At 39.2% G+C, this 85,991-nt stretch carries 80 protein-coding genes and 1 riboswitch; of the genes, 10 read left to right on the top strand and 70 right to left on the bottom strand.

All coding sequences use genetic code 11. From position 1 onward, the window contains the following. Window positions 1-157: 157 nt before the first annotated feature. The 3 genes from ACE198_RS20850 to ACE198_RS20840 are packed head-to-tail and all read right to left on the bottom strand — an operon-like array spanning window position 158 to window position 2,469. Entirely contained in the window at window positions 158-1,531 is a 1,374-nt protein-coding gene (locus tag ACE198_RS20850; RefSeq protein WP_375376908.1) for a nucleoside recognition domain-containing protein, read from the bottom strand. A 4-nt stretch (window positions 1,532-1,535) separates the two neighbouring features. Continuing rightward, complete coding sequence (locus ACE198_RS20845) at window positions 1,536-2,225, bottom strand: FeoB small GTPase domain-containing protein (RefSeq protein ID WP_375376907.1); 690 nt, start codon at window positions 2,223-2,225, stop codon at window positions 1,536-1,538. Beyond that, a complete protein-coding gene (locus ACE198_RS20840) occupies window positions 2,215-2,469 on the bottom strand; it encodes a FeoA family protein (protein WP_375376906.1) in 255 nt (84 codons plus the stop codon). The genes ACE198_RS20845 and ACE198_RS20840 overlap by 11 nt, the downstream gene beginning before the upstream one ends. 251 nt (window positions 2,470-2,720) lie before the next feature. On the opposite strand from ACE198_RS20840, the gene ACE198_RS20835 reads away from it, so the two are divergent. Then, on the top strand, window positions 2,721-3,041 hold the full coding sequence (locus ACE198_RS20835; RefSeq protein ID WP_375376905.1) for a hypothetical protein: 321 nt from the start codon (window positions 2,721-2,723) through the stop codon (window positions 3,039-3,041). Window positions 3,042-3,100: 59 nt separating this feature from the next. Here the strand turns inward: ACE198_RS20835 and ACE198_RS20830 are convergent, their stop codons facing one another. From ACE198_RS20830 to ACE198_RS20800, 7 genes are all read right to left on the bottom strand, one after another. Beyond that, window positions 3,101-5,383 carry an ATP-dependent DNA helicase gene (locus tag ACE198_RS20830; RefSeq protein WP_375376904.1) on the bottom strand — a complete coding sequence of 761 codons (2,283 nt, stop codon included), beginning with the start codon at window positions 5,381-5,383 and terminating at the stop codon, window positions 3,101-3,103. Between the two features lie 150 nt (window positions 5,384-5,533). Further along, complete coding sequence (locus tag ACE198_RS20825) at window positions 5,534-6,775, bottom strand: glutamate-5-semialdehyde dehydrogenase (protein WP_375376903.1); 1,242 nt, start codon at window positions 6,773-6,775, stop codon at window positions 5,534-5,536. Between the two features lie 6 nt (window positions 6,776-6,781). Next, entirely contained in the window at window positions 6,782-7,894 is a 1,113-nt protein-coding gene (gene proB, locus ACE198_RS20820) for a glutamate 5-kinase (protein ID WP_375376902.1), read from the bottom strand. A gap of 368 nt (window positions 7,895-8,262) precedes the next feature. Then, window positions 8,263-8,871 (bottom strand): alpha/beta hydrolase, encoded by a 609-nt coding sequence (locus ACE198_RS20815; protein WP_375376901.1) that lies wholly within the window; start codon window positions 8,869-8,871, stop codon window positions 8,263-8,265. A gap of 204 nt (window positions 8,872-9,075) precedes the next feature. Beyond that, window positions 9,076-9,924, bottom strand: coding sequence for a DUF3307 domain-containing protein (locus ACE198_RS20810; RefSeq protein WP_375376900.1), 849 nt, complete (start codon window positions 9,922-9,924; stop codon window positions 9,076-9,078). A 14-nt stretch (window positions 9,925-9,938) separates the two neighbouring features. Beyond that, window positions 9,939-10,748, bottom strand: coding sequence for a hypothetical protein (locus ACE198_RS20805; protein ID WP_375376899.1), 810 nt, complete (start codon window positions 10,746-10,748; stop codon window positions 9,939-9,941). A 124-nt stretch (window positions 10,749-10,872) separates the two neighbouring features. Then, the gene (locus tag ACE198_RS20800; protein WP_375376898.1) at window positions 10,873-13,119 is read right to left on the bottom strand and encodes a DEAD/DEAH box helicase; all 2,247 of its coding nucleotides are present in this window, start codon (window positions 13,117-13,119) and stop codon (window positions 10,873-10,875) included. Between the two features lie 98 nt (window positions 13,120-13,217). Here ACE198_RS20800 and ACE198_RS20795 point away from each other — a divergent pair, with 98 nt between their 5' ends. After that, window positions 13,218-14,153, top strand: a complete 936-nt coding sequence (locus ACE198_RS20795; RefSeq protein WP_375376897.1) for a hypothetical protein — start codon at window positions 13,218-13,220, stop codon at window positions 14,151-14,153. 69 nt (window positions 14,154-14,222) lie between these two features. Here the strand turns inward: ACE198_RS20795 and ACE198_RS20790 are convergent, their stop codons facing one another. From ACE198_RS20790 to ACE198_RS20690, 21 genes are all read right to left on the bottom strand, one after another. Then, window positions 14,223-14,423, bottom strand: a complete 201-nt coding sequence (locus ACE198_RS20790; protein WP_375376896.1) for a helix-turn-helix domain-containing protein — start codon at window positions 14,421-14,423, stop codon at window positions 14,223-14,225. A 176-nt stretch (window positions 14,424-14,599) separates the two neighbouring features. Beyond that, complete coding sequence (gene deoC, locus ACE198_RS20785) at window positions 14,600-15,247, bottom strand: deoxyribose-phosphate aldolase (RefSeq protein ID WP_375376909.1); 648 nt, start codon at window positions 15,245-15,247, stop codon at window positions 14,600-14,602. Window positions 15,248-15,424: 177 nt separating this feature from the next. Further along, window positions 15,425-15,685, bottom strand: a complete 261-nt coding sequence (locus ACE198_RS20780; RefSeq protein ID WP_251458887.1) for a EutN/CcmL family microcompartment protein — start codon at window positions 15,683-15,685, stop codon at window positions 15,425-15,427. Then, window positions 15,685-15,960 (bottom strand): BMC domain-containing protein, encoded by a 276-nt coding sequence (locus ACE198_RS20775; RefSeq protein WP_026567441.1) that lies wholly within the window; start codon window positions 15,958-15,960, stop codon window positions 15,685-15,687. The genes ACE198_RS20780 and ACE198_RS20775 overlap by 1 nt, the downstream gene beginning before the upstream one ends. Further along, window positions 15,961-16,248, bottom strand: coding sequence for a EutN/CcmL family microcompartment protein (locus tag ACE198_RS20770; RefSeq protein WP_375376895.1), 288 nt, complete (start codon window positions 16,246-16,248; stop codon window positions 15,961-15,963). Window positions 16,249-16,339: 91 nt separating this feature from the next. Next, a complete protein-coding gene (gene rpiB, locus ACE198_RS20765) occupies window positions 16,340-16,798 on the bottom strand; it encodes a ribose 5-phosphate isomerase B (protein ID WP_251458885.1) in 459 nt (152 codons plus the stop codon). Further along, entirely contained in the window at window positions 16,795-17,634 is an 840-nt protein-coding gene (gene tpiA, locus ACE198_RS20760; RefSeq protein WP_098571289.1) for a triose-phosphate isomerase, read from the bottom strand. Before tpiA ends, rpiB begins: the two co-directional genes overlap by 4 nt. An 11-nt stretch (window positions 17,635-17,645) precedes the next feature. Next, window positions 17,646-17,924 carry a BMC domain-containing protein gene (locus ACE198_RS20755; protein WP_098571329.1) on the bottom strand — a complete coding sequence of 93 codons (279 nt, stop codon included), beginning with the start codon at window positions 17,922-17,924 and terminating at the stop codon, window positions 17,646-17,648. Between the two features lie 113 nt (window positions 17,925-18,037). Next, complete coding sequence (locus tag ACE198_RS20750; RefSeq protein ID WP_375376894.1) at window positions 18,038-19,471, bottom strand: aldehyde dehydrogenase family protein; 1,434 nt, start codon at window positions 19,469-19,471, stop codon at window positions 18,038-18,040. A 2-nt stretch (window positions 19,472-19,473) separates the two neighbouring features. Continuing rightward, entirely contained in the window at window positions 19,474-19,773 is a 300-nt protein-coding gene (locus tag ACE198_RS20745; protein WP_098571291.1) for a EutN/CcmL family microcompartment protein, read from the bottom strand. Next, window positions 19,770-20,516 carry a hypothetical protein gene (locus tag ACE198_RS20740; RefSeq protein WP_375376893.1) on the bottom strand — a complete coding sequence of 249 codons (747 nt, stop codon included), beginning with the start codon at window positions 20,514-20,516 and terminating at the stop codon, window positions 19,770-19,772. The genes ACE198_RS20745 and ACE198_RS20740 overlap by 4 nt, the downstream gene beginning before the upstream one ends. A gap of 5 nt (window positions 20,517-20,521) precedes the next feature. Continuing rightward, a complete protein-coding gene (gene pduL, locus ACE198_RS20735) occupies window positions 20,522-21,181 on the bottom strand; it encodes a phosphate propanoyltransferase (protein WP_375376892.1) in 660 nt (219 codons plus the stop codon). Next, window positions 21,174-22,136: a DNA-binding transcriptional repressor DeoR gene (locus ACE198_RS20730; protein WP_098571294.1), complete on the bottom strand. Its 963-nt coding sequence runs from the start codon at window positions 22,134-22,136 to the stop codon at window positions 21,174-21,176. Before ACE198_RS20730 ends, pduL begins: the two co-directional genes overlap by 8 nt. Window positions 22,137-22,455: 319 nt before the next feature. Beyond that, window positions 22,456-23,811 carry an aspartate aminotransferase family protein gene (locus tag ACE198_RS20725; protein WP_375376891.1) on the bottom strand — a complete coding sequence of 452 codons (1,356 nt, stop codon included), beginning with the start codon at window positions 23,809-23,811 and terminating at the stop codon, window positions 22,456-22,458. Between the two features lie 226 nt (window positions 23,812-24,037). Next, entirely contained in the window at window positions 24,038-25,669 is a 1,632-nt protein-coding gene (locus tag ACE198_RS20720; protein ID WP_375376890.1) for a PucR family transcriptional regulator, read from the bottom strand. A 123-nt stretch (window positions 25,670-25,792) separates the two neighbouring features. Continuing rightward, complete coding sequence (locus ACE198_RS20715) at window positions 25,793-26,233, bottom strand: hypothetical protein (RefSeq protein ID WP_375376889.1); 441 nt, start codon at window positions 26,231-26,233, stop codon at window positions 25,793-25,795. Between the two features lie 32 nt (window positions 26,234-26,265). Beyond that, window positions 26,266-27,684, bottom strand: coding sequence for a dihydropyrimidinase (hydA, locus tag ACE198_RS20710; RefSeq protein ID WP_375376888.1), 1,419 nt, complete (start codon window positions 27,682-27,684; stop codon window positions 26,266-26,268). A 21-nt stretch (window positions 27,685-27,705) separates the two neighbouring features. Then, entirely contained in the window at window positions 27,706-28,992 is a 1,287-nt protein-coding gene (gene preA / locus ACE198_RS20705; protein ID WP_375376887.1) for an NAD-dependent dihydropyrimidine dehydrogenase subunit PreA, read from the bottom strand. Between the two features lie 33 nt (window positions 28,993-29,025). Continuing rightward, the gene (locus tag ACE198_RS20700) at window positions 29,026-30,396 is read right to left on the bottom strand and encodes an NAD(P)-dependent oxidoreductase (RefSeq protein WP_375376886.1); all 1,371 of its coding nucleotides are present in this window, start codon (window positions 30,394-30,396) and stop codon (window positions 29,026-29,028) included. Between the two features lie 634 nt (window positions 30,397-31,030). Beyond that, on the bottom strand, window positions 31,031-31,837 hold the full coding sequence (locus ACE198_RS20695) for a uroporphyrinogen-III synthase (protein ID WP_375376885.1): 807 nt from the start codon (window positions 31,835-31,837) through the stop codon (window positions 31,031-31,033). A gap of 12 nt (window positions 31,838-31,849) precedes the next feature. Next, window positions 31,850-32,530, bottom strand: a complete 681-nt coding sequence (locus ACE198_RS20690) for an oxidoreductase (protein WP_375376884.1) — start codon at window positions 32,528-32,530, stop codon at window positions 31,850-31,852. 139 nt (window positions 32,531-32,669) lie between these two features. On the opposite strand from ACE198_RS20690, the gene ACE198_RS20685 reads away from it, so the two are divergent. Then, complete coding sequence (locus ACE198_RS20685; protein ID WP_375376883.1) at window positions 32,670-32,969, top strand: hypothetical protein; 300 nt, start codon at window positions 32,670-32,672, stop codon at window positions 32,967-32,969. Window positions 32,970-33,166: 197 nt separating this feature from the next. On the opposite strand, the gene ACE198_RS20680 is transcribed toward ACE198_RS20685, so the two are convergent. From ACE198_RS20680 to ACE198_RS20670, 3 genes are all read right to left on the bottom strand, one after another. Continuing rightward, window positions 33,167-33,940 (bottom strand): cobalamin-binding protein, encoded by a 774-nt coding sequence (locus ACE198_RS20680; RefSeq protein WP_375376882.1) that lies wholly within the window; start codon window positions 33,938-33,940, stop codon window positions 33,167-33,169. Window positions 33,941-34,023: 83 nt separating this feature from the next. Continuing rightward, window positions 34,024-34,626 (bottom strand): branched-chain amino acid aminotransferase, encoded by a 603-nt coding sequence (locus tag ACE198_RS20675; RefSeq protein ID WP_375376881.1) that lies wholly within the window; start codon window positions 34,624-34,626, stop codon window positions 34,024-34,026. 110 nt (window positions 34,627-34,736) lie between these two features. Then, window positions 34,737-36,278 (bottom strand): DHA2 family efflux MFS transporter permease subunit, encoded by a 1,542-nt coding sequence (locus ACE198_RS20670; RefSeq protein ID WP_375376880.1) that lies wholly within the window; start codon window positions 36,276-36,278, stop codon window positions 34,737-34,739. A 184-nt stretch (window positions 36,279-36,462) separates the two neighbouring features. Here ACE198_RS20670 and ACE198_RS20665 point away from each other — a divergent pair, with 184 nt between their 5' ends. Beyond that, window positions 36,463-37,383: a TetR/AcrR family transcriptional regulator gene (locus ACE198_RS20665; protein ID WP_375376879.1), complete on the top strand. Its 921-nt coding sequence runs from the start codon at window positions 36,463-36,465 to the stop codon at window positions 37,381-37,383. Between the two features lie 8 nt (window positions 37,384-37,391). Here the strand turns inward: ACE198_RS20665 and ACE198_RS20660 are convergent, their stop codons facing one another. From ACE198_RS20660 to ACE198_RS20630, 7 genes are all read right to left on the bottom strand, one after another. Further along, entirely contained in the window at window positions 37,392-37,805 is a 414-nt protein-coding gene (locus ACE198_RS20660) for a hypothetical protein (RefSeq protein WP_375376878.1), read from the bottom strand. A gap of 143 nt (window positions 37,806-37,948) precedes the next feature. Further along, window positions 37,949-38,641 (bottom strand): LrgB family protein, encoded by a 693-nt coding sequence (locus ACE198_RS20655; protein ID WP_375376877.1) that lies wholly within the window; start codon window positions 38,639-38,641, stop codon window positions 37,949-37,951. After that, window positions 38,622-39,002, bottom strand: a complete 381-nt coding sequence (locus tag ACE198_RS20650; RefSeq protein WP_375376876.1) for a CidA/LrgA family protein — start codon at window positions 39,000-39,002, stop codon at window positions 38,622-38,624. Before ACE198_RS20650 ends, ACE198_RS20655 begins: the two co-directional genes overlap by 20 nt. A gap of 250 nt (window positions 39,003-39,252) precedes the next feature. Beyond that, window positions 39,253-39,729, bottom strand: a complete 477-nt coding sequence (locus ACE198_RS20645; RefSeq protein ID WP_375376875.1) for a PaaI family thioesterase — start codon at window positions 39,727-39,729, stop codon at window positions 39,253-39,255. A 273-nt stretch (window positions 39,730-40,002) separates the two neighbouring features. Next, complete coding sequence (locus ACE198_RS20640) at window positions 40,003-40,455, bottom strand: flavodoxin domain-containing protein (RefSeq protein WP_375376874.1); 453 nt, start codon at window positions 40,453-40,455, stop codon at window positions 40,003-40,005. Continuing rightward, the gene (locus ACE198_RS20635; RefSeq protein WP_375376873.1) at window positions 40,452-41,498 is read right to left on the bottom strand and encodes a ribonucleotide-diphosphate reductase subunit beta; all 1,047 of its coding nucleotides are present in this window, start codon (window positions 41,496-41,498) and stop codon (window positions 40,452-40,454) included. Before ACE198_RS20635 ends, ACE198_RS20640 begins: the two co-directional genes overlap by 4 nt. Before the next feature lie 33 nt (window positions 41,499-41,531). Continuing rightward, on the bottom strand, window positions 41,532-43,823 hold the full coding sequence (locus ACE198_RS20630; protein ID WP_375376872.1) for a ribonucleoside-diphosphate reductase subunit alpha: 2,292 nt from the start codon (window positions 43,821-43,823) through the stop codon (window positions 41,532-41,534). Between the two features lie 134 nt (window positions 43,824-43,957). Continuing rightward, a riboswitch (cobalamin riboswitch) is annotated at window positions 43,958-44,157 on the bottom strand. A gap of 166 nt (window positions 44,158-44,323) precedes the next feature. On the opposite strand from ACE198_RS20630, the gene ACE198_RS20625 reads away from it, so the two are divergent. Next, window positions 44,324-46,006, top strand: a complete 1,683-nt coding sequence (locus ACE198_RS20625; protein ID WP_375376871.1) for an MFS transporter — start codon at window positions 44,324-44,326, stop codon at window positions 46,004-46,006. Window positions 46,007-46,060: 54 nt separating this feature from the next. Here ACE198_RS20625 and ACE198_RS20620 read toward each other — a convergent pair whose 3' ends face one another. The 4 genes from ACE198_RS20620 to ACE198_RS20605 form a co-directional block, all read right to left on the bottom strand. After that, window positions 46,061-47,815 carry a bifunctional metallophosphatase/5'-nucleotidase gene (locus tag ACE198_RS20620; RefSeq protein ID WP_375376870.1) on the bottom strand — a complete coding sequence of 585 codons (1,755 nt, stop codon included), beginning with the start codon at window positions 47,813-47,815 and terminating at the stop codon, window positions 46,061-46,063. 164 nt (window positions 47,816-47,979) lie between these two features. Further along, on the bottom strand, window positions 47,980-49,017 hold the full coding sequence (locus ACE198_RS20615; RefSeq protein WP_375376869.1) for an alpha/beta hydrolase: 1,038 nt from the start codon (window positions 49,015-49,017) through the stop codon (window positions 47,980-47,982). A gap of 54 nt (window positions 49,018-49,071) precedes the next feature. Beyond that, entirely contained in the window at window positions 49,072-50,070 is a 999-nt protein-coding gene (locus ACE198_RS20610) for a VanW family protein (RefSeq protein ID WP_375376868.1), read from the bottom strand. A 186-nt stretch (window positions 50,071-50,256) separates the two neighbouring features. After that, the gene (locus ACE198_RS20605; RefSeq protein WP_375376867.1) at window positions 50,257-51,081 is read right to left on the bottom strand and encodes a formate/nitrite transporter family protein; all 825 of its coding nucleotides are present in this window, start codon (window positions 51,079-51,081) and stop codon (window positions 50,257-50,259) included. 309 nt (window positions 51,082-51,390) lie between these two features. Between ACE198_RS20605 and ACE198_RS20600 the strand changes: the two genes are divergently transcribed. Then, window positions 51,391-51,915 carry a methylated-DNA--[protein]-cysteine S-methyltransferase gene (locus ACE198_RS20600; protein ID WP_375376866.1) on the top strand — a complete coding sequence of 175 codons (525 nt, stop codon included), beginning with the start codon at window positions 51,391-51,393 and terminating at the stop codon, window positions 51,913-51,915. Between the two features lie 74 nt (window positions 51,916-51,989). On the opposite strand, the gene ACE198_RS20595 is transcribed toward ACE198_RS20600, so the two are convergent. Both ACE198_RS20595 and ACE198_RS20590 read right to left on the bottom strand, forming a co-directional pair. Next, a complete protein-coding gene (locus ACE198_RS20595; protein WP_375376865.1) occupies window positions 51,990-54,179 on the bottom strand; it encodes a SpoIID/LytB domain-containing protein in 2,190 nt (729 codons plus the stop codon). A gap of 145 nt (window positions 54,180-54,324) precedes the next feature. Continuing rightward, on the bottom strand, window positions 54,325-55,485 hold the full coding sequence (locus tag ACE198_RS20590) for an SH3 domain-containing protein (RefSeq protein WP_375376864.1): 1,161 nt from the start codon (window positions 55,483-55,485) through the stop codon (window positions 54,325-54,327). Between the two features lie 239 nt (window positions 55,486-55,724). Between ACE198_RS20590 and ACE198_RS20585 the strand changes: the two genes are divergently transcribed. Then, a complete protein-coding gene (locus tag ACE198_RS20585) occupies window positions 55,725-56,153 on the top strand; it encodes a hypothetical protein (RefSeq protein ID WP_375376863.1) in 429 nt (142 codons plus the stop codon). A gap of 158 nt (window positions 56,154-56,311) precedes the next feature. Here ACE198_RS20585 and ACE198_RS20580 read toward each other — a convergent pair whose 3' ends face one another. The 9 genes from ACE198_RS20580 to ACE198_RS20540 form a co-directional block, all read right to left on the bottom strand. Then, window positions 56,312-57,139 carry a dienelactone hydrolase family protein gene (locus ACE198_RS20580; protein ID WP_375376862.1) on the bottom strand — a complete coding sequence of 276 codons (828 nt, stop codon included), beginning with the start codon at window positions 57,137-57,139 and terminating at the stop codon, window positions 56,312-56,314. Window positions 57,140-57,359: 220 nt separating this feature from the next. Further along, window positions 57,360-58,343, bottom strand: a complete 984-nt coding sequence (locus ACE198_RS20575) for a proline dehydrogenase family protein (protein WP_375376861.1) — start codon at window positions 58,341-58,343, stop codon at window positions 57,360-57,362. 180 nt (window positions 58,344-58,523) lie between these two features. Next, the gene (gene narI / locus ACE198_RS20570) at window positions 58,524-59,213 is read right to left on the bottom strand and encodes a respiratory nitrate reductase subunit gamma (RefSeq protein ID WP_375376860.1); all 690 of its coding nucleotides are present in this window, start codon (window positions 59,211-59,213) and stop codon (window positions 58,524-58,526) included. Between the two features lie 105 nt (window positions 59,214-59,318). Beyond that, window positions 59,319-59,921 (bottom strand): nitrate reductase molybdenum cofactor assembly chaperone, encoded by a 603-nt coding sequence (gene narJ / locus ACE198_RS20565; RefSeq protein ID WP_375376859.1) that lies wholly within the window; start codon window positions 59,919-59,921, stop codon window positions 59,319-59,321. Continuing rightward, complete coding sequence (gene narH / locus ACE198_RS20560) at window positions 59,918-61,420, bottom strand: nitrate reductase subunit beta (RefSeq protein ID WP_375376858.1); 1,503 nt, start codon at window positions 61,418-61,420, stop codon at window positions 59,918-59,920. The genes narJ and narH overlap by 4 nt, the downstream gene beginning before the upstream one ends. Further along, the gene (locus ACE198_RS20555) at window positions 61,410-65,090 is read right to left on the bottom strand and encodes a nitrate reductase subunit alpha (protein ID WP_251458857.1); all 3,681 of its coding nucleotides are present in this window, start codon (window positions 65,088-65,090) and stop codon (window positions 61,410-61,412) included. The genes narH and ACE198_RS20555 overlap by 11 nt, the downstream gene beginning before the upstream one ends. After that, window positions 65,080-65,367: a hypothetical protein gene (locus ACE198_RS20550; RefSeq protein WP_251458855.1), complete on the bottom strand. Its 288-nt coding sequence runs from the start codon at window positions 65,365-65,367 to the stop codon at window positions 65,080-65,082. The genes ACE198_RS20555 and ACE198_RS20550 overlap by 11 nt, the downstream gene beginning before the upstream one ends. A gap of 18 nt (window positions 65,368-65,385) precedes the next feature. Next, window positions 65,386-65,697: a hypothetical protein gene (locus ACE198_RS20545; protein ID WP_375376857.1), complete on the bottom strand. Its 312-nt coding sequence runs from the start codon at window positions 65,695-65,697 to the stop codon at window positions 65,386-65,388. Window positions 65,698-65,736: 39 nt separating this feature from the next. Beyond that, window positions 65,737-66,162 carry a hemerythrin domain-containing protein gene (locus tag ACE198_RS20540; RefSeq protein ID WP_375376856.1) on the bottom strand — a complete coding sequence of 142 codons (426 nt, stop codon included), beginning with the start codon at window positions 66,160-66,162 and terminating at the stop codon, window positions 65,737-65,739. A 208-nt stretch (window positions 66,163-66,370) separates the two neighbouring features. Here ACE198_RS20540 and ACE198_RS20535 point away from each other — a divergent pair, with 208 nt between their 5' ends. Continuing rightward, entirely contained in the window at window positions 66,371-66,820 is a 450-nt protein-coding gene (locus tag ACE198_RS20535) for a S1 domain-containing RNA-binding protein (protein ID WP_026567489.1), read from the top strand. Between the two features lie 135 nt (window positions 66,821-66,955). Here the strand turns inward: ACE198_RS20535 and cysI are convergent, their stop codons facing one another. The 14 genes from cysI to ACE198_RS20465 all read right to left on the bottom strand — a co-directional run bounded on the left by cysI (window position 66,956) and on the right by ACE198_RS20465 (window position 83,245). Further along, a complete protein-coding gene (gene cysI, locus ACE198_RS20530; protein ID WP_375376855.1) occupies window positions 66,956-68,674 on the bottom strand; it encodes an assimilatory sulfite reductase (NADPH) hemoprotein subunit in 1,719 nt (572 codons plus the stop codon). Window positions 68,675-68,698: 24 nt separating this feature from the next. Beyond that, the gene (locus tag ACE198_RS20525; RefSeq protein ID WP_375376854.1) at window positions 68,699-70,519 is read right to left on the bottom strand and encodes an assimilatory sulfite reductase (NADPH) flavoprotein subunit; all 1,821 of its coding nucleotides are present in this window, start codon (window positions 70,517-70,519) and stop codon (window positions 68,699-68,701) included. Between the two features lie 322 nt (window positions 70,520-70,841). Next, window positions 70,842-71,993, bottom strand: coding sequence for a cell division protein FtsZ (gene ftsZ, locus ACE198_RS20520; RefSeq protein WP_098576178.1), 1,152 nt, complete (start codon window positions 71,991-71,993; stop codon window positions 70,842-70,844). A gap of 452 nt (window positions 71,994-72,445) precedes the next feature. After that, window positions 72,446-72,949: a DinB family protein gene (locus tag ACE198_RS20515; protein ID WP_375376853.1), complete on the bottom strand. Its 504-nt coding sequence runs from the start codon at window positions 72,947-72,949 to the stop codon at window positions 72,446-72,448. A gap of 87 nt (window positions 72,950-73,036) precedes the next feature. After that, complete coding sequence (gene hpt / locus ACE198_RS20510; protein WP_375376852.1) at window positions 73,037-73,564, bottom strand: hypoxanthine phosphoribosyltransferase; 528 nt, start codon at window positions 73,562-73,564, stop codon at window positions 73,037-73,039. A gap of 79 nt (window positions 73,565-73,643) precedes the next feature. Continuing rightward, on the bottom strand, window positions 73,644-76,247 hold the full coding sequence (gene adhE, locus ACE198_RS20505; RefSeq protein ID WP_375376851.1) for a bifunctional acetaldehyde-CoA/alcohol dehydrogenase: 2,604 nt from the start codon (window positions 76,245-76,247) through the stop codon (window positions 73,644-73,646). Window positions 76,248-76,418: 171 nt separating this feature from the next. Further along, on the bottom strand, window positions 76,419-76,646 hold the full coding sequence (locus ACE198_RS20500) for a hypothetical protein (RefSeq protein ID WP_375376850.1): 228 nt from the start codon (window positions 76,644-76,646) through the stop codon (window positions 76,419-76,421). Window positions 76,647-76,993: 347 nt separating this feature from the next. Then, window positions 76,994-77,701: a chitin disaccharide deacetylase gene (chbG, locus tag ACE198_RS20495; protein WP_375376849.1), complete on the bottom strand. Its 708-nt coding sequence runs from the start codon at window positions 77,699-77,701 to the stop codon at window positions 76,994-76,996. A gap of 155 nt (window positions 77,702-77,856) precedes the next feature. Further along, window positions 77,857-79,176: a 6-phospho-beta-glucosidase gene (locus ACE198_RS20490; RefSeq protein WP_375376848.1), complete on the bottom strand. Its 1,320-nt coding sequence runs from the start codon at window positions 79,174-79,176 to the stop codon at window positions 77,857-77,859. A gap of 19 nt (window positions 79,177-79,195) precedes the next feature. Further along, window positions 79,196-79,516 (bottom strand): PTS sugar transporter subunit IIA, encoded by a 321-nt coding sequence (locus ACE198_RS20485; RefSeq protein WP_375376847.1) that lies wholly within the window; start codon window positions 79,514-79,516, stop codon window positions 79,196-79,198. Window positions 79,517-79,584: 68 nt separating this feature from the next. Beyond that, the gene (gene celB / locus ACE198_RS20480; RefSeq protein ID WP_251458841.1) at window positions 79,585-80,901 is read right to left on the bottom strand and encodes a PTS cellobiose transporter subunit IIC; all 1,317 of its coding nucleotides are present in this window, start codon (window positions 80,899-80,901) and stop codon (window positions 79,585-79,587) included. Between the two features lie 22 nt (window positions 80,902-80,923). Further along, window positions 80,924-81,229 carry a PTS sugar transporter subunit IIB gene (locus ACE198_RS20475; RefSeq protein ID WP_375376846.1) on the bottom strand — a complete coding sequence of 102 codons (306 nt, stop codon included), beginning with the start codon at window positions 81,227-81,229 and terminating at the stop codon, window positions 80,924-80,926. A gap of 318 nt (window positions 81,230-81,547) precedes the next feature. Further along, a complete protein-coding gene (locus ACE198_RS20470) occupies window positions 81,548-82,738 on the bottom strand; it encodes a MalY/PatB family protein (protein ID WP_375376845.1) in 1,191 nt (396 codons plus the stop codon). A gap of 195 nt (window positions 82,739-82,933) precedes the next feature. Then, window positions 82,934-83,245: a MerR family transcriptional regulator gene (locus tag ACE198_RS20465; RefSeq protein WP_251458836.1), complete on the bottom strand. Its 312-nt coding sequence runs from the start codon at window positions 83,243-83,245 to the stop codon at window positions 82,934-82,936. Between the two features lie 251 nt (window positions 83,246-83,496). Here ACE198_RS20465 and ACE198_RS20460 point away from each other — a divergent pair, with 251 nt between their 5' ends. Continuing rightward, the gene (locus ACE198_RS20460; RefSeq protein WP_375376844.1) at window positions 83,497-84,471 is read left to right on the top strand and encodes a 2-hydroxyacid dehydrogenase; all 975 of its coding nucleotides are present in this window, start codon (window positions 83,497-83,499) and stop codon (window positions 84,469-84,471) included. A 218-nt stretch (window positions 84,472-84,689) separates the two neighbouring features. Next, window positions 84,690-85,826, top strand: coding sequence for a CAP domain-containing protein (locus ACE198_RS20455; protein WP_375376843.1), 1,137 nt, complete (start codon window positions 84,690-84,692; stop codon window positions 85,824-85,826). Window positions 85,827-85,991 lie beyond the last annotated feature (165 nt).

Genomic DNA, 85,991 nt, shown 5'->3' with positions numbered 1-85,991 from the left:
CTCCCCGAACCGCCCGCGGAAAGCGAAGCCGCCTGGAACGGAAATCAACAGACTAGTTTAATGAGCCAAACAAAAAAGACTGTCGATTTAAAACCCGAAATCCTTCGGATTTGTCGACAGTCTGAAAGGGACTGACAAAAGTCAGCCCCTTTTTAAATTATAATAACCCAAAATATCTAACCGTTTGTGTAATAATCAATGGAACAAAAATCGCGATAACGGTCGGAATCAAGAAAGCAAGGAAGGTCCATTTTTTACTCTTTGTTTCTTTATAGATATTCAGCAAGGTTGTGCCGCACGGGTAATGAAGTAATGAAAACAACATCATATTAAGTGCTGTAAGCCACGTCCAGCCATGATCTAGGAAGATTTGCTTTAAATCTACTAAGTTATCGACTTCTGTCAATGATCCGGTTGATAAATAACCCATCAAAAGGATTGGAAGAACAATTTCGTTTGCAGGTAATCCTAGAATGAACGCCATCATGATATATCCATCAAGCCCGAGCAGTTTGCCAAACGGATCCAAAAACTCGACCGCATACATGAGAATACTTGTGTCACCAATATAAATATTTGCGAACACCCAAGTTAAAATCGCTGCTGGTGCCGCTACTTTCACTGCACGAACTAACACGGACCAGGATTTTGTCAGAGATGAGCGGATGACGGTATCAAAGATTTTCGGTTTCCGGTACGGTGGGAGTTCTAACGTATAATGGGTCGGGATCCCTTTAAGTGCAGTTTTCGAGAGAACCCAAGAGACAAAAAAGGTTACAATGATTCCAAACATAACGATACCAACGATAACCCCTGTCGTAACAAGGGATTTAAGTCCACCGGTAAAATTAGCCGCCATGAATAAAGAAGCTAACACAATTAATGTTCCCCATCTGCCGTTACATGGTACAAAGTTGTTGGTCAAAATCGCCAGCATCCGCTCTCTTGGTGATTCAATAATCCGTGTCGAAATCACAGCAGCTGCATTACAGCCAAACCCCATTGCCATGGTTAATGACTGCTTTCCATGGGCACCGACCCTCTTGAACAGCCGATCCATATTGAAAGCAACCCTTGGTAAATATCCATAATTTTCTAAAAGTGCGAATGAAGGAAAAAAGATAGCCATCGGTGGCAGCATAACGCTTATTACCCATGTGGTTCCCCTATATAACCCGAGCACGAGAATCCCGTGCAGCCAATCGGGTGCATTCACATAGGCAAAAAATGAGGTTAAATATCCTTCTAAGAACCCAAAAAACTCAGCGATCATTGATGAAGGAACATTCGCCCCGGCGATAGTTAAATAAAATAACACTCCTAACATGGTTAACATGATTGGAAAACCAAAAATCGGAGAAGTAAAAATGGCATCCAACTTTTCAGTGCGCGTATCTCGTTTTGATTTTGTATAGGTAATTCCTTCGCCGCATAATTTATGACTGCGGTCATAGAGTTGTTGAACAATGTCATCTCTTAGCTTCGAAGTGGATAACTCCTGAGCCTCCGCATAAAGGTCTTGAATACTCATTGCGCTATACCTCCTCAGGTACCATTCTGCTATTAATTTCATTTAGTAAAGCCTCGTCACCATCTAATAATCTTAATGCCACCCAGCGGGCTGAAAGACGATCCCCGATAATTTCACGAACTTTCGGTTCGATTTTCTTAATTTTTGCTTCGATCTCTTCAGGATAGGTCATCTGAACCGGATGGCATTCAATCGCCCCTGTCACCACCCGGTCTATTGTATCAAGTAGCATTGGGAACCCTTTTTTGTTTCTGGCCGAAATTTTAATAATTGGGACCCCTAACCGGTTCGTTAATAAGCGCTCGTTAATATGAATTCCTTGCTCCTCAGCCACATCAATTAAATTAATGCAAATGATCACATTTTTGGTCATCTCTAAAACCTGCAGCGCTAAATTGAGATTACGCTCCAAAGATGTCGCATCGAGCACAACTAAGGTAACATCCGGCTTTTCAAAAACAATATAATTTCGGGCCACTTCCTCGTCTTTTGAATTTGAAAATAACGAATAGGTCCCAGGTAAGTCAATTAATTGAAAGGTTTTATCTTTAAACTGAACACTGCCCTGTGCCATGGAAACCGTTTTTCCTGCCCAATTCCCCGTATGCTGTCTAAGGCCGGTTAAGGCATTGAACAAGGTGCTCTTTCCTGTATTCGGATTTCCTGCTAAAGCAATGCGGTATTCATTCCCCATTGGATATCAGCTCCCCCTCTATTTTCGAGCTTTCCTCTCTCCGTAGTGCAATCGTTGTTTGACTAACACGAAAAGCAATTGGATCTCCCAATGGACTTTTCCGGATCACCTCTACGAGTGCTCCATTCACAAATCCTAAATCTAATAATCTTCTTCTCATGACACCCTCTAGGTTTAAATCAGTTATTTTAATCAAATTTCCTTTTTGACCGTTCACCAGTTTAATAATATTAGGTTTATCCATCTCTCTTTCCCCACCTTCAAAGTTTTTACCGTGTGCAACTTTTGTTTAATTATATGTAAAAATTCTAAAAATGTCTCCTATTTAGCAAAAATAAATATAATTTATGTGTGGACCTTTATCTAAAAAAAGGAAAAAAGGCCATTTTATTCAAGGAAGTGATTTATATCACTTGATCTTTTAACAAGTTATGGTAATCTATAGTTAATTTTTATAATATTCAGTTTTTTATAGAAAAAGATGGGAGGATTAAAATGTTTGATTCTTCAGGAGGATCCTACGAGGTGGTTAACTCAAAAATCTGTCAAACCTGTGGGAGTGCAACCTTCCAACCGGATGTAACTTCTTCTAGCAAAAAGAAAGGATTGATTTATGTAATTTTGGGATGGTTGTTCTTCGCTATATCGCTTGTTTTCATGCCGCTCTTGTTTGGTGTTGGAGCTGTATTTATGGGCATCATGACGTTTTGTGAACGCAGTCAAGTCCACGGCGCGATCCTTACTTTTTTTGCAGCCACAGGATTAATCCTTGGGACACTGTTTAGCTTTATGGTATCTGGAACTTTTTTCATTTAAAACCACAGCAACCCTTATGGACAGATTCCATAAGGGTTTTTTCTTGAAAATTTTTGTAATTAAGGTGACCCAACCGTAAACTGCTGCCATTCCGGCGGCAGGAGTTGTTGATATTGATGTTGTAAGAACCGATCATCAATCAACACAATTGTTCCAAGGTCTTCTTCTGAACGAATTAACCTTCCCCCAGCTTGTAGTACCTTGTTCATGCCAGGATATACATAGGCATAGTCATAACCATTTTTGTTTTGTTGATTAAAATGATCTTTAATGAGATTCCGTTCAAAACATAGTTGCGGCAAACCTACACCAATAACCACTACCCCATTTAAGCGATCGCCAATCAAATCAACACCCTCCGAAAATATCCCACCAAGGACCGCGAATCCCAGTAGTGTTTCCGTTTGATTCGGTTTAAAGGCATCCAAAAAGGCTTCTCTTTCCGGTTCAGTCATTCCAGCTGCTTGAAGGATCGTTTTCGTTGCTTCATCCTGTTGCTTGAATTGCTCATAAACAGCTAATAAATACTGATAGGATGGGAAAAAGATAAAATAATTCCCAGGCCGCTTTTTTATCAATGATTGAATTCCTGCTGCGATCGATTCCTTCGTCCGCTCTCGATCACGGTAGCGTGTGGACAATGGATGTATATATACATCGACCTGATCACTTGAAAATGGCGAAGGGATGGATAGCACATAATCATCCTCCTGCCCGCCGAGCAGATCTTGATAAAAGTTTAATGGCGAAAGTGTTGCTGAAAAGAAGATCTTCGCTCGATATCCCTTTCCCATTTGATGAAGCAGCTTAGAAGGATCAATGCAAAAAAGCTTTACTATGAGATCATTTTTCACTTTTTCTACGTAAATGACATAATGTTCATCAAGAACCTCATTGATTTTCAAAAAATTATTGACGATAAAGTAAGCTTCCAAAAGAGTTGGTGAAGATTCTAAAGGAAGCACTTGTTCGGTAATCTCTACAAATTGAATAAGGGTATCAAGCAATTCTTCATCCAGTTGTTCAAGGGTGAACTCATGCTTATCTGGATTTCCTTTTTTCAGTGAAAGAAACCAGGCATTAAGCTTACTTGCTGCGTCAAATAGGGATTTATTGACACCTTTATTTTCCTTTTTCAATTGTAGAAATACCTCTTTGTTTAGACTTGATGAAAACATCTCCCGTCCGCGGTCAACAAGATTGTGGGCCTCGTCAACCAATAGGACAGTAGACTTCTTTTGCTCTTCCAACAACCGCTTTAAGGAGACACGCGGGTCAAATACATAATTGTAATCGCAGATGATGCCATCGACGACATAGGCAAGGTCAAGCGAAAATTCAAAAGGGCAGACTGTGTATTTTTTTGCGTAAATTTCGATTATTTCTCGAGTCATGCCTGTTTCATTAGATAAGATATCAAGTATCGCATCATTGATTCGGTCATAATATCCATTAGCGAATTCACAATAATCCTTTTGACAATTGGTCTCATCCTTAAAACAAACTTTATCTTTCGCTGTTATCGTAACGGTGCTCAAACAAAGACCACAAGAGCGCATTTTCTTAAAAGCATCTTCTGCTGCTGTACGGGTAATCGTTTTAGCCGTAAGATAGAAAACTTTGTCCAAATGCCCTTCTCCTATGGCTTTTACAGATGGAAAAAGTGTCGAGATTGTTTTTCCTATTCCGGTTGGCGCTTTGGCAAACAGATTTTTCTTATCGAAAATCGACTTATAGACCGCCCCAGCTAATTTCCGTTGCCCCTCGCGGTAGGTTTCAAATGGGAAGGTAAGCTCTTTACAGCTCTCATTTCGCTTTTTTCGATGACTAGAGAGCAGGTTTGCATAAGGGGAATAGTCCTCCATTACATTTTCTAGAAAGACTTCAAGTTCTGTGATGTTGTATCTTTTTTGGAAAAATATCTTCTCAAGTGTATCTACGTGGACATATGTAAGCTGAACCGTGATTTTCTGTAAATCATTGTCCTTCGCATACATTAAGGCATACAGTTTCGCTTGTGCCCAGTGCACGGGATAGCCTCCTTGCTGGATCTGCTCCGAAGCATGAGAAAAAGATTTGATTTCATCGATAATCACCTCTTCATCACGAAACAATAACCCATCACACCTGCCATCTATAGTGAAAGAAAGTTCTCCTGCCTTGACCTCTGTACGGAGGTATACTTCTTTCTGATCGGATTCACCATACGTTTTCTGGATCATTTGATGAATTCTTGTTCCATCTAACATTGTTGATGGTGATCGAAAACGCGAATCGATACTTCCGCTCCTAAAAACATGTTCAACGAGAGTTCTTACTGATATAGAAATAGTATCTGACACTAGAACCACCATCTTACTATAAATAATTATGAGAATATATGTTTGCTTTTATTATATCAGTTTTTCCTCTTCTTTGGATAGTTTCCAACCCATCAATAAAAAAACAGGTAAGGACCAACCAACATCCTTACCTGTTTTTTTGGTGAATCACTATGACCGAATTTGTCCAGTTCCACGGACAATCGCTTTCGTTGTTGTTAACGCTCGGAGGCCCATTGGTCCGCGGGCATGAAGCTTTTGTGTACTAATTCCAATTTCTGCGCCATAACCAAACTGCTCGCCATCGGTAAATCGGGTGGAAGCATTATGATAGAGGACCGCTGCATCCACGGCCTGGAAGAACAAACGAACATGGTCAAGATTTTCACTGATGATGGCCTCGGAATGTTTCGTTCCATATTGATCAATATGATCAACCGCTGCCTTCACATCAGTAACCAATTTTACCGCCAAAACCGGTGCTAAAAATTCATTTTTCCAATCCTCTTCCGTGGCCTGCTTTACAAAAGGATAGGCAGCTGTTAAAACTTCATCTCCACGCAGTTCCACTCCCCGGTCATGAAGCGAATATAATAATTTTTCTGCATATGGCCATTTTTCGTGAATTAGCACGGTTTCCGCTGCATTACAAACGGATGGCCGATGTAATTTTGCATTGATCCCAATATCGATAGCCATGTTTTCTTTAGCAGTTTCATCTATGAACACATGACAATTGCCTACACCTGTCTCCAAAACTGGAACTGTGGCATTTTGAACTACCGATTGAATTAACCCTGCTCCACCCCGAGGAATTAGAACATCGAGGTATTCATTCAATTTAAACATTTTAGACGCTGTTTCACGGCTCGTGTCCTCCAAAAGCTGAATAGCATCTGCAGGAATGGCCGTTTCAGCAAGTGCCTTCTGCATGACATGTACAAGCGCTTTATTGGAATGAATCGCCGAGGTGCTCCCTCTTAAAAGAACAGCGTTTCCAGCTTTTAAGCACAGACTTCCTGCATCAACAGTAACATTAGGACGTGCTTCATACACCATGCCAATGACCCCAAGCGGCACTCGAATCGTTTCAATTTGTAACCCATTCGGACGGTCCCATGCTTCAATCGTTTCGCCTATAGGATCCTTCAAATCTACCAACTGTCGTACTCCATCGACAATCTGTTCAATTCTTTCATGGGTTAAAAGCAGTCGATCCAAAAGTGACTCTGAGAATCCATTTTCTTTTCCTGCTTCTATATCTTTTGCGTTTTCTGCGATTAACCATTCTTTCTCCGTCAATAAATGGTCCGCCATTGTTAACAACGCTGTATTTTTGTCTTCAGTTGACAGCATTCCCAATTGTTTAGATGCCCTTTTCAATTTGCTGGCCTTTTCTAATAATTCACTCATTTATTTTCACTCCTTTGGCATTGTGACCCAATTATCCCGATGAATCACTTCTGCTTTTTTATTAATCGAATAATCTTTTGATTGTTCACTCGGCAAGCCTTTTACTTTTAGTAAATTCTTAGAAGAATAGTAGCTTTGTCCTTTCCCAACAATTCTCCCTTTTTGATTGCGGACCACGACAACATCTAAGGCATTAAACTCTCCAATTACATTAGTCACTCCCACTGGCAGTAGACTTTTACCTTGAAACAATACTGCATTCACTGCCCCATCATCAATTTCGATTACACCACCAACCTGTGAGTGGTAGGCGATCCATTGCTTCCTCATTTGCATTTGTGTTTGGAAGGGCCCTCCTATATAAGTCCCATCCCCTTTACCTGCTAATATATCCACCAATTTTTCCTTTCCCTTACCTGTGCCGACAAAAACACTGACACCGAGGGAAAGAGCTTTTTTTGAAGCTAGTAATTTTGACTTCATTCCGCCTGTTCCTACCGAAGAACCAGCCTCGCCTGCAACTCCTAGGAGGTTTTCAGATATCTCGGGAATAAAATGATATTTTTTAGCTTCTTTTGACGTTTTGGGATTGCCATCATATAAACCATTCACATCCGTTAAGATCATCAGTGCATTGGCATGTAAGAAGCCACTCACAAGAGCAGACAACATATCATTATCACCGAAAGTCAATTCATCAATTGCCACCGAATCATTTTCATTTATTATCGGTAATACACCTTTTTGAAGCAACTTCTGAATCGTATTAAAGAGGTTATGAAACCGGACCTGGCTATAGAAGTCTTCTCGCGTTAATAAGATTTGGGCAGGTACAATATTAAACTCATTAAACAACTGAATATACTGTTGCATCAGTAGCCCTTGACCAACAGCAGCCGCTGCCTGTTTCCCCGATACCGTTTTGGGACGTGTCGGATAACCAAGTGAGCCAAAACCTGCGGCAACAGCTCCGGATGAAATAAGTAAAACATCATGCCCTTGTTCTTTCAAGAAAGCAAGTGCCTCCACATGGTCACGTATTTTTTCTTCAGAAATTGTCCCTGAGGCATTCGTGAGTGAACTGCTCCCAATTTTTACAACCACCAACTGTTTTTTCATTTCCCTCTAACCCTTCTTTTAAAATAAAAAAAACGACTCTTCTGTCCTTATAAAAAGGACGGAAAGTCGTTTCCGCGGTACCACCTTTATTGATGCCATGCACCCACTTTGGACCCGTAACGAGGGTGACGGCTTATGTTTGCATAAGCAGTGTGTGTGTGGGCAGGTTCAACCTTTTTCCGTGAGAAACCTTTCAGCCGGCGGGTTTCACTCTCTAGCACGTTCCCAAGATTTACTAATCCCAAACTATTTTTCGATTTATAATTTCTTTGATTATCCTTAGAAAATGATAAAAAGTCAATAGAATAGTTTAAATTTTTAAAATAAAAAGCTAACCGAAAGTTTTCCGGATAGCTCAAATGTCAGTCTTATTTATTGATTTGTTTATACCACGTAGCTGCGGCATCGACTTCGCTGTAGCTTAATTGGTGTCCATTATGCTCCCAGTGAAGATGGACTTTGGCATTTGCATTTTCCAACATCTTTTCTAGGTCACCTGATTCCAGAGGCGAACAAATCGGATCATTAGTTCCTGCGCCAATAAAGACATTTACCTCTGATAAATCAGGCAATTCAATCCCTCTTAATGGCACCATTGGATGATGGAGAATGGCTCCCTTTAAGGCATCTTTGTAATGGAACAACAAACTCGCAGCGATATTCGCACCATTGGAATATCCAATTGCGATGATATTCTTACGATCAAATTCATAAGTTTGTGAGGCTTCGTCAAGGAATTCATACAATTCTTTTGTACGAAGAATAAGATCCTCCTCATCAAAAATCCCTTCAGCTAATCTGCGAAAAAAACGCGGCATCCCATTTTCAAGGACATTTCCGCGAACACTTAAAAAAGAAGCATCTTCATCAATTTTCCCTGCAAGTGGAATCAAATCTAACTCCGTTCCTCCGGTTCCATGCAGTAATAAAAATGTTGGCTTCGTTGCGTCTTTCCCTTTTTGAAAAATATGTTTCATCGTGTCAGTCCCCTTTCTCAGGTAAAAGTTCCTTACATTATTGTTAGAAACTTGGCCATTCCCTAATCGTAAAAGTTTCTCTAATCTCTTTTTTTCAATTATCTCGAATATGAGATAATATTAATACTAAATGAATACCTCGTCAACTTTTTTGATTAATTGTAAAAAAAAAGCACCCACTGGATGCTTTTCTTTTGATAACACCTATGTTAGGACGCTTTTCAACAAAATCCCAAAAGTAATTCCAAGAAACATAGAAGTTAGTGTTCCCAATAAAAAATATTCTGCCCAGTCCCGATCATCCATTTGTTTAAAGCGAGCAATCGATTTGGCAGCCACAATAAATCCAATCGCTGGGTAAGCGCTATAAAATGTTAACAATAAGACTAGTAATCTCTCAATATAGCCGATTAATTTCCCTCGTGAAAGATCATGCTTACTGAAAACTGTATAATTGTATTCTTCTGTTAATCCTTTTTTACCCCTCCGGCTAAACTCAGCTTCATTTCGTTCATTTTTAAATGAATATTTCCCCTCAAAGGTCAATAATTGATTGGGCAGGGAACCGAGGAGGATCTTGATCATATGTCCGCTTACAGTTGTTGTTAGAATAACAATAATAATAAAAAACAGAACAGACTCTATGAAGCTTAATCCGCCTTTCTGTTGAACAAACCCTTCAATGTTAAACCGAAAGCAGAACACACATACGAAAAGAATCGCCCCTAAATGCAGAACCTGATCTAAAACAAAGTAACCGAGCCGCTTCATGTTATCTTCGTTCGTCATTTTCAATTTATCCATCAACATAATCTTGAACCAATCCACAAAGAGATGTGATGCTACAATACCAATTAAAGGGATGAACAAGGATTTAAGGATATTCTCAAAATTAAAGTAGAAAATCCAGAATCCAACTAATACAATGCCCGTAGTTAAAAGATGATGGCTGACATGTTTCCATAAATTACTTCGTTTATCAATCACCATGTCATCTGTTTGTAAATAAAAATCAGCAAGAAAGTGGGCAAGAACTAGACTTAAAAACAACATGGTTTCTCCTCTCTCTAAAGGCTGGGACTTAAGAATGAATGAATGTGTATAGGTTCCTGCAAGTGAGTCCGGATTCTGGTGGTAAGGTTTTCATTTGTTGTTTGTGGATGAATCGCACTGTCAGGATACGCTTTTTCTTGTAATGAATGCAGTATACTAATAATCTTTGAAAAAGTATCTAGGATCTCCTCACTATTTCCCTTTTTAAAATGACTTGATATCGTGGGAGCTGTTTTGCGAAGAATCTTAGCAATCTCCTTTTGCTGTTTTAAAACAAGGAAGAGTGTGCATACCATTTTCTGGATATCCGTTTGACTTTGTATCAACTTCAACTGTAAATATAATAAAGCATTAATAAGTGTTTCAAATTCATTCCTGAACTTATGGTAAGGGAACGACTCCTTTGATTCATTAGGATAGAATTGATCTAATTCGAACTTAAAAAGCATTCTGTTTTTTTCTTGTTTAATTAAATCATTTGCGTATCTTGCTTGTTTAACCAATGGATGGATCCATTTTTCAATATCCAGTTCTTTTACTTCCTTGTCAATATCTCCAAAGGCCAAGCCGAAATAAGGCATATGTTCCTTGTATTTCCACACCCTGCTTACAAAAAAGGCAATCGTATACGCAGTTGAATATCCAGGACCAACAAAAATAATTTCATCTCCGGCACGATGCTTTATTTGGATTGGCCCAAGATCCTTTGTCCAATACGTGATCCAGTCCACCACTTCATCCAAATAAACAGTAAGTTCCTCCCCCCTATTTGGGGTGGAAGAATTACTTACATCCAAAATAAAAATCGATATCGGAACATTCATTTATTATCTCCTTCAGTTCCTAGTTAGATTATATAATCTAATTTTAATTAAGTTAGATTATATTGTCAAAGAAAAACCAAATTAGCTCAATTCGTGTAACTACTTCTTGTGAACTATAAGTAAACTATTCCTCCCGCTTCTGAAACTGTCCTATTAAATACTCACACATTCTCTCCGAATGTAGTCTTACTGCTATATAAGGTGGACGGACTCCTCTTGCCGCTTCTAATGGCAAACCAAGCCATAAAACCTGCTCATCAATCAAGATAAATGGAAACGGAAAGCTGTTGCTCCATATCTGATTGGGCTTCAGTTCTTCCCATGATTCTTCCGCCAAAACGGTTAATTTCACGGACTGGCTTCTTTTTTGGAGTTGTTCCTTCCACTGTTCAGAAAGATCCGTTTGCGGCGGCAAAGAAAGAATAATTGATCGTTTTGCTGCCCCAAGGTCCAGGAATACTTTCTCTAACTTACGTGCATGCATCCATTGCAGCCTAGGATGCTGATTCTTGATCCATTTTCCAATATCCTTGGTCCCGATTGTTTGCTGCATACGTCCTTGATGTTCCACAAGCTGCCTTAGTGTTTTACCATTATACACATGTTTTCGAATAAATGATTGATCGCTGACATGTATGAACTTTCCCTTTGTTCTGGTGATGGCCACATTAATCAATCGTTCACTATCCTTACCAGTGAGAAGCATCCCGGCTCGTGTTTGCAGTTCACTGTCCACCGTGTCAAAAATCATAACATCACGTTCACTGCCTTGAAATCTGTGCACGGTCGCAGAAATAATGTCAGCGGTTGAACATTCCTTTTCATATAAGTCAGAAAGCAGTACCTCCATTAAATTAGCTTGCGCGCGGTATGGTGTCACATACCCAATCGAACGAGCCCCAGCAACGTACGATTCATGAATTAACTGAAAGGACAATAATACATGCCATATATTCATGCGTGAATTCGATGCTTTTTCTGTCATGCCATACACCCCTGAGTGACTTGTATCAAGAAGAACAGATGCCATTCCTTGAAAGGGTGAAAGATCGACGATTGGTTTTCTATTTTTTAGAACACTTTCATGATCGCCGACAAGCGAGTGGTAAATATACTGATTCGTGAAGGAGGAGATATCCGGATGCATCCTCCGTTGCTCTTTTAATAAAAAAAGGTGGGGATGCAGCATTCCATCGCGAACCCAGTCAACCACACCAGCGCGATGGAAGATATCTTCTTTTAACCACAAGGTGACTAATGGATCCCGAGAGGAGGCAATTGGTGGTAACTGTTTAAAATCACCACAAATGATCACTCGCTTTCCAAGAGTCGCAGCAAAAGCTGCTTGAGGGACATAAGCCATGCTGGCTTCATCCAGGATGACAAGGTCAAATTCTTTTTCATAAATTGCTGCATCACCCGCCGCTTTGGCAAGTGTTGACCCCACGATGTACGCATCCTTAATAAATTCAAGCTCTTTTTGACGGATTTTTTCAAGAACTCTGGCAATTTTAGTTTCTAGTTCAAGCAATTGATTCGTGTCTCTTTTACTAAAAGAATGAGCGATATCTTGCTTTAAATTCCGTCTTTCCGCTAGTAACAGTTCCTTCTCCTCTGCTAGCTGAGGATCTTCTTTCTGAAGGAGTTGACTAGTGGTCACTGCTTCATGATCGGCAAATTGTTCGCCTGTATTGAACCCATAGCGGAGCACATCCCCCTCACGAAAACGGCCTTTCTTTTGAATAAAGGCTGATATCTCATGAATAAGGACATCAACCGCTTGATTACTATGTGATAAAATTAACACTTTCTTTTCCTGGAAATACTTATTTGCGGCTACTCGGGCCAATGTATAGGTTTTCCCTGTTCCAGGAGGACCCCAAACGAATGTAACGGGGTTGTATTTGGAACGTAAAACGAGTTCATGAATATTGCTTTTACTTTTTTCAATTGGATGCTTAGCAGGCATAGAGGGGTCCATCAATCTTTTTACTCGGATTCGTTTTTGCTTATTTTTTTTCATTTCATCCAGACGTTCAATGAGCTGTTCAAGTAATTCCCATGGATCATGAAAAAGCTGTGCTTCGTGAATTAAATCTCCAAATGATTGTTCCATGGCAAGCATAACTCCCTTCCCTTCAGAAGAAAGTACTCGACCGCTCTGTTTCATACTCCCCCACTCAAGTCGAACCTGAGAACCGATAGGTATACGAATCGAAAAAGCGGTATCGAAGTAGTATGTATAAGAACCCTCCGTGGATAACAGCCTTCCATTTGTAACAAGAAACTTATTGCTGCCATATTTTTTTAAATGGAGGATTTCATTCTGTAACGCTTTTTGCCATTCTTTAATAAAATTTATAACCTTCATTAGAATAATCCCTTCTAGATGCATATCCTTAATAAAAAAGGAAAATTTGTGCTGATTCCAAATATTATACATTAAATAGATATGGAGGGATATTTCTAATGAGTAATTTAGATTTCTTAGAAATAAGCCGGAATTTTAAGAGTTATTATCAAGCCTTACGGGATGCCCATTATTATTTAAGAAATGATCCTGATTTAAGCCAGGAAGAATTACACGCAGTTACAAAGGTATTGAGTAAATTAATTTATGGATTTATTCGGATTAAAGGGGTTTCTTTTCGAGAAATGGACCGCGAGCAATTCAAACAAGAATTTAATCTGTTTCATCAGGATTTTCTAAATGTCATTCAAAACAGCGGAGAAAATAATGTAGAATTCGAGCAATTCGCTGCTCTAATGGATGAAGTTATTGGGATTGCTGTAAAGAGAACCATTGCTCTTGGAAAAATAGAGAAAGTAAAACATCAAGCTTTATTTGAAAACGTTGAAATTGAAGAATTATCCGATGAGATAGAATTAGATGAAATAACGGATGAGCATGAATTGGAATTAAGTAGTGAAGTTGAAAATCATGATGCCGTTGAAGACATACTTGACGATACGATTGAAGAAATTGAAGAAATTGAAGAGATGGAAGAAATTGAAGTAATTAATGAAACAGAAGAGACAGTAGCTGAAGTTAAACCAAGAAATACTACTTTGAGAACTTTTAGTACTGATTTCGGGGCTCTAAAAAATGAATTTCAAGATGAAACTATTAATGATGAAGGTAGAACGTTTAGTACTGATGTTGAAACTCTAAATAATGAAGTTGAAGTTGTCTTATTTGAAATTGTAAATGATGAAGAAGATCAACCAGAACCAATTAATGAAGTGATAGGTTCAGAAGCGGTAATTGAGGCAGAGGCAGCCACTGAGACCCCTAAAAAAGTGAAATATAAATATATTGATGCTGCTCCAGTTGTGAATTATTATCAGGAAAATGAAAGTAGTGACAATTTCCGATTTAGACCTCGGAGGAGAAGAAATAGATAACACCCAAAAAAAGACCAATTTGGTCTTTTTTTATTAAAAAAAATCGCCAAAAGGCGATTTTGAATAGAATTAGATTGAAACGTCACCAATGGAGAAGGAGCAATTCAAAACATCAGAAATCTTCGCTAATGTGGAAACCTGAACATCTAGTTCGCCTTCTTCTATCGCAGCAATCGTTCCGGCAGATAATCCTGAAAGCAAAGCTAATTTTTCTATCTCAATTTCACGATTTAATCTCATTTTCTTAAGTTGATGTCCAATATGGGTCATAGTAAGCCTCCTCATTATGTAAGCGATTTCATTTTGCTGATTTTATTATATTAAACTACTTAAATATTTTCAACACGTTTAATAATAGAAGAAAAAAGAAATCTGAGTATTCCAAGTAACAATAATAGCAACTTGAAATACTCAAATTTCAACATAGCCACTGGAATAATAGCCTATTAATATCCGGTACCTTGACCGCCTGTAATAATTGCAATACTGGAACTTGCACCAATTCTTGTTGCACCGGCTTGGATTAGCTTTCTTGCAGTATCTAAATCTCTCACACAGGCCGAAGCTTTAACACCCATTTCTGGACCGACCGCTTCACGCATAAGTTTAATGTCTTCAGCAGTAGCACAACCAGGGCCAAATCCAGTCGACGTTTTCACGAAAGCAGCTCCAGCCATTTTTGCGAGAATACAAGCTTTTTTCTTTTCTTCAATTTCAAGAAGGCCTGTTTCAATAATGACTTTTACTGGTGCATGACCATTCGCCGCTAAGACAACACCTTCAATGTCTTTTTTCACTGTCTCAAAGTCGCCAGATTTTAGGGCACCAATATTTATAACCATGTCAATTTCAGTAGCGCCATTTGCAATCGCGTCACGCGTTTCTGCACTCTTAACAAAAGTGCTCGTTGCTCCAAGTGGAAAACCAACAACGGTGGTTATTCCTACACCAGAACCTTTTAATTCGCGGGCTGCGGTTGCCACCCAGTAAGGATTCACACAAACAGTGGCAAATTTATGTTCTTTAGCTTCTTCACAAAGCTTAACAATTTGGTCTTTGGATGCTTCCGGCTTTAAAAGTGTATGGTCAATCATCCGAGCCACAGATGGCCCGGTAATAATCGATGATGCTGTTCCTTCTTTATATGTCACATTTCCAGAAGTTGAAGGCTTCACTTCCTTCAACGCTTCTTTATTCGTTAATTGCTGCATAATTTGATTCGTAATTTGTTCTACTAAAGCTTCAATTTGCATCGTGCTCACCCCACATTATTATAATCGATCAACAATTCCGGCAATGACAGCATCAAAAGAACCATTAGGGTCTTCTAAAATGTCTCTTGCCGATCCACCTTCTTCTAGAATCAGGACATAATCGCCAACCCCTGCTGAAAAACGATCGAAGGCAATCATGGCATCCCCACATTCCTTACCTGATGCGTCCACAGGGATAACTACCATGAGCTTTTTATTTTGATGACTTGGTGTTTTAATCGTTGATACGACATTTCCAACCACTTTTGCTAGTTTCATTATTTTGCAACAGGAAGAATTTTCTCGATGTCTGAATGTGGTCTTGGAATCACGTGAACAGATAAGAATTCGCCAACACGCTGTGCTGCATCCGCACCTGCTTCAGTTGCTGCCTTAACCGCACCAACGTCGCCGCGAACCATGACACACACTAATCCTCCGCCTACATTTACTTTACCTAGTAAAGTAACATTCGCTGCTTTTGTCATGGCGTCTGCTGCTTCAATTGCTCCTACTAAACCTTTAGTTTCGATCATTCCTAATGCGTTGCTCATTTATATTTCCTCCATTCGATTAGTCACATTATAGTAGTCGATAATTCCTAAGATTCCAGCATCTGATGGAACCAAATCTTTATTAAGCGGTAAGGATGATTCCCTGCTTTTTGCTAAGTAAACAAGATCTCCTTCTCCTGATTGTCCAATCGTATCTATAGCCACAAGTGGTTTACCTTTATCCTTCAATTGCTGATCTACTGGCTGGACAATCAGGAGCTTTAAACCTATTAAGTTCTCATTTTTATGTGTACAGACCATATTTCCTATCACTTTGGCTACAAACATTTTTCAAACCTGCCTTTTTTCTATATAACTCTGAGTTAAACACTCCTATTTTTCTCTCTAAACTGTATATCAGCGAATCTCAGATTTAGTACTAATTCCGCCCCAGAAAACGACTTTCGATTTCCATAATCTTCGTCACACGACGATCATGACGGCCGCCGGCAAACTCCGTTTCCAACCATGTCTTTACTAATTGTTTGGCAAGGCCTTCACCAATAAATTGACCGCCGATTGATAAAACGTTCGCATTATTATGCTCCTTACTGTTAATCACAGAAGATAAGTCCCAGCAAACTGCACCGCGGACACCAGGTATTTTATTCAATACCATTCCGCTTCCAATGCCTACACCATCAATCATAATACCAACATAGTTATCATTCGTTGCTACCGTCTCGCCAACAAGAAAAGCGATATCTGGATAATCAACAGATTCATTTGCTTTACAGCCATAATCTAAATATTCGTAACCCAATTCAGTTAAATAGGCCTTTAACTTTTCTTTTAGTTCGTATCCACCATGGTCGCAGCCGATCGCAACTTTTTTCATGAATTTTGTTCTCCTTTGGCAAATGCATTGATAATCACATCAAAAACATGAGCGTTTAAGCTCGCGCCGCCAACCAATACACCATCAATATCTGGCATCGCACTGTATTCTGCAGCGTTCCTCTCATTCGCAGACCCGCCATATAAAATCGAAATACCCTCCGCTTTTTGACCCATTAATTGTCTTAAAATAGAACGAATGTACGCGTGTGTTTCTTGAGCCAGTTCAGCTGTTGCTGATTGCCCTGTTCCAATCGCCCAGACAGGTTCATAAGCAAGAATAAAATGGGCTGTATCAATATCCTTCAACGCACCGATAATTTGCTTGGATAAAACCTGTTCTGTTTGCATAGCACTCTTTTGACCTAACGTTTCTCCGATACAGATGATTGGAGTAAGACCAGACTTGAGCGCTTGCTGAACCTTTTTGTTCACTAACTCGTCATCTTCAAAAGAATATTGTCTTCTTTCTGAGTGGCCAATAATGACATATTCGCAGCCCACATCCGTCAGCATACTGCCTGATGTTTCCCCAGTATAAGCCCCTTTGTCGGCCCAGTGAACATTTTGACCGCCCAATCCTATCGGTTTTCCAGATTGTTTGATAAATAATTGAGTCGGATATAGAAGTTGGGTTGGTGGACAGATAACCACTGACACATCATGACTGCTGTTTATTTTTTGAAAAAATTCAGCGGTCTCATTAAGGTCTTTGTTCATTTTCCAATTAGCAATCACATAAGTTTGCCGATCACATTGGAGCTCTAAGCCGCCTAGATTTTGACCAATAACATCTCTGACAAGATTTTTAATATAGCTTTCAATGGATTGTTCCATTTCCATTCACCTTATTCTGATTTAGGTAAAATACCTTCTACATCACCGTTAGGACGTGGTATTACGTGTACTGATAGAAGATTCCCTACGCGTTGGGCAGCTTCTGCACCAGCTTCAGTGGCGGCTTTTACTGCACCTACATCTCCACGGACCATAACAGTCACGATTCCTGCGCCCACTAATTCTCTGCCTACCAAGGTAACGTTTGCAGCTTTAACCATCGCATCTGCTGCTTCAATCGCACCCACTAAACCTTTTGTTTCAATCATACCTAAAGCTTCTTGACCCATTTTAACTCCTCCTCTAGTAATCTCTAATTTTGATTTTTCTTGATTTTTCAGTTGCTCTTCTTGTGAAGTGACTGTTTTATCTTCTTTTGCTTTCGCCATATCCTAACACCTCACTATATGATTCTTAATCCATCTACTAAAACGCAGCGGCGCTGGCGAGTAAATGTTTTTGCACTGGTTAATCCTTCACCTGTTGGTCCGGCAATGGTTAGTGTGGTAAAGCCTTCACTTTCAAAGCCCAAGCCCGAAACTGATGGCCCATTTTTCACAAAAATCGTTGCTTGAATTTCTTGTGCCATCTTAGTTAGATTCGTAATATTTTGCGAATGCATTATTGCTGTGTGCCGGTTGCCTTTCTCTGCAATAACAGCCAGTTCGATCGCTCGATCCACATCGGGCACTCTGACAATCGGTAAGATCGGCATTAACATTTCTGTCATTACCAATGGGTGATCCTTAGTGGTTTCAGCGATTATTAACTTAACATTTGGGCTTGCCTGAATGCCCGCTGCATGTAAAATCACCGCTGCGTCTTTACCAATGAAGTCTCTGTTTGGATAAAACTGATCATTCTTCTTTACTAGTACTTTCTCAAGCAGTTTTTCAAATTGAAACCCTCTAAGTTCAATTGCTCCGTTTTTGACCATTTCTGCTTTTAGGGAATTAGCTGCCTTATCAACAACGAACACTTCTTTCTCTGCGGTGCATAATACGTTGTTATCAAAGCTGGCACCTTTCACAATATCAGCAGCGGCTTTGGAAATTATCGCGGTTTCATCTACGACAACTGGTGGATTTCCTGGACCGGCTGCAATGACTTTTTTCCCTACCGCCATCGCTGCTTTTACAACAGGGCCTCCTCCGGTCACTACGAGCGCATTCACCTGCGGATGATTCATAACTTGTGCTGATGTATCAAGATTAGGTGCTGCCACTGATGTGAGTGTGCTCTCAGGTCCGCCGGCAGCAACAATTGCTTGGTTTAAAAGCTGAAGCGTTTGAATCGAAACACGTTTCGCACTTGGATGTGGATTATAAACAACCGTATTTCCGGCGGCTAGTAACGAAATGGAATTATTGATGACCGTTGCGGCTGGGTTGGTCGAAGGCGTAATTGATCCAAATACGCCAATCGGTGCATACTCAACAAGTGTTAAACCATCATCACCCGAATAAGCAGTGCTGACTAAGTCTTCGATTCCAGGCGTTTTATTCGTCGCCAGGAGAATTTTCGCAACCTTATCTTCCACTCTGCCTAAGCCAGTTTCTTCGACAGCAAGCTTTGCTAACTCTTCGGCATGCTCCCGGCTCACGGCTCGCATATTCTCAATCATTTTTTCTCTGATGGAAATGGGCAGTTTGCGAAGCTTTTCCCAGGCCAGTCTAGCTGCAGCCGCTGCTTCATCAACCGTTGAAAACACGCCATTGCCTAACTTGACATCATTTTGTGATGTGACAGTTTCAGCGGGGAATGTTGATGAATTCTGCCCTAGTTGACTGAGGACCTGTTCGACCATTTTTTTGATATCGGTTTCATTTAATTGCAAGGTTAGTTACCTCCTTTATTAAAGGTTAAGGCCCCTTGAATTTCAATTTGATCAACAATACCGACGATTGCTGCATCAACAGGGACACCGTTTGTTATCTCTGTTTGTCTTGCCGAACTTCCGCTGACAAGTAAGACGACTTCTCCCACACCAGAGCCAACGGTATCAATGGCAACAAGCGGTTTTCCATCTTCTTCAATGCTCTTCAAATCAAGCGGCTGAACGATCATTAGTTTTTTTCCTTTTAATTTTTCCGCTTTTGTAGTTGATACAATGGAACCAACCACTTTACAAATGATCATAATGTCCCTCCTTTCGAGGAATCAATCGGCTTAAATTGAATCTTTAATTCCTTAGCCAGATCTATTGCTAAAGGTGTGACCCGGCTTTTTTGCGGAATCTCAATTTCCTTGAGTCCCTCCTGAAAAGCTCTTTCTACATGTTTTGCTAGAACGAGAGATTGCTTATCAAGGTAGGCTGCATATTGCTCGTCAACTGTATTAACCAATTTACTGAGCGGTACCCACTTGACCTGATCCATTTGGATTCTCCTTATGTAGGACTGTATCCGTTCCTGGACAGTTTGCGGGGCATGGATTTGTTGGTACACATTTGGTTCCACACCGTTATTGGCGATGACAATCGGTTTACCTTTTAATTGATATTGGATAGCCACCCACGCTGCTGTCTCGTCATCCACCGTTAAGGCTAGTTTTGAAAGCAATCCGTACGATGCTTGAGGAATTGCGAGAACGGAAGATTGATCAATCAGTGTTCCCAAATCTTCATCTGACATCTCCTCTAACAGCACACAAGAAAGCCCTTTCATTTTTTCTTGTAAAGGAAGCCATTCCTTTGTAATTAGCCACGTTACGTTATATGTATCTACCAGCTGGGTAACCGCTTCCAAAACAGTTATTGGATCGGAAGAATGATAACCTAATAGGATTGTAATTGGAGTATCCTTTTTAGGGTCCATTTTCTCTTTTAAGTAGGCTTCCACTACCTGCTGGACAAGCAGTTTAACCTGCGTTTTAACATCCACCAGCATTACTCCCCACCCACTTGTTTCGGAGTTTGGATGGAAATAACCTCACCCATTTGTCCATTTTTGATTCCAGCTGCATTGGCTTCATCCAGGTCAATATGCATTTCAAGCTTGAATTTAGGAGAAGTGCGAATTAAAACATTTGAAAAAATGATCCCGCGGACTCCATCCACTTTTACTTGAACAAGGTCCCCATCCTGAACGCCAAATGTTTCAGCATCACTCGTGTGCATATGAATGTGGCGAGCGGCAGAGATCAAGCCTTCACGAATGGTAATTTGCCCCCGTGGTCCTTGTATGGTAATTGATTCTGATCCGTTAATATCCCCAGAATTACGAATCGGCGGCTTGACTCCCAAGGTAAATCCATCAAATAATGATACTTCTACCTGTGTAATCCCCCTAGCAGGTCCGAGGACACGAACACTATGTATTCTCCCTTTCGGACCGATAAGGGTGACCGTTTCCTTTGCTGCAAATTGGCTGGGCTGTGACAAATCTTTTAACTTCGTTAATTGGTAGCCATGTCCAAACAAACGCTCAACATGTTCAGGGGATAAATGGATATGCCGGTTAGATGCTGCAATGGGAACTGTCTTAGATTTCATAAGGGAGTTTTTGACAACCTCTTTGACGATCTCCCTAATTTTTTCTTTATTCATTTAGGTGCTCACCCCCAAAATCGAGTAATGCCCTGGCAGTATACTCATCGGTAATGAGGACATTGGCATGACGACCTTTTAACGCCCCATAGATGCCTTCGACTTTTTTGTTACCGCCTGCAATGAGGATACCATATTCTTTTTCCGCTAAATGTGAGAGTTCGATACCAATGGTTCGATCGTTCAATGTTTGATGACTAATATGGCCATTGATATCAATAAATCGAGAACAGATGTCACCGACAGTATAATTTTCCCTTAGTATTTCAATGTCACTGTCTAAAAAATATCCCGCATGCATAAGTGTTGATTGTTCACCAGGATCCCCAACAGTAAAAATGGCAATATTGGCTTGTTTGCCTAATTCCAATATTCTTTTAACATGTCGGTCTGCTATGATTGCCTGTTTGACCACAATGTGGTCTACGACGGCAGGTACCTGCAGAAAATGTGGAATTGTCTGAAATGCATGAGCAAGACCATTAACGATTTCTGATGCATAGGTATTGGATTCTGAGTAACTCACCCCACCATTTAGCTGGACAATTGTTACATCCTTTACATTCTTAGGTTGAATTTGTTTCACTAGTTGATATAAAGTTGTCCCCCAGGTAATCCCAATTGTATCGCCGCTTTGGACAATCTTATATAAATAATCTGCGGAAACCTCCCCCAGTTTCACTTTGATCAGTTCATCCTTAAATTCGGGAATCGATGCGACAATGCAATCCTTTAATTGAAACTTTTCCTTGATCTGCATAGCCAATTCCTGAACGTCTTCAGCGGGATCGCATATTTTTATATGGACTACTCCTTCTTCAACAGCTTGAACTAGAAGCCTAGATACGGTGGGGCGGGAAATACCCAACTTTTTCGCAATTTCCTGTTGGCTGTAGTCTAATTGATAATACATCCTAGCCACTTCCACCAGGCGTGAAATCCTTTCATCCGCCATCTTTTATTCACCTAATTTTCAATGTTATTAAACTCATTTTTCACAAAAAGTAAACGGTTACAACGTTTTGAAAAAAAATTAACATTTGTTCAATCTGAATATCTAAGTTATGAAATTATGTAAAATCAAATTGAACATTTGTTAATTTAATTATAACCGACGTAAATCATCTGTCAATCATTCTATCAAAAGATTTCGACATTTAATTACTAGATTCTTTATATCCTTAGATACTTTTTAACCTATTACATTTCTCCTCATGAAAAAAAGAACCCATGTATGTACACAATTGTATATACATGGGTTCTCATTTTTTTAGTTAACGTATCTTCTGGAGGGATTCGGTAAGTGTTTTCACAAGGAAAGTTAGATCCACCTGTTTGATTGTTAATGGCGGGGCAAGTGTTAACACATTATTGTATCCAGCTACGGTTGCCCCGTTCTTTCCAATGATAATCCCTTCCTGCTTACAGTTGGCAATGACTTTATTGACAAGGTCATTAGAAAGTGGTTCCTTGGTCCGCTTATCCTTCACTAGTTCAATTCCAATTAACAGCCCTTTTCCACGAATGTCCCCTACATATGGATGATCTTGTAAAAGATTCCTTAAATCGTTTAATAGCTGAGCCCCTAAATCTCGAGAACGATCAAATAATTTTTCAGTTTCCATAATCTCGAGATTTTTTAAAGCGAGCGCGCATGCCGCTGGATTCCCGCCAAATGTATTGACGTGACGGAAGTAATCATATTCTTCTGTACCTTTAAATGCTTCGTATATGTCTTTGCGTACCGCCGTTGCAGAAAGAGGCAGATAGGCACTTGTGATCCCTTTTGCCATTGTGATGATATCGGGTTTCACGCCATAGTTCATATACCCGAAAGGCTTACCTGTACGGCCAAACCCGCAAATAACCTCATCAACTATGAGCAGCGCCCCGTGTTTTTCACATACTTCTTTTGCGGCTTTCATATAGCCATCCGGCGGAATGAGGACACCTCCGCCTGTAATAATCGGTTCCATAATCATGGCGGCGATCGTTTCACTTAACTCCCATGTCATCGTCCGATCGATTTCTTTTACCGAGGATAGCTCATTTGGATCGTTGACATTTATATCATCCCGGTAGGAATCAGGTGGTGAGACATGGATAAAGCCTGGTGCAAGCGGTTCGTACTTGTACTTTCGTTGTGCCTGGCCGGTCGCGGCGAGTGCCCCCATCGAATTTCCATGATAGGCACGATAGCGGGAGACGATTTTGTAACGGTTTTGTTCCCCCTTTTGCTGGTGATACTGCCTTACGATTTTAAAAGCCGTTTCATTTGCCTCAGAACCGCTGTTAGAGAAAAAGATAACATACTCATCACCTAACATTTGGTTCAACTTTTCTGCGAGTTTTATGGCTGGAACATGGCTTTGTGAAAGTGGAAAATAGGCCATTTCCTTCAGCTGTTCATAGGCTGCCTCAGCTAATTCGGTCCTTCCATAACCAATATTCACACACCAAAGGCCGGCCATCGCATCTAAATACCGTTTTCCATCAGCATCAGTTACCCATGAGCCCTCTGCCTTTGCTGCAACCAATGTGGCTTTTGGATTATAAGGTTTCATGGAGTGCCAGACATACTTTTCATCCTGTTCCAACAAAGTTTCCTGTGATCGACTCGTTTGAACCATCTTTTTCCCTCCATTACTTGTACTTTTTAATTCTTTAAAACGGACGTATCCTTTTTGTTGCATTCATATATATAGATAAACCTCCTAATTTTTATCTCTTTTTATGAAATTTTCTAATAATATAAACCCTATAAACTCATTTTCTCGTATCCAAAGTATTCATTCATTAGACACAATGTGAAATGAGGCAGGGCATTTCTTGGACAGTATGAGCAACTATCAGCCATTATTCCAATATTTGATATTTAGGATAATTTATACTGGATGGGGAAGATGCTAAATAGTCTTGGACCAGCAGCATAAATTCAATGGCAACTCGTTTTTCATGTTCCATAAAGTCTTCACCGAGAATGCTTTCAAGCTTTTGCAAGCGATGATAAAGTGTCTGCCTGACTATAAAAAGCTTGCTCGCCGCCTCCTGTTTTGAGCCATTGCACTCTAAATAAACCTTTAATGTCTCTAACAACTTGCCATTATATTTCTGATCATATTGAATCACTGGCTGTAAATACTCTGCAGCAAACTCTTGTAGATTGATATGTTTACTCATTTGCGAGATCAACCGATATAAATGCAAATCTTCATAAAAATAATAGTCAGCTTTATTAGACATCTTTTGCTGAATTCGCTGAGTTTCTTTTGCAGTTTGATAACTTTTATGTATTTCATTTAAATTTCCGATAAAACTTCCAGCGGCAATCATTATTTTCGCTGAACATTGTTTTCTAATAAACTCTGATTCAAGTATGGATTCGATTGCTGTTTTCATTCGTTCCTTTACATTCTTCTTGGTCCGGTTGTTTACCAGTATGAACGTTATTTCATTTCTTTTTTCAACAGAAAACACCGTGAAACCATTTTGTTCAAGGACCGAACGAAATAATAGTTTTAAATACGTTACATCTTGAGTAATTTTCTCTTTGAGGGGAATAAGCCTAGTAATTAAGACTACAGCTTCATTGGTTTTTGTTTTGACCCGATTTTGCGCAAAATATTCACTAATGCTTTCGGGGGAATGTTCACCTTCAAGCCAGCCATACAACCACTCAAACTCCTCGACACGCTTTTTTTCTTCAACATACATATCTCGTAATAAATGCTGGGCCAGCGCTGTAGCAGTCCGATCTAAAATCAATACATCGTATTCAGTGATTGGTAGATTTTTAGAATAAATAAATAACTCCGCACATTCTTGCCCAAATAAGAAAATAGGTTGGGAGGCAATGTTTTCACATGGGTCTGTTTTATAGGTCTTGAGCTGGTGAATGACTGTTTTTTGTTCGAGTAGATTGATGTCTGGAATAAATTCATAATCCTCATTTTTCAAACGAAAAATAACTTGTAAATCCAGAGAAGAATACAAACATTTTAGTATATCTTCATAACTTTCAATCGTTAACAGTCGTTTATTTAGGCTTTGGGAGTAATTTTCCAAATCAGATATCTTTTGGTATTGCTGATTAATAATCAGCGAGTGAATATCTTGAGTGATTTGTACAAACGGAACTTCCTTTGAAAAAACGATGATGGGGAAATGATGCTCATTAGCAACTTGTATGACCTCCGCAGGAATCTCTGTGATGTAAGTTCCCATTTCAATACATAATCCTGCAGCTTGGTTATCAAGAAACTCTTTTACCATCGAAACAAATAAGTCCGTATTCTCCCTCCAAGCAATCCCTGTTGAAAGAATAAGTTCATTTCCATTAAGAAGATTACGAATACTCGTGGCCTCGACAACATGAACCCATTTGACAAATCGTTGAATGCCTTTTTCTCCCGCAATAACGTGGGATTGTTCAAAGTTCTTTCGCTTTAAGATATCTGCCACTGTTAAATGGAAATGGTCTTTAATCATTTGGCTCTCCTTAGAAAATATCATCAAAAATATTAGATTAAAAAGGATTGGCCTTGCAACCAATCCTTTCATTTATTTCTAATGAATAATAGGGAAGTATACCTTTATTTCTCTAGGCATGGACTAGCTGGTGTGGTTTTGCTTTAATAATAGACTAGTAAAATACTTACGGGCATTTGCTGTTCCAATCTTAAGTATTTCGGTTATATTTCCGTTTGGGTGGACAAATTCAACGGTGGCCCCGTTTAGATGTTCATTTACACCACTGATCTGATACCCCTTTTGGATAAGAAAATCAATTTTGTCTCTTTCATCTAAAAATTGCTGATAATCTGACATCCAAGCTCCCCCTTTAAATTCATATAATTCTTTTATAATTTTTGGCTGTGTTAAATTGGTCTGTTGATTTCCTCTCCAGGCACTTTGCTTTCCGCGGGCGTTGCGGGGAGCCTCCTCGGCGCTTTTAGCGCCTGCGGGGTCTCCCCTGCCCCGTACTCCCGCAGGAGTCTTCGCGCCTTCCGCTCCAATCAACAGTGTGCCAAAATCAATAATAACCTTAAACAAAGCCTATCTATTAATCATTTTTCCTATCATTATTAGATTGATAATGTTTCGCTTTGGTTGACAAGTGCATTTTTATTATATTTCGCTCGCTTCAAATATTGGCCCGAACCTGGTTTACCTACAAACTGCTTGTCACGGACAACAAATTCCCCACGGGACAATACGGAAACTGGTTCACCAGTGATCTTCATTCCTTCGAATGCGTTATAATCCACAGCCATATGGTGGGTTTCCGCCGAAATTACTCGTTCGATATTCGGATCAAAAATCACAAGGTCTGCATCTGCTCCAACGGCGATTGTCCCTTTTTTCGGGAATAAACCAAATAGCTTTGCACTTCTAGTGGAAGTAATATCGACAAATTGATTTAGACTAATCCGTCCTTTTTTCACTCCCTCAGAGAATAAAACCGACAAACGATCCTCAATAATCGGGCCTCCATTCGGAATTTTAGTAAAATCATCTCTTCCTAAATCTTTCTGCCCTTTAAAATCAAAAGAGCACTGATCGGAGCCGAGAGTTTGCAGTTGACCGCTCTTCAAAGCATTCCATAAAACATCTTGATTCCACTTTTCTCGAAGCGGCGGAGACCAAACGTATTTTGCACCTTCGAAATTCGGTTTCTCTAAGTAGCTTTGATCAAGGACTAAATATTGCGGGCACGTTTCCCCCCAAACATCAAAGCCTTTGCTGCGTGCTTTAGCAATTTGTTCTACTGCATCCGCACAGGAGACATGGACCACATATAGCTGTGAGTTAGCAAGCCCCGTGAAATTTGCGGCACGGCCAGTCGCTTCCCCCTCTAATTCTGGAGGTCTTGTTAAAGCATGGTAAATTGGCTCAGTATTCCCTTCATCAAGGGCTTTCTTGGTTAAGTAATCAATGACATCTCCGTTTTCTGCATGGACCATCACCAAGGCACCGTGTTCTTTTGCGGAAATAAGTGTTTTAAACAAGGTTTCATCATCTGCTTGAAATACATTTTTGTATGCCATAAATACCTTAAAGGAAGTAATACCTTCTTCATTAATTACCTGTGGAAGTTCACCCAGGACATCTTCATTGATTTCTGAAATCATTAAATGGAACCCATAATCAATGACAGCTTTCTCTTTCGATTTATCATGCCAGGTTTGAATAGAATTTTTCAGCGGCTCACCCTTGTTGGTTAAGCAAAAATCAATAACCGTTGTCGTACCCCCGAAGGCAGCTGCAATCGTGCCTGACTCAAAATCATCCTTTGTTACCGTTCCGCCAAAAGGCATGTCGAGGTGAGTGTGTGGATCAATCCCGCCAGGAAAAACAAAACAGCCTTTTGCGTCAATAACTTCAGCACCAATCGCTGATAAATTCGAGCCGATTTGGGTGATCTTGCCATCCTCGATTAATATTTCTCCTTGATATGTGTCAGCAGCGGTAACAATCGTGCCATTTTTGATTATTTTTTTCATCGATAATTCCCTCCGTATCATTTATTTGATAATATCTGCTTTAAATTCGGCTACGCCGCTTAAGGCAGCTTGACGTTCATTCCAAGTCATTGGTGCTAATTCCCTCGTGGCCTCCACCATGTCAATAGCTCCATCAACTGGACAAACAATCGAGCATAAATTACAGCCAACGCAATCTTCTTCACGCACCTTGAGGTAACTCTTCCCATTTTCGTCTGTCAGCATATCGATACATTGGTGCGAAGTATCTTCACAGGCAATGTGGCATTTATTGCAATTAATACAAACATCCTTATTGATTTGAGCAACGATATTGTAGTTTAAATCCAAATTGCCCCAATCAGAGAATCTAGGAACGGATTTCCCAATGATATCAGAAACCGATGCAATCCCTTTGCTATCGAGGTAATGGCTAAGACCTTCAATCATGTCCTCGACAATGCGGAAACCATGGTGCATAGCGGCTGTACAAACTTGTACACCAGTTGCACCCATCAACATAAACTCAACGGCATCCTTCCAGTTAGAAATCCCGCCAATCCCTGAAATTGGAACGTTAATACGTGGATGTCTTGCACATTCTGCCACCATATTCAAAGCAATTGGCTTTACTGCAGGTCCACAATAACCGCCGTGTGCTCCTTTTCCGGCAACATGGGGAATGGTATTCCATGAATCAAGGTCGACTCCCATCAAGCTATTAATCGTATTAATCATAGAAATCGCATCAGCACCACCATTACAAGCCGCTTCGGCCGTCGCTGTTATATCGGTAATATTTGGCGTTAATTTTACAATAACAGGTGTCTTAGCTACTTCCTTCGCCCAATAGGTTTGCCTTTCAACTAAAGCTGGTACCTGACCGGAAGCAGAACCCATGCCACGCTCAGCCATCCCGTGAGGACATCCGAAGTTTAACTCAAGCCCATCCACCCCGACATCCTCAACACGTTTAACAATCTCATGCCACTTTTCTTGCTTCGGTTCCACCATGAGCGAGGCAATAATGGCATGGTTTGGAAATCTCTTTTTCGTTTCATAGATTTCTTTTAAATTAACATCTAACGGTCTGTCAGTTATTAGTTCAATATTATTGAAGCCTGCCACTCTTTGTCCGTTAAAGCTTACAGCAGCAAACCTTGAAGATACATTCAGAATCGGATCGCCCAGCGTTTTCCAAACTGCCCCACCCCACCCTGCTTCAAAGGCTCTCTGTACTTGATAGCCAGAGTTGGTCGGCGGTGCTGACGCAAGCCAGAACGGGTTCGGAGATTTAATCCCTGCAAGATTAGTACGTAAATCAGCCATTTATTTTTCTCCTCTCTATTTTCATTTGAGATATTAGTTTGACATCCCTACGAAGGAAAATTGCTTATGAATCGCATAAGCCACATCTTTACCTTGTTGTGCAGCCGTAACAACCATGGCGTCACCATTGCCTTTTCCAAATACAACATCTCCACAGGCAAATACTTTAGGGTTGGAAGTTTGTAAGGTTTCAGAGTCGACCTTGACTACCCCGCCATTATGATCGATGCCGAACTCTTCAATCAGTTTGAGGTGTCTGGTCTGACCAATTGCTTTCACCACAGCATCGACCGGCAAGACATGCTCTGACCCCTCAATGGCTGTTGGACGTCGGCGACCATCTTTTTCAGGCTCACCAAGTTCCATTTTGATACACTCAATGCCAGTCACCCTACCAGTTTCGTCACCAATAATCCGTTTTGGAGCCGTCAACCAGCGGAATTCCACACCGTCCTGTTTGGCAAATTCATATTCAAAGTCGTAAGCGGTCATTTCTTCTTCCGTTCTTCGATATAAGATTTTGACGTTTTCTGCTCCTAATCGGACAGAACAGGTTGCCCCATCTATCGCGGTATTTCCGGCCCCAATGACAACAACGCGTTTTCCAACAAAATCTTCAGATAACTGACCGCTTTTGGTTGCTTTGACAAATTCAATCGCATCATATACACCCTCTAGGTTTTCACCTTCCACGCCAAGGTTTGGTACATGAGCCATACCTACTGCCAGGATAATATAATCAAAATTTTCCGTGATCTCTTCTACAGAAATATCCTTACCGACAAATGTGTTAGTTCTAATATCGACATTCAATTTCTCAACCTGTTCAACTTCCCAGAAGGAAATTCTTTGCGGTAATCGGAAAGATACAATTCCGTACGTATTTAAACCGCCCGCTTTCTCAGAACCTTCGAAAATTGTAACATCGTATCCTAGCCTTGCCAGTTCTCTAGCAGCGGATAGTCCCGCTGGCCCCCCGCCGATGACAGCCACTGTCCTACCATTGGCTTGACCTGGTTGAAAAAGTGTTTGATTATTTACCATTGCCCAATCAGTAGCATATCTTTGTAAATTACCAATCATAATTGGTTTAGTAGAGTGATTCAGCACGCAAGCACCTTCACATAATTCTTCAGTAGGACATACTCGCGAACAACTTGCACCAACAGGATTGGATGACATGATTGTTTTGGCAGATCCTAATAAGTTTCCTGAAGCAATTTTTTTAATAAAAGTAGGAATATCAATACCTGTCGGACAGGCTTTAATACACGGAGCATCATAACAATAGAGGCAGCGATTGGATTCTTCCACAGCCTCACGGTTTGTAAGCCCACTTTCCACTTCTAGAAAGTTTTTTTCAAGATTAGATAAGGAAATACGCTGCATTTTATCATTCGCCATAAAGAAACCTCCTTCATTTATATACCGATTTTTAAAACTTTTTGAAGGCAGAAAGTTGTCCTGTTTTTTTACTGAGATTAGAATGTAAGCGCTTTATAAATATGATACTACCAAAAAGGGACCAACTCCTTTTGTTCATATATGTATTTTGCAGAAAATTCTGCATCCTAATTTAATTTTACAGACTGTAAATAGGCATTTCACCTGACAATCTGTAAAAGAATGCATGTAATATATTAACCATTATGTAAAAAAGTAAGATGTCTCCTAAGAATGTAGAATCAGAGAGGGTACATTGATGTATGTAAGCATTAAAAGGAATATTGGATAAAGTTTTCATAGAGGGCAGGATTTTTTTGTATTCTTTTCTGATACTTTTTCAATTTAACATAATGATATCAAAAAAAATGTAATATTATATCGAATTGTCAATTTTTCTTACATACTTTATTTGGTGGCCTTGTAGAGTTTGATTACCTGAATTTTACATGTTTAATAGGACTTCCTCTCTCTTATAAAAACAAAATCTTTGATACAGTATGAGTAAAAACTTCTCGACATTTTCTACTACTTAGGAATTCCGGTCTTTTTGAAAAAAAAGTACCCACCGTAAAGGAGGTACACTTAAATCAGATTAATTCAAAAAATATTTAGCTAACTCGACCACCATAGCTCCCATTCTTTCCTTCTCAGGGACCACAATTCTTTCGATTCCCTCATCTTTTAAAGCTGCTTCGGTTACTTTCCCAACCGCACCAGCAACTACCTTTTTATTGAAAGCGGTCACGATATCTGCATAGATATTATGTTCTCTCGCGTATTCAAAAAGCGAGTGGACCTGGGTAGCTGTGGTAAAGCAAACCGCGTCACACTTATTGAACTGCAGTTCATGTATTAACCGAACTACTACCTCTTTATCTGGTGCAATATGCTGATATGGAAGAATTTTTTTTACAGTTGCCCCACGCTCTTCTAAAAATTTTGTTAACGCAGGAGCTGTTTCACCATGGAGTTGAACCATAACTCTTGTTCCCGAGAAATCAACGGTTTCGAGTGCTAGTGCTAATCCTTTTGTTGTTCCATCCACATCGACCACAAGTGGTTTTAGATCATATTTTTTCAGTGCAGAGAGTGTTTTGTATCCTCTCGAGGCGATCTTGGCTTCACGAATATTTTTAAAAAATAAATCACTCAATCCAAGTTTTGCAGCTAAATCCACAAGTGTTTCAAAGCCAATTCCAGTGGTGAAAATCACCCAATCCGCCCCATTTTCCACGAAATCACGTATATCTGGTTCTACTTCTTTCTCTGCTAAAAATACTGTACCTTGAAGGGGTCGAACGAGAGGAACGCCTCCTTGTTTTTCAATTAGTGTACTTATTTCTTCTATCTTTCGTGAACCACAGATAACGACTTTCTTTCCGGTCAAACCCTTTTCCATTGTACATACCTCTCAGACTAATTTTTCTTTTGTGATTTGTTCGATCTTATGGGAAGGATAAACATTCATCCCACTTTTACCAACTTTCGCTACTACTGCCATTGCCGTTGCAACGTTTTTAGCTTCAATGGCTTTATAAGGTCGTAATGGACCAACCATGAGTACATTGATAATGGCACTTGTTTTTGCGGCAATTTTTTCTCCGAAACGAAATTCTTTTCTGTCCCCAAATAAAAGTGATGGCCTAAAAATATGTAGAGATGGTAAACTTAAATTATCTAAAGATTCTTCCACTTCACCCTTTACTCGATTATAAAAAATACTTGATTTAGCATTTGCTCCCATTGCAGTGATAATTAGAAATTTCTCTACCTCACAACTTTTCGCTATTTTAGCTGCCTCGACTGGATATTCATAATCTACTTTTCGAAATGCTTCTTTACTTTTTGCTTTTTTAATGGTCGTTCCTAAACAGCAAAAAACGTCCGTTACCTGAAATAATTCTCGGTATGTATGAAGTTCCTCAAAATTAACAACATGCACTTCACATGTAGGATGATGACTTACAATTGGTCTTCGTACTAACAAATGGATTTTTTCATAGGTTTTTTGTTGGATGAGGATATTTACCAATTCTTTTCCTACTAGTCCAGTAGCACCTAGTATTAGCGCTGTTTTTCTTTTGTTTTCCATATCTAGACTCCTTTTATTCCAACCAACTGCCTTATTAAGATTATTACACAAACTTTGAATTAATAGGTGGATTTTTGTTCAATTATTTTCAGATTGGACATACTTATGAATGTGAATTTTTAATAAGGGAGGAACATATATGCCAAACGATTTTCAATTTAGTAATTTTATTAATGAGGTTTCACTGCAAACAAAAATGGAAAATGTGTGGAGTAATACCTGTGGGTCATGGCAAAATTGCAATGAAGACACCATCCAATCTTTCTTAGCTCAGTGCCTTGATTATAATATTGATCCACAATACTGTATGAGCTGGGTCGAGCAGCATAAGGATATCATACCTGATTGGACGAGTGTATCTCAAACCTCGCTGGGATGGATAAACGAACATACTTCAACAGGTTCGGCAATCTCGATTTCAAAGGAGGATCTTAGTTGAATTTTAGGGAGGGCTACTAATCCCTCCTTTTTCATTTTAGACGGTAAAATCATCTTTTGTAATCTTTTCATTTACCCTAATGAGGATAATTACACTCCTCTGGGAAATGAAAGACAGTTTTATTTACCGTTTAGTGAATTTTTATCTCCATATGGGCAATGAATGACCTGTTCATTTGCCCTAAACATCACAAGTATTCAGTGAATTCTATGGATTAACTCTACTAATCTTTCTAAACCAATAATGAGTCTTGGGGAGGGTCTGCAGTAGAGCTCTTCCTCAAGAATTAGAATTCGATCATCACTTTCATATCCTAGTTTTTCAAATCCTTTACGCTTCATAACAATGCTTTTTTGGATTTTTTCTTTTCTCACTCCTACCCAAGCAAGACAAATAAAATCAGGTTCACGGCATAATACATCCTTCCATTCCGTTTGAACACTTGCTAAATCCACATCCTGAAAAATATTCATTGCTCCAGCAGCCTGAGAAATCTCCGTGAGCCAGTTTCTTTTACCAGGGGTAAAAATTGGCTTTGGCCACCATTCCCAGTACAATTTTGGCTTGTAATATTGATTTGCACTTCTCTGTTTAACTTTATCAAGGCGAAAACGAAATTGCCTTACTGCTTCTACTCCACGTTTATGCTCTCCGAGTGCTTCAGCCGTTATCATTAAGTCATTTTCAATGTCTGTTAGTGATTGCGGATTTAACACAAGGTGTGGAATTCCACGTATCTGTAAAGCTTCCACATTTTTCTCCATCCCTGGAACACTTAAAGATGCAAGGACCAAATCTGGCTTTAATTCTTCAACCAAATCCATATTAATTGACAAATCAGGACCTAATTTAGGCAGACTTTCAATTGAAGCCGGCCAATCGGAAAAATCGTCGACTCCTACCAACAAGTGTGTTAAACCGAGATATTCAATAATTTCTGTATTACTCGGGCATAAGGAAATGACTCGCATCTTTTAATATCTCTCCTCCCTATTTAGCGATTAATCATAAAACGCATGGATATCAATTACTATCCATGCGTCTTTGACCAAGTTTATTTCCGTTCACCTTCGACCGCTTCCACCAACTGAAATAAAAAGCGGTAAATGAGTTGAAATGCCTCACCTATGGTTAACTCTTCCTTGTAATCCTCGACAAAATTTAAGGCGAAATTCAAATTCCATAAGCCGTCATCTTGACTGAACATTAAATCAAATTTCGCTTCATCCCCGTTTAGGAGGCTATTTAAATTTTCCCTTAATGATTTTTCAAATTTCTTTTGCAGCTTTAAACCTAACATAACATCATAGGTCCCAAAGACATCATCTGCTTCTAAAGAAACAGCTTCGACACTTATTAAATCAAACCAATTTGATTCAACGTAAATAAACTCATTTTTATGCTTTTTTAAGTAATCAAGATGCTCATTTAAAAATGCTGATGATTCATTCTTCAACATGTTTTCTGTTTCTTTATCACACCGTTCAATGTATGCGTCAGCGAATCGGATACTCGCATCTTTCTCTGAAAGTTGAAGGTTTCCAGCTAGTTGGTTTTTTTCAGCATAGTCCTTTTCTTCTTTAAAAAGTGTGATTGCCCCTGTCTTTTGATTGGATTGCCTTTCATCTATGTATTGTAGGATATGGTCTTTTATCATCTAAATTGCTCCTCCTTATTTTCACAGTTCCTTATTCTCCTTATTCTACTATAAAATGAAAGGAAACAAAAAATTAGAGGTGACTTTATAGTCACCCCCATTATTTATGATTAATTTTCCGCTAATTTAGCCTTTACATTCTGTGTAGAAGGTTTTACATCCCCTGGATCTTCCGCTTGCTTCGCGCGTTTTATAAATAACGCTAGCACCAATGCAAGACCGGCGATGAAGACTGTAACAAAGAATGCATCATTTATACCCTCTAACATGGCCTTCATTTGAATATCATGCTGCATTTTTAATTGCATTGCTTCTGTAATTTTTACTGACGGATCTGCTGGCATTGCCTTTTTAGCTGCTGCAATCAATTCTGTTGCATGAGATTTCGCACGGTTTGTCATCACTGTGACCAACAATGCCGTACCAATCGCACCAGATACTTGAGACATCGTATTGTTCATCGCTGTACCGTGTGGATAAAAGCGAGCTGGTAACTGGTTCAAACCGTTCGTTGTCACTGGCATGTTAACCATTGACATCCCAAACATACGGATTGTATATAAAATAATTAAATGAGTATATGTTGTTTCAAGTGTTAATTTACTAAACATATAACTTGTTACCACAGTAATCCCTAAACCAATAATGGCTAACGTACGTCCACCAAATTTATCGAATAATTTCCCTGTTATTGGCATCATAATTGCCATTGAAATCGCACCTGGCAGTAACAATAAACCAGCATCTAAAGGAGAAATTCCTCGAATTGTTTGGACATAAATTGGTAAGAGGATCATCCCTGAAAACAACGCCATCGTAACAATCATAGAAATAGCAGATGATAAAGCAAACATTGGGTATTTATAAATCCGGAAGTTAAGAAGTGGTCGTTCTTGACTTAATTGACGAAGGATAAATATTACTAAACAAATAACACCGATTGCGAGGGTACCGTAGACCTCAAGACTATCCCATCCTTTTGTACCTGCTTTACTAAATCCATAAAGAATTCCACCGAATCCAACACTTGATAACACCACAGATAGGAAATCCAAGCGGATATCGACTTTCTCCTTCTTATCTTTAAGTAAGAAAACTCCAAGTAAAACAACAACAATCGCGATTGGTGTGACAAAATGGAAGAGCATTCTCCAGTCATAGTGTTCAATAATCCAGCCCGATAATGTTGGTCCAATGGCTGGAGCAAACATTAACACTAAACCAAAAACCCCCATCGCCATTCCACGTTTTTCAACTGGGAAACTGGTTAACATAACGTTCATTAACAATGGCATCATGATCGCTGACCCTGAAGCCTGAACCATACGACCCGTTAATAATAACGGAAACGCATGTGCAAAACCTGCTAAAATGGTTCCTGCTGTAAACAAAATCATTGCAGCTAAGAATAATTGGCGAACAGAAAATTTTTGAATTAAGTAGGCTGATAAAGGAATGAGAATTCCGTTCACTAACATAAATCCAGTTGTCAGCCATTGAACTGTAGCTGCTTCAATCTCTAAATCCTTCATGATTGAAGGCAATGCTATATTAAGTAATGTGTTATTTAAGAAAGCAATAAAAGCTCCAACCATTAACACGGCAAGGATTCCGTACGGTGGTTTGCTAGTCTTTTTTATGGTTTGATCCATTAAATTTCCCCCTATAATAAATGTTCAAATTTTTATACCCCTGTTTCACACTTACATAATAATATACGCTCAGTTCAACTTTTGCAATTAAAAAAACCTGAAAAATTATGGGTTTGTAATCATGTATTAAATAATGTACTATATTTTTATACTATTAGTACAATTTGAAATAAGTGGTGATTTTATGAATGACCGAAAACTGCATGTGGTAAATATGGCTCATCAATTATTTATCGAAAAAGGATTTCAAGCAACATCTATTCAAGATATTTTAGACTATAGCGGGATTTCCAAAGGAACATTTTATAATTATTTTTCGTCTAAAAGCGAATTATTAATCGCTATTTATAAAACAATTTATAAGAAACTAGAAAAAGATCGGAATGATTTATTAATCGGACAAAACCCTTCTAGTATTGAGATTTTCATTAAGCAAGTGGAATTACAAATGATTTCTAATAGGAAAAATAAATTACTTGCCTTATACGAGGAGGTATTAGCCTCTAATGACGCAGATCTCAAACAATACATCAAACGGGCGCGTTTAAATTCGCTTCGTTGGTATTACAATCGGTTTATCGACATCTTCGGCGAAGACAAAAAACCATTCCTCTTAGACTGTGCGATTATGTTTCAAGGAATAATCCAATATAATATTCAATACAATCGATTGGCCCATGAATCGGGTGAAAAAGTAAGTAGTGTGGTCCGATACTGCGTCGCGCGAATGGTTAAAATGGTTGATGAAGTGGCTGAATCAGGGGACCAATTAATCGAACCTAAAACTTTAGAAAAATGGGTCCCTGATTGTCCAAAAAACAATCATGAGATATTAACCCAGTTGACGAAATTAGCCTTAACAATAAGGGCGTCAATAACGAAGAGTATTAAGGATTTAAGTGAGCAAAACAAATACCATGAACTTTTAGATTTTATACAAGAAGAAATTATCCATACAAGATCCCCAAGAAAGTTTCTTATTCAAAGTGCTCTTCTATCTTTAAAGCAGAATCCTGCTTCACTTTGGAAAAAAGAACTTGAGCAGCTTAATGAACTGATTGAGGCTTTTTATAGTTCTAGTGAGTCGGAAGACATAAACCCCTAATCTAAGGATTAGGGGTTTATGTATGTAAGGCTTTTATTATTTGAAAAGCGTTGTTGAATTTCCCAAATAAAATAATTCCTCGAATATTGTTTTACAACTACGATTGCATCTTCACCATTTTTTGTAAATATAAGCCCTGATCCCATCTGTTCTTGAAACTTCCACCCTTTTGATTTCATATATTTTTTTACAACATTATAATGGCTATTTCCGTTACTTTCTGATAAGTATTTACTTCGTTTCTCAGTTTTTGAGAAAAGTTCAAATTCAGAATCAGATAAGTGAAGCTTTATAGCAGAAATCATTAATGGGATGGGATTCCCCTCCTGAAAAAGTGCAGAACCAAAACTACTGACAACTAGTACAGATCCTATGACCGAAACGATCACAAATGTAATCGCAATTTTTCTAATCCACTCCACCCGTTCGCCTCCCTATATAACTCGTTATATAATTTGACGAAGGATGGATAATTTTGGTTTCGGATAGAAATATTACATTTTTGTTAAAATAGTTTTTAGGATGGACGGCTAATATTAAAATTTCCGATAAAATAGGATATTTTTTAAAGGTAAAGTTGTAAGAATAGGGGGATCATAACAGACATGACCAACGCAGAGGTAATCATAGCAATACTCCCCATGACCCCCTCTATTTCTCCCCATTCAAAGGCACGGTTGGCACCAATTGCTTGAGCAGATGTTCCTAACGCTAACCCCTTAGCAATTCTACTTCTAATCCGAGTTACATTTAAAAGAAAGGGACCAATCATTAATGAAAATATCGCAGATATACAGACAAATAAAATCGTCAGTGACGGAATCCCTCCTAATGTCTGGGATACTGATAAAGCAATTGGAGCAGTGACCGATTTTGGAATAAGAGACAACATTATTTCCTTATTCATGTGCAAAAACTTCGTCAACAAGATTATTGAAATTACACCCGTCAATGTACCAGGCATGACCGCCCAGAAAATAATCAGGAAATTTTTCTTAATAATTCTCACATGTTTATATAAGGGAACTGCCAGTGACACGGTGGCAGTTCCTAATAAAAGGGAGAATAATCCTGTTCCAGATGAATATTGGGCCACTTGTACATGAGAAAGTGTCAATAAACACATGATGAACACTGTTACCGTATATAACGGATTTAACCATGGCTTTTTATAAGCTTTAAATACCTTATTCCCTGCTGCATAACTTATAACAGTTATGCCGGTACACAACAATATATTAGAGATTATTATTCCCATTTTGTTTCCTCCATTTCCTTTTCGTTTCTAAATACTCAGCAATAAAAGCTGTCACAAGAAGAACAACCAAGCTGCTTGCTGCTAGGATGATAGCTAATTTGATTCCTTCAACTCTAAAAATCCCTGCAAAATGCCATACACCTATTATGAAAGGAATAAATAAAAGTGTTATATGTTTAATATGCAGCTGGGCTGCTGTTTCGACCCATTGGAGCTTACATAAACCCGACACCAATGCAATAAATAAAAGTACCATTCCAACAATACTTCCAGGGACAGGAAGTTCAAGCCAAGTAACGATCCTTGTTCCAGTTAAATATATAACCAATATTGTGAGAAACTGAGCAATAGTCCGAACCATTCGGCTCCCCCCTGTTTTAAATTTAACCACCCATTTTTTTTTATGGGTTCACAATTAATTTCTCTAACGTCAGTATTACACAACTATTTGAGTTTTTCTGTATACATGGAATAATTTCTAACATGAATTTTATTAAAGCGATTTAATTGTTGTTAGATAAACTTCCTTTTACTTCCGTGTTCTCGATGATTAATAAAAAACCGATTCCACGTAGTAGGAATCGGCTAAAAACTAAATATTTGACTAACTATTAAAGAAAGGTTTTAGGCATGACTACAGCGACGACCTCGCCACGAGCACAGAGAATATCATTCGCATACACTTCTGTCTCAACCTTAAACTTTTTAGGATGTATTTCATGGACACTGCCGATTGCTTTTAAAGGAATCCCATGTGGAGTGGGCTTGAGAAAGTTCACATTTAGTGAAGCCGTCACGAATCTTGGGGGCTCTGTACCATCACCCGCTTCATGTCCATTTTTACGATGGAGTGCCAATGAAGCAGACCCTGTTCCATGACAATCTATTAATGAGGCAACAATGCCGCCATAAACAAAACCAGGAAGCGCTAAATGTTCTTTTTCTGGTGTAAAAATAGTTACAGTCTGATCACCCTGCCAGCCAGTCCGAAAATGATGTCCCTCTTCGTTCAATCGACCACAGCCATAACACCAGGCAAAATCATCCGGATACTCATCTTGAATTGCGTTTACAACCTTATCTTCCATTAAACTTCTCCCCCTTAAAAGAAAACGCTTTCATTCACATAATAGCACTGAAAAAATTATTAGGTCAACCAATTAACTAAAAATTTGAAATATGAACTATTTTCACATGGTGCCTGACACCAACAGTCCTAAAATTAATCCGGAAAGTAGTAAAGTATGTTTAATTTTTAATAGAAGGAATAGAGCAGTCATATCAATAAGGTTTATAGAAAGACCCCTTGTGTTACAAGAGGTCTTCAAACTCATTTAAAACTATTCAAACAACTTAAATGACTACCCAATGGTTTGCTTCTGGTTTAACTGATCCATGAAAATCCCAACAAACTTTCGGCACCGATCGATGTCCTTCATTTGTAAATTCACCTCAATCTTAAGGGTGACAATAAATTTGGTGTGAACGTACAACATATCTCTAAATTCATCAACAGCGCCGCAAAACTTCGGATAGCCACTATCTCCTGTGCCTACGATTCCCGTTAGGAGTCTTTTCACCTTCATTGTTTCAAAGGCACGATATAATTCCATCATTTCTTGAGGAATTTCCCCATTTCCCCAGGTATAGGTTCCAATCACAACGGCCTCGTAGTTGATTAGGTCTCTAATTTGAAATTCTTCTATCCGATAAAGAGTGACATCAATCTGTTCTACTAAAAATAACTTCCAAATTAAATGAACAACTTCTTCTGTATTTCCTGTTTTAGAAGAATATATGATAGCAACTTTCATAATTCATCGAAACCGTTGGATTGTGTAACCTTTGCATAGGTCCTCGACTTCTGCTCAAAGAAATCGGATTTTGTTTCATTCATCATTTCATCACTGAAAACATGGATCCACGGCATCGGGTTATCTCTCTCTTTAAATAAGTTCTGTAATCCAAGCTGCCGGAGCCGCTTATTGGCAAGATATTCGGTATATTTTTCATATTCGTCCAAGTTAATACCTTCTATATCCTTCAAAATGACATGGGCCCATTCCTTTTCCAGCTGGACTGCTTGTTCTACCGATTTATACACATAATCCATATTCGCTTCAGTATACAACTCCGGGTTTTCTGATAAGAGTATCCGGAGAAACTGTGCCATAAAATATGCATGCTGCATTTCATCTCGTTGTATATAACTAATCATCGTACTGGTCTTAAGCATTTTTTGCTGACGGGCAAGGTGATAGAAAAAAGCAAAACCAGCATAAAAATAGATACCCTCAAGATTTATAGAATTCACTCCAAGTTGAAATAAATTTTGAGGTGTTGGATTCTTTCTGAAACTTTCATAAGCATCTAAGATCATGTCGTTTCTTTTTCGGACAAGGGGATCATTTTTTGCTTGATTGAACCTTTCTTTTTGTTCATGGATTGGTACAAGAGAACTTAATATGTAGGAATAGGATTCATTATGCACCGCTTCCTGCTGAGCGATCACCGCAAAGATTGCTTTAAAACTAGAATCCGTCACATAGTCCATCACTTGAAACATGGTAGGTGTTTGCAGGCTATCTAATGAAGCAAGTTGTGTATTAATTCGTAAGAAAACATCTTGTTCTGTTGCACTAAGAAGATCCCACTGTTTAATATCATCTTGCATATTAATTTCTTGTGCTTTCCAAAAATTTGATAACAATGTTTGATATAAATCGTAGATCTGCGGGTAAGCAATATCATTCCAGTTGAGCAATCCAGATGATTGTCCGTTAATAATTCCAGTGGATTTATTAGGAAAATCAGGGTTTAGCAATTTAATTCTAGGCAGTGGTATGTGAATATCCATATAAATATTTCCTCCGATCGATGTTAATAGTAGTTAACTGTGGCATGCCTCACATTCTTCAATTTCAGTTTGGGAAGTGCTTCTGACATAATAAGTGGTCTTTAAACCTTGCTTCCAAGCTTCCATATGAAGGTTTAGCAAGTCTTTTGCCTTTATATCGTGCCTTACATAGAGGTTAAAGCTAATACCTTGGTCAATATGGCGACCTCGTGCGGCATTCTGTTTAATGCTCCATATTTGATCTAATTCATGTCTCGAACGACGATAATATTCGTATGTTCTATGATTTAAATCAGGTGCAGTCACTTTAAATTTAAAGTTCTTCTTTTCCTCTGCAAATTCAACTGAATAGATGGGATCGATTCCATCTGTGGAACCTCCTATTTTCGCCGTTGAGGAGTTGGGTGCAATCGCCATCAACCAACCATTCCGGATCCCGTGAATTGAAAGATCCCTCTTCAGCTGATTCCACCTATTTGATTGGTAACCTTTCCGTTCAAAATACTCTCCAGTATGCCATTCAGAACCACTAAACTGGCTATAAGCCCCCTTCTCCTTAGCCAGCTCCATTGACGAACTGATAGTATGGAACGCAATTTCCTCATACAAACGATCTGCATAATTTACCGCCTCATCGGATTCCCAGTACATCCCTTTTAGTGCTAATAAGTGGTGCCAGCCAAACGTCCCTAGCCCAATTGCTCTGTACTTTTTATTCGTAATCTGCGCCTGTCCAACCGTTATGGTATTTAAATCAATCACGTTATCGAGCATTCTTACCTGAATACGAATGAGACGTTCTAAGACATTCGCCGGTACTGCTTTTGCTAGATTAATAGAAGATAAATTGCAAACAACGAAATCTCCTGGTTTCCGAATAATCACGATATCGCCATCAGTATTCTGGTATTCGTTCACAATCGTTGTAGCGGACATATTTTGAGCTATTTCTGTACAAAGATTACTGCAAAAAATGGATGTTCGACCTTTACCCAATACATGCTTATTTGGATTTTGTCTGTTTACTTCATCACGATAAAACATGTACGGGGTGCCTGTCTCTAATTGAGCAACCATGATCCGTGTCATGATATCCATGGCACGGTAAGTTTTGCGAGGTAGAAGCGGGTTAGCTGCGGCCTCTTCATATTTTTCGGTAAAATATTTAACATCTGTTTCATCATAAAAGTCCTCTAGTCCAAGCGGATTCCCCTGTTCATCCTTCCAGCCCATCATTTGTTTTACTTGATGAGGACAAAATGTATGCCACTGTCCAATACTTCTACCGTGCTCATCTTTCACTTCCAACTTTTTCATAAAGAGGTCTGGTATGGAAACACCTGTGAAAATATCATGGGCTTTACGGCGTTCATCCCCATTATTTGTTTTCAAGTCAAGAAACCCGTTCATGATATCTTTATGGAACAAATCAAGGTACACAGCAATGGCCCCTTGACGTTGACCTAACTGATCAACACTGACAGCTGTATCATTTACCAATTTTATCCACGGAACCACACCAGATGAGTTTCCTTTAAATCTCTTAATATCGGAACCTAGGGCGCGAACTTTACCATAATAGATTCCAATTCCTCCGCCATCTTTACTTAACCGGGCAATATCCCAATTATTTAAATAAATGCCATCAAGTGAGTCATCTACTGTATCAATAAAGCAGGAAGAAAGCTGCCCAAAGCTTTTCCCCGCATTTGCTAGAGTCGGTGTTGCAACCGTCATATATAAATGACTTAATGCCCAATATGCTTCCTTCACAAGATTCAGGCGTATTGACTGCTTTTCATTCCTCATGATGGTCATCGCGATAATCATGAACCGTTCCTGGGGAAGCTCATAAGCATTTCGATTATAATCTTGAGCAAGATAGCGATCTGCAAGTAAAAATAACCCTATGTAATTAAATAATAAATCTTGTTCTGGTTTTATCTCTTTCCCCAGCTGGTCGATTTCATCCTTACTATATAAGTTTAAAAGATCATTAGAATAGATCCCTATTTCCGTTAAATCCTTTATCAAGTTATAAAAGTCTCCATATTTTAGAGAACGATCATATCCGCGACTTTTGGCAGCCCTACCATATAGTTCATTCAGATATAAACGGGAAGCGACAAATGTCCAATCCGGCTGGTCCATTGCGATTTGATTCACTGCATATACTAGAGCTTGTTGATTTGCTTCTAGCTCTGTTACATCAAGTTGACTTAGTTTGTTTCTAAGTTCCATTGTATTAATCTGATATTTATCTGAAACTTGTTCTATAGATTCTAAAACGTAATTATGTTCAGATTGCAGTTCCTCAATTTTCATTTCATTTCCCCCTATAATAAAAAAATCCGCTCAACGGGAATTGAGCGGATGAAACGATAACATTACAAAAGGAAATAATTAACTATCCATGCCTCCTGTCGCCACCGTTCATCTTCTCAATCCCCGAAGAAGTTGAAACATCTTAAGAAAGACAGGTCTCCTGACTCATGCTTCTATCTACTTTGAACCCTTCCCATATAAGTACCTAATAGATTAGACAATCTTATACAGTGGTTTGTTCATTTCGTCAGCATTTACAGTTGCGGGGGCAGCTCTGGATTTACACCAGATTCCCTATTAAGCCACAATGGGCATCTTCTCTTAAGGCTAACACAATATATAGTTGTTTTTTTAAAAATAAAAACAATATGTAGTGAATCAATGTTATTAATAATAGTATAGTCTTTATGATATTTCAAGTCTATTATTTTTTTAAAATGAAACTAATTTGATTGAATATCCGTATATGAAGAAAGACCAAATTGAAAAGAGGCATTTTTATGGGGAACATTATTCTATTTACATTGATTATTGGGATAGCTGCTGCACTTGTTCTAATCCCTATTTTTAAACATGATAAAGAAAGTAAAAAAGAGGGAAAAAAACTCAAAATCGGCTTGTTCATTGCACTTGTTTTGATTCTCATGCTAGCGGTGTTTGTATTCTATTATTTTACTAATTTTGATCGAAATTTCACCTCGGTATGGCCGTTAGCTATTATACTAACCGCTGCTGGCGCCATTCTTGCCAAAGGCACCGAAAGAATAGTTAAAGGAATTCTCTTCCTTGCAAGTCTAGGCCTTGGAATTTATTTCTTAACCGCATTTATCTTTAATGCTGATCAAAAGTATGAAGTTGCCAAGATGGATGAAAAGGTAGAAATTCAAACTTTTGATGAGAAAGAAACACCTGCCAGTGTTCCACCGCAGTTTGCACGCAATAAAATGAAAAAAGCGTTTGGACAAGTTCCGAACACAAGCTATTATGAGCTTGGGAACCTGCAAATTCAAAAGCTGAACGATGACTATGTATATATTGCACCTGTGGAGTTTTCCGGATTTTTTAAATGGTGGAAAGGAAACAGTACACCTGGTTACTTTACCTTAAGTGCAACGGATTCTAGTGCGAATCCTAAATTCATCAAATCAGAAATGATATTTACCCCTTCCTCTTATTTTAATAAAAATATTGAGCGGCATATTCGTATGAAATATCCGAAGAAAATTTTCTTTGGCGATGTTCAACTAGAAATTGACGAGAATGGAAAACCCTTTTACATCCGTACTTATGGGGAATTTATTTCCGCACGCAATGGCTTTACAGCTAAAGGTCTGGTCGTTGTCGATTCTAAGAATGGAGCAATGAAAGATTATCCATTAGCAGATGTTCCGGAATTTATCGATGGCGCAGTTTCACCTGAAGCTGTTAGTTTGCAAAACAGCTACTACGGGAATCTTGTTCATGGATTTTGGAATAGTGTCTTCGGTAAATCTGACGTGAAACTTCCATCAGATGAAGGCACGGAGTCAAATGTAAGTCCCATCTTTGATGAAAATGGAACGATGTACTATTTTACAGATTTCACTAGCCCGAAAGAAGGCGTCGATTCCATGCTCGGGTACTCGCTGACCAACTCACGGACAGGAAAAGCAACATTTTATACCGGAAATCCCGAACAATCTTATATGGATTCCCAAGGAGCTCTGCAAATCATTGAAAAGAAATTTATTGAAAAGAAATGGCTTGGCCAAATGCCGATTCTCTACAATTTTTATGGTGAAGCCAGTTGGTTAACACCTGTATTAGACTCAAATGGTTTTCTGCAAAATTACTTTATCGTGTCTGCAGCGAATCCAGAAATCTCCGTATACGCCAGCACTCCCAATGAGGCCCTTAAGCAATATAAAACCGCCTTACAAAGGGGCAAAGGCACGGTAGACGGAAGTTCAAAAGCACAAGAAAAACAAATCACCGGTACAGTGATGAGAGTCTATAAGGAGAAAAACGGAGATTTCACCATTGTCTCCTTCTTATTAAACAACCGCCAAAACTTTATCATTTCTTCCGAAAAGGCTCCACTCGCTATCTACCTTAAAGAAGGGGATAAAGTTAACATTCGCTACCTCGACACAGGCGAAGACTTCCTTCCTGCCAAAGAGTTAGCAATCGAAGCCTTACAATAGGGAAACAAAAATAGGGTGTCAGGCACCAATTGGTGCCTGACACCCTATTTCTCTTTACTGAACCTTTTGAATACGATTTTGAATGCGATAAGTGAACGGTTTAGGCTGGGCTGAGATAAAGTTGACTAACGCATCCAGGTCATTAGGACCGACTTCTTTGTTTTGAGCTTGGGTAAATACAGTAAATCCGTCCCCGCCCCCAGAGAGGAAAATATTCGCTGTCACAGTATAAGATTTATTTGGATCGATTTCTGTGCCATCTGGCAGCTTAATACTCACGATCCTTTGTCCGATTGGTTTATTCGCATCCCAAGAATACGTTAAACCAGAAATTTGCAGCATGTTTGTCTTGGTTGGACTCCATTGCTGCTTAAGCAAGTCACGAATCTGCTGCCCGGTCATCGTCATTTTGACAAGGTCATTATTAAAGGGCTGAACGGTGTAAACTTCTCCCCAAGTTATTTCGCCAGGATCTATGTCAGCACGAATTCCACCAGGATTCATAAAGGCAAATTCCGTTTTTAGCGCATTTCTTTGTGCATCGGCAATGAAACTCCCAAGGACAGACTCTCCATTCTCATTTTGTTTAGCTGTTAAACTTTCAGCTGTAGAGCCGATCACCCGATTAACGATGGGTTCCACTTTTGCTTCATAGCCCTCAATCATTTGTTTAATCTCTGGATCGGGCTTCATCCCCTCCTGGAACGTGGTGACAATCTCTGCTGATTTTGAGACTATCTCTTTTGTTTTTGGATCAATCTCAATATCCACATCTGAAAACGCGGTGCCATAGGAATAGGATTGAACCACTAACTTATTATTGATCGTTGCATTCATATGGGCGTGATTATGTCCGCCAAAAATAATATCCACTTCATCGTCAACCCGATTGGCAATATCCACCAGCTGCCCAGTTGGATTCTCTCCATTTGGACCGGAAGTACCTGGGTTATGGGCTAAAACAATGATTGATTTTACACCTTGTTTTTTCAATTCCGCTACATTCCGATTGATTGCTTCTACTTCATCAGTGAACTTTAATCCGGCCACTCCACTTGGGATAACTACTGTTGGCGTCTCGGTAGTAACAACACCAATAAAGCCAATCGGCATTCCATTTACTTTGATCACTTGGTATGGCGGCAGGATTGTTTTTCCTGTTTTTTCATCGATTACATTCGCAACAATCCAAGGAAAATTTGAGCCGGCAAATTTGCCGGTTTTCGGATGTGATCCACCCTTAATCAGGCGGAGCAGTTCCATTACCCCTTCATCAAATTCATGATTACCAACAGTTCCGATATCAAAACCAAGTTTATTCAAGATTTCAATCGTCGGTTCATCCTGTAAAAGGGCAGAAACTGGCGGACTAGCTCCAACCATGTCACCGTTTTGAATCAACAGTGTATTTTTGTTTTCTGCTTCACGCTGTTTTAAATAGGCGGCTAAATAATCTACCCGTCCAGCTGGTTTTCCGTTAACATTCCGAGTTACATTTAATTGTCCGTGCAAATCATTAATTCCTAACAATTGAATCGGAATGAATCGATTATTCGCTGCAGGCGCTTTTTTCTTAGGATTTTTCGTTTCTGGACGATTAGATTTATGCCCATGGTAGTCTTTTGATAAGCCTTGATTCTTTGCTTCTGTTGGCTTTTGTCTGCTAGCATCAACAGACTGGGATTGACGTACCATTTGATCTTGGTGTTCTGATTCTTTAAGGTTACTAGCTGCCACACTTAGATTTCCAAAGCCCCCGATTAAAATTACGAGAGTTAACGAAATAAATGCTTTTTTCAACCAATCCATGCGTGCAAATCCTCCCACTATTTAATGAATGAACCATGGTATTTTTTGTATTCAATGGAAGGAATATGTACCTCTACATATCATAATTAGAAAAAGCCCACTATTATGCTTCAACTTCATTGTTGAAGACAAAATAGTGGGCTTTTTAAATCGTATTAATGTCATTAAACGACCATCAATTCTGATAGTTTATTTGCGTAATTGATGACAAACTTTTCAATTTTCTTTGTATCGTTTGGGTGAAACATATGCCCAGAATTCTCATACCAAACCAATTCTTTGCCAAGCGGAGCATCAAGTTCCTGAAAAAATTGCTCAACTGGTCTACCGTATACATGAATATCTTTTGCCCCATGTAAAAAGGCCAGAGGGACTTCTATTCTTTTTGTTCTTTTAAAATCAACATGTGCAAAATCATCCACTAATGCTTGGGTGTAGGTTAGTTTGTAGGAACTATAAAGTGTATGGAAGATATCTTTCATGGAGTATTCTGAACTATTTAAGAAAAGCTTTAAGCTGCCAAGGATGCCTGGGTGCTTCACGGTTTTACTTTCATAAACCATCGAATTATATTTTATCAGTTGCCTGCGGAAATCTGTCCATTGTTTCAATAACAAATATGGCGGGCGGCCTAATTCCTCTAATTTCTTCAGTGTTTTCCAATCTTTCGCTTTTTCGGCCTGAGCGTTTAACCAATCAAAACAAATCTGATCATTCTCCTGCCAATTGATAATTTGCGATATGCCAAAATATGCGTGAAGTTTTTCTGGATACCTGGATACGATCGATAAACCGATAATCGTCCCCCAAGAATGGCCTGCTAAATAAACCTTTTCTTTTTTAAACCGACTTCTTAAGATATCGATTAAGTCATGACAATCCTGTATATATTGCTCAACTCGAAAGGACTCTTTAGGTGTATTTTTATGATAGGTTTTTCCAGCCCCCCGTTGGTCCCAAAACACCACCACGAAATGTTTAATAAGCTCCTTTGTAGAAATAGAAACAGCATAATCTTGACCTCTTGAAACAACGCCCGGAACCGGCATACAGGGGCCGCCATGGAGAAACAACAACAAAGGCTTCGTTCCATCATTTCCCTGAATCAGAACAGAATGCTCTACTCCACCCAAGTTTATCTTGTCAACCAAGTCAATTCCCTCATCAGCAATCGTAAACTCTCGCTTCGAAAACAACCCCATAATTCACTCCCCCCTCTATTTATGTAGTAAATGCGCGTGGTGTCAGGCACCATGTTATTGTTTCGCGATCAGAGCTTGGAAGGCTGCTGATGTTCTTACTTCGATGGTTAAGGCTCCTTTTTTGTAGATGGATTGGATAATAAAAGGTGCACCTGTCGTATTTTGAAATTTGAAGTCTGGGCCGCCAAAGGAGACGGTGGCATCTCTGCCCGCAGGGACATAACCTACTGACAAGGAATGGTGATGTTTTTCAATATAACTAACACCTAATTGGTCCACTGAATTATACAGAGTGGAAGAAGTCTGGCAAATCCCCCCGCCAATACCATCGACTAATTGTTTATTCACGATTTCCTTTGCTTTTTGATATCCATGTTCGGCATCACTTGGCCCAACTGTCGTGTTAAAAGAGAAAATATCGCCGCTTCCCACAATAACATTATGGATTGCCTCTGCTGACAATTTGATATTTTTCGACCTTCCCACTACCCCACTGTTAAATCTGGTGGTATAGGTTGCAACGACTTCTTCCCCTAAATGCTTCACATCTTCCGGCTTATACCTGCTCTCGGTCACATAAAGAGGCAGTTCCACATCTCCTCCCGCTTCCGATGCAGTTAACACCCTTTCAACCAACTCAGATTCTTCTAAAATAACTCTTGGTTTCCCTTTTATGATTTGACCGTTTGAATCGATCTTATCGAGGACCATTCGTTGGTCATAGCCAGGGGTAGTTTCCGTTCCTCTTGCCAAGTCCTTTGCCCACTTTTCTAGTTCCTTTTTATACGCTTCGTTATTAGTTCCAAACCCCATGTCGACTGGAAGAAAGGTTTTGATAATCGATTTCGTATTGGGGTCCATTACATTAACTGTAATAGGTTTTGGTTCTTCTTCCTTTTGGGGTTCTCCTTGAGGTATTTGAACCGAATTTTGCTTTGGTTCTGTAACTTTTTCTTCAACCGCTTTTTCTTTCACTGATTTTTCTGTACAACCGGCCAATCCTAAAAAACTACAACTGACTAAAACTACAATTAACCACGAGCTTTTTTTCATTTCCCCAACCTCTTATCCAATATTTTCATGCTTGATTTTGAACTTCCAAATGAATTCCATTCATTCTCCGATTTTATTCGCGATAACCTGTCAATATGATAAATAAGTGTTTTCAAACATGAAAAAAGCCCCTATTAATTAGGAGCTATTTATCATAAGAAATTATTTAATTTTCTGTATACTTGTTTATCTAATATTACTTTTCATTATAGGCTGAATCACTTTTGGTTCAGTTATAGTAAGTTCATTTTTCTTATAGGCATGCCAATAGGCCATTGCGATAAATACTGATCCGCCCACCGCATTTCCTAGAAAAACAGGGATAAAATTCTCTAAATAGGCTAACCAAGTAAAATGGCCTGCAAAAATCGCCGCAGGAATCACAAACATATTAGCAACCACGTGTTGAAAACCAATCGCGACAAAAGCCATCGTCGGAAACCAAATACCGGTAATTTTTCCGACCATATCATTTGCTCCATATGAAAGCCATACAGCCGCAGCCACGAGCCAATTACAGCCGATCCCTGAAATGAAAGCTTGGAGAAAAGTGGCTTCTAATTTATGGTCAGCAATACTAATCGTTCTTTCCAAAAATGGTCCTGTTTCCGTGAGTCCAACCAAATGTCCAAAAAAGTAAGCCACAAATATGGCCCCGACAAAGTTACTAAACGTTACAAGGAACCAATTATAAATAACCTTCCTGGTGCTAATTTTATTTGCCATCCTTGCTATTGGAACTGCCATCATATTCCCAGTTAACAATTCTCCACCAGCTAACAAGGTAAGGACAAGACCAATTGGAAAGACAGAGGCACCAATCAAGCTGCTTAATCCTTCTATATTTCCTGTAAGAGTTGCTGTTACACGGATGAAGAGTAAATAACCTAAAGCAATAAAGGCTCCTGCCTCAAAACCCAGGATCAATGTTCGTAGCAGCAGGTAATTTGCCTTTTTCACTCCATTCTCAATGGTAATTTCCATAATTTTTTCGGGTTTACTGTACCCCATCAGAAGGACTCCTTTTAAATAAACTAGATTCTTTTAGATTGTGAAATATTTAACATATTTATTTTATAACAAATTCTTCTAAAATCCTGTGAAAATTTCTTTAACTATTTTTTAGCGCTTACATTTATCTTTGTATTCTTGCTTTTATACTCAAAATTACTTACTTCCCTCTTTTAATAGAGGTATACTGATATGGAGATAGGAATAATAAATCCAACTCATTTCGCCACACTTTAAAAAAATAACAACCTTTACACCATCAGAATATCGTCAAATGAACAGAATTGAATAAAGAAAAGAGGCTTTATTATGGATAGAAAAATCATTTATTGGAGTTTATTTGTTCATGGCCCATGGGAAATGTATCTTGCAGCAACAACCCAAGGACTTTGTTATGTTGGATCAGACCATAAGGGCTTTGAGGAATTAAGGGACTGGGTGCAGAAAAAGTTCCCTCAGCACCAATTGGAACCAGACGATCAACGAATGCACATATATGCTGACCAATTCGCTGAATATTTTCAAGGAAAAAGGACGAAGTTTACTTTTCCAACCGATTTTTATGGAACTCCTTTTCAACAATCTGTTTGGAACGCATTAAATGAAATTCCTTACGGGTCTACCCATACTTACTCGGAAATCGCAGAAATCCTTCAAAAACCTAAGTCAGTTCGTGCAGTGGCCTCTGCCATCGGGGCCAACCCAATCTTAATTACGGTTCCCTGCCATCGGGTGATTGGAAAGAACGGAAAACTCACTGGATTTCGTGGCGGTTTGGAGATGAAGGAAAAACTGTTGGATTTGGAAAAAGCGCCTTCGAACGCGAAGGGATAAAAAAGAATGGCTGGAAGTAATCTTCGAGCCATTCTTTTTATATAATATTCTGTTACATTCAAGGGCAAAAAATATTATTTTAAATACGATTTTGATACATAACCTGTCGTTTTACCATATTTGATTTTATACCATGATCCTGTTGTGGAAACTATCGTTACGGTTTGATTTTTCTTTAACGATCCAATCACTTTGCCTTTAGTGGAGGCTGAGCTGCGGACATTCAGTCGAGTTACAGTCACTTTTCCCGTTTTCATTTTGACAACTTTTTTAACTTCGAAACTAGTTGTCACGCTCGAACGATTTTTACTTGTGTCCGTCGCAGATATTACAACCGAATATTTCCCATTACCTAATGATTTTGTATTGTATTCCTGATTAATGGTCCCTGCTTTTGTTTGGATATCTTTTTTCAAGTAGCTAAGGATTTTACCGGAATTGTTTTTAATATACAACGTTACCTTTGCGTTTTCGTTAGTTTTAAAAGTAATGTGGGCTTTATTATTTTTGTTATCTATGCTTGCTTTAACGCCACTGAATTTAGGTGCGGTCTTGTCTTTTTTTACCTCAAAAGATGGCAATGTCGAAGATCGATTATTACTCAAATCAACGGCAATAATTCCTGCATAATATTTTCCGTTAGCTAAAGAATAACTGTTATATTCTTTGGTAATCGTCCCTGCTCCTGTTAGTGCATCTTTTAATAAATAGGTGAAAATCTTGCCTTTGCTGTCCTTAAGATAAACTGTTACTTTTGCCTTTTCGTTCGTCTTAAAGCTAACAAATGTTTTATTTTTCAAATGATCGACATTTACTTTGACTTCACTAATCGTTGGAGCAGTTTGGTCTATAACTGGAGTCTTTGGCGTTTCCTGAACCGGTTTAACTGCCGCTAGTTCTTCAGTTGTACTAGTTTTCTGTTCTGATGGTTCTGGTTGTTCTGTGGTATCTGCTGCTTTCTGTTCGGTTGGTTCAGCTGGAGCTTCTACAACAGGCACAGGTCTGTCGCCGTACTCTCTTACAATGGATGCACCATCGTAATAAAAGGCAAGAATCTGATTGTATTTTTGGCCTGCTTCGGCACGATTCTGTGCACCCCATTGACTTAATCCAACACCATGGCCGTCACCCAATCCGGAAACTGTAATGGTTCCGTCCTTATCCGCGATGTTTGAAACAAGATAACTCAACATCATCCGATTGCCGACCATTGCACGAATCTGTGAGGCTGCTACATTTTTATATTCTAATTTTTGCGGGATATAAGCGCCATTTTCGTCAATTTTATCTTTTGTTAAAAATTCAACTGTTATATTTCCCTTGGAAACACGACCGCCAGATGTTGGGGTGTGCAAGCTTAGTACAGGTATAGCTGTAATTTTAATTTCTTTTCCAGCATAGCCATGCGTGGCCATCCAAGCTTTTATCATATTAATAATGGTAGTATCTTTTTCTTTCATTTGACTCCATGTCAAATTAGCGGGATTAAATTGTTGTTTACTTATGGAGAATTTCCAAGCAGTTTTTGCATCATACGGATCTTCTTTAATCGTTAAATATGAGAGTGGCGAGGAACCCCAGACATTGGCATTTGATTCTGTTTTCCCGCCATTACTTGCAGAGAAAACGGCACTAACTAGCCGGCCATTTGCCTTTAGGACTTCCCCTTTTGTTTCATCCACTGCAGCTGTACTATTGGGATTCCAAGTATAACCACCATAAACTTGATAATTAATCGTATCATCAATGGTTACTGATTTATAAGTAAGCGCATAGGTTCTTGCCGCTATCGCTTGCGTTTTTAATGCTTCACGGTTCCAACTGGCATACATTTCAGAAGGGACAACACCTTTTAGGTAATCTTCCATGTAAATCTCGTTAATCGGACGAACATACTTTGAATTTTCAGGGACAAATTGAAATGAACCTAAATAATTCCGATTATTAATCGATAAATAATCGGTTTCTTTGGCAGGTTTGATTTTAACGTTATCTGAGGTAAATAACGGTGTGGTCCCATCTAGTATCGTTATGTTATTATTCTTATATTGTAATAGATAAGACTTTCCAGAAGTTAATCGTACGGTTGAATTCTCGACATAATAAACACCTGATGGTTTGACCGTTAACTCTGCTTTATTTCCGAGATTATTAACCAATTTCACTTTAATCTTGGGTTCTATGTTTTCGGCTGAGACACCACCTAATTTTATCATGTTACATACTATTAAAAAGGCCAAAAAGCCTGCAAACAATTTTTTCAATATCATTCTCCATTCATAAAAATATGAAGTTCATATAATAGCATACTTTATGAATCTATTAATAAACAACATGATAATATTGGTAAGTCATAAGTCCCATAGTTTTGTAAAAAATAAAAAAACTCACCAAAACTGGTGAGTACTATTACCGAGCAGTAATTTGAATCCATTTAGGACCGGAACTGGTAGAAATTTGATACCAGCCGTCTCCTCTATCAACAAAAACCTTAACTTTTCGAGGAGTGATTTTTCCGCTTGACTTCGCGGATACAGACGGCTTGCTATAAAGTTTTACCGCCTTGTTAATTTGGAGGTATTTCACTGGTTTCGGATTAATATAAATCCATTTCGCTCCTAAAGTTGTATTAATTAAGTACCATCCATTTTTGCTTTTTTTCATAACCTTTACTGTTTGCGGAACGATTGTTCTCGTTTTTTTCATCGAAATGGTAGGCTTGTCATATAAATTCACATCATATTTAATCTTTAGATTTGATATGATCGGCATAAGAGGAATTAGGGAGAGGTTTTTAGTTCCGCTCTTTATCCATCCATACCCTTTCCCATATTTTATTTTATACCAATCACCAGATTTTGCGGCGATTTCAATATTTTCTTTTAATTGTACTTTTCCTATTTTAGGTGCCGCATTATATGGGAAGTTTTTTACATCAAGTCCAGATTTGTATGTAATCTTTCCTTTTACTAGATATGTATTTTGTACAGGTGACGGAACCTTCGCAGTAACCTTCGGCACGGTGGTAGTAATTAGTTCATGATGGACACCATCCCTGCTTTCACTAATAAACTTTAGACCCGCTTGCTTTGCTATTTTTTTGAGAGATGCACTTACGAAGTGTAAGCCATTTAACTGCTTTCCTTTTTTATCAAAAATTATGGCATCAAAAGCAATTCCTCTTAGATGTGGTGCTTTTGTGCTAGGCTTAGCAACCATTGTCCCCAGTTCATGCTTGCTGCGTTCCGACCGTATACACTTTGACGAAACCCCATTTACAATTTCATAAAAGTGCTTTTGATATTGATAGGGACGATAGACGGATTTATATTGGATCTTCCAGCCTTTGGCTTTCAACAATTTTTCATAAATTATCTTGGCCGAAAGCAGATTGGGATGAACATTCTCCCAAATCACCATTTCCCCCTGATCCATTCTAAGTGCAACAGGATCTGTTAAAGGCGTCAACCCTTTACACGTTGAAGCTAGCACTTTATCACTAGGATTAATTAACGGAAAAACTAGTGCTAATATCATGATATAAATAAAAATTTTAATTAAAAATTTCATTTTTCCTCCTATTAAATTATTTTCCTGATTAAATATGACTATATTATTATATCAAAATTCACATAATAATCTATAATTTTACAAGGAAAAAATACCCATACCTATCTTTTTTCTTATTTCTTCCGACAAACATCTACATATTTCGAGTTAAATCAGCAAACCCCCTAAAAATATGTTACAATTAAAAAAGATACTGATATTTCACTTGACCGTTTTGGAAAAACAGAAAGGGTGTTTTCATGGAAGATTTTATCGAAACAGTTTATTTCTTAGAAAATCCTGAGAAGAATATTACTAAATTCGCAACTGGCACCCAGCTGCGCTATGAGGACGTAATTAAAGAGGTATTTGGCGTAGCGTGTATTAATGATTTGCATATGATGCTTCAGTACAATAAGAGCTTTCAGACGAGCATTTGCAACAGCCATGGGATTAGTGAAAAGAAGTTAACGCTTGATAAAATCCTTCGTGTTGCTTCAAAACTAGATATGCTTCGTCTAAAGAAGCAACTCCTTAATCAACAATATGATAAAATAATTGATGAAACACACCAAGAAGATGATTTGCCGATTAACCGCCCCTTTGATGCAACAATTAAACTCCAAGAAGGAATTTTCCAATGGGATGACAGCAATTTTTCATATAACGCAGTTAAGCCAGGTGCCTGACACCTTTGTTAGTTAATAATTTAACTAACAAAGGCTAGGCGCCTTTTTTTCTTTGGATCAAGTGGTCCAATCGAAATTAAAAGCACCATCCAGAGTATGGACAGTGCATTTTACGTTTTGACAAAATGTCAGAAATTGCGTTTAATTAATCGGTCTGACTAACTATTTGTTACTCTATTCAAAAAGGTCAACGTCCTTGCAAATGCATCCCTTGCATACTTTGGATGATAAGTAGGATTTGTATCATTGTAAAAAGCGTGTTGGGCATAAGGATATACAATAGCCTCAAATGATTTCTCATGCTTCTTCATTTCTTCAGCGAAATCAGGAATTAAGTTTGTAATATTCTCGTCTTCCCCACCATAGAATCCGAGAACTGGACATTCGATATTAGCAATATTTTGACGGGGTGGACGTCCGTAAAACACTATCGATCCCGCATGGTTAGGATCCTGTGCTGCTAGAACTGCGGAAAGAGCGCCACCTAAACAGAAGCCAACAGATGTAACAGGCATTCCTTTTGTCTTTGGCAGTGTATTTCGTGCATAGTCAGCCGAATCTTTTAAAATGCGGATGAAATTCTCAGATTTACTTGGATCTAACTTCCCAAACAGAGTATTTAACGTGGTGCGCAGTGTCACTTGTTTTTCTTGTGGCTGCTGCAGGATAGCATTCTCACGTTCAGAAGGATTAAACCAAGATGTATGTGGAATGGAATGTAAAAAGCTTTTCGCTTCAACAATCCTTTCCTCACTTAGTTCTTCTGATCGAATACCTTGATCAGCAAACAAATCTGGTGCAATGGCAACGTATCCAGCAGCTGCAAACCGTTCGACAACATTTTGAATGTGAGCATCTACTCCCCAGATTTCTTGGATTACGAGCACGGTTGGCCGTGGTTCATTTACAGGCTCAATTGAAGAAATATAGGCTCGTACCTTTCCGTTTGATCCATTTAAATATTGCCATTCTGATTGTATCGGCATATTACACCTCACTGTTTTGATTTTTTGTATAGATAAAGCATACTACTTCCTACATAATTTACCATATTAAGTATCCAAAAATAAATAAAAGAGAAATAGAATATAAAAAAGCAGTCATTAATAGGCATTATTTTAGAGTGGCCTACTATAAAAAAACCTTCCATTCGATTAGAAGGAAGGTTTAGGGTTTTATATAAAGTTTTGTAGGCGCTTTAATATATTAGCGACGTTTTTTCTTATCTGCCTTAGTCAATCTTCCTAATAAAAACGCTCCTGCGGCAACACCGATCACAGTATTTGTTTTTTTGTTAAAGATTTGCTTTGCGACAAGGTTTAAGTTTTGAGGCCGTTCGGCAAGACGTCTCATGAAATAACCGTACCAATCATTTCCAAAAGGAACGTACGTACAGAAGTTATAGCCTTCCTTTGCCAGTTGCAACTGCATGTCTTTTCTAAACCCATAAAGCATTTGGAACTCAAATTTGTCATTCGGAATATCGTGCTTCTTTACAAATTCCTTCACATGCTGGATGATTCGATGATCATGTGTTGCAATCGAAGTGAATTTCCCATGTAACAAATGCCATTCGGCAATCTTAATAAAGTTGGCATCAATATCTTTCTTATCTTGATAGGCGATTTCTGCTGATTCTTTATAAGCACCTTTTACAAGACGAATACGGAAATTTTGATATCTTTCAAGGTATTCTTGTGCATTGTGAAAATAGGATTGAATTACAGTCCCGACATTATTATACTCTAACGATAGATCGTCCAATAAATTAAAGGTTGGTTCAAGGTGTTTGAAGTCCTCCATATCAATATTGACAAAAATATCAAATTGATGTGCTTTATCAACGATTTCTCTTACATTATTTAAACAAAATTGATAATCAATATCTAATCCTACTTGCGTTGGTTTTAAGGAGATATGTGCATCCACTTTATGCTCATGAATCGCATCGATGACGTTAAGAATATGTTCTTTTGCTTGAGTCGCCTCTTCTTCTTTAAAAACAAATTCTCCTAAGTTATCAACTGTACATGAAATGCCATGTGCATTCAATTCTTTAATACTTTGGATTACTTCAGGTATATTGGTACCGGCTACGACACTTTGTGCCCCTAGTTTTAAGCCATATTTTTTAGCTGTACTATTTAAAAATTGATTTTGTGATAAGCCCATAAAAATGTCTTTCAACATAGCGATTACCCCTTGCTGTTGTTTTTCCCTCATTATAGCATACGCTTTCATTAATATTTATTTTGCGAATTTTCGAACTTAAATGCTTTAGTAGAAAGATAATGCAGCGTCCTGCCGGTCGCACAAAAAACAGCCCAAAGGCTGTTTTTTCATACGATTCTTTTGGTGTCAGGCACCATATTAGCTTTTATCGTACCCATCGCGTGATCGGTATTGCTGCGGAGCACGAGTTGGATAGCGTGCTGGAAAACTAAACATATGGACGAGTTGTGTAAACGGTATGGATGCGAACAGTATGAATGATAATATTACATGGACCTTGAATATGGTAGGTATCCCCAGCATAAGCTCTGAGAGCGGCTGAAAGGTGAATAAACTCCGAAACCATGGGCCAATGGTTAATCGATACTCGTAGGCTACCACGGTGTAACTATAAATGAGTGTCATATAGGTACCAATGGCCGCGATGATGAGTAATAGCACTATCGTGAAATAATCTCCAAATGTCGTATGAACACGTACCTTTGGAAAAGAAAACTTTCGAATAATCATGACCACTAAGCCGATGACAACCATAAGTCCTGCAACCCCACCGCCTGCAATGGCACCAAAATGATAGAGATGTTCATTAACTCCTATGGCTTCATAGAACCCAATTGGAATTAAGACACCCATTATATGCCCAATAAAGGCAAAAATAATCCCATAATGGAAAAGGACTGAACCGATTCGCAGCCATTTTTTTTCAAAAATCTCTGTTGAAGGGGCATACCAGCTTTTCCCTCGAAAAATAAAGCGATAGAATGTCCCAACAATGAGAATGGCACCGCATATATATGGAAAAATCGTCCACCAAAAACTGAATTCCATTTCCAACCTCCTTCGTAGACTAACTTAGAAGCAACTGAATTACCCGCCTAATCCTGGGTTTCAAAAGAAATCCCCCTTTTTAAAACCTGCCTATCCATTCAATTACTAACGATACATAACGGGATAAGGAAGTTCATCCAAATCGGCTTCCTCTCGTTCATTTTCCAACAATATGAGTTCCTCTTTTCCAGGCACCTCAAATACAAACATCATCAAAAGATCAATGGCTTTGTAATAGGGATTGCTGTCCGAAAGGTTGTTTAATAGCCGCTGGATAGCAAAGGATAAGCGCTGCGAAAGTCTGTTGAAGTTCTCATGCTCCGGTGCTGCGGCCACTAACTCTAACAGCATGGGAATATAATCAGCCAATTCCTTACCTTCATATTCAAAGCCGCCTTCACAAATGAGTTTTTGCAATTTAATTAAGGCAGCGCCTCGCTTCCGGCTGTCTCCCAGTTCATGAGCGGTTAAATAGAGGCTGGTTTTTTCCTTATAATCAAATGTTTCTACATATAGTTCTTGCAGCTCCTTTTGTTCCATCTTGAAAAGAGGAAAAATCCTCGCTTCAATTTCGTTTCGAATTTCCTCCGAAGAAATATGTGCTTTTACAAATTCCTCAATAATTGACCGTTCTTTAAAAAATTCATCATTAGGGTAATCTAATATTCTCGACATGATGACTATAATAGCCGAAGCATCATTTGTCATTGACTCTCACTTCTTTCAAATGGATAGGTGACCATTCCTTCGGCTGGAGCCAGGTCTTCGATGCTGCATGAACCCTGCTTATAATGTAAATCCCCATCCATTTCACGTCGGCCCGTTGGAATGACAAATCGTTCGTTATATTTGGCAACTGCAAGTAAACGAGCCATTTCTTCAAGTTCCTCACCCGTTGTTTTTGCTTCTTCTAAAAGCTTGCTGACTTTCAATTTATCTACACCGCCAACTGTTTTTGCACGCATATATACCCGCATTGCTGCCATCTTCAACAATACTCTGCGAATCACATCGGTATCATCGGCTGTTAATATCGACGCTAAATACTCCATCGGAATTCGCATTTGATCCACTGCAGGGATATAACCATCCGCGCTTAACTCATTTTCATTGGTAATATGATTCATGATCGGGCTGAGCGGCGGAACATACCAAACCATTGGTAATGTCCGATATTCAGGGTGAAGCGGCAGCGCGATCTTCCACTTCATTGCCATCTTATAAACCGGAGATGCCTGTGCACTTTGGATCCAGCTATGATTGATTCCCTGTTTTTCCGCTTCGGCAATTACCTCTGGGTCAAATGGATCTAAGAAGACGGAAAGCTGAGCTTCATATAATTCCTTTGGATCTTTGACAGAAGCCGCTTCCTTGACTCTGTCAGCATCATATAAAACCACTCCGATATAGCGGATCCGGCCCACACAGGTTTCCGAGCAAATCGTTGGAAGTCCTGCTTCAGTCCTTGGATAGCAAAAATTACATTTCTCGGCTTTATGGGTATTCCAATTGTAATAAACCTTATGGTAGGGGCAGCCATTCATACAAAAACGCCAGCCCCGGCAGGCATCCTGATCGACCAGGACAATTCCGTCTTCATCTCGCTTGTACAATGCGCCGGAAGGACACGATGCCACACAGGAAGGATTGAGACAATGCTCACAAATTCGCGGCAAATACATCATGAACGTTTTCTCATATTCCATTGCAATGTGTTCCTGAAGCTTTTGGACATTGGGGTCCATTGGTACTACTTCCCTACCGCCTGCGAGGTCATCATCCCAGTTTGGTCCCCATTCAGGTTTATCCATATACTGTCCTGTGATCATTGACTTCGGCCGGGCCACAGGTAAATTTTCTTTCTTTGGACTTTTATGCAAATGTTGAAAATCATACGTCCATGGCTCGTAAAAGTCATCTATTTCTGCCATATTGGGATTGTAAAAAATATTCGCCAGTTTCGAGATCGGCCCGCCTGCTCTTAAATGTAATTTGCCATTTCGCAGGACCCAGCCGCCTTTGTAACGATCGGTGTTTTCCCATTCCTTTGGATACCCTGGTCCTGGACGCGTTTCCACATTGTTATACCAGACGTACTCCATTCCAGGACGGTTGGTCCAGACATTCTTACACGTAACAGAACAAGTATGACAGCCAATACATTTATCAAGGTGCATGACCATTGCCACTTGTGCTTTAATTTTCAAGCCAATCGACCTCCTTTAATGGTCGGACAATCGTCAATGTATCTCGCTGACTGCCTGTTGGTCCATAATAATTAAACCCATAGCTCAGTTGTGAATATCCGCCAATCATATGAGTCGCTTTCGGGTATATCCTCGTGACACTGTTATGTGTCCCGCCACGCGTTTTATTAATCGTATTTCCCGGAACGCCCATCGTTCGATCCTGTGCATGGTGCATATAGACTGCACCGCGCGGCATCCGGTATGTTAATACGGCTCTCGCAACAACGACGCCATTTCGATTATATAGTTCAATCCAATCGTTATCCTTTATGCCAATTTCTGCGCCATCCTCTTCATTCATCCAAACCACCTGCCAACCGCGGAACAGTTGAATCATATGGGTCGTATCAGTGAACATGGTATGAATACCCCATTTTTGGTGTGGAGTCATATAACGAAGAGTAATAGATTTCCCTTGATTCTCGACTTCCTTTTCACCTTTAATAAATGGTCCTTTAGAAATAGGCGGGATATACAATGGAAGTCCCTCGCCATAATCAAGCATGACTTCATGATCAAGGTAAAAACTTTGTCGTCCTGTTAGTGTATGCCACGGAATATGGTATTCCTTATTGACTGTGAACGGCGAATAACGGCGGTTATCATTCTCAAGACCGCTCCAAACAGGGGTCGATATGGCCTGACGAGGCTGGATGGTTAATGCATCTAACGTATAGTCCTCTTCCTCACGGCCTTCTGAAATATGAGCCAGCTTTTTACCTGTTTTTGCTTCCATGGATTTCCAGCCTTCAACTGCACGTTTCCCATTTGTGGCACCTGACATTAAGAGAATCGCATTGATTGCCTTCTTGTCCGTGTATAAATCCGGATAGCCTTTTCCTATCCCTTCATGCTTAGATGGTCCAAGTCGGTCCATTAATTCTTTATATACTTTATCACCTGGTATCCGCACACCTTTTGTTCCATAGCCGTTTTTAATATTGGGTCCAACTGTAATCCACATATCATAGACATGAGGATAATCTCGTTTTAAAATCGTAAAGTTAGGCATGGTTTTGCCTGGAATTGCATCAACTTCACCTTTGCGCCAGTCCTTCACCTTTCCGAATGGCTGGGCAATTTCATTAATCGTATCATGCGCAAGCGGTGACATAATAAGGTCCTCTTGTGCGGGAAGATGTTCCTTCGCAAGTTCGGAAAATTCCTTGGCAATTTCTCTGAATGCATCCCAATCACTACGAGTATCCCATGGCGGGTTAATCGCCGCATTAAATGGGTGAACAAATGGATGCAGGTCCGTACTGCTGATATCATGTTTTTCATACCATGTTGCGGCAGGCAAAATGATATCCGAGAACAGGCCTGAACTGGTCATGCGAAAATCCATACTTATAAACAGGTCGGTCTTACCTTCGGGCGGATCCTCAGTAATATTGACATCCTTTGGCTGCCACGAGTTTTCAACCTCAGAAAGGACGGAATCCTTTGAGCCAATTAAATGTTTAACAAAGTATTCGTGACCCTTTCCACTGTCACCCAGTAAATTCGAGCGCCAGTTAAAAAATACACGCGGAAAATTACGCGGGTCATTTGGATTTTCAATCGCAAAATCAAGTCTTCCTTCTTTTAACTGTTTCGCTACATCGTCAATCAAAGCCAAATCGTTAACGGTGCGTGACCTCGCTTCCTTCACTACTTCCAATGAATTTTGCGAAAGCTGTGGAAAGCTTGGCAGCCAGCCTAGGCGTGCTGACATCGCATTAAAATCGGCGGGATGCATTTTTGCATATTCGCTTCCCCAATCAGTTTGGGAATCGTTCGCATCGTATTCATAGCGAAATTGCTCCGTTGCAAAATAAAAGAAGGATGTCCCGTTCATAAAGCGTGGAGATTTCACCCAATCATTCGCAAACGCAATCTGCCCAAAACCTTCTAAAGGACGGACCTTCTCTTGTCCCACATAATGGGCCCAGCCGCCGCCATTTACCCCTTGTGAACCTGTTAACAAAACGAGATTCAAAATTGACCGGTAAATTTGATCACTATGGAACCAGTGATTCGTTCCACCACCCATGGCAATCATTGATTTCCCATTTGTACGAGCTGCATTATCTGCAAATTCTCTAGCAACCTGGATGACATGGGATTTGTTAACACCGGTAATACTCTCCTGCCAAGCAGGTGTATAAGGATTGTTTTCATCATTATAATCTGCAGGATAATTTCCTTCCAACCCTCTGTTGACCCCAACATGTGCCAGCATGAGATCATAGACAGTCGTAACAAGCAATTCATTTCCATCCTGGTCTTTTATCCTCTTCACAGGAACTCCACGTTTGTTCGTTCCACCCTCTACTTTTGCAAAATAAGGGAATTCGACCAGCGCAACATCATCTTTTTCATCAAAAAAACTAAGCTTCGGATCTATTTCCGAACCATCTTCTGCTGTCATATCTAAATTCCACTTGTTACCCTCATCCCAGCGAAAACCTTGACTGCCATTAGGGATTGCATAGTTTTTAAGATTACCATCCCAAACAACAGTTTTCCATTCTGCTAATTTATCCCCCTGTGAAATATCAGAGGCCCGAAGAAAACGATCGGAGCGATATCCGCCATCCTTTTTTGTTAAAAGGACAAGATAGGGCAAATCCGTATATTTTTTAGCATAATCAATAAAATACGGTGTTTGTTTATCCACATAAAATTCCTTTAAAATAACATGGGTCATGGCCATGGCAAGGGCTCCATCCGTCCCCGCCTTGGCAGGCAGCCACATATCTGCAAATTTTTCATATTCTGCATAATCTGGACTAACGCCTACTACTTTTGTCCCGTTATAGCGGGATTCCACCATAAAATGGGCATCAGGAGTTCTCGTTTGCGGTATATTTGTACCCCAAATGATGAAATATTTCGTGTTATACCAATCACCGCTCTCGGGAACATCTGTCTGGTCCCCCCATACTTGTGGTGAAGCTGGAGGAAGATCGGCATACCAATCATAAAAACTTAAAATTGTTCCGCCAATTAATGATAGAAATCTTGTTCCACCAGAATAACTAACCATGGACATCGCAGGGATGGGACTAAAACCAACAATACGGTCTGGTCCATATTTTTTAATTGTATAGATAGTCGATGCAGCAATGAGTTGACATACTTCTTTCCATGTACCTCTAACAAAACCGCCTTTACCACGGGCCTTTACGTACTGTTCCCGTTTCTTCGGGTCTGTGACAATATTTTCCCAGGCTTCAACAGGGTTACTTGCCCTCGTCAGTTCATCCTTCCACAAAGCAAATAAATCCCCGCGCACATACGGGTATTTCACACGAGTGGGACTATATGTATACCAGGAAAAACTGGCACCACGCGGACAGCCTCTTGGTTCATATTCAGGAAAATCATCGCCTGTTGACGGGTAATCAGTTTGCTGGGTTTCCCAAGCGATAATGCCGTCCTTCACATGAATTTTCCAACTGCAAGATCCTGTACAGTTGACGCCATGGGTCGAACGGACAATTTTATCATGCTGCCAGCGCCGTCGGTAAACCTCTTCCCAATCCCGTGGACGGGGATTTTCTTCGGTCCAGCCATCATTGATCCGTTCTCCCCGTACTAAGTGTTTAAGAGAATGGAACAGATTATTTTTTTTAGATTGCATCGTTGTCGCCCCTTCTTGTCAGGATATCAGCCAATGGGTTAAATTCTTCACCCAACAATCGAAACGAGTTACTCCCGCTTTCAAACTCCTCTAGAAAAATCTCCCAACTAGGTGCATTTGCTGCAGCAAGTATAAGCCGCTGCAATGTATTCATATCTTCAATTTCATAGATTTCCTGAATCAATTCACCATTTAAAACCCCAAAGCGCATCCTTAGTACAGCAATTAAATCCTCTCGATCGTCGATTAGCATTGGATCATTTTCAAAGGAAAACAATGATTTAGTCAGCTCCCTCTACAGTTTAATCATTTTGTAATAATTTGAGATTAACAATGATTTACATTTCTCGGCAGCCTCTGCAAAAAATTGAACTACGTCAGCATCAGGGACCATCGCTTGTTCGAAGCTAACTTTTGTTGTCATTGCCTGTGAAAATGATTGTGAAAACCGTAAAGTGACTTCGTACCCAGATTCATTTCTTTTGACCGTTCCATGGATATCATAAGGATGGATATGATAATTCGAAAATGTGTCGGCCATTTGCTGGTACAACGCTGGTGCGGCAAAACGTAATAACTTTTCCTCTAATTCTGGTCTATTGCTCATTTTCACCCTCATTTCCTGTATTACCCAAAATTTCCAAGCTTATTTTTCTCCCTCAACCAGAAGTTTATTCATTTCATCGTCATTATGGATTTGATCTATAATGACCAGACTATCTAATAATGTAATCATCCGTTGATTTGGTTCATCTGACTGTAATAGATTTTTCAGATTGTCTACAATCCTCCGCATGAGGTCATGATCTCGAGTTAATTGGATTACAGTGGTCAACCTATCTGGATATGCTTCAACAATATCTTTATAAAGCCCTTCCTCTTCCGCCTCGGCATGTTTCAATGTCCGAGATTCCCAATGTTCAATCGTAACTTCTATTACCTGTAATGCCTTTACCTTGTCACCATCTTCCAGGCATTTTTGAAATAATGTTCGTAACTCGATTGCTTCGTTTAGTGCGGCTTCATGAATGGACGAATGCGCATCTTTTTTCCTTAAACTAGGACCTGACAATGTCACGTCACTCCTTTCCTATTCCAAAATAGCAAATAACTAAAAATGGAAATCATTATAATCTTTTCCATATAGCCTATCTATAAACTTTAAATAAGAGAGGTTTTGTAAAAAAAGGTGTCAGGCACCCAATGAAAGAATTGATATTATCCCTATCTTTTTGTTATAATGAGGTGGTTGTAACATTATTGAGGAGGAACATTTTTTTATGTCAATCGAGGTAGGTACAAAGGTACAAGGTAAAGTAACAGGCATCACTAGTTTTGGGGCATTCGTAGAATTGCCTGGTGGTACAACAGGGTTAGTTCATATCAGTGAGGTAGCTGACAGCTATGTAAAAGACGTAAATGACCATTTAAAAGTTGGCGACCAAATTGAAGTCAAAGTAATTAGTGAGAAGGACGGAAAGACTGCCTTGTCCATCAAAAAAGCTATAGATAAGCCCGAAGGACAAACCTCATCTTATTCCCAACGTCCACCACGCCAGGGAAGAGTAGATAACCGTTCTAAAGATTTCCGTGCAAAGAGTAATTTTAAACCTAAGGAAAATTTCGAAGATAAAATTGCGAAGTTTTTAAAGTCTAGTGAAGAGAATTTATCTACCTTAAAACGAAGCACAGAAACAAAACGTGGCGGTAGAGGCGGAAGACGCGGATAACTTTATCGTTTATTAATAAATCAATATATAGTGAAAGGCAAACGTGTTTAGACATGTTTGCCTTTTTTAATTGCTTCATTCCTTAATTGCAACAAAAAAAGACAGGGCTCGCCTGTCTTTTTTTTCATTTAATTATTAATCGTGAAAATTGGTACCATCTGTCGTAGCTTTAATGATGCCGGCGCGAATCACAAAATCACCGAAGTGCTCGCCATCTTCTCGTTCAGTCGCATAGCGAGAAAGTAAAACTCGCAATTCACTTAATATTTCTTCTTCACCGATGTTCTCTCGGTACATTTTATTTAGTCGGCTGCCATCAAAAGCAGCACCAAGGTACATGTTATATTTTCCTACAGCTTTCCCCATGAAAGCAATTTCACCTAGACCTGGACGGGCACAGCCGTTTGGACAGCCTGTCATCCGGATGGTGATTTCTTTATCACGTAGGCCATTTTCATCAATGATCGTTTCAATTTTATCAATTAGTTCTGGTAGATACCGCTCAGCTTCAGCCATTGCTAATCCACAGGTTGGCAATGCCACACAGGCCATTGAGCTGCGGCGAAGAGCTGAAGTATGCTTGCCATCGGTCAAACCATATTGTTCAACCAATTCGTTTATTACTTTCTTTTTCTGTGCTGATACATTGGCAATGATCAAGTTTTGATTGGTCGTTAAACGGAATTCACCCGTATGAACTTTGGCAATTTCACGTAAAGCAGTCATCAGCTTATAGTCATCAAAATCAGCAACGCGGCCGTTTTGAATAAACAGTGTCAAATGCCATTTACCATTTACGCCCTTTTCCCATCCATAACGATCACCGTTATGGTCGAAATGATATCGTCTTGCCTCTTCCAGTTTCCAGCCAAGACGGTGTTCCAATTCTTCCTTCACCGTTTCAAGGCCCAGACGGTCTACCGTGTACTTAAACCGAGCATTTTTTCTGACCGAGCGATTTCCGTAATCACGCTGAATGGTGATCGTCTTCTCGGCAACATCATAAATTTGCTCTGGCTTACAGAAGCCAATGACCTTAGCAAGTTGTGGATAAGTTGCTTTGTCACCGTGAGAACTGCCCATTCCACCGCCAATAGCGACGTTAAAACCAATAAGCTTCCCGTCTTCGACAATGGCAATAAATCCTAGGTCTTGTGAAAAGACATCAATATCATTTTCTGGAGGGACAGCAATTCCGATTTTAAACTTCCGCGGCAAATAAAGCGGTCCGTACATTGGTTCAACTTCTTCAATTTCCGGAGTACCTGCCACTACTTCTTCATCAAGCCATACTTGATGATAGGCTCTTGTTCGCGGTAATAAATCATCACTTAGCATTTTGGATAAACCATATACTTCAGAATGGATATCAGATTGATACGGATTAGAAGTACACAAAACATTACGGTTTACATCTCCACATGCAGCAATCGTATCTAAAAGAGTGGAATGAATTTGTTGAATCGTATTTTTCATGTTCCACTTTAAAATCCCATGCATTTGAAATGTCTGGCGTGTTGTTAGTTTTAAAGTGCCATTCCCATTCCTTTGAGCGAGCTCATCCATGACAAGCCATTGTTCAGGTGTAGCAACTCCGCCAGGTAAGCGAACACGAAGCATAAACTGGTATGCTGGTTCAAGCTTTTGTTTGGCACGTTCATTGCGGAGGTCGCGATCATCCTGCAAATAACTGCCATGATGCTTCATTAAACGGTTGTCATCATCAGGAATTCCCGCACTTATCCGGTCTAACATTACTTCTTTAAGTGTCCCGCGTAAATAATTACTTCTTTCTTTGATACCTTCCACATCACTTGGAGGGCCTTCAGGCGCTTTTAAAATTTGATTAACCATGGTGAAACTCCTTTCCATCCCAAATCAGTATACGTCACGCTGATAACGTTTTTGCTGCTGCATATCGGCTACATATTCTTCTGCTTTTTCACGGCTTAAGCCGCCTTCTTTTTCAATAATGTCAATTAATGTATTATGAACATCATGGGCCATATGTTTTTCATCCCCACAAATGTACAGATGAGCACCTTCTTCAAGCCATTCAAATAATTCTTTACTATTTTCAAGCATACGGTGTTGTACATATACTTTTTCAGCTGTATCACGTGAAAAGGCTACATCCAATTTCGACAATACACCGTCTTTCAGCCATTTTTGCCATTCTGTTTGATAAAGGAAATCCGTCACAAAATGCTGATCTCCGAAGAATAGCCATGATTTTCCTTCTGCCCCAATTTCTTCACGCTCTTGCATAAAGGAACGAAATGGTGCTGCTCCAGTACCTGGTCCCACCATGATGATTGGAGCCTCTGAGTTATTTGGAAGCTTGAAGTTTTCATTATGTTGGATATACACTGGCACGGTATCGCCTGGCTGCAGACGCTCCGCTGTCTGAATGGAACAAACCCCATTTCGTTTCCGGCCGTGTGCCTCATAACGAACCGCTCCGATTGTCAAATGAACCTCATCCGGGTTTGCCGCTAAGCTGCTTGATATCGAATACAGTCGGGACGGCATTTTTCGAAGAATGGACACAAACTCTTGTGCTGAACCAACCCAAGGAGTAAAATCACGGACTAAATCAAGTAAGTCGCGTCCATCCAAATATGTCTTTAATTTCTCTTCATTACCTGGTGAGAGCAGTTCCTGTAAATTTTCATTTGCAGTAAGACGGGCTGCCTTCTCAATCAACGGTTTCGTTAACGTCGTAATTTCAAAATGTGTGGTAAGTGCTTCTTTAAGCGGGAGAATTTCTCCTTTTTTATTCACAGTCACCTGTTGTTCTGGATCCCAGTTCATTTCCTCTAATAGCGAGGTAACGAGCGCGGGGTCATTTTCTGGATATATCCCAAGACTATCTCCCGGTTCAAATGTAAGTCCAGATCCTTCAAGCGACAACTCAAGGTGGTGCGTTTCTTTATTTGAGCCGCGGCCATTCAGATTGATATTTTCTAATACTTCTGCTTTAAATGGATTTGATCTTGAATACGTTGATTCTACTGCTTGAGATACCAGTTCCTGTACTGGAACTTGGCTGCCGGCGTCTGCTTCTTTTAAATTACTAAGCACACCTGCAAGCCATTCAGATGCTGGCTCATCGTAATCAAGATCGCAGTCAAAGCGTGGGTAAAGCCTCGTACCGCCAAGTTCTTCCAACCGTGCATCAAAGTCTTTTCCTGTTTGACAGAAAAATTCATACGAACTGTCACCCAGTGCCAAAACTGAGAAACGAAGATGGTCTAGTTTCGGAGCACGTTTTCCATGCAGAAACTCATGAAAGGATATGGCATTATCTGGCGGAGTGCCCTCGCCATGGGTACTAGCGACGATCAGCAGATTTTCAACCTTTTTTAAATTGTTAGGTTTAAAATCGCTCATTGATAAGACAGTTACTTGGAACCCTGCTGCCTCAAGTTTCTTGCCCGCTTTCTTAGCAAGACCCTGAGCGTTACCCGACTGTGAACCAAAAAGGATGGTCACAGCTTTAGAAATTACTGGTGCTGTGATTCCTCCCGGTTGTTCAGATACCTGGGCATTTCCAGACCCTGAAATCGAAGAAAATTGGGCTGCTGCCAAGAATCCGCTCAACCAGACTTTTTGAGATTCTGTCAACGTAGGCAGTATCCGGTTTAGGAGTTCTGCTTGCTCCTGATTAAAAGGACTGTTCAATACTTGAAGTTGCACTAAAATCCACCTCACAAAGGATTATTAACTGATTGTGATCATTTATTTATCATGCCTTGTAATAAAGATTCTTACAGTACACAATTTTCAGTCAAAAAATGATTAATATAATAATAGTTTTACTATTCCTATAAGTCAAGTCGGTTTTAATGATTTAATCCATTAAAATCTGTTAAAATTTTGGTTTTTTTAAGTGGATGCATGTTACTACAACAATTAAATAAATATATAGCGCAATGTAATAGCATACCGCGACACGTTTCCAATGCTTTGGCTTTTGTCACGTCACACTGTCCTCATTGCGCCAGAATTTTAGGAAATGTTATCTATTTCTTCTGTTTCGGTTACGCAAAAACGTCGGAATGTCAATTGATTCCTCTGTATCCTGTCCATAGCTTCCATAATCATGCGAAGGCTCTTCATGAATCACTTGTTCTTGTTTTGGCTGTGAATGGACCTGCTGAATTCTTGATGTTCCTTCTTTTTGAATTGGAGTAGACGGCCTAGTGGTTCGTGCCAGTTTATCAACAAAACCTGTAGCAATCACTGTAATCATGATTTCATTTTTAAAATTTTCGTTAATAATCGAACCAAAAATCATATTTAGATCTTTATCAGCTGCTGAAGCGACAAGGTCCGCTGCCTCTTGCACTTCATATAAACTTAGATCTTTCCCTCCAGTTATATTCATAAGAATCCCTTGTGCTCCGTCAATCGACGTTTCTAATAAAGGACTAGAAATGGCCTTTTTTGCTGCCTCTACTGCGCGTCCATCACCTTTTGCAACACCAATACCCATTAAAGCCGTACCTTGATTACTCATAATGGTCTTAACATCAGCAAAATCCAAATTTATTAATCCAGGAACAGCTATTAAGTCAGAAATCCCTTGAACACCTTGACGAAGAACATTATCCGCTTCTCGGAACGCTTCAATCATCGGCGTTCTTTTATCAACAATTTGCAATAGGCGATCATTTGGAACTATGATTAATGTATCAACTGCTTGACTCATTAGCTCAATTCCACTTGCTGCATTTGAAGCACGTTTACGTCCCTCAAATCCAAAAGGGCGGGTTACAACGCCAATTGTCAGGGCACCAAGGGCACGGGAAATTTCAGCAATCGCAGGGGCAGCACCTGTTCCTGTACCTCCACCCATCCCAGCAGTGACGAAAACCATGTCGGCACCTTTTAATACGTCCTCCAGCTGTCTTCTGCTTTCCTCAACCGCTTTTCTGCCAACTTCGGGGTTAGCGCCAGCACCTAATCCTCTTGTCAACTGTGCTCCAATTTGCATTTTAATTTCTGCTTTTGATAGATTTAGAGCTTGGGCATCTGTATTGACAGCAATGAACTCGACACCCTGAACTCCGCCTTCAATCATCCGATTGACAGCATTATTTCCGCCACCGCCAACGCCAATTACTTTTATTCTAGCTACTTGATCTATATCCATGTCAAAATCCCACATATTATTCCTCCTACTTATCATCCGTTAAATTATTTGCCTCGCTATTAAAAAAAATCATAGATTTTTATAATCTTGCAATCGATTAGTTACAAATAATCATATATCGTATGTATATTTTTTTCCTATTCCTATTTTACCAAAATAATAGCAGATTTAATATAGTAAGCTAACACTCAATTCAGATAAATTTGTTGAATTTTGAGGAAAATACTAGAAAATTTGTTAAATTTATTAAACAATTTTTTTAAGTAGTTCTTTTGAAATACTCCCATCGATAGATTTTATTAGCATGCTAGGATACTGCCATCAATTCTCTATCATTCTGCTAGCATGAAGATAGAGTGTCACTAGCCTGCTTCTATAAGAAAAAATACCGTTAATGCTGCCGCATTAACGGTATTTTTGATGATCAGCTTTTTAACTTTTGATTTAGCGATAAACGGTATGTACTTTTATAACGCAGGCACTTCCAACCCCATATGACTCCACTCTTCCCGGGCTGGTCCATAAACTCCAGGTACATTTAATCCAGCTTGGCGCATTAGTACTGTCATTTGGCCGCGATGATGAATGATGTGTTTAATTAAAAGAGAGAGTGTCACTCCTTTTGGCATTTCCATACCAAACACGTTTTTCATTTCGGTTAAGGATGCATCCGTCCATTGCTGCTGTACTGCCTCGATTGTGTCAGCAGTAACCTTTCGGAAAGTGTCAGCAATGATTTTCGCGGAGGTTGGTACTACATCTCCATTCTCCACATTTTCAGCAGTAATGCCGAATTCGTTAAGCATTCCAGGTGTGCTCGTAACCACATGCCACGCAATTCTGCCTAGCGTTCGGTCTTCTGGGGAAACTTCTTGTTGAAGTGATTGGTCCGTTAAAACATCTAACACCTTTTGCGTAGAGGATGCCTCTTGATTCCATTCTTGGATAAATTCAGATATTGATGTATACATGATTTTTTTCCACCTACTTTGATACGTTTAACAATAAAAGTATATCATTCTTACCATTAACAGCAAAATTTACCACATCAAATCTATTTAAAACTCCTCTACGGTTGAAATATATGGTAAGTTTCGGTACATTTGTGCGTAGTCAATCCCATAGCCGACAATGAATTCATCTGGGATGACAAAGCCTACATAATCAACTGGCAAGTCTACTCGCCTTCTTTCAGGCTTGTCTAAGAGCGTGCAAATTTTTACTTGTTTCGGCTTATGCGCTATTAAATGACCGCGCAAGAAATGCAATGTCAGACCGCTATCTATAATATCCTCAACAACTAGGACATTCTGATTGGTAATATTTGCATCAAGGTCCTTCAGTAATCTTACTTTCCCTGATGACTCTGTCTCGTCCCCATAGCTTGAAACGGAAATGAAATCAATATTAATATTCCCCTTCATCTCACGAATCAAATCAGCAGCGAAGATAAACGATCCTTTTAAGACGACGATTAAAATAATGTCCTCATTATTGAAGTCTTTTTCAATTTGTTCTGCTAACAGCTTCACTCGTTCTTTAATTTCTGTTTCAGAAATCATCACATCTTTAATTCTATAACCCACGATTTCCACCTCATTCTAAAAAATAAAAATGCCAATACGAAAAATCATCTAATTTGATTTTTCGCATTGGCATCGATTGTTATACCCCTTTATAAGCAAGGCGGTAAATTTCTGCTAATTCAGTTATTAGCGGAAGTTTGGGATTTGCTGTGGTGCATTGGTCTTCGAAAGCCCGATCTGCTAGGTAGTCAACTTTGCTTTCAAATTCAGCTTTATTTATATGGTTTGCTTCAAGGCTCATTGGCACTTCCAATTCCTGTGCCAATTTAATAATGGCTTGAACGAGGCTTTCTACACCTTCCTCGGTGTTACTTGCAGGTAATCCTAGAATTCTAGCGATTTCAGCATAACGTTTGTCAGCTTTGAAATGATTGTACTTCGGAAAAGCTGTAAATTTCTTTGGCTTGGCGGCATTATAACGTATTACATGTGGCATAAGTACAGCATTTGCCCGTCCGTGTGCAATATGGAACTCGGCACCAAGTTTATGGGCAAGACTATGGTTTATTCCTAAAAATGCGTTAGCAAACGCCATACCAGCAATTGTTGAAGCATTATGAACCTTTTCTCGAGCTTCTTCATCCTGGCCGTTTTTGTAGGCTCTAGGCAGGTACTCAAATACGAGTTGGATGGCTTTAATTGCGAGGCCATCAGTATAATCATTTGCCATACATGACACATATGCTTCAATGGCGTGTGTCAAGACGTCCAATCCAGTATCGGCTGTAATGTGTTTTGGCACCGTCATCACAAATTGCGGATCGATAATGGCAACGTCAGGAGTTAATTCATAATCAGCCAGCGGATATTTAATATTTGCTTCTTTATCAGTAATGACCGAGAATGACGTTACCTCCGAGCCTGTTCCAGAAGTGGTAGGAATGGCCACAAATTGTGCTCTTTGGCCAAGATTAGGATATTTTACAATCCTTTTGCGAATATCTAAGAATTTTTGTTTTAAGCCAAAGAATTCGGTTTCTGGATGTTCATAGAACAACCACATTCCTTTGGCCGCATCCATTGCGGAACCACCGCCAAGTGCAATGATTACGTCAGGCTGGAAATTAGCCATCATTTCTGCACCCTTCATCACCGTTTCAATGGACGGGTCTGGTTCTACTTCTGAAAAGATTTCACAATGCACATAATCAGGACGTTTTCTTAAATAGTATAGAACTTTATCAACATATCCTAATTTCACCATTCCAGGGTCTGTAACAATAAAGGCTTTTGAAATTTTTGGCATTTTTGCTAAGTACTGTGTCGAGTTTTTTTCGAAATAAATTTTAGATGGTACTTTAAACCACTGCATATTAATATTCCTTTTCGCTACTTTTTTTATATTCATTAAATGAATGGTACCAACGTTTGTTGAGACAGAATTTCCGCCATACGTACCACAGCCAAGGGTCAATGACGGCATATAAGCATTATAAATATCACCGATTGCACCTTGTGAGGATGGGGCGTTGACAATTATACGTCCCGCTCTCATTCGCAAGCCAAAATTCTTGATCACAGATTGGTCAGTGGTGTGAATAACAGCGGAGTGCCCTAAACCGCCAAACTCCAGCATTTCCTCGGCCCGTTTGAATCCTTCTTCAAGATTACTTACCATATAACATGCAAGGACAGGGCTTAATTTTTCCCTTGAAAGTGGAAATTCAGGACCGACTCCAGTTAATTCTGCGACAAGAATCTTTGTTTCGTCAGGAACCTTCACTCCAGCCATCTTAGCTATTTTAGCGGCAGCCATTCCAACAATATCAGGGTTAACGGCATAAGAATGTTCATTAATAACCAATTTTTCGACCTTCGCTTTTTCTTCCTCAGTTAAAAAGTAACAATTATTTGAAATCATTTCTTGTTTAACATGATCGTAAATTTCTTTATCAACAATAACCGCTTGTTCCGAGGCACAAATCATCCCATTGTCAAAAGTCTTTGATAAAATTAAGTCATTCACTGCTTGTTGAAGATTTGCTGTTTTTTCAATGTAGCAAGGGACATTTCCTGGTCCAACACCTAGTGCAGGCTTACCTGAACTGTATGCAGATTTCACCATTCCCGCTCCGCCTGTGGCAAGAATTAATGAAATTCTCGGATGATTCATCAGGGCTTGAGTAGCTTCGAGCGACGGTGTTTCAATCCATTGAATACAATTTTCTGGTGCTCCTGCCTTAATGGCTGCATCTTTTAGGACTCTGGCCGCTTCACTGCTGCATTTTTGTGCCGATGGATGGAAAGCAAAAATAATTGGATTTCTCGTTTTTATCGATATAAGTGCTTTAAACATTGTAGTCGATGTTGGATTGGTTACTGGTGTAACTCCGGCAATAACCCCTACCGGTTCCGCAATTTCAATCATGCCTTCATGTTCATTTTCGTTAATAATTCCAACGGTTTTATCGTATTTAATATTATGATAGACATATTCTGTAGCAAACATATTTTTGATGATTTTATCTTCATATACGCCTCTCCCAGTTTCTTCAACCGCTAATTTCGCCAGCGGCATATGCTGGTCAAGACCTGCCAAAGCCATTTCTTTGACAATTTCATTAATCATTTCTTGGTCAAAGCTGCGGAACTCAGCCAAAGCTTTTAGACCATTCTCGACCAGTAGGTCCACCATCTCTGTTACATCTTGCTTTTCTTTAACTGCCTTTTCTACAACTACCATTGTAATACCTCCGTTTGATTAATTATTTGTGAAACTTTTCACAAATTAAATTAAAAAAAATAATCTATTAAGCGGGTATTTTCTCAGGTGTCTATTTATTTGTTCTTTTGTGAGTCATTTCACATAATTGATTAAAAAAATGTTTTCTACTTAATCTTCTTTCACAAATGGTTATTCACAGACTGGATTACGGGGAATCTTTTCAAATAATATGTCCGACAGAACCTTTGAATATTTTTTTACAATGATCACGTAATTAACTGTCCAAATATAGGAGGGAATTTCTTCATTTTCTTTAAAATACATCGCCTCAAATTCGTCCTCTACTGTTTCTTCAAATAAATCCAGGCTATAAGTTTCAGAATCTGTAGAGAAGGTCTTCCATTCACAAACCATCATGTCTTATCACTCCTTGTTTGTTTATGGATTCATCATAACATAGATTTTTAATAATAATTTGTGAAGTAATGAACAATATGTGAATTGTGGTTAATTTTACTAAAAATAGTCTATTTCCATATTTGACGATGTTTTCAACTGATAATATCGGAATATATATTGTGAATAGGGTATTTATTTGAAAACGTTTACAACCAATAAACTATTTTAATATAATATTAAACTGAATTAAATATGCTTAATTCCTAATCAAAGATGATAGTGGCAAATTAAGGGTTCCGGTCATTTAACAGCTATCTTAATACCGGAACCCCACATGAAACTAAATTTCAGGCAATTATATATCGTTAAATCAATTTAATTTCTCTTGGCAGTTTAATAGAAGTCAGAATGTCCGTCTCCCTCACACGGTCCTCTGCATAAGAGGAACCACTCAAAATCTCGTGATCCAGATAACCCGGATGACACATTACTTCGACCGTTTGCCCGTCTTGAACACGTGTGACCAGTTTCTCAAAGTAATCATAGGTCGCTCCCGCTCCATAAAAATCATGTAAAAACACATCCGAAAATGCAGCAACTCCCTCTACTGCATCCAATGAAAAACGTCTAGCACTTAAATCGTATTTTTTTGCCAGCATTTGCACCACCGGTAAAAATTCCGGAATCGTATGGACATGATGATGGCTGTCAAAATGAGTCGGTGTAAGACCTGTTTCAAGAAACTTATCAATTTGCGCACTCCACTCTCTAGTCAGTTCGTCAAGCGATATCTCCCGTTGCTCTTTGAATTCAGAAATTCGTTTAAAACTGCCAGTCTCATTCACTAGTGATGGAACTTCAGTTAAAAGCGGCTTCCCACAGGTGAGGACCAGATGAATCCCGACTTGAAGATTTGGATTAGCTTTCGCGAGCTCCACGGCATGCGCCACACCAGGCATGTTCATCATTATTGTGGTGGAATTAACAATACCATTTTTATGAGCATCAATAATTCCATAATTAATGCCTCTTGAATACCCAAAATCATCTGCGTTTACAATTAACTTAATCATGCGATTATAACCTCCTCTTTACCAGAGAAAAGGCAGCAGACCCGCTCCCTTTTTGTTAATTTTCGGCTTTTTATACCTATCTGTTGATTTCCGTTCCAGGCACTTCGCTTTCCAATCAACCGTGTTTCGAAATCAGAATTAACTTTTAACACAGTCTAATTTTTAAAGAATCGAGGTAAGTATTTTTTATGTGCTTCTAACAAATCGTCGACGATTTGTTTCGCAATGGTATCAGAAGCAACCAATGGATTAATTGTTAGCGCAAGGATTGCTAGATTATAGTCTCCCGTTACCGCTGCTTCGGCTGCGACCCGTTCAAATGATTTAATTTGTTGAACAAGCCCTCGGACCGGCACGGGGAGATCGCCCATCACAAGTGGTTTTGGACCCTCTTTTGTAATGATACAGCTAACCTCAACAGCAGAATCATTAGGAATGCTCGCGATAGAACCATTATTTAACGTATTAACCGGTTGAATATCCCCTTTGTCATTATAAATAGATGAAATTAAACGGACTGCTGCATCACTGTAATATGCGCCACCCCGTTTTTCAAGTTGTGAAGGTTTTATTGATAGATTAGGATCCTTATAAAGTTCAAAAAGATCCTCTTCTAACTTTTTCACCACTTCCGCACGTGTCCCAACCGTTTCTGCATTTTTGATGTCTTTTTCGACCATTTCACGACTTTTGTAATAATAATTGTGATACGGACATGGGAGGACCCCTAAAGCTCGGATAAATTCAGGCTCCCAGCCCTGCCCTTGAATATTCTTTACGAAACTTGAATTTTCTGGATTGGTTAAAAATTCAATGACCTGATCTTTTACACTAATGCCATCCATGTAAACATCTAAGCCGTACACCATATGATTTAACCCGGCAAAGTCAATACGGACACGGGAATGTTCAACTTTTAGTAGTTTTGCGATTCCCATTTCCATCCCTATCGGTACATTACAGAGTCCGACTACCTTGCGATGGTCACTATAGCGAAGAACCGCTTCCGTCACCATCCCTGCCGGATTGGTAAAGTTAACGAGCCACGCATCAGGACAAAGTTCCTTCATATCTTTAACAATATCCAAAATAACTGGGATCGTGCGAAGTCCTTTAAAAAGCCCACCTGGTCCGTTCGTTTCTTGGCCAAGTACCCCATACTTTAACGGGATCCTCTCATCCTTAGCCCTTGCGTCGAGGAGACCCACCCGAAATTGCGTGGTCACAAAATCAGCATCCTTTAATGCTTCTCTTCGATCAAGTGTTAGATGCACTTCGACAGGAAGTCCAGCCTTTTGAAACATCCGTTTCGCTAAGTTTCCAACTATTTCTAATTTCTCTTTTCCTTCCTCGACATCCACTAGCCAAAGTTCGCGTATTGGTAGTTCATCATATCGTTTGATCAATCCTTCAACCAGCTCGGGGGTATAACTTGAACCGCCGCCAATGGTGGTAATTTTAATTGATTTAGTCAATTTCTATGAACCTCCCACTTTATTGAGTATTCATTTCTTGGCGAATCTCAACAATCTCTCTTGCTAAATCGATTAATGTAATAGCCGTCATTAAATGATCCTGCGCATGGATTAGAATAATGGGGATGTCGAAATCCTTGCCTTCCGCTTCAGCTTGGATCAATTGTGTTTGAAAGCGATGGGCATGAATGATTTCACCATCAGCTTCTGAAAGTTTTTCCAGTGCAGAAGTGAAGTTTTTTTCTTTGGCTGTAAAAATCGCTTCCATGGCGAGACTTCTGGCATTTCCACTATGCAGAATTAATTGAAATGAGAGTTGGTATAATTCTTCTTTTGTCATCTTTGTCCTCCTCACCCAAAATACGTGCTAAGAGCTTGCCATTTGGCAAGCCCTTTTTTATTTTATTGTTATTTACTAGACCCATTTTCAACATTGAAGTTTTGTTTATCCCACATTCTAAAAAATGGATAGTAAATCGCAAAAGCAACGACTAAATTGATCACTTGCATTAACGCCCCTCGGATATTTCCACCTGTTGCTAGATAACCTCCGATAATTGGAGGAGTCGTCCACGGTACAGCAACACCAGCTGTCTTCGGAGCAAAACCAGTACTCATTCCAATATAAGTTGTAATGGTGAGAGCCAACGGTGTTAAAATAAATGGAATAATGAGCAGAGGATTTAAAACAATTGGGGCTCCGAAAGTAATCGGTTCATTAATATTGAATATTCCTGGTCCAATCGCCAGACGGCCTAATTGCTTGGATTGCTGGCTCTTCGCCATAAATAACATCATAAGAGCAAAAACAAATGTTGCACCTGAACCGCCCATATAAATGAAAATATCAAAGAATTGCTGGGAAATGATATTTGGAATTTCATCTCCAGCTTGAAGAGCCAAGCGGTTCGCGTCTGTTTGGGCTAACCAAATTGGTGCCATAACACCGCCGACAATACTCGCGCCATGTAATCCAGTGGACCACAAGAGTTGAACAAAAAAGACGGCAATAAGTGCACCAATCAGTGTTCCACCAAGCGCACCAAGTGGTTCTTGTAACAACTGCCCAACAACATTATGCAAACTTTCAAACGAAGTGTTTTCAATGAGCAAACGAATAATCCATACGCAAAGAATAACTAAAAATCCTGGGAATAAAGCGACAAATGATTTACTTACACTTGGCGGTACACCATCCGGCATTTTTATAACAATATTTTTTTGAATAATATATCGATAAATTTCAGTTGAAAACATTGCTAGGATCATCGCAACAAACAAACCTTTACTACCCAAAAGTGCCATTGGCAATACACCGCCTACTTGTACAGCCTCCGTTGCTCCTTCTGGGGTAAACATCGTGAAATAAGGAGTGGCAAGAATAAAGGCAGCGACAGATATGGCACCTGCACTCAATGGATCGACTTTGTATTGTTCAGCCAGACGGTATGCTATACCGAACGCTGCAATCAGTGCCATAATGTCAAATGTTGCGCTGACAGGATATAATAGTTTAGTCAACCAGGCGTCTCCGAATGTGCGGGCCATAAATTCTGGATATCCATCAATAGGTAAAAATCCCAAAATTAAAAAAATGGATCCAATGATGAGGAGCGGCATGGTTAAAATAATCCCATCACGCAATGCTTGTAGGTGCCGTTGACCCGCAATCCTGCCCGCGACCGGCATGACCTTCTCTTCTAACATCTGATTAAATTTGCTCATATCTTTTCACCCCTATGTGAAGTTATGAATCTAGTAGATTTTTGGCAAATTTTAGTACTTCCGCCCCATTACACATCCCATAATGCACTGAATTGATTAAATCAACGGGTATCCCTTTTTCTAATCCTGCTTTTTTCAATTTGGGAAGCAGATATCGAACCTGCGGACCTACTAATAACACATCCGCTTGGTCTAGATGGTTACTCACTTCATTCGCACTTACTGCCCATATCTTTGCCGAAATTCCTTCTGCTTTTGCTGCTGCTTCCATTTTCGTTACTAATAAGCTAGTTGACATGCCAGCAGCACAGCATAATAGGATGTTCATAACAATCCTCCCTTCTAATTATTGTAAGCGCTTACAAAAAAAGGAAAAAGTTTTTCCGTTGCGATAAACAATGGGTTTCCATATAAGCTGTCCTCCATGTCAAGAATTTTGTCCCGCCCTAATATATATTTCCTCACCAAAAAAATTAGGACAAAAAGTTGCTCTTTAAAATGTAAAAAAAAACTACAGATTTTTAAATTAGCAGAAAGAAAAAAAGAAGCCTAGAATATTCTAGACTTCCTGCTGTGGAGCGTATTACCTTTTACTTCTCACTTGGGGACCATTCAATAGAATCCTACTAATTCCATTCTTATTCCATCAATTTAGGTCATCAAACTCTCTTGCAATTCTTTCAAACGCTTCCTGTATGAGTGGTCTGGGTGATGGAATACAGATTCTTTGCCACTGTAACCCTTCCTCACCAAACATCTTTCCATCTTCAAGCAGGACATTCGCTTTGTTGTAAATACGATCATGGATTTCTTCCGGTGAGAGGCCATAATCGCTAAAATCCATCCACATAATATAGGTTCCTTCTGGAATTCTCACCTTAACTTTCGGCATTTTCTCCGCTAAAAACGTAGCAGCCCACTCCATAGTCCCATCAATATAGTCTTTCAACTGCTCTAACCAGTCTTCTCCTTCATTGTAAACAGCAATCAAAGCTGAAACAGTAAATGGAGATGGTAAGTGCATGCCCATAACCTTATTATAAGTGTTTCTAAGTTCTGGATTCGAGATAATCACATTCGTACAATGAAGCCCAGCAACATTGAATGTTTTATTGATTGCTGTAAAAGTAATAATCCGGTCACGATGTTCAGAAACCTTTGCGATTGGAGTAAACGTCTGATTTCGACGAACTAAATCACCATGTATTTCATCGGCAACTATGAGAACATCATGCTCAGCACAAATATCGGCTAATTTCCTTAATTCATCCTGAGTAAACACTCTTCCGGTGGGATTATGCGGGTTGCATAAGATGAACATTTTGGTTGTTTCTTCTTTTGCTTTCGATTCAAAATCAGCAAAATCAATTTGAAAGTACCCTTGACTATCTGCTTTAAGGGCATTATTCACGACTTTTCGACCGTTGGCTTCTATTGCGGAGGTAAACGGTGGATACACGGGACGTTGGATTATGATGCCATCTCCTGGATTTGTTAATGCCTTGACAGCCACATTTAAGGCATGAACTGTTCCAGGACTAAAACTGATTTCCTCCCGCGGAATCTCCCAATCATGTCTCTTTTTAAACCAATGCTGAATGGCTTCATAATACTCTTTAGGAAAAATAGTATAGCCAAAAATTCGGTGATCGACCGTCTTATGTAAAGCATCAACTAAGGGCTGGGGTACAGGTAGATCCATGTCTGCTGTAAATAATGCAATGGTTTCTTCATCATATCGTTCTGTCAGCCCAATCTGTTTCAGAAGGTCCCCTCCATCCCATTTAATTGAATAAGTTCCTCTTCGGTTAACAACTTCATCAAAGTTATACTTCATTTACATCCACCCTTCTATTTTTTATTTCTTTTAATGATACGCTTATAAAAATTCACATTGATTACTCTAATTATAGCGATAAAAAGAAGTGATTAAAAATATGAGAGGATAAATTTTTTTATATGATGACACAAAAAAGAGCAGGCCTCAGTTAGCACTGCAGTTAGCACTGCTCATTACTGCAAGTTACACTTGTTATTTTATTGGACCGTTCCGATTAAATTGCGAATTGATTTGACCAATGATCATCTTACGTTTTTCCTTTTTGGAGAAATCTCTGCGAATTTCCATCGTTTGGACCCCTTCTTCAATTTTTTCTGCAATTTCTATTAGTCTTTCAATATCCGCAAATGAATATTTCCGTGTCCCATTTGGGGTCCTGTCTGGAAAAATAAGCTTTCTTGTTTCATAATAATGGATTTGCCTGCTTGTTAGACCCGTCAATTCTGTCACAATTCCTATCGTGATAACCTTTTGTTCACGATAGGATTGGTTTTCATTTTCCAAGATACCACCTGCCCATTTTCTTTATTTTTAAAAATGTGAATTGTTTAACAATTCTGATGTTACATATTCTAACACACGATGTAATAAACTTAAACAATAAATTCCTCTTACTCAAAAATTTCACTTTTACTGATGAAAATACTGTCAAAATTAAGTATCAATACAACAATTAATATTGTTGACTCTTTAAAAATTCTATGTCAACTTAGAAATATATTCATATAAACAGAAGGAAAAGGACGTATTCCCTTATGAAAAGAAAAATACTTGCTTATAACTTTGAATTCTCTGAAACGCTAGATCGATTAAGAGATCATTTCGATGTGGAAATTTTTGAACGAATCAATCCCAAGACAGACCCAGCGTTTTTGCATGCTCTTGAGAAGGCTGAAGGGATTGTCGGCCTCGCGCTCCCAGTTGATAATGAATTATTGGACCGAGCCCCAAATTTAAAAATCGTTTCCAATAACTCGACAGGTTTTAATAACCTTTCCCTTGGAGAGATGACAAAGCGTGGTATTATGGGCACCAACACACCAGGTGTCTTAGAGGACACTACGGCCGATGCGATTTTCGGTATTCTTCTTGCAGCAGCAAGACGCATCCCCGAATTAGACCAATTCGTAAAAACAGGAAAGTGGAAGCAACATCTTACTAGGAAAGAATATGCACTTGATGTTCATCACAAAACATTAGGTATTATTGGGATGGGGAAAATCGGTTCATTAATTGCAAAACGCGGGCATTTTGGCTTTGACATGAACATTCTATACTACAACCGCACCCGAAACCTGGAAGCTGAAGAAAAATACAACGCTGTTTACTCTTCATTAGATACCTTACTTATGCAATCCGATTTTGTTTGTTTAATGACTCCGCTCACTCCTGAAACTGAAAATATAATGGGAGAACGCGAATTTAAATTGATGAAAAATTCGGCTATTTTCGTAAATGGTTCGCGCGGAAAAACTGTGGATGAAAAAGCTCTAATTGAAGCCTTACGGATAAACGAAATCCATGGTGCCGCATTAGACGTATTCCAAAATGAGCCTCTCAAAGCAGATCACCCGCTGCTGCATTTTTCCAATGTGGTAACGACCCCGCATATCGGGTCCTCCACTCACGAAACGGAACTAAAAATGGCCAAACTTGCCGTCGAGAATTTAGAAGCAGGACTAACTGGAAAACGACCGAAGAATCTTGTTAATCCAGAGGTATGGGATTAATTTTATAGAGGAAACAAAGTTATGAACTCACCAAAAACTATTATTGAAGAACTAAATTTAAAAAAGTATGATCGGAAACTTGTTCTTAACAAACCTGAAGATTTAGATGAATTGAATAGATTGATCCAAATAAAACCAAATATCATTCCCCTCAAGCATATTACTTATACATTTTCTTAAAATTGGCTACAATTCTAATAGAAATGGAGGAAACGAACATGGTACGATTTCTGGCAATCATCTCATTCATTCTTTTATTTAAATTTTCACTCCCTGTCATCGACAAACAATTGGAAAAAGGCGATATCGAGAAGACGGCTGATTCCATTCAGTCTGTAATAAATGTCAAAGACAACACAACATTAGCAGAAACACTTAATAGTTTTTCCGAAAAAGTTGAACAATTAGGGAAACAACTAGGCTTTCAATTGAAAGATAGTCCACTTACTAAACAACAACCTCAACAACAGAAAGAAAAAGTAGCGTTGACCATTCCTACTGAACAAGTTTTTTCAATTCATAATGTTGAAATTGGAAATCTCAAAGAAGATATTGAACATAATTTAGGAAACGCAAACCGAATATCCTTTAATGAATACGGGACGGATTGGTATACCTATCACCAGAATTATCAGGATTTCTTTATGGTCATGTATGACGAAAACAACAAAGCCGCCGGTTTGTATACCAACCAAGATTTAATTGCTTCAAAGAACGGCATTAAACTCGGAAGCTCGAAAAAAACCGTCCGTGAAAAGCTTGGGGAGCCTTTAACGAAAATTCAAAAAGGGTTCACGGTATACCAACTGCAGGAAAATAGTGATAATGATTTGTTTTTAATTAAGGGAACCTATGTTACCGTCTTTTATGATAAGCATGAAAATAATACAGTTACCGCCATACAATTGATCAACAAAGACTTTGAAGAGGGGAAAGCGGATTTCTACACAAAAGGGAATCCAGCTTTAAAAGAAGGCTTTGAGTATCAGTTATTTGATTTGACAAATGCTGCACGAGTCAACCATCAACTGCCTGTATTGACATGGGATGAGCATGTTCGCGAAACAGCCCGTAAACATAGTACCGACATGGCAGTCCATCAGTATTTTGATCACACCAACCTTAAAGGACAATCTCCGTTTGACCGGATGAAAGAGGACGATATCACCTTTCATTTGGCAGGCGAAAACCTGGCCTACGGCCAATTTAGCAGTATTTTCGCCCATGAAGGTTTAATGAACTCACTTGGGCACCGGGAAAATATCTTACGTAAGGGTTATGAGTATTTAGGGGTGGGCGTGGCATTTAATAATGAATCACAACCATACTACACGGAAAATTTCTTTGCAAAATAGATAATAAACGCAAAACCTTCCTATTACTTTAGGAAGGTTTCAGACTGTCGACAAATCCGAAGGATTTCGGGTTTTAAATTGACAGTCTTTTTTGTTTGGCTACATTAAACTAGTCTGTTGATTTCCGTTCCAGGCGGCTTCGCTTTCCGCGGGCGGTTCGGGGAG

The sequence above is a fragment of the Neobacillus sp. KR4-4 genome, assembly GCF_042136325.1.
GTDB lineage: Bacteria > Bacillota > Bacilli > Bacillales > Cytobacillaceae > Neobacillus.
Note: the sequence above shows the minus strand (reverse complement) of the source record. Positions and strands in the feature narration are given on the sequence as shown.

Excerpts from the sequence above, each read along its gene's own strand:
- ACE198_RS20850 (WP_375376908.1), bottom strand. The coding sequence starts at position 1,531 with ATGAGTATTCAAGACCTTTATGCGGAGGCTCAGGAGTTATCCACTTCG.
- ACE198_RS20845 (WP_375376907.1), bottom strand. The coding sequence starts at position 2,225 with ATGGGGAATGAATACCGCATTGCTTTAGCAGGAAATCCGAATACAGGA.
- ACE198_RS20840 (WP_375376906.1), bottom strand. The coding sequence starts at position 2,469 with ATGGATAAACCTAATATTATTAAACTGGTGAACGGTCAAAAAGGAAAT.
- ACE198_RS20835 (WP_375376905.1), top strand. The coding sequence starts at position 2,721 with ATGTTTGATTCTTCAGGAGGATCCTACGAGGTGGTTAACTCAAAAATC.
- ACE198_RS20825 (WP_375376903.1), bottom strand. The coding sequence starts at position 6,775 with ATGAGTGAATTATTAGAAAAGGCCAGCAAATTGAAAAGGGCATCTAAA.
- proB (WP_375376902.1), bottom strand. The coding sequence starts at position 7,894 with ATGAAAAAACAGTTGGTGGTTGTAAAAATTGGGAGCAGTTCACTCACG.
- ACE198_RS20815 (WP_375376901.1), bottom strand. The coding sequence starts at position 8,871 with ATGAAACATATTTTTCAAAAAGGGAAAGACGCAACGAAGCCAACATTT.
- ACE198_RS20810 (WP_375376900.1), bottom strand. The coding sequence starts at position 9,924 with ATGTTGTTTTTAAGTCTAGTTCTTGCCCACTTTCTTGCTGATTTTTAT.
- ACE198_RS20805 (WP_375376899.1), bottom strand. The coding sequence starts at position 10,748 with ATGAATGTTCCGATATCGATTTTTATTTTGGATGTAAGTAATTCTTCC.
- ACE198_RS20800 (WP_375376898.1), bottom strand. The coding sequence starts at position 13,119 with ATGAAGGTTATAAATTTTATTAAAGAATGGCAAAAAGCGTTACAGAAT.
- ACE198_RS20795 (WP_375376897.1), top strand. The coding sequence starts at position 13,218 with ATGAGTAATTTAGATTTCTTAGAAATAAGCCGGAATTTTAAGAGTTAT.
- ACE198_RS20790 (WP_375376896.1), bottom strand. The coding sequence starts at position 14,423 with ATGACCCATATTGGACATCAACTTAAGAAAATGAGATTAAATCGTGAA.
- deoC (WP_375376909.1), bottom strand. The coding sequence starts at position 15,247 with ATGATTGACCATACACTTTTAAAGCCGGAAGCATCCAAAGACCAAATT.
- ACE198_RS20780 (WP_251458887.1), bottom strand. The coding sequence starts at position 15,685 with ATGAAACTAGCAAAAGTGGTTGGAAATGTCGTATCAACGATTAAAACA.
- ACE198_RS20775 (WP_026567441.1), bottom strand. The coding sequence starts at position 15,960 with ATGAGCAACGCATTAGGAATGATCGAAACTAAAGGTTTAGTAGGAGCA.
- ACE198_RS20770 (WP_375376895.1), bottom strand. The coding sequence starts at position 16,248 with ATGTTTGTAGCCAAAGTGATAGGAAATATGGTCTGTACACATAAAAAT.
- rpiB (WP_251458885.1), bottom strand. The coding sequence starts at position 16,798 with ATGAAAAAAGTTGCGATCGGCTGCGACCATGGTGGATACGAACTAAAA.
- tpiA (WP_098571289.1), bottom strand. The coding sequence starts at position 17,634 with ATGGAACAATCCATTGAAAGCTATATTAAAAATCTTGTCAGAGATGTT.
- ACE198_RS20755 (WP_098571329.1), bottom strand. The coding sequence starts at position 17,924 with ATGGGTCAAGAAGCTTTAGGTATGATTGAAACAAAAGGTTTAGTGGGT.
- ACE198_RS20745 (WP_098571291.1), bottom strand. The coding sequence starts at position 19,773 with ATGATCATTTGTAAAGTGGTTGGTTCCATTGTATCAACTACAAAAGCG.
- pduL (WP_375376892.1), bottom strand. The coding sequence starts at position 21,181 with ATGAATAAAGAAAAAATTAGGGAGATCGTCAAAGAGGTTGTCAAAAAC.
- ACE198_RS20730 (WP_098571294.1), bottom strand. The coding sequence starts at position 22,136 with ATGGCGGATGAAAGGATTTCACGCCTGGTGGAAGTGGCTAGGATGTAT.
- ACE198_RS20725 (WP_375376891.1), bottom strand. The coding sequence starts at position 23,811 with ATGGTTCAAACGAGTCGATCACAGGAAACTTTGTTGGAACAGGATGAA.
- ACE198_RS20720 (WP_375376890.1), bottom strand. The coding sequence starts at position 25,669 with ATGATTAAAGACCATTTCCATTTAACAGTGGCAGATATCTTAAAGCGA.
- hydA (WP_375376888.1), bottom strand. The coding sequence starts at position 27,684 with ATGAAAAAAATAATCAAAAATGGCACGATTGTTACCGCTGCTGACACA.
- preA (WP_375376887.1), bottom strand. The coding sequence starts at position 28,992 with ATGGCTGATTTACGTACTAATCTTGCAGGGATTAAATCTCCGAACCCG.
- ACE198_RS20700 (WP_375376886.1), bottom strand. The coding sequence starts at position 30,396 with ATGGCGAATGATAAAATGCAGCGTATTTCCTTATCTAATCTTGAAAAA.
- ACE198_RS20695 (WP_375376885.1), bottom strand. The coding sequence starts at position 31,837 with ATGGAAAAGGGTTTGACCGGAAAGAAAGTCGTTATCTGTGGTTCACGA.
- ACE198_RS20690 (WP_375376884.1), bottom strand. The coding sequence starts at position 32,530 with ATGGAAAACAAAAGAAAAACAGCGCTAATACTAGGTGCTACTGGACTA.
- ACE198_RS20685 (WP_375376883.1), top strand. The coding sequence starts at position 32,670 with ATGCCAAACGATTTTCAATTTAGTAATTTTATTAATGAGGTTTCACTG.
- ACE198_RS20680 (WP_375376882.1), bottom strand. The coding sequence starts at position 33,940 with ATGCGAGTCATTTCCTTATGCCCGAGTAATACAGAAATTATTGAATAT.
- ACE198_RS20675 (WP_375376881.1), bottom strand. The coding sequence starts at position 34,626 with ATGATAAAAGACCATATCCTACAATACATAGATGAAAGGCAATCCAAT.
- ACE198_RS20670 (WP_375376880.1), bottom strand. The coding sequence starts at position 36,278 with ATGGATCAAACCATAAAAAAGACTAGCAAACCACCGTACGGAATCCTT.
- ACE198_RS20665 (WP_375376879.1), top strand. The coding sequence starts at position 36,463 with ATGAATGACCGAAAACTGCATGTGGTAAATATGGCTCATCAATTATTT.
- ACE198_RS20655 (WP_375376877.1), bottom strand. The coding sequence starts at position 38,641 with ATGGGAATAATAATCTCTAATATATTGTTGTGTACCGGCATAACTGTT.
- ACE198_RS20650 (WP_375376876.1), bottom strand. The coding sequence starts at position 39,002 with ATGGTTCGGACTATTGCTCAGTTTCTCACAATATTGGTTATATATTTA.
- ACE198_RS20645 (WP_375376875.1), bottom strand. The coding sequence starts at position 39,729 with ATGGAAGATAAGGTTGTAAACGCAATTCAAGATGAGTATCCGGATGAT.
- ACE198_RS20640 (WP_375376874.1), bottom strand. The coding sequence starts at position 40,455 with ATGAAAGTTGCTATCATATATTCTTCTAAAACAGGAAATACAGAAGAA.
- ACE198_RS20635 (WP_375376873.1), bottom strand. The coding sequence starts at position 41,498 with ATGGATATTCACATACCACTGCCTAGAATTAAATTGCTAAACCCTGAT.
- ACE198_RS20630 (WP_375376872.1), bottom strand. The coding sequence starts at position 43,823 with ATGAAAATTGAGGAACTGCAATCTGAACATAATTACGTTTTAGAATCT.
- ACE198_RS20625 (WP_375376871.1), top strand. The coding sequence starts at position 44,324 with ATGGGGAACATTATTCTATTTACATTGATTATTGGGATAGCTGCTGCA.
- ACE198_RS20620 (WP_375376870.1), bottom strand. The coding sequence starts at position 47,815 with ATGGATTGGTTGAAAAAAGCATTTATTTCGTTAACTCTCGTAATTTTA.
- ACE198_RS20615 (WP_375376869.1), bottom strand. The coding sequence starts at position 49,017 with ATGGGGTTGTTTTCGAAGCGAGAGTTTACGATTGCTGATGAGGGAATT.
- ACE198_RS20610 (WP_375376868.1), bottom strand. The coding sequence starts at position 50,070 with ATGAAAAAAAGCTCGTGGTTAATTGTAGTTTTAGTCAGTTGTAGTTTT.
- ACE198_RS20605 (WP_375376867.1), bottom strand. The coding sequence starts at position 51,081 with ATGGGGTACAGTAAACCCGAAAAAATTATGGAAATTACCATTGAGAAT.
- ACE198_RS20600 (WP_375376866.1), top strand. The coding sequence starts at position 51,391 with ATGGATAGAAAAATCATTTATTGGAGTTTATTTGTTCATGGCCCATGG.
- ACE198_RS20590 (WP_375376864.1), bottom strand. The coding sequence starts at position 55,485 with ATGAAATTTTTAATTAAAATTTTTATTTATATCATGATATTAGCACTA.
- ACE198_RS20585 (WP_375376863.1), top strand. The coding sequence starts at position 55,725 with ATGGAAGATTTTATCGAAACAGTTTATTTCTTAGAAAATCCTGAGAAG.
- ACE198_RS20580 (WP_375376862.1), bottom strand. The coding sequence starts at position 57,139 with ATGCCGATACAATCAGAATGGCAATATTTAAATGGATCAAACGGAAAG.
- ACE198_RS20575 (WP_375376861.1), bottom strand. The coding sequence starts at position 58,343 with ATGTTGAAAGACATTTTTATGGGCTTATCACAAAATCAATTTTTAAAT.
- narI (WP_375376860.1), bottom strand. The coding sequence starts at position 59,213 with ATGGAATTCAGTTTTTGGTGGACGATTTTTCCATATATATGCGGTGCC.
- narJ (WP_375376859.1), bottom strand. The coding sequence starts at position 59,921 with ATGACAAATGATGCTTCGGCTATTATAGTCATCATGTCGAGAATATTA.
- ACE198_RS20555 (WP_251458857.1), bottom strand. The coding sequence starts at position 65,090 with ATGCAATCTAAAAAAAATAATCTGTTCCATTCTCTTAAACACTTAGTA.
- ACE198_RS20545 (WP_375376857.1), bottom strand. The coding sequence starts at position 65,697 with ATGAGCAATAGACCAGAATTAGAGGAAAAGTTATTACGTTTTGCCGCA.
- ACE198_RS20535 (WP_026567489.1), top strand. The coding sequence starts at position 66,371 with ATGTCAATCGAGGTAGGTACAAAGGTACAAGGTAAAGTAACAGGCATC.
- cysI (WP_375376855.1), bottom strand. The coding sequence starts at position 68,674 with ATGGTTAATCAAATTTTAAAAGCGCCTGAAGGCCCTCCAAGTGATGTG.
- ftsZ (WP_098576178.1), bottom strand. The coding sequence starts at position 71,993 with ATGTGGGATTTTGACATGGATATAGATCAAGTAGCTAGAATAAAAGTA.
- ACE198_RS20515 (WP_375376853.1), bottom strand. The coding sequence starts at position 72,949 with ATGTATACATCAATATCTGAATTTATCCAAGAATGGAATCAAGAGGCA.
- adhE (WP_375376851.1), bottom strand. The coding sequence starts at position 76,247 with ATGGTAGTTGTAGAAAAGGCAGTTAAAGAAAAGCAAGATGTAACAGAG.
- ACE198_RS20500 (WP_375376850.1), bottom strand. The coding sequence starts at position 76,646 with ATGATGGTTTGTGAATGGAAGACCTTCTCTACAGATTCTGAAACTTAT.
- chbG (WP_375376849.1), bottom strand. The coding sequence starts at position 77,701 with ATGATTAAGTTAATTGTAAACGCAGATGATTTTGGGTATTCAAGAGGC.
- ACE198_RS20485 (WP_375376847.1), bottom strand. The coding sequence starts at position 79,516 with ATGACAAAAGAAGAATTATACCAACTCTCATTTCAATTAATTCTGCAT.
- celB (WP_251458841.1), bottom strand. The coding sequence starts at position 80,901 with ATGAGCAAATTTAATCAGATGTTAGAAGAGAAGGTCATGCCGGTCGCG.
- ACE198_RS20475 (WP_375376846.1), bottom strand. The coding sequence starts at position 81,229 with ATGAACATCCTATTATGCTGTGCTGCTGGCATGTCAACTAGCTTATTA.
- ACE198_RS20470 (WP_375376845.1), bottom strand. The coding sequence starts at position 82,738 with ATGAAGTATAACTTTGATGAAGTTGTTAACCGAAGAGGAACTTATTCA.
- ACE198_RS20460 (WP_375376844.1), top strand. The coding sequence starts at position 83,497 with ATGAAAAGAAAAATACTTGCTTATAACTTTGAATTCTCTGAAACGCTA.
- ACE198_RS20455 (WP_375376843.1), top strand. The coding sequence starts at position 84,690 with ATGGTACGATTTCTGGCAATCATCTCATTCATTCTTTTATTTAAATTT.